At 62.8% G+C, this 115343-nt stretch carries 90 protein-coding genes, 4 pseudogenes and 3 riboswitches (1 of these 97 running past the window's edge); of the genes and pseudogenes, 44 read left to right on the top strand and 50 right to left on the bottom strand.

Annotated features, from left to right (window positions below; translation table 11 throughout):
• The 3 genes from LPA36_RS23205 to hpnR form a co-directional block, all read right to left on the bottom strand.
• Nucleotides 1-1214, bottom strand: the 5' portion of a protein-coding gene (locus tag LPA36_RS23205) for a TRAP transporter large permease (protein ID WP_228882037.1). 679 nt of this gene lie to the left of the window's left edge; the window shows 1214 of its 1893 coding nt (coding positions 1-1214); the start codon lies at nucleotides 1212-1214; its stop codon lies off the left edge, out of view.
• Nucleotides 1215-1217: 3 nt separating this feature from the next.
• Nucleotides 1218-2249 (bottom strand): TRAP transporter substrate-binding protein, encoded by a 1032-nt coding sequence (locus tag LPA36_RS23200; RefSeq protein WP_228882034.1) that lies wholly within the window; start codon nucleotides 2247-2249, stop codon nucleotides 1218-1220.
• Nucleotides 2250-2633: 384 nt separating this feature from the next.
• On the bottom strand, nucleotides 2634-4175 hold the full coding sequence (hpnR, locus tag LPA36_RS23195; RefSeq protein ID WP_228882032.1) for a hopanoid C-3 methylase HpnR: 1542 nt from the start codon (nucleotides 4173-4175) through the stop codon (nucleotides 2634-2636).
• Between the two features lie 410 nt (nucleotides 4176-4585).
• Here hpnR and LPA36_RS23190 point away from each other — a divergent pair.
• Nucleotides 4586-4693 (top strand): annotated as a pseudogene (locus tag LPA36_RS23190) (VOC family protein); the annotation flags it as partial.
• Between the two features lie 9 nt (nucleotides 4694-4702).
• Here the strand turns inward: LPA36_RS23190 and cynS are convergent.
• Both cynS and LPA36_RS23180 read right to left on the bottom strand, forming a co-directional pair.
• Nucleotides 4703-5152, bottom strand: a complete 450-nt coding sequence (gene cynS / locus LPA36_RS23185) for a cyanase (RefSeq protein ID WP_228882363.1) — start codon at nucleotides 5150-5152, stop codon at nucleotides 4703-4705.
• Nucleotides 5153-5248: 96 nt separating this feature from the next.
• On the bottom strand, nucleotides 5249-5803 hold the full coding sequence (locus LPA36_RS23180) for an OsmC family protein (protein ID WP_228882030.1): 555 nt from the start codon (nucleotides 5801-5803) through the stop codon (nucleotides 5249-5251).
• Nucleotides 5804-6156: 353 nt separating this feature from the next.
• Here LPA36_RS23180 and LPA36_RS23175 point away from each other — a divergent pair.
• Nucleotides 6157-6591 (top strand): annotated as a pseudogene (locus tag LPA36_RS23175) (porin); the annotation flags it as partial.
• Nucleotides 6592-6643: 52 nt separating this feature from the next.
• On the opposite strand, the gene kdgT reads toward LPA36_RS23175, so the two are convergent.
• Entirely contained in the window at nucleotides 6644-7660 is a 1017-nt protein-coding gene (gene kdgT / locus LPA36_RS23170) for a 2-keto-3-deoxygluconate transporter (RefSeq protein ID WP_228882028.1), read from the bottom strand.
• Between the two features lie 366 nt (nucleotides 7661-8026).
• Between kdgT and kduI the strand changes: the two genes are divergently transcribed.
• Genes kduI through kdgR form a run of 3 tightly spaced genes read left to right on the top strand, consistent with a single transcriptional unit; the run spans nucleotide 8027 to nucleotide 10617 of the window.
• Nucleotides 8027-8863, top strand: a complete 837-nt coding sequence (gene kduI / locus LPA36_RS23165; RefSeq protein WP_228882026.1) for a 5-dehydro-4-deoxy-D-glucuronate isomerase — start codon at nucleotides 8027-8029, stop codon at nucleotides 8861-8863.
• Nucleotides 8864-8903: 40 nt separating this feature from the next.
• The gene (gene kduD, locus LPA36_RS23160) at nucleotides 8904-9677 is read left to right on the top strand and encodes a 2-dehydro-3-deoxy-D-gluconate 5-dehydrogenase KduD (protein ID WP_228882025.1); all 774 of its coding nucleotides are present in this window, start codon (nucleotides 8904-8906) and stop codon (nucleotides 9675-9677) included.
• A 52-nt stretch (nucleotides 9678-9729) separates the two neighbouring features.
• Nucleotides 9730-10617 (top strand): DNA-binding transcriptional regulator KdgR, encoded by an 888-nt coding sequence (gene kdgR, locus LPA36_RS23155; protein ID WP_228882023.1) that lies wholly within the window; start codon nucleotides 9730-9732, stop codon nucleotides 10615-10617.
• Between the two features lie 32 nt (nucleotides 10618-10649).
• On the opposite strand, the gene LPA36_RS23150 is transcribed toward kdgR, so the two are convergent.
• The 3 genes from LPA36_RS23150 to LPA36_RS23140 all read right to left on the bottom strand — a co-directional run bounded on the left by LPA36_RS23150 (nucleotide 10650) and on the right by LPA36_RS23140 (nucleotide 12641).
• Nucleotides 10650-11000: a hypothetical protein gene (locus LPA36_RS23150; protein WP_228882021.1), complete on the bottom strand. Its 351-nt coding sequence runs from the start codon at nucleotides 10998-11000 to the stop codon at nucleotides 10650-10652.
• Between the two features lie 173 nt (nucleotides 11001-11173).
• Entirely contained in the window at nucleotides 11174-11629 is a 456-nt protein-coding gene (locus LPA36_RS23145; protein ID WP_228882019.1) for a cupin domain-containing protein, read from the bottom strand.
• A gap of 109 nt (nucleotides 11630-11738) precedes the next feature.
• Nucleotides 11739-12641: a DMT family transporter gene (locus LPA36_RS23140; RefSeq protein WP_228882017.1), complete on the bottom strand. Its 903-nt coding sequence runs from the start codon at nucleotides 12639-12641 to the stop codon at nucleotides 11739-11741.
• A 311-nt stretch (nucleotides 12642-12952) separates the two neighbouring features.
• On the opposite strand from LPA36_RS23140, the gene LPA36_RS23135 reads away from it, so the two are divergent.
• Nucleotides 12953-13903, top strand: a complete 951-nt coding sequence (locus LPA36_RS23135; protein ID WP_228882015.1) for an RNA polymerase sigma-70 factor — start codon at nucleotides 12953-12955, stop codon at nucleotides 13901-13903.
• Nucleotides 13904-13959: 56 nt separating this feature from the next.
• Here LPA36_RS23135 and LPA36_RS23130 read toward each other — a convergent pair whose 3' ends face one another.
• A complete protein-coding gene (locus LPA36_RS23130; protein ID WP_228882014.1) occupies nucleotides 13960-14586 on the bottom strand; it encodes a glutathione S-transferase family protein in 627 nt (208 codons plus the stop codon).
• Nucleotides 14587-14698: 112 nt separating this feature from the next.
• Complete coding sequence (locus LPA36_RS23125) at nucleotides 14699-15034, bottom strand: ArsR/SmtB family transcription factor (protein ID WP_228882012.1); 336 nt, start codon at nucleotides 15032-15034, stop codon at nucleotides 14699-14701.
• A gap of 255 nt (nucleotides 15035-15289) precedes the next feature.
• On the opposite strand from LPA36_RS23125, the gene LPA36_RS23120 reads away from it, so the two are divergent.
• The 12 genes from LPA36_RS23120 to LPA36_RS23065 all read left to right on the top strand — a co-directional run bounded on the left by LPA36_RS23120 (nucleotide 15290) and on the right by LPA36_RS23065 (nucleotide 43019).
• Complete coding sequence (locus tag LPA36_RS23120; protein WP_228882011.1) at nucleotides 15290-15700, top strand: helix-turn-helix transcriptional regulator; 411 nt, start codon at nucleotides 15290-15292, stop codon at nucleotides 15698-15700.
• 2 nt (nucleotides 15701-15702) lie between these two features.
• A complete protein-coding gene (locus LPA36_RS23115; protein WP_228882008.1) occupies nucleotides 15703-17034 on the top strand; it encodes a type II toxin-antitoxin system HipA family toxin in 1332 nt (443 codons plus the stop codon).
• Nucleotides 17035-17614: 580 nt separating this feature from the next.
• Entirely contained in the window at nucleotides 17615-28258 is a 10644-nt protein-coding gene (locus LPA36_RS23110) for a VCBS domain-containing protein (protein ID WP_228882005.1), read from the top strand.
• A gap of 20 nt (nucleotides 28259-28278) precedes the next feature.
• Nucleotides 28279-29928 carry a TolC family protein gene (locus LPA36_RS23105; protein ID WP_228882004.1) on the top strand — a complete coding sequence of 550 codons (1650 nt, stop codon included), beginning with the start codon at nucleotides 28279-28281 and terminating at the stop codon, nucleotides 29926-29928.
• Nucleotides 29929-29959: 31 nt separating this feature from the next.
• Nucleotides 29960-30685, top strand: a complete 726-nt coding sequence (locus LPA36_RS23100; protein ID WP_228882002.1) for an efflux RND transporter periplasmic adaptor subunit — start codon at nucleotides 29960-29962, stop codon at nucleotides 30683-30685.
• The gene (locus tag LPA36_RS23095; protein ID WP_228882000.1) at nucleotides 30682-32022 is read left to right on the top strand and encodes an efflux RND transporter periplasmic adaptor subunit; all 1341 of its coding nucleotides are present in this window, start codon (nucleotides 30682-30684) and stop codon (nucleotides 32020-32022) included. Before LPA36_RS23100 ends, LPA36_RS23095 begins: the two co-directional genes overlap by 4 nt.
• Nucleotides 32022-34118, top strand: a complete 2097-nt coding sequence (locus tag LPA36_RS23090; protein WP_228881997.1) for an HlyD family efflux transporter periplasmic adaptor subunit — start codon at nucleotides 32022-32024, stop codon at nucleotides 34116-34118. Before LPA36_RS23095 ends, LPA36_RS23090 begins: the two co-directional genes overlap by 1 nt.
• 102 nt (nucleotides 34119-34220) lie before the next feature.
• A complete protein-coding gene (locus LPA36_RS23085; protein WP_228881995.1) occupies nucleotides 34221-35780 on the top strand; it encodes a phospholipase D family protein in 1560 nt (519 codons plus the stop codon).
• 164 nt (nucleotides 35781-35944) lie between these two features.
• Entirely contained in the window at nucleotides 35945-36712 is a 768-nt protein-coding gene (locus tag LPA36_RS23080; RefSeq protein ID WP_228881992.1) for a bestrophin-like domain, read from the top strand.
• Between the two features lie 413 nt (nucleotides 36713-37125).
• On the top strand, nucleotides 37126-40317 hold the full coding sequence (locus LPA36_RS23075; RefSeq protein WP_228881990.1) for an efflux RND transporter permease subunit: 3192 nt from the start codon (nucleotides 37126-37128) through the stop codon (nucleotides 40315-40317).
• Nucleotides 40307-41524, top strand: a complete 1218-nt coding sequence (locus LPA36_RS23070) for an efflux RND transporter periplasmic adaptor subunit (protein WP_228881988.1) — start codon at nucleotides 40307-40309, stop codon at nucleotides 41522-41524. Before LPA36_RS23075 ends, LPA36_RS23070 begins: the two co-directional genes overlap by 11 nt.
• Complete coding sequence (locus LPA36_RS23065) at nucleotides 41517-43019, top strand: efflux transporter outer membrane subunit (protein WP_228881981.1); 1503 nt, start codon at nucleotides 41517-41519, stop codon at nucleotides 43017-43019. Before LPA36_RS23070 ends, LPA36_RS23065 begins: the two co-directional genes overlap by 8 nt.
• A 29-nt stretch (nucleotides 43020-43048) precedes the next feature.
• Here the strand turns inward: LPA36_RS23065 and LPA36_RS23060 are convergent, their stop codons facing one another.
• The 8 genes and pseudogenes from LPA36_RS23060 to LPA36_RS23025 all read right to left on the bottom strand — a co-directional run bounded on the left by LPA36_RS23060 (nucleotide 43049) and on the right by LPA36_RS23025 (nucleotide 51590).
• A complete protein-coding gene (locus LPA36_RS23060; protein ID WP_228881979.1) occupies nucleotides 43049-44299 on the bottom strand; it encodes an MFS transporter in 1251 nt (416 codons plus the stop codon).
• Nucleotides 44300-44435: 136 nt separating this feature from the next.
• Nucleotides 44436-44573: pseudogene (tssJ, locus tag LPA36_RS23055) on the bottom strand (type VI secretion system lipoprotein TssJ); the annotation flags it as partial.
• Between the two features lie 271 nt (nucleotides 44574-44844).
• The gene (locus tag LPA36_RS23050) at nucleotides 44845-45627 is read right to left on the bottom strand and encodes an SDR family oxidoreductase (RefSeq protein WP_228881978.1); all 783 of its coding nucleotides are present in this window, start codon (nucleotides 45625-45627) and stop codon (nucleotides 44845-44847) included.
• A 51-nt stretch (nucleotides 45628-45678) separates the two neighbouring features.
• Complete coding sequence (locus LPA36_RS23045) at nucleotides 45679-47508, bottom strand: acyl-CoA dehydrogenase (RefSeq protein ID WP_228881975.1); 1830 nt, start codon at nucleotides 47506-47508, stop codon at nucleotides 45679-45681.
• A 341-nt stretch (nucleotides 47509-47849) separates the two neighbouring features.
• Nucleotides 47850-48656: an ABC transporter permease gene (locus tag LPA36_RS23040; RefSeq protein WP_228881973.1), complete on the bottom strand. Its 807-nt coding sequence runs from the start codon at nucleotides 48654-48656 to the stop codon at nucleotides 47850-47852.
• Nucleotides 48657-48684: 28 nt separating this feature from the next.
• Nucleotides 48685-49485 carry an ABC transporter ATP-binding protein gene (locus tag LPA36_RS23035; RefSeq protein ID WP_228881971.1) on the bottom strand — a complete coding sequence of 267 codons (801 nt, stop codon included), beginning with the start codon at nucleotides 49483-49485 and terminating at the stop codon, nucleotides 48685-48687.
• Nucleotides 49486-49528: 43 nt separating this feature from the next.
• Complete coding sequence (locus tag LPA36_RS23030; RefSeq protein ID WP_228881969.1) at nucleotides 49529-50566, bottom strand: ABC transporter substrate-binding protein; 1038 nt, start codon at nucleotides 50564-50566, stop codon at nucleotides 49529-49531.
• 88 nt (nucleotides 50567-50654) lie between these two features.
• Nucleotides 50655-51590, bottom strand: a complete 936-nt coding sequence (locus LPA36_RS23025; RefSeq protein ID WP_228881967.1) for a TauD/TfdA dioxygenase family protein — start codon at nucleotides 51588-51590, stop codon at nucleotides 50655-50657.
• Between the two features lie 426 nt (nucleotides 51591-52016).
• On the opposite strand from LPA36_RS23025, the gene LPA36_RS23020 reads away from it, so the two are divergent.
• From LPA36_RS23020 to LPA36_RS23010, 3 genes are all read left to right on the top strand, one after another.
• The gene (locus tag LPA36_RS23020) at nucleotides 52017-52973 is read left to right on the top strand and encodes an aliphatic sulfonate ABC transporter substrate-binding protein (protein WP_228881965.1); all 957 of its coding nucleotides are present in this window, start codon (nucleotides 52017-52019) and stop codon (nucleotides 52971-52973) included.
• Nucleotides 52974-53043: 70 nt separating this feature from the next.
• The gene (locus tag LPA36_RS23015) at nucleotides 53044-53913 is read left to right on the top strand and encodes an ABC transporter permease (RefSeq protein ID WP_228881963.1); all 870 of its coding nucleotides are present in this window, start codon (nucleotides 53044-53046) and stop codon (nucleotides 53911-53913) included.
• Nucleotides 53910-54677, top strand: coding sequence for an ABC transporter ATP-binding protein (locus tag LPA36_RS23010; RefSeq protein ID WP_228881961.1), 768 nt, complete (start codon nucleotides 53910-53912; stop codon nucleotides 54675-54677). The genes LPA36_RS23015 and LPA36_RS23010 overlap by 4 nt, the downstream gene beginning before the upstream one ends.
• Before the next feature lie 56 nt (nucleotides 54678-54733).
• On the opposite strand, the gene LPA36_RS23005 is transcribed toward LPA36_RS23010, so the two are convergent.
• The 3 genes from LPA36_RS23005 to LPA36_RS22995 form a co-directional block, all read right to left on the bottom strand.
• Nucleotides 54734-56317 (bottom strand): EAL domain-containing protein, encoded by a 1584-nt coding sequence (locus tag LPA36_RS23005; RefSeq protein WP_228881959.1) that lies wholly within the window; start codon nucleotides 56315-56317, stop codon nucleotides 54734-54736.
• A gap of 86 nt (nucleotides 56318-56403) precedes the next feature.
• Nucleotides 56404-57147, bottom strand: coding sequence for a TerC family protein (locus LPA36_RS23000; protein WP_228881957.1), 744 nt, complete (start codon nucleotides 57145-57147; stop codon nucleotides 56404-56406).
• 168 nt (nucleotides 57148-57315) lie between these two features.
• Nucleotides 57316-57627 (bottom strand): TFIIB-type zinc ribbon-containing protein, encoded by a 312-nt coding sequence (locus tag LPA36_RS22995; RefSeq protein WP_228881955.1) that lies wholly within the window; start codon nucleotides 57625-57627, stop codon nucleotides 57316-57318.
• 139 nt (nucleotides 57628-57766) lie between these two features.
• Here LPA36_RS22995 and nhaR point away from each other — a divergent pair, with 139 nt between their 5' ends.
• Both nhaR and LPA36_RS22985 read left to right on the top strand, forming a co-directional pair.
• Nucleotides 57767-58660, top strand: a complete 894-nt coding sequence (gene nhaR, locus LPA36_RS22990; RefSeq protein ID WP_228881954.1) for a transcriptional activator NhaR — start codon at nucleotides 57767-57769, stop codon at nucleotides 58658-58660.
• Between the two features lie 56 nt (nucleotides 58661-58716).
• Entirely contained in the window at nucleotides 58717-59223 is a 507-nt protein-coding gene (locus tag LPA36_RS22985) for a M48 metallopeptidase family protein (protein ID WP_228881952.1), read from the top strand.
• A gap of 36 nt (nucleotides 59224-59259) precedes the next feature.
• Here LPA36_RS22985 and LPA36_RS22980 read toward each other — a convergent pair whose 3' ends face one another.
• Nucleotides 59260-64173, bottom strand: a complete 4914-nt coding sequence (locus tag LPA36_RS22980; RefSeq protein WP_228881950.1) for a response regulator — start codon at nucleotides 64171-64173, stop codon at nucleotides 59260-59262.
• Between the two features lie 317 nt (nucleotides 64174-64490).
• Between LPA36_RS22980 and LPA36_RS22975 the strand changes: the two genes are divergently transcribed.
• The 3 genes from LPA36_RS22975 to LPA36_RS22965 all read left to right on the top strand — a co-directional run bounded on the left by LPA36_RS22975 (nucleotide 64491) and on the right by LPA36_RS22965 (nucleotide 66794).
• The gene (locus tag LPA36_RS22975; protein WP_228881948.1) at nucleotides 64491-65252 is read left to right on the top strand and encodes a hypothetical protein; all 762 of its coding nucleotides are present in this window, start codon (nucleotides 64491-64493) and stop codon (nucleotides 65250-65252) included.
• A 2-nt stretch (nucleotides 65253-65254) separates the two neighbouring features.
• On the top strand, nucleotides 65255-65674 hold the full coding sequence (locus LPA36_RS22970) for a secondary thiamine-phosphate synthase enzyme YjbQ (protein WP_228881946.1): 420 nt from the start codon (nucleotides 65255-65257) through the stop codon (nucleotides 65672-65674).
• An 88-nt stretch (nucleotides 65675-65762) separates the two neighbouring features.
• Nucleotides 65763-66794, top strand: coding sequence for a class I fructose-bisphosphate aldolase (locus LPA36_RS22965; RefSeq protein WP_228881944.1), 1032 nt, complete (start codon nucleotides 65763-65765; stop codon nucleotides 66792-66794).
• Nucleotides 66795-66845: 51 nt separating this feature from the next.
• Here the strand turns inward: LPA36_RS22965 and LPA36_RS22960 are convergent, their stop codons facing one another.
• The 14 genes and pseudogenes from LPA36_RS22960 to LPA36_RS22895 all read right to left on the bottom strand — a co-directional run bounded on the left by LPA36_RS22960 (nucleotide 66846) and on the right by LPA36_RS22895 (nucleotide 79831).
• Nucleotides 66846-67898, bottom strand: coding sequence for a vWA domain-containing protein (locus LPA36_RS22960; protein ID WP_228882361.1), 1053 nt, complete (start codon nucleotides 67896-67898; stop codon nucleotides 66846-66848).
• A 126-nt stretch (nucleotides 67899-68024) separates the two neighbouring features.
• Nucleotides 68025-68180, bottom strand: a pseudogene (locus tag LPA36_RS29460) (pilus assembly protein TadG-related protein); the annotation flags it as partial.
• A 21-nt stretch (nucleotides 68181-68201) separates the two neighbouring features.
• Entirely contained in the window at nucleotides 68202-68813 is a 612-nt protein-coding gene (locus LPA36_RS22950) for a TadE/TadG family type IV pilus assembly protein (protein ID WP_267478906.1), read from the bottom strand.
• A gap of 22 nt (nucleotides 68814-68835) precedes the next feature.
• Entirely contained in the window at nucleotides 68836-69330 is a 495-nt protein-coding gene (locus tag LPA36_RS22945; RefSeq protein ID WP_228881940.1) for a TadE/TadG family type IV pilus assembly protein, read from the bottom strand.
• A 28-nt stretch (nucleotides 69331-69358) separates the two neighbouring features.
• On the bottom strand, nucleotides 69359-70318 hold the full coding sequence (locus LPA36_RS22940) for a type II secretion system F family protein (protein WP_228881939.1): 960 nt from the start codon (nucleotides 70316-70318) through the stop codon (nucleotides 69359-69361).
• 49 nt (nucleotides 70319-70367) lie between these two features.
• Entirely contained in the window at nucleotides 70368-71345 is a 978-nt protein-coding gene (locus tag LPA36_RS22935) for a type II secretion system F family protein (RefSeq protein WP_228881937.1), read from the bottom strand.
• A gap of 30 nt (nucleotides 71346-71375) precedes the next feature.
• Nucleotides 71376-72752, bottom strand: coding sequence for a CpaF family protein (locus LPA36_RS22930; protein WP_228881935.1), 1377 nt, complete (start codon nucleotides 72750-72752; stop codon nucleotides 71376-71378).
• Between the two features lie 19 nt (nucleotides 72753-72771).
• Nucleotides 72772-73974, bottom strand: coding sequence for an AAA family ATPase (locus tag LPA36_RS22925; RefSeq protein ID WP_228881934.1), 1203 nt, complete (start codon nucleotides 73972-73974; stop codon nucleotides 72772-72774).
• Between the two features lie 36 nt (nucleotides 73975-74010).
• Nucleotides 74011-74304 carry a hypothetical protein gene (locus tag LPA36_RS22920; RefSeq protein WP_228881932.1) on the bottom strand — a complete coding sequence of 98 codons (294 nt, stop codon included), beginning with the start codon at nucleotides 74302-74304 and terminating at the stop codon, nucleotides 74011-74013.
• Between the two features lie 35 nt (nucleotides 74305-74339).
• On the bottom strand, nucleotides 74340-76448 hold the full coding sequence (locus tag LPA36_RS22915; protein WP_407674327.1) for a type II and III secretion system protein family protein: 2109 nt from the start codon (nucleotides 76446-76448) through the stop codon (nucleotides 74340-74342).
• Between the two features lie 72 nt (nucleotides 76449-76520).
• Nucleotides 76521-77345, bottom strand: a complete 825-nt coding sequence (gene cpaB, locus LPA36_RS22910; protein WP_228881931.1) for a Flp pilus assembly protein CpaB — start codon at nucleotides 77343-77345, stop codon at nucleotides 76521-76523.
• 53 nt (nucleotides 77346-77398) lie between these two features.
• Nucleotides 77399-78817 (bottom strand): ATP-binding protein, encoded by a 1419-nt coding sequence (locus LPA36_RS22905; protein WP_228881928.1) that lies wholly within the window; start codon nucleotides 78815-78817, stop codon nucleotides 77399-77401.
• Between the two features lie 181 nt (nucleotides 78818-78998).
• Entirely contained in the window at nucleotides 78999-79532 is a 534-nt protein-coding gene (locus LPA36_RS22900; protein ID WP_228881926.1) for an A24 family peptidase, read from the bottom strand.
• Nucleotides 79533-79633: 101 nt separating this feature from the next.
• Nucleotides 79634-79831: a Flp family type IVb pilin gene (locus LPA36_RS22895; RefSeq protein WP_228881925.1), complete on the bottom strand. Its 198-nt coding sequence runs from the start codon at nucleotides 79829-79831 to the stop codon at nucleotides 79634-79636.
• 1386 nt (nucleotides 79832-81217) lie between these two features.
• On the opposite strand from LPA36_RS22895, the gene LPA36_RS22890 reads away from it, so the two are divergent.
• Nucleotides 81218-82675 (top strand): sigma-54-dependent transcriptional regulator, encoded by a 1458-nt coding sequence (locus tag LPA36_RS22890; protein ID WP_228881923.1) that lies wholly within the window; start codon nucleotides 81218-81220, stop codon nucleotides 82673-82675.
• A 34-nt stretch (nucleotides 82676-82709) separates the two neighbouring features.
• Here LPA36_RS22890 and pip read toward each other — a convergent pair whose 3' ends face one another.
• Entirely contained in the window at nucleotides 82710-83687 is a 978-nt protein-coding gene (pip, locus tag LPA36_RS22885; RefSeq protein WP_228881921.1) for a prolyl aminopeptidase, read from the bottom strand.
• A 157-nt stretch (nucleotides 83688-83844) separates the two neighbouring features.
• On the opposite strand from pip, the gene LPA36_RS22880 reads away from it, so the two are divergent.
• A complete protein-coding gene (locus LPA36_RS22880; protein ID WP_228881919.1) occupies nucleotides 83845-84216 on the top strand; it encodes a VOC family protein in 372 nt (123 codons plus the stop codon).
• A gap of 93 nt (nucleotides 84217-84309) precedes the next feature.
• Entirely contained in the window at nucleotides 84310-84933 is a 624-nt protein-coding gene (locus tag LPA36_RS22875; protein ID WP_228881917.1) for a LysE family translocator, read from the top strand.
• Between the two features lie 12 nt (nucleotides 84934-84945).
• Here LPA36_RS22875 and LPA36_RS22870 read toward each other — a convergent pair whose 3' ends face one another.
• Nucleotides 84946-85779, bottom strand: coding sequence for a class II glutamine amidotransferase (locus LPA36_RS22870; RefSeq protein WP_228881916.1), 834 nt, complete (start codon nucleotides 85777-85779; stop codon nucleotides 84946-84948).
• 52 nt (nucleotides 85780-85831) lie between these two features.
• The gene (locus LPA36_RS22865; RefSeq protein WP_228881914.1) at nucleotides 85832-86503 is read right to left on the bottom strand and encodes a MarC family protein; all 672 of its coding nucleotides are present in this window, start codon (nucleotides 86501-86503) and stop codon (nucleotides 85832-85834) included.
• Nucleotides 86504-86833: 330 nt separating this feature from the next.
• Between LPA36_RS22865 and LPA36_RS22860 the strand changes: the two genes are divergently transcribed.
• Both LPA36_RS22860 and LPA36_RS22855 read left to right on the top strand, forming a co-directional pair.
• Nucleotides 86834-87049, top strand: a complete 216-nt coding sequence (locus LPA36_RS22860; RefSeq protein WP_228881912.1) for a DUF3311 domain-containing protein — start codon at nucleotides 86834-86836, stop codon at nucleotides 87047-87049.
• Nucleotides 87046-88524 (top strand): sodium:solute symporter family protein, encoded by a 1479-nt coding sequence (locus tag LPA36_RS22855; RefSeq protein WP_228881910.1) that lies wholly within the window; start codon nucleotides 87046-87048, stop codon nucleotides 88522-88524. The genes LPA36_RS22860 and LPA36_RS22855 overlap by 4 nt, the downstream gene beginning before the upstream one ends.
• Before the next feature lie 57 nt (nucleotides 88525-88581).
• Here LPA36_RS22855 and cobM read toward each other — a convergent pair whose 3' ends face one another.
• The 4 genes from cobM to cbiE are packed head-to-tail and all read right to left on the bottom strand — an operon-like array spanning nucleotide 88582 to nucleotide 92389.
• On the bottom strand, nucleotides 88582-89322 hold the full coding sequence (gene cobM / locus LPA36_RS22850) for a precorrin-4 C(11)-methyltransferase (protein WP_228881908.1): 741 nt from the start codon (nucleotides 89320-89322) through the stop codon (nucleotides 88582-88584).
• A 48-nt stretch (nucleotides 89323-89370) separates the two neighbouring features.
• Nucleotides 89371-90093, bottom strand: a complete 723-nt coding sequence (locus tag LPA36_RS22845; protein ID WP_228881906.1) for a cobalt-precorrin-6A reductase — start codon at nucleotides 90091-90093, stop codon at nucleotides 89371-89373.
• The gene (locus tag LPA36_RS22840) at nucleotides 90090-91181 is read right to left on the bottom strand and encodes a cobalt-precorrin-5B (C(1))-methyltransferase (RefSeq protein WP_228881905.1); all 1092 of its coding nucleotides are present in this window, start codon (nucleotides 91179-91181) and stop codon (nucleotides 90090-90092) included. Before LPA36_RS22840 ends, LPA36_RS22845 begins: the two co-directional genes overlap by 4 nt.
• A complete protein-coding gene (cbiE, locus tag LPA36_RS22835) occupies nucleotides 91181-92389 on the bottom strand; it encodes a precorrin-6y C5,15-methyltransferase (decarboxylating) subunit CbiE (protein ID WP_228881903.1) in 1209 nt (402 codons plus the stop codon). The genes LPA36_RS22840 and cbiE overlap by 1 nt, the downstream gene beginning before the upstream one ends.
• Nucleotides 92390-92478: 89 nt before the next feature.
• A riboswitch (cobalamin riboswitch) is annotated at nucleotides 92479-92657 on the top strand.
• A 93-nt stretch (nucleotides 92658-92750) separates the two neighbouring features.
• Between cbiE and cobG the strand changes: the two genes are divergently transcribed.
• The 5 genes from cobG (at nucleotide 92751) to LPA36_RS22810 (ending at nucleotide 98276) form a co-directional block, all read left to right on the top strand.
• On the top strand, nucleotides 92751-94136 hold the full coding sequence (gene cobG, locus LPA36_RS22830; protein WP_228937567.1) for a precorrin-3B synthase: 1386 nt from the start codon (nucleotides 92751-92753) through the stop codon (nucleotides 94134-94136).
• Nucleotides 94129-94755 carry a precorrin-8X methylmutase gene (locus LPA36_RS22825; protein WP_228881901.1) on the top strand — a complete coding sequence of 209 codons (627 nt, stop codon included), beginning with the start codon at nucleotides 94129-94131 and terminating at the stop codon, nucleotides 94753-94755. The genes cobG and LPA36_RS22825 overlap by 8 nt, the downstream gene beginning before the upstream one ends.
• A complete protein-coding gene (locus tag LPA36_RS22820; protein WP_228881900.1) occupies nucleotides 94756-95487 on the top strand; it encodes a precorrin-2 C(20)-methyltransferase in 732 nt (243 codons plus the stop codon).
• Nucleotides 95475-97196: a precorrin-3B C(17)-methyltransferase gene (cobJ, locus tag LPA36_RS22815; RefSeq protein ID WP_228881898.1), complete on the top strand. Its 1722-nt coding sequence runs from the start codon at nucleotides 95475-95477 to the stop codon at nucleotides 97194-97196. Before LPA36_RS22820 ends, cobJ begins: the two co-directional genes overlap by 13 nt.
• Before the next feature lie 153 nt (nucleotides 97197-97349).
• Nucleotides 97350-98276 (top strand): flagellar brake protein, encoded by a 927-nt coding sequence (locus tag LPA36_RS22810; protein WP_228881896.1) that lies wholly within the window; start codon nucleotides 97350-97352, stop codon nucleotides 98274-98276.
• A 28-nt stretch (nucleotides 98277-98304) separates the two neighbouring features.
• Here LPA36_RS22810 and LPA36_RS22805 read toward each other — a convergent pair whose 3' ends face one another.
• The 4 genes from LPA36_RS22805 to cobW all read right to left on the bottom strand — a co-directional run bounded on the left by LPA36_RS22805 (nucleotide 98305) and on the right by cobW (nucleotide 104929).
• Nucleotides 98305-98874 (bottom strand): vWA domain-containing protein, encoded by a 570-nt coding sequence (locus LPA36_RS22805; RefSeq protein ID WP_228882356.1) that lies wholly within the window; start codon nucleotides 98872-98874, stop codon nucleotides 98305-98307.
• A gap of 95 nt (nucleotides 98875-98969) precedes the next feature.
• A complete protein-coding gene (locus LPA36_RS22800; RefSeq protein WP_228881894.1) occupies nucleotides 98970-100046 on the bottom strand; it encodes an ATP-binding protein in 1077 nt (358 codons plus the stop codon).
• Nucleotides 100043-103837, bottom strand: a complete 3795-nt coding sequence (gene cobN, locus LPA36_RS22795; protein WP_228881892.1) for a cobaltochelatase subunit CobN — start codon at nucleotides 103835-103837, stop codon at nucleotides 100043-100045. Before cobN ends, LPA36_RS22800 begins: the two co-directional genes overlap by 4 nt.
• Nucleotides 103838-103843: 6 nt before the next feature.
• Nucleotides 103844-104929 carry a cobalamin biosynthesis protein CobW gene (gene cobW, locus LPA36_RS22790; RefSeq protein ID WP_228881891.1) on the bottom strand — a complete coding sequence of 362 codons (1086 nt, stop codon included), beginning with the start codon at nucleotides 104927-104929 and terminating at the stop codon, nucleotides 103844-103846.
• A gap of 109 nt (nucleotides 104930-105038) precedes the next feature.
• A riboswitch (cobalamin riboswitch) is annotated at nucleotides 105039-105273 on the bottom strand.
• Nucleotides 105274-105365: 92 nt separating this feature from the next.
• Nucleotides 105366-105592: riboswitch (cobalamin riboswitch) on the top strand.
• A 155-nt stretch (nucleotides 105593-105747) separates the two neighbouring features.
• Here cobW and cobA point away from each other — a divergent pair.
• From cobA to bluB, 5 genes are read left to right on the top strand one after another with little or no spacing between them, the layout of a single operon-like run.
• A complete protein-coding gene (gene cobA / locus LPA36_RS22785) occupies nucleotides 105748-106488 on the top strand; it encodes a uroporphyrinogen-III C-methyltransferase (protein ID WP_228881889.1) in 741 nt (246 codons plus the stop codon).
• Nucleotides 106485-106862: a cobalamin biosynthesis protein gene (locus LPA36_RS22780; RefSeq protein ID WP_228881887.1), complete on the top strand. Its 378-nt coding sequence runs from the start codon at nucleotides 106485-106487 to the stop codon at nucleotides 106860-106862. The genes cobA and LPA36_RS22780 overlap by 4 nt, the downstream gene beginning before the upstream one ends.
• A 41-nt stretch (nucleotides 106863-106903) precedes the next feature.
• Nucleotides 106904-107506, top strand: coding sequence for a cob(I)yrinic acid a,c-diamide adenosyltransferase (gene cobO / locus LPA36_RS22775; protein ID WP_228881881.1), 603 nt, complete (start codon nucleotides 106904-106906; stop codon nucleotides 107504-107506).
• Between the two features lie 3 nt (nucleotides 107507-107509).
• Nucleotides 107510-108808, top strand: a complete 1299-nt coding sequence (locus tag LPA36_RS22770) for a cobyrinate a,c-diamide synthase (RefSeq protein WP_228881880.1) — start codon at nucleotides 107510-107512, stop codon at nucleotides 108806-108808.
• On the top strand, nucleotides 108792-109487 hold the full coding sequence (bluB, locus tag LPA36_RS22765; RefSeq protein ID WP_228881877.1) for a 5,6-dimethylbenzimidazole synthase: 696 nt from the start codon (nucleotides 108792-108794) through the stop codon (nucleotides 109485-109487). Before LPA36_RS22770 ends, bluB begins: the two co-directional genes overlap by 17 nt.
• Nucleotides 109488-109490: 3 nt before the next feature.
• Here bluB and LPA36_RS22760 read toward each other — a convergent pair whose 3' ends face one another.
• Nucleotides 109491-110285, bottom strand: a complete 795-nt coding sequence (locus LPA36_RS22760) for a DeoR/GlpR family DNA-binding transcription regulator (protein WP_228881875.1) — start codon at nucleotides 110283-110285, stop codon at nucleotides 109491-109493.
• A 218-nt stretch (nucleotides 110286-110503) separates the two neighbouring features.
• On the opposite strand from LPA36_RS22760, the gene LPA36_RS22755 reads away from it, so the two are divergent.
• Complete coding sequence (locus LPA36_RS22755) at nucleotides 110504-112987, top strand: GcvT family protein (RefSeq protein WP_228881873.1); 2484 nt, start codon at nucleotides 110504-110506, stop codon at nucleotides 112985-112987.
• Nucleotides 112988-113020: 33 nt separating this feature from the next.
• Here LPA36_RS22755 and LPA36_RS22750 read toward each other — a convergent pair whose 3' ends face one another.
• Nucleotides 113021-113893: an AraC family transcriptional regulator gene (locus LPA36_RS22750; protein WP_228881871.1), complete on the bottom strand. Its 873-nt coding sequence runs from the start codon at nucleotides 113891-113893 to the stop codon at nucleotides 113021-113023.
• 196 nt (nucleotides 113894-114089) lie between these two features.
• Here LPA36_RS22750 and LPA36_RS22745 point away from each other — a divergent pair, with 196 nt between their 5' ends.
• On the top strand, nucleotides 114090-114983 hold the full coding sequence (locus LPA36_RS22745) for an NmrA family NAD(P)-binding protein (protein WP_228881870.1): 894 nt from the start codon (nucleotides 114090-114092) through the stop codon (nucleotides 114981-114983).
• Between the two features lie 27 nt (nucleotides 114984-115010).
• Nucleotides 115011-115217 carry a hypothetical protein gene (locus tag LPA36_RS22740; protein ID WP_228881868.1) on the top strand — a complete coding sequence of 69 codons (207 nt, stop codon included), beginning with the start codon at nucleotides 115011-115013 and terminating at the stop codon, nucleotides 115215-115217.
• Nucleotides 115218-115343 lie beyond the last annotated feature (126 nt).

Here is a 115343-nt window from a genome sequence, read left to right as displayed (position 1 = left end):
AAGGCGCGGCTCGGATCGATACGGCGGCCGAACGCCACCGTTACGACGCCGAGCGACACGGCAAGCACCGCCGCCGGGACGATCCCGGCGAGGAACAGCCCGGCAATCGAGATGTTCGCGACGAAGCCCATGATGATCATGTTCACGCAGGGCGGGATGGTTTCCGCCATCACGGCGCTCGCCGCGAGCAGCGCCGCCGCCTCGTTCGGGTCCTCTCCGGTCTGGCGTACGGCAGGCATCACGACACCGCCCACGGCCGCGATGTCGGCGAGCTTCGAGCCGGATACGCCCGAAAAGAACGCGGTCGCGGTAATCGTAATCAGACCCAGTCCGCCGCGCACCCGTCCGAATATGCGCAGCAACAATTCGATCAGTCGCGACGACATGCCGTTCGATTCCATCAGCAGACCAGCCAGCACGAAGAACGGCACCGCGAGCAGCACAAAGTGATCTGTGCCTGCCATCACCTGCTGCGAATAGACGAGCATCGGCAGGCTCGGCTCAGCGAGAAAAAACAGCAGCGCAGAAAACGCGAGCACGAAGCCGATCGGGATGCCAAGCAGGAGTCCGCCGAAGAACCCGACGGCGAGCAGAAGGCCGGGGCTGACCGGGCTATCCGGCACAAGTGCATTCCACGCGACGACGGCAAGCGCAATGACCGCGCAACCCGCGAGGCTTCCCAGCACGATACGCAACGAACCGCTTACCGCGTTCACGAACGCGAACACCGTCATGAACAGACTGCCGATCACGAGCGGATATACATTGATCCAGCCCGGCAGACCGCTTGGCGTGGTCTGGCCATATGAGTCGACGAGCAGCAGACACGACGACACGCACAGGCTCAGCGACACCCCGGCGATGATCCAGTGACCGGCATGAACCATCGCGGCTTGCCAGCGCGCGGGCAACAGGCTGCGAAACAGATCGATGCCGACGTGCTGACTGCGCGCGAGCACCGTCGCTGCGCCGAAGAACACCAGCACGACCATCAGCGCACTCGCGACTTCCTCGGCCCAGTCGACCGGATCGTGCAGGAAATAGCGATAGATCACCGAAATGAACACGACGGCCACGTCGGCGGCCAGTACGGCGGCGGACAGATATTCGGTCCATTGCACGAGGCGCTCGAGTCCGCGCCCCCACGGCGTGTCACGGCCGATCGCCGGGGCCGCGCCCGTGTGCGGCGCAGGCGAAGCGGAGAACGCACTCATCGCTCAGGCCCTCGCGGCGGCGACGTCGGCGAACAGGGGCGCAGTCGCCGGATACTGTTTCGCGAAGCTCTGATAGAGGCTCGCCTGAAGCTCGCGGCGCACCGTGTCGCGCTCCGCGGGTGCCATCGGATAGAAGGTCATGCCGTGGTGCTTGAGCTGCTGTTCCGACTCGATCACTTTCGCATCAGCGATCGCGCGCTGCTGAACAGTTGCGTCGTTGATGGCCTTCAGAAACGCGGGCCGCAGATCGGCGGGGATCTTGTCCATCGCGCGCTTGCCCATCACGATCGCGAGCGGGCTGAAGACGTGCTGGGTCTGCCAGCACGACTTGACGACTTCATCGAGCTTGCTCGACAGCACCGTCGCCGGATCGTGCTCCAGCCCTTCGACTACACCGGTCTGCACTGCCATGTACAGTTCGCCGAACGGAATCGGCGTGGGGACGGCGCCCATTGCCTTGAAGGTTTCGATGAATGCGGGTGTCGGCAGCACCCTGAGCTTGACGCCCTTCAATTGCGCGAGCGACTCGACCGGCTTCTTCGTGAACACATTGCGCGCGCCGAACTGCGATGCCCACGTCATGATGCGGCAGCCGGAGCGGCTCTCCAGCATCGTGTTCAGGGTCGTGCCGACGCGGCCATCCAGCACCTTTGCAGCGTGCGCGAAGCTGTCGAACAGATAGCCGAGATCGAGCATGCCGATTTCGGGCGCGACCGTCGCCCAGATAGAAGCGCCCGCGACCATCATGTCGGTCGAACCGATCTTCACCTGCTGCACGACGTCGCTTTCCTTGCCGAGCTGGCTGTTGGGAAAGAAGTCGATGCGAATCCGGTCGCCCACGCTGGCTTTGAGGTTCGCTGCAAAGTGCTGGTACCACACGTAGTGCGACGCGTTCGGATCGGCCGGCATCGACGCGGAGAAGCGCAATGTGACGGGCGACTGTGACGCGCGAGACACCGCAGGAAGCGATGCGACCGCCGCAAGCGACGCTGCAGAGGTGACCTGTAAGAACTTCCGCCGGGAAATCGAAGCCATGCTGTGTCTCCAGTGGCGCCTGCGGGCGCGGGTGTGGTTGTTTTGTGTATCGATATACTAAATCGATACACAAAGTCGCCCATATCAGGGTTTTCCCTTGTTTTTAAGGGAAAGGGTGGCACCTGCGGAATCGACTGGAAGACCTTGGCGGTCAGGCCCGAGTGGGGTGCGTCGGCTCAATGTCGCGGATCGCATGCCGTCGATTCCCGGCCCGACGTGGACGCCACGATGGCAAAACACGCTGCGGACGTCCGCGTCGACAGCGAAACTGCCGCCATCACAAAAGCATGTATGCCCGAGCGGCGCGGAACCGTTTCAACGGTGTTCGTCGAAATACTTTTGCCCGGATCCAGGGCGGCCGGGTCGTTTCCGCAGCAGCAGCGACTACACGGCCCCACCCTCGCGCGTCTGATCCACGAACCGCTCCGTCGCGTCGTCGATCTTGCGGCCCTTGCGGCCGGCCGGGCGATGCACGTACAACACCTTCGCGTCGGCTTGCCCGGATTTCGCTTCGGGCGGCGTCATGAAGTAACGCACTTCGCGCGCGTGGTCGTTCAGTTGCAGGGCGGGATTGAACACCGAATTGAAACGCCACAACATCCGCACGAAATTCGTTTGACCGTGCATCAGCAGATGTGTCGCCTCGCTGACTGCGCCGCGCAGCGCGGTCCAGCCCAGATGCTTGCGGTTCAACACCTGCTGCGTGCGGACCAGTTCCGTATAGAACTCGGGCAACGGTAGTTTTGTTGGCAGCACCGCGTGCTGGATATCGTAGAGCCGGTAGTCGAGGCTCGTCAGTTGACGTTGTTCACGCAGCCAGATTTCCGTGCCCGGATACGGTGTGTTCACGCTGATGTTGACGATCTCGGGAATCTCCAGACACCACTGCCTGATGGCTTCGAAACGGTCGCGATCCCAGTCGGGATCGGCGATCAGATTGATGGCGACAGTGATGCCGAGCGAGCGCGCGAACGCCAGCGCTTCGAAGTTCTTGCCAAGATCGATACGCTTGCGAAATGCCTTGAGCCCTTCGGCATCGATCGCCTCCATGCCGATGAACATGTATTGCAGACCCAGCGTCCGCCAGTACTCGAAGACTTCCTTGTTGCGCAACAGCACGTCGCCGCGCGTTTCAAGGTAATACTTCTTGCGGATGCCCCTGCGTTCGATCTCGCGTCCAATCGCCATGCCGTGATCGGCATGCACGAACGCGACGTCGTCGACGATAAACACGCCCGGCTCGCGGATCGATGCCAGCTCGTCGGCAACCACTTCGGGGCTGCGCGAACGATAGCTGCGTCCGTAGAAGGTCCATGCGCTGCAGAACGTGCAGTCCCAGGGGCAGCCACGCGCAAATTCGATCGACGCGCACGGGTCCAGCACGCCGATGAAGTACTTCCGCCGGTGCCGCAACAGATCGCGTGCGGGGCGAACCTGATCGAGGCTATCAATGAAACCCGGCGGCGGACCTTCGCCGTTGCGCGTGACAACGCCCGGTATCTGCAACAGTTCGCCACGGCGCGCGACGGCCTCGAGCAGTTCGACAACCTTTGCTTCGCCCTCGCCCTTCAGCACACAATCGATCGCGCCGTCGGCGTGCTTCAGCATGTCGGCGGCCGTGAACGACGCGCTATGCCCGCCGACGAACACGAAGCATTCCGGCCATTGCGCCTTGATCGACTTCGACAGATCGATGATTTCGGGAATGTTGGCGAGGTAGTTGCCGGAGAAACAGACCACGTCGGGGCGCCAGGTGCGCATCAGCCTGTCCAGATCGCGATGCGATTCGACCTGCAGGTCGATCAGCCGTATGTCGTAGCCGGCCTCGCGGATCACGGCTGCGACCGTTTCCAGGCCGAGCGGTTCGAGACGCAGAAACACGCGGGTGTACATCAGGCCACTGGGATGAACAGCGAGCACCTTCATGAGATCTCCTTGCGGCCGAAAAGGCGCGTCCATGTCACGACGGAACGCGCCGGATTTTCATGCCGGTATCCCTGGTACGGGTCGACTGCCGGGCGATGCATTGTTCTGAGACCACCAGAGGGGTGGCTCAAGACGATTCTACTGTCCGTTGCCTCCGCGTGCTCACGAGCGCTCCGGTTAAATGCAGCCGGCCGGGAGACGCGTGCTACGGCGTGAATTCGTTAGTGAAAACCCTCCTCGGGTCACGGAACCTTTCTTTTTCCTTTCATTTGAGATTTAATACGGCGATCCTTTTCTTCAACGGAGCGTCGTATGTCACCTTTTATGCAAGGCGCAGTCACTTTGGGTGGTTGCATCAGTGTCTTTGCACTCGTCGTCAGCGTGATTGAAATGCTGGCGAACTGACACTGATCCTTGGAGGTCCCGTCGAACGCACCGGCGCAACGCAGAAAATCCGCTCCGTGTACGTGCGTGACCCCGATCTGAACCTCATCGAGATTTCGGAACTGACCGGGTAGTCGTGTCGATCAATAAGTCTTGTAAGGCAGGAATTTGCCCGACAGCAGGACCTTCACGCGGTCACCCTTCGGATCGGCTTCACGCTGGATATCCATCGAAAAATCGATCGCGCTCATGATGCCGTCGCCGAATTCTTCGTGTATCAGTTCCTTGATCGTGGTGCCGTACACATTGACGATTTCATACCAGCGGTAGATCAGCGGATCGGTCGGCACCGCAGTGGCGAGCGATCCCTTGTACGGCACGATCTGCAGCCACGCAACCGCTTCATCCGAAAGCCCGAAAATTTCGCCGGCCACTTCTGCCTGCTGCTTCGTGAACGTCATCTGGCCGAGACATGCGGCCGTCGTCCATTCCTTGCTCGCGCCAATTCGCGTGGCGATATCGCTCCACTTGAGACCCTTCGCGACTTTCGCGGAAACGATCATCTGCGTCACTTCGTTGCGGCTGGAAATCATCATCTGCTCCCGTTGTAATTTTCAGGTGACTGCCTTCACTGGAGACGCGTGCCCCACATCGCAGAACGTGCGTCCGTGCGGGCGAACGTCAAACGATCAGTCCGCGAGTTCGACGCTCATCGGAACCGGGTTGCGCATCGTGTTCGCCACCGGAGAATAGAAGTTCGCCTGACGGACGATCTCTGCAAGTTCTTCGCGGCTTGCGTCGCCTTCGATCGCAATCTTCACGCGAATGTTCTGGAAGCCCATCTGCGCGGGTTCCATCTCGGCGCCACCCGCGCCCCATGCGGCCGGGTTGCCGATATCGGCTTCGAGAAACACCTCGAGCTTCGACAGGCTCACCTTCTTCAACGTAGCCACCGCCGTAATCCCGACAGCGAGACAGCCGCCGAGGCCGGACAACGCGATTTCGCCGGGCGCAGGCGCAGTATCTTCGCCGAACAGATGCAGGGGTTCGTCGACCACGACAAGCGCGTGTTTGCCCACATAGCTGAGCGAGCGATACTGGCCCTGCATAACCGTATGCACGTTGTTCCTGCCGCGTGCGTTCGGGTTGTTGCGCCCCTTCTCGGCGAATGCCATCAGGCCATCGCGGTCGATCGGACGAAGATACGTAGATACGGTCGTTGGGTAACTGGAATCGGCGCTCATGTGATGCTCCTGCGTGAAGCCGTCCGGAGGCGGCTTCGGTGGCGGGTCGGCAGTGCGGGATGCACCGCGGGGTGAAGAACAGACGCCCTGAAGGCGTCCACTATCGTTAGCAGCCTATTCTACGGAACGGGTTTTCTGGACCCATGCCCGATCGGCTCATTTTCATGCTGGTTCGGCTCAAGGTCCCGGCGGGCCTGCCGGCGCGTCGACAGGCTGGTGCATTCACGTTGTGCCGAACACGTAAAATGGCGCCGGGTCACCGCACCGGGTCAGAGACAGCCATCGCCTCGCTGGGTGCGGCATCGCCCGCGTGGGCGCAGAACAGCGTGACGCTATACGGCGTGCTCGATGAAGGCATCGACTACACGAACTCGAACTACAAAAACCCGACGGGTAACGGCTACATCGGCATTCCGCTCGCCGCGCCGGGCGTCGCGCTCAATACGCTCAAGTACCAGAACTTCGAAGTGAACGGCAAATACCAGTTCACGCCGGCGTTCTATGTCGGCGCGCAGTACGTGTACACGATGGAGAATTACGATGCGTCGTCCGGCAGCGTCAACCCGAAGATCCATTCGTTCGGCCTGATGGCGGACTACAACTTCACGAAGCGCACGGACGTCTACGTGCAGGGCGAATATCAGAAGGTCGCCGGCGATTCGACGAACTCGATTCTGGACAAGGCGTTTATTCCTGGCATGCAGGCGCCGTCGTCGACGGGCAATCAGGTGGCTGTGCGCGTCGCGCTGCGCCACAAGTTCCAGAACGCAAACACGCCCGCTGTGTGATGCAATCACACACAGCGGGTGTGCTATCTGTCACGGGCGGAGACTTCTCACATCACACGTGTACGTCGCGTTCGTTCAACGGTTGTGCCGTAGCGTCCGCGATCTCCTCGCGCAGTGCATCACGTGCGTGATGCCTGCGCACCCACAGCGCCGTGAGAATCGGTACGAGAATCGCGGTCACGAGGCAGGCTGTTGCGACCATCGCCGTTGCGGCCGGCACCAGCGGCTTGAAGCGCGGAATCATCTCGCCGATGATCGCCGGATTCGCCACCGCCGCTCCCGCCGTCGATGACGCCGCGAGTCCCGCCGCCCCGTTGCCGCCCGCAATCCAGCGGTCAGCGAGGATAAGCGGAATACCCGTCACCACGATCACGCCAAGACCCAGCACGACACCCGGCAATCCGCTCGTCATGATCACGTTCAGGTCGATGCCGTTGCCAAGCGCAAAGCCGAAGAACGGAATCAGCGGATGCACGCAGCGGCCAAACAGATCGCGCAGATCGCTGTCGAGATTGCCGAGCACGAAGCCGACGAGGAACGGCAGCACCGCACCCGCGAAGAGGCGCGGCTCGAAGAACGCAACGCCAGTCGCGCCAAGGATCAGCATGCTGATGAGCGGCCCCGATTCGACCGACATCAGCACGAACGCGCCCGCTTCTTCGCGCGTGCCGTATTGCTGCATCACGGCGGCGTAGAGACCGCCGTTCGTCATGTCCATCGATGTTGTGATCGCGAGCACGGACAGGCCGGCGAAGAGCCCCGCCTTCACGCCACCCACCGGAATGAAGTGCGAAGCGACGATCGTCGCGATCCATGCCACCAGCATTTTCGTCGCGAGCAGCGTGCCGGACTTGCGCAGGACCGTGCCGGTTGCCCGCAGGTTGATCGTCGCGCCCATGCAGAAGAACCACACCGCGAGAATCGGCACGGTGCCGGTGATCAGTCCATTCGTGAAGGACCCGAAGTACTTCCCGGCGCCCGGCGCGAATGTGTGTACACAGGCGCCCAGCAGCAGCGGCACCAGCATCAGCCCGCCAGGTACGCAGTCGACGGCCTTCTTGATATTCATGCCTCCTCCATGGACTTTGCGTCCCGTTGTCGGGTCGGTGACCCGGGGTGATGTCCCGTTCATGTGACGGGCTGCTCCCTTTCGGCGCAATATAGCATCGCGAAAGGAACGTCGTTCCGTTTCCATGAGTAATTCAGGTAATCGTTTACCCTCGGACCGGCTGAGCGCCTTGCCAGTCTTGATCCGGCGACGCATTATTTTTGGACCGATGTTCCGAAAACGGAAATCTGCGCTACAGTTCCGACCATTCCGGCGCAGTGGGTTTGCGCCGTGCCCGGCAGCGCCATCTTGCATGGGACCGGAGCAACACGCCAAAGCGCGAACGCTGGTCGACAGCGAAAGCGCCGACTCGACAGGAGACGAACAATGGAAGTCAGACAGAGCATCAACAGCGCGTACGCGAAGACACTGGATACGGCAGGTTTGCGCAAAGAATTTCTCATCGACCCGGTGTTCGAACGCGACGCGCTGAAGCTCACCTACAGCCATATCGATCGCATCATCGTGGGCGGTGTGCTGCCCGCGACGCGCGCGGTCGAAGTCCCCGGCTCGCTGGGCAAGGCGATTGGCGTCAGTTATCTGCTGGAGCGTCGCGAGCTCGGCGCGATCAACATTGGCGGTGATGGCTGGGTCGACGTGGACGGCACGCGTTACCCCGTTCGCAACGAAGAGGCGATCTACATCGGCAAAGGCACGCAGGCGGTCGCGTTCGGCAGCGAAGATGCGACACGCCCCGCGAAGTTTTACCTGAACTGCGCACCGGCGCACGTCTCGTATCCGACCCGCACGATTTCACTTGCACAGGCATCGCCACAGACGCTCGGCGATCCGGCCACGAGCAATCGCCGCACGATCTACAAGTTCATCGTCCCCGAAGTGCTGCCCACCTGCCAGCTTTCGATGGGCATGACGAAGCTCGAACCCGGCAACCTCTGGAATACGATGCCGTGCCACACGCACGAGCGCCGCATGGAGGTGTATTTCTATTTCAACGTCGCCGACGATGCGGCCGTCTTCCACATGATGGGCGAGCCAGACGAGACGCGCCACATTCTCGTGCACAACGAACAGGCCGTAATTTCGCCGAGCTGGTCCATTCATTCGGGCGTCGGCACGAAGGCCTACACGTTTATCTGGGGCATGGTCGGCGAAAACCAGGTGTTCGGCGATATGGATCACATCGCCGTCGGCGATCTGCGTTGAACGACGGCACCGTTCAAGGGCTGTTTGAAATATCTCAGAGATGACAGGGGCTTACGCAGTGAATACCTTTGATCTGGGCGGCAAGGTCGCTATCGTCACCGGCAGCAACACGGGCCTTGGCGCGGGCATGGCCGTCGCGCTGGCAGCGGCCGGCTGCGACATCGTCGGCGTGAGCCGCGCGGATGCCGGCGACACACCCGGTCGCGTCGAAGCAACCGGACGGCGTTTCGCCGATGTGCGTGCGGATCTTGCCTCCACCGCGCCGATCGACGACATCGTGCGTGCCGCAGTCGAAACGTTCGGGCGCATCGATGTGCTCGTGAACAATGCGGGTATCATCCGCCGCGAAGACGCGCTCGCCTTCACCGAAGACGACTGGGACGCGGTGATGGACGTGAATCTGAAAAGCGTATTCTTTCTCTCGCAGGCTGTGGCCCGGCAGTTCGTGAAGCAGCAGCGCGGCGGCAAGATCATCAACGTTGCGTCGATGCTGTCGTTTCAGGGCGGCATTCGCGTCGCGTCCTACACGGCGTCGAAAAGTGGCGTGCTGGGTCTCACGCGGCTACTCGCAAACGAGTGGGCGCCGCACGGCATCAACGTGAACGCGATCGCGCCCGGCTACATGGCAACGGCGAACACGGCCGCGCTGCGTGGCGACGTCCAGCGCAACGACGAGATTCTCGCGCGCATTCCGGCCGCCCGCTGGGGAACGCCGGACGATCTCGCGGGGCCGGTGGTGTTCCTCGCCTCGACGGCGTCGGACTACGTACACGGCCATACGCTCGCGGTGGACGGAGGCTGGCTCGCGCGCTAGTCGCCCGCGGACGGCCCGCGTGGCATCGACAGGACACGATGGACAGACGGATATGACAGCTATGAACAAACAGCGAAGAGAACCCGCCGCCGCACAGAAGCAGGACGCTGACCTCGCTGATTGTGGCGACGCCGCGGGCCTCGAGCGGGGCGAATCGGCCTCGTCGATCGGCAGGGTATTCGCGATTCTGGCCGCCGTCGGCGACAGCGGACAGACCGGCATCAGCGAACTGTCGCAGCGGCTCGGCATGTCCAAGACGACAGTGCATCGCGTGATGCAGACATTGAAGGCGCTCGGTTACGTGACGCAGGAAGTCGAGACCGAGCGTTACCGGCTGACGATCCGTCTTTTCGAACTCGGCGCAAAGGCGCTCGAGAGCGTCGATCTCGTGCGCGAGGCCGACGTCGAGATGCGCCGCATCGCACAGGCCACGCGCGAAGCCGTCCACCTCGGTGCGTTCGACGAAGACAGCATCATCTACATCCACAAGATCGATGCCGACTATGGTCTGCGGATGCAGTCGCGTATCGGTCGTCGCAATCCGCTGCACAGCACCGCGATCGGCAAGGTACTACTCGCGTGGATGGACCCCGCCGACGCCCGCGAAGTGCTCTCGCACGTGGAATTCCGCAAGTCGACGCCGAAAACGCTCTCCTCCGCCGAAGCGGTTCTGGGCATCCTGCCGCACGTCCGCGAGCAGGGCTACGGCGAAGATAACGAAGAGCAGGAAGAAGGTCTTCGATGTCTCGCGGTGCCGGTGTTCGACCGGTTCGGGCGCGTGATCGCCGGCCTGTCGATCTCATTTCCGACGATGCGCTGCGGCGCCGACACGAAGTCACACTACGTCGCTCTCCTGCAACGCTCGGGGCTTGCGATCTCGTTACGGCTCGGCTATCGCGACACAACCGCGCCCGCACAGGTAGCCGCCGAAGAGGGCTGATAACGGACCGATGGTTTCGAACGCGCGTGGATTCAGCGCGAACCGGTTCTGGCCTGGGTTTCAGCTTCTGAGCGTTCCGGGCCGCCAGGCCAGAGCGGCCCGTTGCGCGAAATGGGCGCCGCGCATTGTTCCAGCGCGGCTTCCGTCAGCTTCGCGAGTTCGACGGTTTCCTCGCATGCCGGCACGTCGCGGAATATGCGGCACCCGCCGCCCGCCTCGATTTTCGCGCGCGCCGAACGCACCCTGGCGAGCCCCGCTTCCGGCGAACCGTTGTCCGCGACCAGCGCGGCCACGTTGAATACGCTGCCTGAAGGCGTTGTCACGTACGCCGGACAGGGCGGCCTTCCGTGGGCGACGCCCGCCACCAGCAGCGTCGCTGCCATCCCGGCGGCTGCGCCGCGATGTCGATATGTGGAGTCTGGAAACGTGCCCATGAACGCGCCCCCAATTAAAAAAGGGATCGCCGCTGCGGCCAAAGCGACGGCTTTAGCGGCCTGAAACCTGACTTTACCCCGCCGGATTTCCGGTGACAGTTGTTTGTCGCACAGGACGCGCCCTAACCTTCGCGCGGCGCCGCCGGAATCAGCCCATACCCCGACATGACTTCGGCAAGTTTCTGACGATCGGGCGGCCCGCCGGCCGTGACGACCGACCTGACATCGCGGAAATACTGGGCGCCGATGTCAGGTGACAAGGCGATCAGTGCGCGCGCCGTGACGTCGTGCGGATTGCTGAAGTGATGGACCGATCCGCGTGGCGTGAACATGCATTCGCCAGCCGTCAGATCGCGAACGACGCCATCGACCGAATAGCGCAGCGTGCCTTCGAGGATATAGGCACATTCTTCATTGCGGGTATGACTGTGAGGCGGCGGAACCTGCGAGCCCGGTGGCACGGTCAATTCGAACAGGCCCATGCCGCCTGTCGCGGTTCCATCGATCAGGTACTGAATGCGAAGTTGACCGATGTCGATTGCCTCACCTGCCGCCTTGCCGCCCAGAGTCATCGTCATACTCCTTCGGGTTGGAATTGTTGTCGTCGGTACGCCGGGGTGCCCGGCGCACGCGATCAAGCAGGATTATGCGCCCGATCCTGGCGCCTTCCGACGCGGCCCGGCGACGTCACGCGAGCGGACCCTCCAGGTCTTTTCTGCGGACCGCGACAGCAATCGCGCTACCCACGATCAACGCGATTCCCACGAGCGACAGCAGTTGCATCGTCTCATCCCATATGACGTATCCGAACACGGCGGCCCACACGATGCTGGTGTAGTTATAGGGCGCGAGTTTGCCGGCATCCGCCTGGCGGAACGCCATGGTCATCAGGAGTTGCCCGGCTGTCGCGAAGGTGCCGAGAACGGCCATGGTCAGGAGCGCTTCCAGCGATACGCTTCGCCAGCTGAAGAAGAGCGTGCATCCGGTTACGAGCGTGCCCAGCAGTGTGAAAAAGAGCACCATGGTCTCAGGATCGTCGGTGGAGCGGATGCGCTTGATCTGAATGATCGACAGTGCGCCAAAAAATGCGCTCATCAGAAGCAGCGTCGGTCCGAGCCAGCTCGACTGGCCGCCAGTTGGCCGCGCCACCAGCAGCACCCCGCAAAAGCCTGCGATCGCAGCCGCGACGCCGCGGCGCGTCATGCGCTCGTGAAGGATCAGCGGCGCGAGCAGGATGACGATCAGCGTCTCCGAATACGCGAGTGCCACGGCCTCGCCGAGCGGAACGTAGGGCAATCCGGCAAAGAAAAAGCCCGACGCACCCAGTAGCGTCAGCGCTCGCACCGTCTGTCCCTTGACGTCGAGATTCGCGAGTCGTTCGGACCACGAGAGGCGTCCGATGCAGCAGATCGCGACTGCGGGAACCAGCCCGAAGAGCATGCGGAAAAACGTCACTTCGTTAGCGGGATACTGCAACGCAACCGTCTTTGCGAGCGCATCGACCACGGCGAAGCAGAACATCGAAGCAAGTATGCTGCCGATGGCGCCTAGCGGAAGCGAACGGGTGGAAACGGTCGTGGGAGATGACATGTCGTGGCGCGGCGTGGGTTGACCTGGCATGATCTCACAGGCTTCGCAGGCCGCAGAAGCATCGGCAACGGAGCGACGTGGCGAAGTTGAGCCCGCGTGCCGCAGGCCAGTCTAGAACGTCCGCCGGAAACAGATCGCAGTTCCCGCGCTGCGAAGCACGTCATTACAATGGTCTTTCCCGAACACAAAGGTTTGCCGTTGCCCGCGGCGACGCGGCTTTCCGCCCGCTCCGCTCAGGGGCGCGAATCCGGCAGGCCGCCGGCCGTGTAGTCATTGTCACCACACGGCGCTATCAAACGCGTGGAATCACCATGAATGACGCAACCGACACCTTCAACCGTCTCCGCCGCCGTCTTCACGGCATCGCTTACCGCATGCTGGGCTCTTCGGCCGAAGCCGAGGAAGTTGTCCAGGATGCCTGGATCCGCTGGCACGAAACCGGGCAGGACCGCGTGGACAACGCCGAGGCCTGGCTCGTCTCCGTGACGACGCGGCTTGCAATCGACCGGCTGCGTACGGCGAAGGTTCAGCGCGAACACTATGTCGGCACGTGGCTGCCCGAGCCGCTTCTCGAAGAATCGCCCGGCTCGCCAGAAGAGATACTTGAGCATGCCGACAATGTTTCGGTGGCCTTCCTCACGTTGCTGGAGCGCCTCGCTCCGGAGGCGCGCGCGGCCTACCTGCTGCGCGAAGTGTTCGATGCGGGATACGACGAAGTCGCCGAAGTGCTGGGCAAGTCCGAAGCCGCGTGCCGGCAGATTGTGCATCGCGCGAAGGCGCAGGTGCGCGACGAGCGGCCGCGTCACACCGTTACGCGCGAAACACAGTTGCGGCTGCTGCGCGGATTTGCCGATGCGGCGGTACGTGGCGAATTCGCCGCACTCAAGGCGATGCTCGCCGACGATGCGCAACTGGTCGGCGACGGCGGCGGCAAGGTGCCGAGTTTCGGCGTGCCGATGGTCGGCGGGCAGCGTATCGCGCAACTGTATTTCGCGACACGCCTTCGCTACCCCAACGCAGTGCGATATGAAGTGGCCATGCTCAACGGTCAATGGGGGCTGCTGCGGTTTATCGATGGCACCCTCGAGTCGGCTCAGACACTCGAAACCGACGGCGAGCGCATTGTGCAGATTCACGCCCAGCGCAATCCCGACAAGCTCGCCCGGATTGCCGCGGCGCTGGGCTACGATCTCAAGGCCGCGCAGGCCGCAAACGCGCCCCCGGTCGCCGATATCAAGGGCGTTCGTCCGCGAACGCCTTGAGACGTGCAGATCGACACGGCCATCGTGCGCGTCCTCGGCGTCTGCAGCGCATTCGCTCAGGCGTTTGCCATGGCGCGTGCCGGAAACGGATTGCGCCAGGCGTCGAGCGTACCGAGTTGATCGTGCCAGCGCTGGACCTGCGGAAACTCTTCGAGTGGTATGGCCGCTGCCTTCGCATACGGCAGTGAGACCGCGACCGAAAAATCAGCGATCGTGAGATCGTCGCCCACGAGCCACTGCCGCCCCTCCAGATGCCGGTCGAGCACGCCCGCAAAACGGCGAAACGCGTCCTGCTCCTGCGCGACCGTGGCCGGATCCGGCTCGCCCATGCCGAAGTTCGGCTTGATGAGAAACTCAAAATAGAGCGTGCCGGCGTGGCGGTAGAGATGATGGCTGTTCCAGCTTAGCCAGCGCAAGACCTCGGTTTGCCGGGTGTCACCTGGCCACAGGCTCGAGCCCGCGCGCTGCGCGAGATGGCACATGATGGCGTCCGCCTCCCAGATGGTCCTGTCACCGTCGACAAGACACGGCACCTTGCAGTTCGGATTGATCGCGCGATAGTCGGGCGTGGTGTGCTCGCCTTTCTTCAGGTCGAGGTGGACGTAGTCCATCGGCAGGTCCAGATATCTGGCAACTGCACATGCCTTGCGCGGCGTCAGCGTTTCAGCGTAGTAGAGCTTCATTGGCGACCTCAGCATTGATTGCATCTGTCTTGAAGATCACAACGTGCATGGCGGCAACGCCGCATGCACAGCCTTGATGTACCGGTGAGCGTGAGAGCCCGGCGCGCCCTCGTCAGTCGTCCGGGTTCTCGACGAAACCGGCGAGCCGGTCGAGACTCGCCGACCAGAACCGCTCGTAACGCCTGAGCCAGGCCATCGCCTCTTCCATTGGCGCCGCGACCAGTTCCACCGAGACGGTTCTGCCCCGCTTGGTGCGTGCCACCAGACCCGCGTCACTCAGCACGTCGAGATGCTTCATCACAGCCGGCAGCTTGAGCGGTAGCGGACGGGCAATCTCCGAAATCGACAACCCGGGTTCCAGCTCGAGGCGTGCCAGTATGGCCCGCCGTGTGGGGTCCACGAGGGCTGCAAAAGTACGATCGAGCTGACTGACTGGACACTTCACCATATGGAAAACTATAGACGTCTGAGTTCGTCTGTCAAGGCGTTCGTGAATTCCGCCTTCCGCCGGTTCATGGTGATGTTTGCCGTACCTCCGCCCCGCACGCCTCTGCTCCGGTTCATCTCTGGCGAAAATCGCGTTTAACAGCCCATAGACTGTAAAGTATTTTTACAGCTCACAGACTGTATAAAACGATTACAGCCTGTAGCTTGTTTATTGTTTTTACAGCCTGCATACTGTACGAATACCGTGGAGGTTCGTATGGACTATCCCATCAAGACACTCACCCAGCTTCGCCCCATTCTTCGGGGTTTTCGCAAGGCTGCCGGCCTCACGCAGGCGGCAATGGCCGGCCGCCTGGGCATCACCCAGCAAAGCTATGCACAGCTGGAAGCGAATCCGGCCCTCGCCAGCGTCGAAAGGCTTTTTAAGGTCATGCGCATGCTCGATGTCGAAATGTGCCTGATCCAGACAGCGGCGCCGCGTCCGTCACGGGCATCGTCACGTGCGCAGACTGACAGCGCCGACAGTGGACGCCTGACGCCCACTGCCATCCAGAAGGCGGGGCGTAAAACCGTCGCGCGCAAAACCTCCGCGCAAACCGCGAAGGTTCAGCGCGCCAGGGCTCCCCTGCCCGCGATCACTGCAGCCAGGAAAAAGGAGAACTGGTAGCCATGGGCCGCCGCTCGCACACGCAGAGGCTCAACATCTGGATGAACGGCATTCCCGCGGGCTACTGGGAAAGAGCCGGCGGACAGGAGCGTCTCGCCTATTTCGACGAATGGATTGCCCACGAACAGGGCCGTCCGCTTTCGCTGTCATTGCCGTTTACGCCGGGCAACCAGCCCTGGCGCGGCGAGGTGGTCAGCGCGTACTTCGACAACCTGCTGCCGGACAGTGACGCCATCCGGCGGCGCCTCGCGCAACGCCATCGAACGGGCAGCACCGGCGCGTTCGACCTGCTGGCCGCGCTGGGTCGGGACTGCGTGGGCGCCATCCAGTTGCTCGCGCCCGATGAAGCCCCCGCCGACCTCTACGACATCGCGGGCGAGCCGCTCGCCGCGTCGGACATCGCCCGGTTGCTGCGCAACGCCACCGCTGCGGCGCCGCTCGGCCAGTTCGATCACGGCGGCGATCTGCGCCTTTCGATCGCGGGTGCGCAGGAGAAAACCGCGCTGCTGCGGCACGCCGGGCAATGGCTGCTGCCGGCCGGCAGTACGCCCACCACGCACATATTCAAGCTGGCGCTCGGGCGGGTCGGCAATATGCAGGCCGACATGCGGACGTCCATCGAAAACGAATGGCTCTGCTCGAAAATCGTGGCGGCGTACGGGTTACCGGTCGCCGCCTGCGAGATCGCCCGTTTTGACGATCAGAAAGCGCTCGTCGTGGAACGCTTCGACCGGCGGCTTGCCGGCGACGCATCCTGGATCGTCCGTCTCCCCCAGGAGGACATGTGCCAGGCCACGGGCACGCCGTCCATTCTCAAGTATCAGGCGGACGGCGGCCCGGGCATTCCCGCGATCATGGAAACGCTCCTCGGCTCGCAGGAAGCCGCGCGCGATCGCCGGAATTTCTTCAAGGCGCAACTGGTTTTCTGGCTGCTCGCCGCGACCGACGGCCACGCGAAGAATTTCAGCATCTTCCATTTGCCGGGCGGACACTACCGCGCGACGCCGCTCTACGACGTGCTTTCCGCGCATCCCATCGTGGGGCGCAGGAAGAACCAGATCGCGCCGCAACGCGCGAAGCTCGCGATGGCGGTTCGCGGCAACGGCAACCACTATCTGGTGGACAGGATCCAGCGTCGTCACTGGATCGCACAGGCGCGACAGGTCGATCTGGGCGAAGACATCGCACAAGACGTCGTTGCTGAATTGATCGCACTGACACCAGACGTCATCCACGCGGTCGCCGACGTGTTGCCGGCGGACTTTCCGTCCGGTCTCGCGGATTCGATCCTGAACGGCATCGAGAAACAGAAGGCGCGGCTGGCGGCAAGCTGAACTCGCCCTCTCGCGGCGCAAGACAATCCGGCGCGAGACACATCGACCGCGCCGCCAGCGCCGGCCGCTATCGGAAACGGTCCAGTTAATAGCGGGCGAGCCTGAAGCGCACCGAAAGCATATAAGTCTGAATGTCATGCAGAAAGTAAAGCCGGGCATGGGTCAGCACAATGCGCCCGATTATTTCAATTATTGTTTCTAATCCCGCTGGCTTTTTTAATGAAAGCCGGCTTTACACAACCTCGATGCTTCATAAAATCAGGAGGTTAATTGCGCCCCGAATCAAGGCGGACGAAATTTTTACCGCCTCCGTCGAATCGGTAAATTCTGACGATGAAACGCTCAGTCATGCGAATCGCGTGAAAACAGTTAACAAATATGCACGTCAAGGCTCGTAAAGTCGTGATTCTCGCCGCTATACTCCGATTTAACTGATGTTCTGGCAGCAAATTGAAAGAGACGCCGGCCGCGCAATCATGTCGTTTAATTGATATGAAGTAATTGCGGAAATCATGCGTGAGAGACTGGCGAAACGAATGGGTCTTTTATCGGGTCTGGAATTTCCCAGGGTTGGTAGAAAATGTCCAAAATGCCTGCGTCACCGGATTTTTTTGCATGCTTTCGGCCGCGAAGCCACGCGCTTGCCCTCGAACCCCGCATTCTCTTCGATGGGGCGGCGGCCGCAGCGGCCGACCAGCAACATCACAGCGATCCAGCCCACGCGGTCAGCACGGCCGATCATCCAACCAACGACGCGCGCACGACCACGGCCACTCCCGTGCCTGTCATCGAGGCAAAGTCGGCGGCGCCTGCGTCGGCGGCGCGGCCTGCAGCCTCGTCTCCCGCCGATACACCTCCGCCAGCAGCTACCACGGCCCCAGCCGGTCACGCGCCGGCCGGCCAGAATCTCGTTGTGCTGGACAGCCGTATCGACAACGGCAGCGAACTGCTGACGCAATTACCCTCGAATACGCGCGTGCTGGTGATCGATCCGGGCCAGGACGCGGTCTCCGCGATCAGCGCTGCGCTCGCCTCGATGGGCAAGGTCGATTCGATCCAGATCTTTTCGCACGGTGCGTCCGGCCAGTTCACGCTCGGTAACCAGACCTTCACCCAGACGAGTCTCGCGCAGATGGCCGACGCGCTCGGCGCCTGGCGCAGCGGCCTGAACGCGGGCGCCGACATCGAACTATATGGATGCGACGTCGGCGCCGGCGATGCGGGCAAGGCGCTCGTGCAGGAACTGGCCACGCTGACAGGCGCGACCGTCGGCGCATCGAGCAACGCGACGGGGAGCGCCGCCGCAGGCGGCGACTGGACGCTCGAAGTCACGAGTGGCGCGCTCGACAAGCCGATCGCCCTGAGCGAAGCCGCGCTCACCCACTACGACCGGCTGCTCGCCGACGCGAGCCCGACCACCACGATCTCGGCGACGGGCGACAACGTACTGCTCGGCGATCAGGTCACGTTTGACGTGTCGTTCTCGAATACGTCGAGCCAGGTGGGCTACGGGCCGTACATCGACCTCCTGATGCCCGCTACCGGCAAGGACGGCAACGACGGCGTGTCGTTTGTCTCCGCCAGCTATCTCGGGCACGCCGTCACGTCGTTCGTCGTGACGTTCGATGCAAACGGCAATGCGGTCCATCCGCTCGCGAAGGACGCGAACGGCAATCCGCTCGTCATCAACGCCGCGACCTACGGGCTGCGTCCCGGCGATCAGCTGGTGGTGCTGGAGTTGCCGTTTGGCAGCGTCACGCAGAACCAGCCCGCGATCACAGTACAGGTCACCGCCACGCTCAGCGATCTGGCCGACACGGCGTTTTCCAACGGCAGCCCGGATCTCACGATCCAGGCACGCGGCGGCTTCCAGTTCGGCAACGACGGTTTAGACAACCCGACGACCGACCCGGTGCTGATCGAGGCGTCGCTGCACGATTTCGTCGTGCATCCGACGGTCCTCACGCTCGACCAGTCGGTCAACATGACAGAAGGCGAAACGGTCAGCGGCCCGAACTATGTTCATACGGAGACCGTGACCGCCTCGCCGGCGCCGGGACAGACGCTGACGAATGTCGTCATCACCCAGGCCATCCCGGAGAACGTTCAGGTCACAGCGATCACGCCGGGCGCCGGCGGCACGATCACGTCGCTGACATTGCAGGACGGCAGCGTCATCACCGCACCGGCCCTGATCGCCGGGGCCATCGCGAGCGACACGATATTCATCCGCTCGTATACCGTCGAATTCGCCACGCTCAGCGCACCGGAAACCACTGTGGTCAGCTTCTATGTGCCGGAAGTCGACGCAGAGGGCCAGCCCGTGCTCGATCCGGTGTCCGGCGCGCCCGTCACGATTACCTTCGGCACCGCTGGCGGGAGTGGCGAATGGGTGCCGCTCGATCCGCGCGATCTCACGCCGCCGCAAACCACGATCGAGTTTTCCGGCACGGGCGACGGAACCGGTACGACCTTCGTCGCGAAATCGGTCACGCTGCAAAAGCAGGTTTCGGACGTCAACGACACCGGCACAGCGGGTGTCACGCCGGGCGACACGCTGGGCTACACGCTGAACATCGCGATCTCCGATTACTTCGCCATGGGCCAGACGGCGCTGGGTGCGGGCCAGCTCGTCGTCACCGACCAGCTGGGCGATGGCCAGACCCTGACCGGCACACCGACCTTCACGTACACCGAAGCGGGCGTCACGCACACCATCGCGCTCATCAGCACGGCCACGGTCAATGCGGACGGCACCACGACGCTCACGTTCGACATCGGCGCATCGATCCGGGCGGCCGCGCTGAAGAATACGGGCGGGCTCAACGGCGACCTTTCGGTCGACACCGTGCTGCAGGGCGCCACCACCGCGAGCATCCAGTACAGCGCACTCGTCGACCAGAGCTACGCGACGTCTTACACGCAGAGCGAAATCAACGAGGGCGACTCGTTCGGCAACAATGCGACGATTACGGGCACGCTGCTGGTCGACGCGTTCAACCTGACAGGCGATTCAGTCACCGACCAGTCGTCGACAACGAGCACTGTGCCAACCAGTAACGTCGACATCGAAATCGTCTCCGTCAACGGCGCTGCGCCGCCTGCAAGTGGCGAGCTGAATCCGGGCGACGTGGTCACGTTCAGCCTGACCTACAACCTCGTCACCGGCGACTACGAGCAGCTCGCGCTGTCGGCGTATCTGCCGTTGCCGCTCCTGAACGTTTCCGGCGTCACGTGGACGCAGGGGACGGGCGTCGACCAGTGGGCGCTCGGCCCGGGCAATACGAACGCGGGCCAGGTCGTCAGCGTCACGGACGGCACGGGCAATTCGCTCATTTTCAACTTCGGCAGTTTCGCGACCAGTGCGACGAGCGGCAGCACGATCCAGGTGACGTTCACACTGCGTGTGGGCGACCAGCCCTATGCCGACCAGCGCTCGCTCGACGTGCTCGCGCAGTCGAGCCAGGTCACGACGATTGCCCATACCCCGCTCGTCTCGTCGGACGTCGCGGTGATCGTCTCCGTCGCCGAGCCGACGCTGGCGATCAAACAGGGCGTGGTATCCGCGAGCGAGGGCACGATTACCGGCACCACAGGCACATGGAGCGCGCCGGGTAGCGCGGGTGCGCCGTTCACGGGCAGCGTGACCGACCTCAATTCGGTCAATGGCGACATCACAGGCGTCGACGCAGGCGACACGCTGCGGCTTGCCACCGCGATCGAAAACACCGGGGGCGGCGGCGCATTCGACGTATCGACCAGTGTCACGTTGCCGGCCGGCCTGCAGTTCGTCGGCGGCAGTCTCGATGCGGCCAACCTGAAGATCTATCGCGGCGACGGCACGCAACTCGTGGAAGGCGTCGATTACAGCGTGAGCGGCAGCACGGTCACGTTCCTCGACGCAGGCAACGTCGCGAGCCTGCTGCCGGGCCGCAGCGGAACGACGGCCGATACGAATGGCTCGAACATTGTCGTGATCACGTATGACGTGACCGTCAATGCGGGCATCTCCGCTGCCAGCACGCTGCAGGCCACCGCTACGCTCAGCAACTATGCGAGCGTCGACAACGGCACCGATTTCACTCCGACCGACCTGACCGACACCGCAGACGAACAGGTTTCCTCGCCATCGATCGCCGTCGATTACGCGGGCGGCACGCTCGATAACGGCGACTCCAGCGCGAGCCATACGACAGGCAGCGATCTGGTGATCGGCGAAAGCATGCAGTACGACATCGTCGTCACACTGCCGGAAGGCAGCACGCAGAACCTGCGCATCGACGACCTGATTCCGCCCGGGATGCGTCTGGACACGAGCTTCAACGGCGGCCTTGGCTATCAGGTCATCACGACGGCGGCCGGCAGCGCCGCGCTCGGCGCGGATTTCAACGGCACGGTGACGGTCGGCAGCCTGAGCGCACTCTCCGGCACGCTGGGCACCGACGGCGCCGGCGCACGCTGGACCTTCACGGTCGCAAACGTCACGGCGGACAACATTACCGGCAACAACACCTTCGTGATCCGCGTGCAACTGGTGGCGGACAACGTCGCCAGCAATCAGGCGGGCGTGACGCTGTCGAACCCCGGGCAGCTCGTATTCAGCGATCCGGACGGCGATACGCCGAACGGCACGACCGCCGTCGACCGGACCGTCGCGGAAGGCAATTCCGCGCCGACTGTCGTGATCCGCGAACCCACGCTGACGGTCACCCAGACCACCGCGGCCGACCCCGGCATCGGCGTCGATGAAGGCGATACGGTCGAATACGACATCACGATCAGCAATGGCAACGCGGCCACCGATTTCAATGCATTCGACATCAGTTTTCTCGATTCGCTGCCGGCGGAACTCAGCAACCTGACGCTTCTCGGCGTGACCTATCAGGGGGGCGCCACCAACAACGGCGGCGTGGACTTCGAACTGGTGAACGGTCAGCTGCGAACGGCGTCGGGGGCGAACATCGACATCGCCAAAGGCGGCAGCATTACCTTGCGCGTGTCGGGCGTCGTGCTCGCGCAGGCGGCGAGCGAGCAGTCGTTCGACAACACGGCAAGCGTCCAGTGGACGAGCCTGAATGGCACGACAGGCGGCACGGCCGACCCGGCGGGCGAGCGGACCGGCGTGGATGGCGCGCTCAACAGCGGCGTGCTCAACGATTACGAGACCAGCTCGACGCTGACGGTGCCGACCGGGCAGGAACTCGGGATCTCGCGCGTGGGTGGCCTGCCGGAAACGGCTGCGCCGTCGCCGACGAATGCGACCGATGAGGGCGTCGCCGTCGGCGAAGTGGTCCGTTATCGTGTCGTCGCGCGCCTGATTGAAGGCACGACCGCCGACTACACGGTGCAGGTCACGCTGCAGAACGGGCTCGACTTCACCAACGACGGAACCACCCGCATCGTCTTCGTTTCAAACGGCGGCATCACGACGGATATCACCAACCTCATTCTTGGCGGCACACTCAACGTAACGGGCAATCAGGACAGCCCGCAGGCGCAGTTCATCACGCCGGACCTCTCCGGCGCCGCACCGACAGGTGTCCTCAATCCGGCGGATATCACGGTGACGACCGATGCGAATGGCAACGAGGTCATCACGTTCCACTTCGGAAACATCGTCAACCCGGACAACGATCCAGATCTCGAAGGCGTCTCGATCGAGTTCAACGCGCGCGTGCTCAACACGGCGTCGAATGTCGCCGGCGCAGCGCCCAGCGCGATGGCCGCCGACTTTTCAGGCACCACACAGCTTGCCACGTCAACGACGATCCACGAGGACGTGCTCGAGCCCTCCATCACCGGCATGGTGAAACAGGTCTACAACTTCAATCCGACCAGTGCAACCGCGGGCCTCGGCACGGCCGACGTCGATATCAGCTTTGTGCAGAGCGGCGGATCCGCCGCCTACGATGTGTCGCTGACGGACAGCTTCCCGACTGCGTCGAACTACACCTTCGATCACCTCGTGCTGAACGGCACCTCCTATACGAGCGCGCAGCTTGCCGGCATCGGCGTCACGCTCGACATGACGAACGGCCTGCATCTGACGTTCGCGCAGCTCAATCCGAACGACCAGGTCTCCGTCTTCTATTCCGCCGAGGCGCCCAACCAGACGGCGATCGCCGCCACCGCCGCGACCGTGACGTGGACGAGCCTGCCCGACAGCTTCACGACGTGGGGCGGATCAAGCGTCGGCACGCCCGGCTCGACCGACGGCGAGCGCACGGGCAGCGGCGTCGGCCCGAACACCTATGTGCGGCAGGCGGCTGCGGGTCTCGGCGTAATCAGCGGCACGCTCTGGGACGACACCGATTCCGCGACAGGCTCCACGACGCCCGATGGCCCGGGGCTCGCGGGCCAGACCGTCACGCTGGCGTGGGCCGGCCTCGACGGCAACCTCGGCACGACGGCTGACAACGTGGTCTACACCACGACGACCGACGCGAACGGTCAATATCACTTTGGCGTGCTGCCGGTCGGCATCTACCAGATCCAGACGCCCACCGGCACGATCAGCTATCCGCAGCCGGTCGGCACGCTCGCGGTGCGTATCGATACCGACGCAGCGACGCCACTGGGCACGATCGACCTCACGCTCGCGGACGGCGGCACGGCCAACGCCGATGCCGGCTATGTCCAGCAGAACGATCCGCCGGCGAACCAGTTGCCGGCCACGCCGCCCTCGGGCGATGAAGATACGACGTTCAGCCTTGCCGGCATCACCGTCAGCGACCCCGACGCCGGCACCCGCGATCTTCAGGTCACGCTTGCCGTAGGTCACGGCACGCTGTCGCTCTCCAGCCTGCCGGCCGGCGTGACCGAAACCGGCGCGAACACGGCCACGCTCGTGCTGACGGGCGACATCACGCAACTGAACGCCGCACTCGCGAACCTGCAGTATCTCGGCAACGCGAACTTCAACGGCCCCGATGCGCTCACTATCAGCACGAACGACCTCGGCAATTTCGGCGATCACGACGGCGACGGCATTCCGGGCGAAGCAACCGACGCGCTTATCGCCGTCAACACGCTGGCGATCAACGTCATTCCGGTGAACGATGCGCCCGTCGCGGTGAACGACACGGCCGACGCCACTGAAGCCGGCGGCAACGCCAACAACCAGCCGGGCGTCGATCCGACCGGCAACGTGCTGAACAACGACACCGACGTCGACATCGCGACGAACGGCGATTCGCTGCGGATCGTTTCAGCGTCGAACCAGGCGGGTCAGGCGGTCGTGCTCGCGGGCCTGGGTGATTCCACGCTCGCGGGACTGTACGGCACGCTCACCATCGGCGCCGACGGCGGCTACCAGTACACGGTCGATAACAGCAACGCCGCTGTGCAGGCACTGCGCCTGAATGGCCAGACGTTGACCGAGCAGTTCACCTACGTGATTTTCGACCAGTCCAACGCGCGTTCGTCGGCCACGCTGACGGTCACGATTCACGGCGCGAACGACACACCGGTCGGCGTCGACGACACGGGCGCCGCGACGGAAGCGGGCGGCGTCCTGAACGGCACGCCTGGCAGCGATGCAATCGGCAACGTGCTGACGAACGACACCGACGTCGACAGCGTCGCGAATGGCGAAACGAAACAGGTCACCGGCATCATCAACGAAGCCGAGGCGGATGTGAACAGTCCGCTGTCGCCGGTCACCGCAGGCACGACCAGCGCTTCTGGAACAACCATCGCCGGCACGTACGGCACGCTGACGATCGGTGCGGACGGCACGTATCGTTACGTGGTCGACAACAGCAATCCGGCGGTCCAGCAACGCGTGCCTTCCGACGCCCCGCTCGTCGACACCTTCACGTATCAGGTCACCGACGCGGGCGGCCTGACGGACCTCGCACAGCTGACGATCAATATCAGCGGCGCGAACGACAACCCGGTCGCGAGCGACGATGCGGCGACCGCGACGGCGGGCGACGCAGCGCTCGGTGTGAATCCGGTGAATCCGACGGGCAACGTGATCACCACGGCGAGCCGCCCCGGCACCGTCGACCAGCCGGGCGGCAACGGCATCGACACGGATGTCGACCACACCGACCAGCCCGACACGCTCTTGAAAGTCGACGGCGTGCGCAGCGGGCTCGAGACTGCAGGAGGCGCGCTGAGCACCGTCGCCGCGGGCTCGACCTCGGCGAGCGGCACGGCGGTGACGGGGAGCTACGGCACGCTGCACATCGGCGCCGACGGCTCCTATGTCTACGATGTCGACAGCAATAACGCGGCGGTCCGCGCGCTCGCGCCCGGCGCCACTTTGACCGAAACGTTCACCTACGAGATCGTCGATACGAGCGGCCTGACCGATCAGGCGCAACTGGTCATCACAGTCGTGGGCGTGAACGATCCGCCCACGCCGCAAAACGACACCGCGCAGGCGCAGGAAGCCGGCGGCTCTGGCAATGGAACCGCTGGCGTGAACCCGACGGGCAATGTCCTCACGAACGATTCCGATCCGGACGGCGACGCGCTCACGGTCTCGGGCATCCGCACGGGCGAGACGACCGGTACGGGCACAGCCGGCTCGATGGGCCAGGCGCTCGCCGGGCTGTATGGCAGCCTGACGCTCAATGCCGACGGCACGTATTCGTACATCGTCGACAACAGCAATCCGACTGTCGAGGCGTTGCGGCTCTCCTCCGACCAGCTGGTCGAACACTTCACGTACACCGTGACGGACACGCATGGTGCAACGGCGCAGGCCGAACTGGACATCGTGATCTCCGGCCAGAACGACACGCCGGTTGCGCAGAACGACCTGGCAAATGGCATGGAAGCCGGCGGCACGGATAACGGCACGCCTGGCATCAATCCCACCGGCAACGTCCTGACCAACGATACCGACGTGGACGCTGGCGACACGAAAACCGTCGACGGCGTGCGCACCGGCGCCGAAGCGGCTGGCGGCACGCTGACGGCCGTGACCGGTGCGACGACGGTCGCGGGCATCTACGGCACGCTCACGATCAACCCCGACGGCAGTTACACCTACGTGGTCGACAACAGCCTCGCGGCAGTCCAGGCACTGATTCCGGGCCAAAGCCTCAGCGAGGCCTTCACGTATCAGATGCACGACGCAGCCGGCGCCACCGATACCGCCCAGCTGACCGTCGTCATCCAGGGCGCGTGGGATGCACCGGTCGCCCGGAACGATTTTGCGATCGCTGCGGCGAGAAACGGCAACGGCGGCCCGGCCGACGCCACAGGCAACGTACTGAACAACGATACCGATGTCGATGGCGTCGACCAGTTCACCGGAACGGGCGCGACTGTTGGCACGGTCACCGCTGGCACCTCCCTCAGCGCGATCCCGCTCGACAGTACCAGCGAACGCGATGCGCTCGTGCTGCACGGGCAATACGGCGACCTGCTGATCGGTGCGAACGGCACTTACCTGTACGTCGTCGATGCGTCGAACCCGACACTGATCGGACTGGGGCCGCTACAGTTCGTCACCGACGTCTTCACATACCGGGTCACCGACGAGGGCAACCTGTCGGCAGAAGCTACGCTGACGGTCGTCGTGCGCGGCGTGAACGACGCGCCTGTCGTCGTCGATACCACGGGCACCGCTGTCGAGGCAGGCGGCATCAATAACGGCACGCCGGGCGTCAACCCGTCCGGCAACGTGCTGACCAACGACTCGGACCCGGAAGGCGATGCGATACACGTCAGCGGAATCCGCACCGGCGACACGGCGAGCACGGGTGGCACGGCCGGTACCGTCGGCAGCGCGTTGCAAGGTGAGTACGGCACGCTCACGCTGAACGCGGACGGCACGTGGACGTATGTCGTCGACAACAGTCTTGCCGCCGTGCAGGCGCTGCGCACGAGCGGTCAGACGTTGCAGGATGTGTTCACGTACACCGTCGCTGACGACCTTAACGCATCCACACCGGCCGAACTGCGCATCACGATCGAAGGCCAGAACGACACGCCGGTCGCGAACAACGACGCGAGTGTCGCGATCGAAGCCGGCGGCGTCAACAACGCGACGCCCGGTCAGGACGCAACCGGCAACGTGCTGACCAACGACACCGACGTCGACAGCGTGGCGAATGGCGAGACCAAACAGGTGGTGGACGTAGCGAACGAGACCGGCCAGTCGGCCGCCGCAGGCAGCGACCTCGCGGGGCGTTATGGTCACCTGACGCTGAACGCAGACGGCAACTACGACTACGTCGTCGACAACACGAACGCCGCCGTGCAGGCATTGCGCACCAGCGGCGAAACGTTGACCGAGGTGTTCACGTACCGCATCCGCGATACGGCAGGCGCCGAGGCGCAGGCCACGCTGACGGTGACGATCCATGGCACGAACGATGCCCCCGTCGCGACCGACGACAGCAACGTCGCAAGCGACCAGGTTCCCACGCCGCAGGCCAGCGGCAACGTACTGAAGAACGACAGCGACGTGGACGCCAACGATCATCTGACCGTGACTGGCGTGCGCACCGGCGACGAAGCCGGCACCGGTACGGCGGGCACGCCCGGTCACGCGCTGGCAGGCCGCTACGGCACGCTCACCCTGAACGCCGACGGCACGTACACGTACGCGATCGACCTCAGCAATCCCGAGGTGCTCGCGGCCGCGGGCCTCGGCCAGGTGCTGAAGGATCCGTTCACATACACGATCAGCGACCTCGCCGGCGCCACCGATCAGGCGGAACTCCTGATCAGCCTCGACATCTCGACGCCCTACATTCCGCCGACCGGCATCGGCCCGAACTACGGCTTCGGACTGCCGTTGTCCGTGCCGCCAGAGCCACCCTCGACGCTCAGACCGGTCACCTACGTTACGGAGGAAGTCGAGGGCGATGCCATCCGGCAGCAGGTCGCGCTTCGCGAAGCCGATGGCAGCGAGATCGACTGGCCGCTCGAGCGGCTCGCGATCGAGCGGTACGTCGGCCGCGGCCTCGGCCTCGTGCCCGGCCAGTTCATTGGACAGGCCGTGCGCCAGAGCCAGCAGCAAAGCGCGTTCGACCAGGCGTGGATCTTCGGACGCCAGGGCCGGGTCGATCTGAGCGCGGACGGGCTGCTCTCCGATCCGTCCGTGTTCGCCCCGCTGCCGGAAAACCTGACGGGCGGATTGCGGCCGCTCGTCGAGAAGCCAGCCGCCCCGATATCGCAAAGTTTCGGCAACCAGTTACGTGAGGCCGCACAGAAGCTACCACCAGCACGCCAGAAATCAGAAGCTTCCGTCGAACGCTAGTTTTCGGACGAGGACAGGTTATGCAAAAAGACCAGGCGCGGGTCCTGAATACAACAATCGCCTGCACGATGTTGATGTTGACGGGCTGTGCTTCGCTTCAGCCCCAGCCGGCCACCAAAGAGGAAGTTCGCCAGCGGGTCGTCAACGATCAGGGCGCCATGTACAGCGACCAGGAACCGGTAACCGGGCCGATTACCTTTTATGAAGCCGCGGCACGCGCGCTGAAGTACAACCTCGACTACCGGTTGAAGCTGATGGAGAGCGCGCTCGCCGCCAATCTGCGCGACGTGTCGACCAATGACCTGCTGCCGCAGCTCGTTGCGTCGGCGGGCTATTCCGATCGCAGCAACGATTCGGGCGGCACGTCGGTCGGCATCGAAGACCGTCAGGTCAGCTTGCGTCCGTCGACCTCCGAGCAGCGCTATCACGAAGTGGCGGCGCTCAACATGAGCTGGAACCTGCTCGACTTTGGCGTCGCGTACTACCGCACGCAGCAGAAAGCCGACCAGATCCTGATGGCCGAAGAACGCCGTCGCAAGGTCGCGCAGAACGTCCTGCAGGACGTGCGCAATTCCTACTGGCGCGCGCTCGCCGCGCAGCGGCTCAAACCGGAGGTCGACCAGCTGCTCTCGCGCACGTGGATCGCGTTGCGCGCCGCGCAGGCAGCGGAAAACCGCGGCCTGCTGCCCAAACAGGAAATCCTCGCTTACCAGCGCGCCCTGCTCGATGCGATCTCGCTTCTGACGATCCGGCGGCAGGACCTCGAATTCGCCCAGGCCGAGTTGTCCGCGCTGATGTCGCTGCCCCCCGGCACGCCGCTCGTGCTCGCGGACACCGAGCAGGGCGCCCTGCCGAAAGTCGTGACGCCCGAGCCGCAACTCGAACAGCTGGCGTTGGAGCACCGGCCTGAAATCATGGAAGAGTGGTATCGCAAGCGCGTCAACCTGAACGACATCAAGATCGCGAAAATGCAACTGTGGCCGAACATCGGCATCGACCTGAACACGAACTACGATTCGAACGACTTTCTGTACAACAACATGTGGTCGGCCGTTGGCGTGCGCGTGTCGATGAACCTGTTCAGGCTGCTGCAGCTGCCGTCCCTGAACGCGCAGCAGGATTCGCAGACGAAAACCGACGACCTGCGCCGCCTGGCGCTTTCGATGGCGATCCTGACGCAGGTCCGCGTGGGTTCGCTGCGTTACCAGCTCGCACTTCAGGAAGTCGATTTCGCCGACGAAAGCCTGCGCGTGGACCGCAACCTGCTCGACTACGCGAACGCCGCGCACACCACGAACTTCGGCTCCGAGCTGGAAGTGATCCGTGCGGAGGGGCGTTACCTGCTCTCGCGCTACGAGCGCGAAGCCGCGTACTCCGACGCGCAGGCCGCATGGGGGCGACTCTATAACTCGATCGGCTTCGATGTGATGCCGGAAGCCATCGCGAAAGACGACGTCAAGACGCTCGCGCAGGAAATCGAGAAGACCGTGACGAGGCAGCAGCAACTGGAACCGGATACGAGCCCCCCGCCAATGCCCGATACGACGGAGCCCGTCGGTCAGCAGGCGCCCGCCCAGACCGGTCAATCCGCGCAATCCGCGCAATCCGCTCAACCGGCACCTGCCGCGCCTGCCGCTACCGGAGGTGGCAATGCGCCCGTCGTGCAATAAGTCTGTCCATCTATTGCTGGCGGCCGCATTGATGACTTCTGCCGTCGCTGGTCACGCCGCAAAGCCAGCCGCCACGGGCGACGCGTTCGACGACCCCAACGCAATCCGCGTGCTGCTTGCGCCCAACCTCGAAACCACGCTGTCGAGCCAGATGAACGGCACCATCACCGATCTGCGCGCGACGCTCGGCAAGCAGGTCGCGAAAAATGCAGTACTCGCGCAAATGAACTGTGCAGAAGTGCAGGCGCGCGCCAACGTCGCGCGCGCGGAACTGAACATGGCGAAGCAGAACCTGACGGCCAAGCAGAGCCTGCGCGACCTGAAGGCGGCGGGCGACATCGAAGTCGCGCTTTCGGCGACCGAGGTCGACAAGGCCCAGGGCGCCCTTGCGCTCGCCAACGCGCAGCTTGGCTACTGCCGCGTGATCGCGCCATTCAGCGGCCGTATCGCCAAGGTCTACGTCAAACCGTATCAGACGCTCAGCGCAGGCACGCCGATGGTGGATCTCGTCGGCGATGGCGCGCTGAAAGTCAGGCTCAACGTGCCCTCGGCGCTGCTGGTCAAGCTCAAACAGGGTGCGCGTCTCGACATCACGATTCACGAAACGGGAAAAACCTATCCTGCCCATGTCAGTGCGGTGAACGCGCGCGTGGACGCCGTCGCGCAGACCGTCGAACTGGAAGCGGAGCTCGATGGCGAACATCCCGAACTGGTTGCTGGCATGAGTGGGGTCGCGCGTTTTCCGGCGGCTCAATGAACGAATCCCTTCCTCATCCGCAGTTACTGCTGTATCTGGATGCGCTGCGCGATCGCGCGCTCGCGGCCGATTCGGTAAACGCGCTCGCGTTCACGATGGCCAATGACCTTCACTCGATGCTGAATTTCCGGCAGGCGCTTGTGTTCGCGGAACACGGCAAACGCCTTGAACTGCTCACCGTCTCGGGTCTCGCCAAACCCACCGAAGATTCGCCGTATCTCGTGTGGTTGCAGCGTGCGAGCCGCTGGACCGCGTCGCAGATCACCGGTGTCGAGCCGCAATGGCTCGCGCGCGATGCCGTCGAGCCACCGCCGGATATCGCCGACGGATGGAGCGAATGGTGGCCGGCGGGCGTGTGGTGCGTGCCCGTTCACGATCCCGGCGGCAAGCGGCTCGGCATCCTGCTGGTCCTGCTCGACGAGCGGCCGGCAGAAGCCATTGCGCCCACCTTGCGTGGCGTCGTGCAGACGTGGGGCTACTGCTGGGGCGCGCTCCTGCGCCGACGCCACCCGTTGCGCTGGAAGCCGGGCCGCCGGCAGACAGTGGGTGCGCTCGCCGCCGCAGTGTTGCTTCTGCTCGTGCCCGTGCGCCAGACGGTGCTCGCGCCGGCCGAAATCGTATCGAGCGACGCCCGCATCATCAGCTCGCCCATCGACGGCGTGATCGACACCATCGCGGTGCGCCCGAACCAGCCCGTCAGCGAAGGCACGCTGCTTTTCACACTGAACGAGACGTCCCTGAAAAGCCGCGTCGAAGTGCTGAGCAAGCAGGTCGCAGTCGCGGACGCGGAACTGATGGCGGCCAGCCAGCGCGCCTTCGACAACCCGCAGAGCAAAAACGAGCTTGCGGTGCTGGGCAGCGTGGCCGAACAGCGGCGGGCGGAACTTGCGGCTGTCACCGCACAGTTGAAGCGCACCCAGGTGTTCGCGCCCGAAGCGGGCGTCGCCGTATTTAGCGACCCGAACGACTGGATCGGCAAGCCCGTTGTAACGGGCGAACGGATCCTGCAACTCGCCGACCCGGCGAAGCCGGCGATGCTGATCCAGCTCGCCGTAGCCGATGCGATCGCGCTCGAGCCCGGCGCCGAGGTGACGCTGTATCTGACGGCCTATCCGCTGGCGCCGCTCCACGGCCGCATTCTCGAAACCAGCTACCAGGCGAAAGCGAGCGAGGACGGCATCGTCGCGTACCGCCTGCTGGCGAGCATCGACGGCGCGCACGACCAGGCGCGACTCGGTCTGCACGGTACCGCGAAGCTGTATGGCAAGCAGGTAAGCCTCGCCTACTACCTCCTGCGCCGCCCGGTTGCGACCGTCAGGGCATGGACGGGGCTGTGATGACACTCGACCCCGACCTGCCCTCGCCTGCGCTGCGCGAGGATCTGCGCCTCGGCGAATCGGCCAGCGGCAAGGACGGCGAGCCTTCATGGATGATTCAGGACACGGTGATCAACCGCTTCTATCGCATCGGATGGCTCGAGTTCGAATGCCTGATCCGCTGGGACAAATCGCCCGCGCAGATTTGCCAGGAGATCACGGAACAGACCGCGTTGCGTCCCGATATCAGCCAGGTTCTGGACCTCCGGCGCTTCCTGGAACGGCATGACCTGCTCAAGCCCACGCCCGAATCGCTTGCCCGCCTGCAGCAGCGCGATCGCAGCGACGGCTGGCTGACGTGGCGCTGGTGGCTGCATCACTACCTGTTCTTTCGCATTCCGTTGCTGCGTCCGCAGCGGTTTCTCACGCGTCTCACCCGGCGGCTGAAATGGCTGTTCACGCCGGCGACACCCATCGTCGTCGTGCTGTTGAGCGTGCTGGGCATCGTGCTCGTGTTGCAGCAATGGGATACGTTTTCGTCGGCGGTCGTGGAATCGTTTTCGACCGAAGGCCTGATCAGTTTCGCCATTGCGCTTGTCGTCGCCAAGACACTGCACGAACTCGCGCATGCGCTCGTCGCCACGCGGCTCGGCCTGCGCGTCGCGCATATGGGCATCGCGTTTGTCGTGCTGTGGCCCATGCTCTACACCGATACCGGCGAAAGCTGGAAATTGCGCAGTTCGCGTCAGCGCCTCGCCATCGCTTCGGCCGGCATTCTTTGCGAACTGTCGCTCGCCGGCCTCGCGACGCTGGGATGGTCGCTCGCCGATCCTGGCGCGTTGCGCAATGCGCTGCTCTATCTCGCGACGACCAGCTGGGTGCTGTCGCTCGGGCTGAATGCGAGCCCGTTCATGCGTTTCGATGGCTATTTCATCCTGTCGGATCTGCTCGATTTCCCGAACCTGCATCAGCGCGCTTCCGCCCTCGCGCGCGTTGGCATCCGCCGCACGCTGCTCGGTTTCGACGAACCGTGGCCGGAACCCTTTCGCGCGTCGCACCGGCGCATGCTCATCGCGTTCGAATTCGTGACGTGGCTCTACCGGCTCGTGCTGTTCCTCGGCATCGCCGTCACGGTGTATCTCTTCTTCTTCAAGCTGCTCGGCGCGTTCCTCTTCGTCGTCGAGGTCACCTGGTTCATCCTGATGCCCGTCACGCGCGAGCTGAACTACTGGTGGACAAACCGTCACCGCATCCGGCCGAACCGGAGGCTGATGCTGATGGCGTTCGCGGCCGCGTTTCTGCTGCTCGTGGCGATACCGTGGCGCACCCAGATTCACGCCGAAGGCGTCGCGCGTACCGAGCGTCAGTTGCGCGTGTTCGTGCCGTTTCCCGCGCGCATCCAGAACATTCACCCAGTCGGTCAGGTGCAGGCCGACGACACGCTGATGGTCATGGAAGAGCCGGACATCACCTCGCACATGCAGGGCAGCGAGGCCGGCATCCGCGGTTACGAGGCAAGACTGGCGGGTCTGATTGCGGATGCCGGCGGCCTCGAACAGCAGGCGGCGACGCGGGAGCGCCTGCGCGTGCAGTACGAGGAAGCCGCCGCGGCACGCTCGGAAATCGCCCGCCTGATCCTGCATGCCCCGTTTGCCGGCAGGTGGATGGACGTCAATCCGGAATGGCGCGCCGGCCAGTGGATCAGTCCGAAGGAGCCGGTTGGCGTGCTGGTCGACCCCAGCCGCTGGCAGGTGGACGCCTACGTCCGGCAGGACGACGTGCCGCGCCTTGCCGCCGGCGACGAGGCCCATTTCTATCCCGCCGGACAGGCCGCGCCGATCACGGGTCACGTCGTCGCAATCGATACGACGCGCGCGCGGCAGCTCACCCATCCGATGCTCGCCTCGCGCTACAAGGGCCCCGTGACCGTCGCCGCCGATCGCGATACGCTCACGCCGAATCCACCTGTGTTTCATGTACTCGTGCAGCTCGACGCCGCACCGCCGAACCTGTGGGAAACCCGCGGCCAGTTGCAGATCGACGGCAACCGGCGCAGTCTTCTCGTCGAAGGCGGCACGCACCTGGTCGCAGCCCTCGTCCGGGAAAGCGGGTTTTGAGCATTCGCTGTCACCACGGATTGTCTCTTGCCCCGGCACGCTGTAAAACACTGGTAAATACAACGATGCCCGAACGCTGCCGGCCCGAGTGAGGATGCAACGATGACGACGTTTCGCGCCACTCTCGTGGTTTTGCTTGTCGCGCTGCTTACGGCCTGTGCGGGCTTGCCGCCGCAGTCGAGCCGCATCGAGACGCACGCGCTGGAGGACACGAACACCACGCGTCTCGGCAGCGTGCTGGTGCCGCAGGCGCAGGCGCATCCGGACGAAAGCGCGTTTCACCTGCTGTCGACCGGCGTCGATGCGCTGCTTGCCCGCGTCGTGCTCACCGAAAAGGCCGATCGCACGCTCGACCTGCAGTACTACATCTGGCACAACGACCAGACGGGCGAGGCACTCGCCGACGCCGTCCTCAAGGCGGCCGACCGTGGCGTGCGGGTACGCGTGCTGCTGGACGACCTCGGCACCGGCGCGGACGACGAAGTCCTCCTCGCCATCGCCTCGCACCCGAACGTGCAGGTCAGGCTCTTCAATCCCGTCGCCAGCCGAACGTTCAAGAAAATCGGCTCGCTGCTTGAGTTCAGCCGCATAAACCGGCGCATGCACAACAAGTCGATCATCGCGGACAACCAGGCGGCGATTCTTGGCGGACGCAATATCGGCGACGAATACTTCGGCGCATCGAACGACGTGTCGTTTGGCGACCTCGATGTACTGACGTTCGGCCCGCTCGTCCACAAGGTTTCCACGGCGTTCGACCAGTTCTGGAATTCAGAAGCGGCCTATCCAATCGAATCGCTGACGGGCCATCCCGCTGCGCCTGACGCGCTCGCGAATTTCCGGGCGAAACTGGCCGCCTCCGTCGCCGCACGGGAAGATTCGCCGTACGCGATCCGGGCGAGGCAGCGTCTGGCCGATCTCGCCGCGGCAAACGGCGTGACGTATTCATGGGGCAAGGCGACGCTGCTCTACGACGACCCCGCCAAGATCAGCCACTCGCCAGACGATGCCGAAGGCCATCTGCTGACGCAGTTCCACGCCCTCAGCATCACGCCGGACAAGGAGATGCTGATCGTCTCGCCGTACTTCGTGCCCGGCAAGAAAGGCGTCCAGTACGTTCGATCGCTGACCTCGCGCGGCGTGCGCGTGACGATCCTGACCAACTCGCTCGCGGCCACCGACGTGGCCGCCGTCCACGCCGGATACCAGCGCTACCGCAAGGAACTGCTGGACGTGGGCGCGCACCTGTACGAGCTGAAACCCGTCGCCAGCGAGGATCCGAAAGAAAAAGAGAAAAAGAAACTGATCATGGGATCGTCGAAGGCGTCGCTGCACGCCAAGACCTACGTATTCGACAGGAAGAGCCTCTTCATCGGCTCGATGAATCTCGATCCGCGGTCGATCACGCTCAACACGGAAATCGGTGTCTACTGCGAGTGCGACGCGATCGCCGCCGAAGTGGTGGACGGACTCGAACCCAAACTCAACGAAATCGCGTGGCGGCTCGAAGAGCGCGACGACGCGAACGGCAAGAAGCGGATCGTATGGATCGATACGGCGGCCGACGGCACGGTGAAGGAACTCGATGAACCCGACGTCTCCGCGATGAAGCGCGTCGGCATCTGGTTCCTCGGGCTATTGCCGATCGAATCGCAGCTGTAGGCCGCACCCCGGGTCACCCGCATCGCCGTCAATCCAGGGGGCGATCCACGTTTCCGGCGGAACAGGCCTCCGGTACACTGCGCAGGCGCGGTTGCCGTGCAGTGAGCAGAACAGACACGAACGGCGGCCGGCGAAAACTGGTCAGCGCTCAGGGGAAACCGTACATGGAATTGCTTGTCACTCACCCAATCATCTTCTTCCTGGTCACGTTGGTGATCATGTCGCTCGCAGCATGGTTGGGCGCCACTGTGCTACGCGGCAAAAAGCCGCTCGATGACCTGTTTCGCGAGGACTTCAGCATCGTGCAGTCGGCGACGCTCACGCTGCTTGCGCTCGTGATCGGCTTCAGCCTTTCGATGGCGGTCGGTCGTTACGACCAGCGCAAGAACTACGAGGAAGAAGAAGCGAACGCGATTGGCACCGAGTTCCTGCGTGCCGACCTGCTGCCCGCCTCCGAAGCCGCGGCAACCCGCACCCTCCTGCTGAAGTATCTCGACCAGCGGGTTCAGTACTATCGGACCCGCGATTCAGAAGAGCTCGCGCAGATCGGCGCGACCACGAGCCAGCTTCAGACGGATATGTGGACGGTCGTACGCAGCGGCGCCGCGACCCAGCCGAACCCGCTTTCTGCGCTCGCGGTTGCCGGCATGAATGACGTGATCAACACCCAGGGGTACACGCAGGCTGCCTGGTGGAACCGCGTGCCGTTTGCCGCGTGGGCGCTACTGATCTCAATCGGAGTGTTCTGCAATCTGCTGGTCGGTTACGGATCGCGCACCGGGACGGCCAAAGCCCGGTTTCTGCTCGTCATGCCACTCGTCGTCTCGCTGTCGTTCATGCTGATCGCCGACATCGACAGCCCGCGCAACGGCATCATCCGCGTCGCGCCGCAGAACCTCATCAGCCTCGCGCAATCGCTCCCGAAGCCCTGAGCGTCATCTCACGTCGATCGCGCGTCCGGGCGTCGTGCGGCCTGGCGGCATCGCCCAACTCCCGGCGATGCCGCAAAAATAATCGGTAATAAAAAAGTCTTAAGCGACGCATGCCTTGCGTTCGCCGTTTGCCTGCGCGCTGGTTTCCTCTTCGGGCCATTGATTCATATGGCCCGGCATGATTTTTCGCTATCCGGCAGCCATCAATACGGTGCGTGAGACACCCTGTTTGCACAGGTTCACGCGCTGCAGATTTTTTTTCCTTTGTGTACATTTCGCCATTGATTGCGAAGGGTTTACCTACATGGATGGCTTCTGATGAATAACGCCTTCCGGTGATGCACCGGCCGTAAGGCGATAGAAAGCAACAGACGGAACGCCTCCCCGCTCCACTCCCACTCTCTGGAATACTCATGCTCGGCCTGGTACGTATTGCCCTGCGGCGGCCATACACCTTTGTGGTCCTGGCGATCTTTATCCTGATCGTCGGGCCACTGTCCGCAATGAAGACGCCAACCGACATCTTTCCGGACATCCGCATTCCGGTGATCAGCGTCGTGTGGCAGTACACAGGGCTGCCGCCGGACCAGATGGCCGGACGGATTACGTCGCAGTTCGAACGTTCGGTGACGACCACCGTCAATGATGTCGAACATATCGAAGCGGTGTCGCTGAACGGCTTTGGGATCATCAAGATTTTCTTCCAGCCGAACGTCAATATCAGTACCGCGAACGCGCAGGTCACCGCCGTGGCGCAGACGCAGCTGAAGCAGTTGCCGCCCGGTGCAACGCCGCCGCTGATCCTCAACTACAACGCGTCGACGGTGCCGATCATCCAGCTCGCACTTTCGGGCAAAGGTCTGACGGAACAGAACCTCGCCGACCTCGGGCTCAACCAGTTGCGCCCGGCGCTCGTCACCGTGGCGGGCGCGGCGATTCCGTATCCGTTCGGCGGCAAGACGCGCCAGGTGCAGATCGACATCGACCCCGCCGCACTGCAGGCGCGCGGACTGTCCGCGCAGGACGTCGCGAACGCGCTCGCCGGACAGAACCTGATCACGCCGGTCGGCACCGAGAAGATCGGCGATCACGAATACACGCTGCAGCTGAACAACGCGCCAACCGCGATCCAGGCACTGGGCGATCTGCCCGTGAAAGCCGTGAACGGCACCACGATCTATATCCGCGACATCGCGCATGTGCGTGACGGCAGCCCGCCGCAGACGAACATCGTGCACGTGAACGGCCACCGGTCGGTGCTGATGTCGGTGCTGAAAAACGGCTCGGCGTCGACGCTCGGCATCATTTCCGGCATCAAGCAGAACCTGGCCAACGCGAAGGCAGCGCTACCCGACAACCTGCAGGTCGACGCGATCGGCGACCAGTCGCTGTTCGTACGCGCGGCGATCAGCGGCGTGGCGCGCGAAGGCGTGATCGCCGCCGCGCTGACAAGCCTGATGATCCTGCTCTTTCTCGGCAGCTGGCGCTCGACGATCATCATCGCCACGTCGATTCCGCTCGCGATTCTCGGCTCGATCATCACGCTCTCGGCGCTCGGCGAGACGATGAACATCATGACACTGGGCGGTCTGGCGCTCGCGGTCGGGATTCTCGTCGACGACGCCACCGTCACGATCGAAAACATCAACTGGCACCTCGAACACGGCAAACAGGTCGAGGACGCGATTCTCGACGGCGCCGCTCAGATCGTCACGCCCGCGTTCGTGTCGCTCCTCTGTATCTGCATCGTGTTCGTGCCGATGTTCTTCCTGAACGGTGTCGCGCGCTTCCTGTTCGTGCCGATGGCCGAAGCGGTGATCTTCGCGATGATCTCGTCGTTCATCCTGTCACGCACACTCGTGCCGACGATGGCGAAATACCTGCTGAAGCCGCACAACCTCGAAGAAGGTCATCACGAGCAGAAGCGCCCCGGCCCGCTCGGACGCTTCCAGAAGGACTTCGAAGCGCGTTTCGAAAAGTTTCGCAGCGGCTATCGTGGTCTGCTCGAACTCGCGCTCAATCACCGCCGGCCGTTCATCGTCTGCTTCCTCGGCTTTGTGGTGCTGTCGTTTGCACTGGTGCCGTTCCTTGGCCGCAACTTCTTTCCCTCGGTGGACGCCGGACAGATCCTGATGCATGTGCGCGCACCCGTCGGCGTGCGTGTCGAAAAAACCGCGCAGATCTTCGCGGATGTCGAAGGCGCTGTGCGCCGCATCATTCCGCCCTCGGAACTCGGCACGGTAGTCGACAACATCGGCCTGCCCGTCAGCGGTATCAACACGGCGTACAACAACACCGGCACGGTGGGCTCGCAGGACGGCGACATCCAGATCGCACTCACCGAAGACCATCGTCCGACGGCCGACTACGTACGCATGATGCGCGAACGGTTGCCACGCGAGTTTCCAGGCGTGACGTTCTCGTTTCCGCCCGCCGACATCATCAGCCAGATCCTGAACTTCGGCTCGCCCGCGCCGGTCGACCTGCAGGTTCGCGGCAACAACCTTGCGGGCAACTTTGCGTATGCGGACCGCGTGCTGCGCGAGATTCGCCGCGTGCCGGGCGTCGTCGATGCGCGCATCCAGCAGTCGCAGGGCAATCCGACGTTCAATGTCAACGTCGACCGGACGCGCGCGCAACTGCTCGGCATCACCGAGCGCGACGTGACCAACAGCATGGTGGTGAACCTCGCGGGTTCGAGCCAGGTTGCGCCGACCTACTGGCTGAACAACGCGAACGGCGTGTCGTATCCCATCGTGATGCAGACGCCGCAGTACAGCCTCGATTCGCTCGCCGCGCTGCAGAATCTGCCGATCACGGCGGGTCTGCAAGGCAACGCGCAGATCCTCGGCGGCCTCGCGACGTTCCAGCGCACCAGCAGTAACGCCGTGGTGAGCCAGTACAACATCCAGTCGATGGTGGAAATTTTCGCGACGACGCAGGACCGCGACCTCGGCGCCGTCGCCGCCGACATCCAGAAGATCGTGCAGGACAACGCGAAGGCGCTCCCCAAGGGCTCGACGGTCGCGCTGCTGGGTCAGGTGCAGACGATGAACAGCGCGTTCGCCGGCATGCTGTTCGGGCTGCTCGGCGCGGTCGTGCTGATCTATCTGCTGATCGTGGTGAATTTCCAGTCGTGGGCCGATCCGTTCGTGATCGTCACCGCCCTGCCGGCTGCGCTTGCCGGCATCGTCTGGATGCTGTTCGCGACGCACACCACGCTATCCGTGCCCGCGCTGACCGGTGCGATCATGTGCATGGGCGTGGCGACCGCGAACTCGATTCTGGTCGTGAGCTTCTGCCGCGAGCGGCTCGCCGAGCATGGCGACCCGTTCAAGGCCGCGATGGAGGCGGGTTTTACACGCTTTCGCCCGGTGCTGATGACCGCGCTTTCGATGATCATCGGCATGGCGCCCATGGCGCTCGCGCTGGGCGAAGGCGGCGAACAGAACGCGCCGCTCGGCCGCGCCGTGATCGGCGGGCTCGTTTTTGCCACGGCGGCGTCGCTCTTTCTCGTCCCCGTGATTTTCTACATCATTCACGCGCGCCCCGGGCGCGCGGCTACCCCGGCGCACGTTTCGGGAGGTCCTGTCCATGTCGTCTGAACCTGTCATCCCTCAAACGCCGCCCCGACGCCGGCTCGTGCTGGCCGGCATCGTGGGCATCGCGCTCGCGGTCGTGGTGGTCGCGGCCGGCATCACGCTACGCGCCGTCGACGCCCGCAACCTGCGCACCTGGACCAACGATCAGGCCGTGCCGACCGTCAACCTGATCCAGCCGATGCAGGCCGCGAGCGGCGGCTCGCTCGATCTGCCGTCGCGGCTCGAAGCGTATTCGCGCGCGCCGATCTTCGCGCGGGTGAGCGGCTATCTGAAGTCGTGGAATGCCGATATCGGCACGCCGGTCAAGGCGGGCCAACTGCTCGCGGAGATCGAAACGCCCGAACTCGACCAGCAACTGATCCAGGCGAAGGCGGACCTTGCCACCGCGCAGGCGAACGCCGCGCTGGCCGGCACGACCGCGAAGCGCTGGCAGGCGATGCTCGGCACGGACTCGGTCGCGCAGCAGGAAGTCGACGAACGCACGGGCGATTACGCCGCGAAAAAGGCACTCGTCGCCGCGGCGCAGGCCAACGTCGACCGGCTGACGGCGACCAAAGGCTTCGAGCGGATCGTCGCGCCTTTCGATGGCGTCGTGACCGCGCGCGATACCGATGTCGGCGCGCTGATCAACGCGGGCAGCGGCGGCGTCGGGCAGGAGCTGTTCGTCATCTCCGACGTGAAACAGTTGCGCGTCTACGTCCAGGTGCCGCAGAGCTACGCGCCTGTCGTGCGCGACGGCACGACCGCGACGCTCACCGTGCCGGAATATCCTGGACAGCATTTCACGGCGCGCGTCGTGGCGGCCGCGAACTCGGTGAATTCGAATTCGGGCACGACGCTGGTGCAGCTTCTGGTCGATAACCAGCAGGGCCGGTTGCTGCCGGGCGGCTTCGCCAGCCTGAAATTCGACCTGCCTGTTGCGGCGAACGCGCTGCGCGTGCCGTCGAGTGCGCTGGTCTTCGACAATCGCGGACTGCAGGTCGCGACGCTCGGCGCGAATGACCGGGTCACGTTCAGAAAGGTGACGATCAATCGCGACTTCGGCGATTCGGTTGAGATCGGTTCGGGCCTCGCCGCGACGGATCGCGTGATCGACACGCCGCCCGACGGCCTCGTGGACGGCGACACCGTGCGCGTCGCATCGAACGGCGGAACGGAAACCGCCCCGGGCAACGCGGCACCGGACACGAAGGTGGCGTCGCATGGCTAGGGCCGAACGTTCGCCGCTGCTCTCGCGCGCGGGCGCGATTGCAGCGCTGGCCGCATCCGCCGCCCTCGCCACACTCGCCGGCTGCTCGCTCGCGCCGGACTATCAGGTGCCGCAAACGCCCGTCGCCGCGCAGTACAGGACGCTCGGGCCGTGGGTAAGCGCGCAGCCCGCCGACCGGTTGCCACGCGACGGCTGGTGGAAGATCTATGGCGATCCGCAGCTTGACGATCTCGAAACGCGTCTCCTCGCGAACAACACGGATCTGAAGGCCGCGTACGCGCACTACGCGCAGGCGCAGGCGTTCGTCGAGCAGGTGTCGTCCGGGCTGTTTCCGAAGGCCAGCGCGAGCTTCGTGCCGCAACGGGATCGTCAGTCGGCAACGCGGCCGCTGCGCGCCGGCGGCCCGGACTACTACAACTCCGTCACGCTCGGCGGCGAGATCGATTACGACCTTGATCTGTGGGGACGTGTGCGCGATTCGGTGGTCGCAGGCAAGGACGAAGCGCTCGCGACGCAGGCCGACCTCGCCTCGGTGCAGTTGAGCCTGCAGGTGCAGCTTGCAGACAACTACATTCGCCTGCGCGGGCTCGACCAGCAGACGCAGTTGCTGAGCGAAACGGTCGTCGCATTTGCAAAGGCGCTGCAACTCACGCAGACGCTGCATGGCGGCGGCATCGTCTCCGGTCTCGACGTGGCGCGGGCGCGCACGCAGCTCTCGTCGGCGAAATCGCAGCTGTCGCAGAATCTCGCGCAACGTGCGCTCGTCGAGCATGCGATCGCCGTGCTGGTGGGCACATCGGCTTCGGAGTTCACGTTGCCGCAAGCGACCGCGGCGATTCCGTTGCCGGTGATTCCGGCGGGCGTGCCGTCCACGCTGCTGCAGCGAAGGCCGGATATTGCCGCCGCCGAGCGGCGCGTTGCCGAAGCGAACGCGAAGATCGGCGTCGCGCGGGCCGCGTATTTTCCTTCGATTGTGCTGAGCCTGCAGGGCGGGTTGCAGAGTTCGGCGTATGCCGGTTTGATCGCCGCGCCCAACCTCTTCTGGGCGCTTGGGCCGCAGATCGTGCAATACGTGTTCGACGGCGGCTTCAGGCGCGGCCAGCTCGACGCCGCGAAGGCCGCCACCGACGAAGCCGGCGCGCGCTATCGCGGCGTGGTCCTGTCCGCGTTCCAGCAGATCGAGGACAACCTGTCGCTGCTGTCCGACCTCGGCACGGCGCTCGACCAGCAACGCGACGCGGCCGATGCCGCAGAGCGCTCGGTCGATCTCGCGCTGGAACGCTATCGTCATGGCGCGGTCGGCTATCTCGACGTCGTGCAGGCGCAGACCGCCGCGCTCGATTCGCAGCGCGGCGTGCTCGATATCCAGACGCGGCAGTTGAGTGCGAACGTGCAGCTCGTGCATGCGCTTGGCGGCGGCTGGTCGAGCGAAGAACTGGCGCAGACTGCGACAGCACCCGTACTGGTGGCATCGAAAGATACGAAGAGCAACTAGCCTGACGATGAACGCGGGTGAACGCCGCGCTATGCGTCGTCCCGCTGTCTGGGCGCGGCCGGGCTGAAGCGATAGATCACCGTGCCGAGCGCCAGCGGGATAGCGGTGAACAGAAAGAGCCGGCCGTACAGCGCCGGATTCGACAGCCCTGCTGCGCGCGCATCGGCGGTGATCCAGCCGAAGCAGTTGCTCGTCAGCGCGATGCCGAGAAACACCATGCTGTTGAGCAAGCCGAGGCTCAATCCGAGCCGGTGCGGCGGAATGATTGCGCGCGCCTGCGACATCACGAGCGGATGAATCGAGCCGACCGAGAACAGCACGCAGATCAGCGCGACACTCAGCACGGCACTCCCGCCGGGGTTGAGCGCGAGCAGCAGCGCCGCGGCGAGCCCCGCCACCAGCCACGCCGAAGAGATCGTTTTCGGCGCCCAGTAACGCACCGCCACCGGCACGCAGAACGAAGCCGCGATGGCGACGATGCTCGTTATCGTCATCGCGTTGCCGCGCGCGATCACGTCGAAGCCGAACACGTCCGCGAGATACGGCCCGCCCCATGACGTGCGGAACGTGCTGCCGACCGAAAGTGCGAGACACGCCGGCATGAGCGTCCAGAAGCGAGTCGAACCTTTCGCGTGCGCCGCCGTCTCTTTCGTCCTGCCGGTTTTGCGTGCTGCCGCAACGCGTTCGCCGCTGCGTACGAAGTACAGCACGGCGAGCGTCGCGCACAGCATCGCGAACGCCGCCGCGGCCATCACGGGACGCCAGCCGAAGCTGGCCGTTGCGCGGCTCAATGGGTACGCCGCGAGCAGCGCGCCCGCCATACCGATGGCGCTCGCGGTCGTGATCGCGCGGACGTTGCGATGGCCGTGACCCGTGCGCAACACATGGTTCAGCAGACCCATGAAGATTGGCGCGCAGCCAATCCCCAGGCCGGCCTGCGCGATGATCGCGAGCGTCGCATTCGATGTGATCGACAGCACAACGGCGGAGACCGTGCCGACCGCCATGAGTGTGGCCGTCGGCAGACGAACGCCAAAGCGGTCGAACAGAAGACCGATCGGCAACTGCGCGAGCGAAAACACGAGAAAGAACGCGCCGGCGAACCAGCCGAACATCTGCGGGGAAAAATGGAAACTGTCGATCAGTTGCGTCGAAATGACCGCGATATAGCTGCGGAAGAACTGGCTCAGGACGTAGCTGAAGGTCAAGGCCCACAGCCCGTAGTCGACGGCCGATGCAGACGATGGCGATGTGCTTGCGCGGTTGCGGATCGGTTGCAAAGGCTCATGTCCCGAGAGTTAGAAGCCGCGCTATTTTGCCACGGCATCCGACGCGACCAGTTCCCGGTTGACCAGTTCGAGCTTCAATGGCTTGTTCGCCGGCAGTGTTTTCTTCTGCACGACACGTCTTGTCGTTTTTCAGCAGATCGTCGTAGGACGCCTCGTCGAAGCGTTTGCGGTCATTCAGCTGGTACACGCGCACGGCGACTGAGGTCGATCGCATCGCTTCGTCGGGGTTTAGCGAGGCGCGTGCGGTGAAGTCAACGTTCAGCACCTTCACCTTTGTGTAGAAGCCGGCACGCCCGAACCGCTCGCCCCGAAACGAACCTGTCCATCGCTACGCTTGAGCAGATAAACCGCCCCGCCGAGCCTCAATTGATCTCTGGCATTTCGCGGCCCATCCGGATCACGCGCCCGGTCCAGTTCAGCAATGAGCCAGGGGTCGCATTGCCGACTCGCAACGTTCACCCGCTCGAAACCGTACGGTCCGCCTGTAATAACAGGCACGGCGGGCGGGCTAGCGGTTCTGTCTGCCCGCAGGGCGTTCACACCGCGCTCACGCCGCCATCGACCGCCAGAATCTGCCCGGTGATATGCCTGCCTGCGTCGGATGCAAAGAGCAGCGCCGTACCATGCAGATCCGTGTCGGTGCCGAGACGCCGCAGCGGCGCCTGCGCGGCCATGGTGTCGGCGCCCATCGTGTCCAGCAGGCCTTGCGACATCTTCGACGGAAAGAAGCCTGGCGCGATCGCGTTGACGGTGATGCCGTACGGTCCCCACTCGCCCGCCAGCGCGCGCGTGAAGTTGACCACGGCGCCCTTGCTGCTGTTGTAGGCGATCGTGGTCATCGCGCCGGGCGGATTGCCGCGCAGACCGGCAATCGATGCCACATTGATCACCCGTCCGCCGCCGTTCGGAATCATCGAGCGCTTGCCGATGCGCTGCGTCAGCAGGAAAAGCCCGCGAATGTTCAGGTTGAAAACCTTGTCCCACGCTTCGACGGGATAATCTTCCGCTTTCGCGCCCCACGTCGCGCCCGCGTTGTTCACCAGAATGTCGACGCGGCCAAGACGCCCGAGCGCTTCGTCTGCGAGATTTGCGATCTGGTCGTCGCGGGCCGTGTCGGCCACGGCATATTCGACCTCGATGCCGTGTTCCTTCAGTTGCGCCTGCGCGTCGCGCAGTTCGTCGATCTTGCGCGCGGAAATCATCACGCGCGCGCCGGCGCCGCCCAGGGCGTGAGCGATCTGCAATCCGAGCCCGCGCGAGCCGCCCGTCACGAGCGCGGTCTTGCCACTCAGGTCGAACAGCCGTTCGATGAAACTCATGTCTCTCTCCGTTTGATATTTTCAGGTGTTGGTGCGTGACGGACCTGCGCTTCAGAACCACGCGTCCTTCATATCGAGCGTCGTGGTGTCGAGGCTTTCCAGCAGATCGAGTTGCACGTCTATCTTCGGCAACTCCCAACGCAGGAAATAGCGGGCTGCAGCGCGCTTGCCGTCGTAGAAATCGCCTTCCTTTCCGTGCGCGACGAGCGCCTGATCGAGCCAGATCCACGCGAGGACGGCATGACCGAACGCCTCCAGATAGACACTCGCATTGGCCAGCGTCAGCCGCGGATCGCCCGCCGACCACAGGCGTTGCGTCGCCGAAACGATACGCGACCACTTCTGGTTGAGCGTTTCGCCCGCACGTTTCCACTCAGGATCGGGGCAATCGTTCGCGCGGGTTATCGTGCGCCCGATCGTGGCGACGAGCGCGTGCAGCGCCGCGCCTTCGTCGAGCGTTACCTTGCGGCCCAGCAGATCGAGCGCCTGAATACCGTGCGTGCCTTCGTGAATCGGGTTGAGCCGGTTATCGCGATACAGCTGTTCGACCTTGTAGTCGCGCGTGTAGCCGTAGCCGCCGTGCACCTGGATCGCGAGATCGTTGGCCGCAAGACACCATTGCGACGGCCAGCTTTTCGCGATCGGCGTCAGGATGCCGAGCAGCAGCGCGGCCGCTTCCCGTTCATCTGGTGTGGCGCCCGTACGCTCTTCGTCGACGAGTCTCGCGCAATACAGGTTCAACGCAAGGCCGCCTTCCACATACGACTTTTGCGCAAGCAGCATGCGTTTGACGTCGGCATGTTCCGCGATGCGCACCTGCGGCGAAGCGGTGTCCTTGCCATGCAGACCAATGGGGCGTCCCTGCGGGCGGTTGCGCGCGTAATCGAGCGCCTGCAGATAGCCGGTGTAACCCAGCGCGACCGCGCCGAGGCCGACGCCGATACGCGCTTCGTTCATCATGTGGAACATGTACGCAAGCCCGTGGCCCGCCTCGCCTACCCGATAGCCGACGGCGCCTGGACGCCCCAGCGGGCGGAAGCGCGTGCCCTCGCCAAAATTCATCAGGCAGTTCGTGGTGCCGCGATATCCCATCTTGTGATTCAGGCCGGCAAGCACAACGTCGTTGCGCTCGCCCGGCGTGCCGTCAACGTCTACCAGATACTTCGGCACGATGAAAAGCGAAATGCCGCGCGTGCCCGGCACGAGCCGGCCTTCCGCATCGGGAATTTTCGCGAGCACCAGATGCACGATGTTCTCGGTCAGTTCGTGATCGCCGCCTGAGATCCACATCTTGTTGCCGGTGAGCCGGTACTGTGCGCCGAGCGGCGACTCGCCTTCGTAATCGGCGCGCGTGGCGATATCGGATAGCGACGACCCCGCCTGCGGCTCCGACAGGCACATCGTGCCGAACGCACGGCCTTCCATCTCAGGGCGCACGAATGCATCGATCTGCGCTTCGCTGCCATGCGCAAGCAGCAGGTTCGCATTGCCGATAGTCAGGAACGGATACGCAGCCGTAGCGATATTGGCCGCCTGGAAATACGCGAACCCGGCAAGTTCGATGAGCTTCGGCAGCTGCATGCCGCCAAGCGCTTCGTCCTGGCCTGCGGCGATCAGGCCCGCGTCCGCGAAGGCTTTCAATGCCGTGGCAACGTCCGGAATCAGCATGACCTTCTCGCCATCGAAATGCGGCTCCTGTCGATCGCCTTTGGCGTAGTGGCTCGCGAACAGATCGGTTGCCATCCGTTCGCAGGTATCGAGCACGGCATCGAACGTATCGCGACCGTGGGCGGCATAACGCGGCGCGCGCGCCAGTGCCGTCGCGTCGAGCCATTCGTACAGGATGAATTCGATGTCGCGGCGGGATAGAAGCAGGCTCAAGGTGGATGTCTCCGGGCGGGGAATCATCGGCACGCTGACGGTGTATCGTCAACTCCGCAGCCCATGCGTGGATGGGCCGCGGCACGCAGATGAACGCGATCAGGGGCTGCGGCAGTTTACGAACGATCGTTCGTTTCACGCCAAGTGTAGCGCGTGCCGCCGAAAACAGGAACCCGCCGGGACTACTCGTTTACGCTAGCTGCAGAGGCGTTCGCGTATTCGCGACCCATGCATAAAGCCGGCGCAGGCGGCCGGCTATGCATGGCGCGGAGCCCGCGCTTCCCGGGTCCGCCATGCGAGAGGGGCTTAGCGTGACACGGACCGGGACCGGGACCGGATCCTCACCCTTTCCATGAGGTCAGACGCCGCTCCGCGATCAGGATGGCCTGGTTGAACGCGAGCCCAAGGAGGGATAGCGTGATGATCCCGGCGTACATCTTCGGAATCTCAAACGTGAACTGCGAGTAATTGACGAGATAGCCGAGCCCTGCCTTCGCGCCGACCATTTCTGCGGCGATCAGCACCAGAATCGAATACGCACCGGCCACGCGTATGCCGGTGAATACCGTCGGTATCGAAGCGGGCAACACCACCTTGTAAAAGAGCGCGAATGGCGACAGTCCCATCGATCGTGCGGAACGAATCAGCAGCGGATCGACGTTACGTACCCCGCTGACCGTATTGAGCAGCACCGGCCAGACGCATGAATAGACCACCATCGAGATTTTCGACGTTTCACCCATGCCGAGCACCAGAACGAATACGGGCAGGATCGCGAGCGGGGCCGTGTTGCGGAAGACTTCCAGCAGCGGATTGAGAACGTCCGCAAGCGAACGATACCAGCCCGTCACGAGGCCGAGCGGCACGCCGATCGCAATCGCGATGACGAAGCCCGCCAGCGCCCTTCCCCCGCTCGCCAGCAGGTGCGAAGTCAGTTCGCCGGACGCCAGCATGTCGATCAACGCGCGCACGACGACCGAAAACGGCGGCAGGAAAGTCGCGTCCACCCAGCCAAGACGCGGCAGCGCTTCCCACAGCGCAACGAATACGACAATCGCAATGCTGTTGCGAACAATGCGCGGCAGCGTCGCGGCAAGAAACGTTGCGATGGAGTGCGATGGGACGTTTAGCGTCGTAAGTGTGCTCATGGCGAAAGGAAATGTCGTCTGTTGATCATCACGCCGCACGTGCCACGTGAAGCGGGGGCGTGTCGGCGCGATGGTGGATGAGTTGCCATATCTGATGCCTGAGTGCGACGAATTCCGGCGTCGCGCGAATATCTTCAGCGGGGTCGTCGTGATCCAGATGCACGTCGAGCGAATGCGTGACACGGCCGGGTGCCGCGGCCATCACAAGCACGCGCTGACCGAGATACACCGCTTCCTCGATCGCATGCGTGATGAACACGATCGTTTTGCCGGTCCGCTGCCAGATCCGCAGCAGTTCGTCCTGCAGCGTCTCGCGTGTCTGCGCGTCGAGTGCGGCAAACGGCTCGTCCATCAACAGTATGTCGGGGTCGTACGAGAGCGACCGGGCGATGGCCACGCGCTGCTTCATACCGCCTGACAGCTCGTGAGGATAGCGGTCCTCGAAGCCCGAAAGTCCGACGAGGTCGAGCCAGTAACGTGCACGTTCCGCGCGCCCGGCTTTCGGCACGCCGCTCGCCGCAAGTCCGAATTCGACATTGCCCTGCGCGGTTTTCCACGGAAACAACGCGTATTGCTGAAAGACAATGCCGCGATCGAGACCCGGACCCGCAATCGGATTGCCGTCCACCAGGATGGCGCCGGAATCCGGCCTCGTCAGTCCGCCGATGAGATCGAGCAGCGTGGTCTTGCCGCAGCCGCTTGGGCCGACCAGCGCGAGAAATTCACCGGCGGCGACATCGAACGACACATCCTGCAATACGACGAAGTGCCCGCGCCGGTTCAGATGGAACCCTTTGGCGATGTTACGTACGCTGATGGTGGCGCCCATATGCGCTTCTCCCCAGGAAATATCGTTGCGTTGAAGCCTGGGCTTACGAGCCCGACTGACGGCTGCCTAACGCCTGGCTAAACGGATTGAACTGGTTGGTGTAGATATCATCCGCCTTGACCTGCCCGGGTTTGAGCACGCCATTGCTCACGTACCAGTCGACATAGGTCGAGAAATCACTGGAACTTAGCACCCCGCCCTTGCCGCCGACACCGGCCGATTTCCAGTAACGCACAATCGTCTTGTCCTCGTTGCGGTTGCGCGCCTGGACTATCTTCTCCAGTCGGGCCACCACTTCGGCGCGTGGCGTCTTCTGCGCCCATTCGATCGCGCGTGCCGTACCCTCGACAAACCTGCGCACGGTATTCGGGTTCTGCTGGATGAAGCGATCCGTGAAGATATAACTCGCGTAACCAAAGCTGCCGAGTAACTGGTAGTCGGTTGTCAGCAGCGTCGCGCCTCCCTCGGCCAGCAGTTTGTCCTTGATGATGTCCTCAAGGAAAATCGCGTCCAGCTGCTTCTGCTTGAGAAGCTGCGCGAGATTGACGGGCGGCGCCGCGACAAAGGTGATCTTCTGGATATCGTCTTTCGAAACGCCCGACTTCTCAAGCCAGGCGGTGACGAGATACTGCTCGTATGCGCCTGGCGTATTGACGCCTACCTTGTGTCCCACCAGATCACGCGCAGTCTTGATCGGGCTGCCTTGAAGCACAAAAAGGCCACCGTTGGTGTCTTTGTCGGCGCCCACGTAGGACAGGACCGCCTTGATGGGCGCATGGGCCGCCGCGAGCTTCACGATCGAGCCATTGAACGCGCCGCCATAATCGACGTCGCCGGTCACGGCAGCCTGAATGTCCTGCGGACCGCTCGTCGTATTGCCCACCCACTTGAGCCTGATTGGCGCGAGATAACCAAGATCTTCCGCGAGTTCGGGGTACAGGACCTTGCTTGCCCAGCCCTGATAGCGCAGTTCGGTTTTCTCCGGTGTCTGCGAAAAAGCCAGTTGCCCGGCCATCAAAAGAAAGCCTGCCGCCAGCAGTCGGGTTGAATTGCGCCATCTTTGACGCAGGTTTGCTTTCATGATTGCCTGTAGGTCTGATTCCCTGCCATGGACTAGCCGGCGCGGCTGCAGGGCGCACGCCACGACCGGCTTTGCCTGATACGTGCGACTAGAACGCGCCGTCGTGCTCGAGCGTCACGCGATGAATGCGACGCCGTGCCGAGCCATAATCGCGGGCCGCATAGTGCTGCACCTGGCGGTTGTCCCAGATCGCCACATCGCCCTGCTTCCATTCGAAGCGCGCCTGGACTTCGGGTGTCTTGATCAGGTCATACAGATAGTTGAGCAGGCTCTGGCTGGCCGTCTTCGAAACGCCGAGCAGATGACTCGTGTGGCCTTCGTTGACGAATACCAGCTTGCGTCCGTTTTCAGGGTGCGTCTTGATGACGGGCACCTCGATCGGCGGGTACTTTTGCTGTGCATCGCGTACGCGCGCGGTTTTCTCTTCGAGGGTCTCCTCGGCGGTACCCGGGGGCAATTCGTAGCCGCTTAGCAGATCGGAAAGCGCCTGTTTTTTGGGCGATGCGAGAAATGTGTTCACCGCGCGCAGCTTCTCGAAGTAGCGCGCGAGATCCGGGTCCAGCAAATCGTAGACGCCAGCGGACGACGTCCAGATCGTGTCGCCACCGCCGCCTTCCGGAATCTCCTGCGCGTGCAGCACGGTTGCCTTTGGCGGTTGAAGTTGCCACGACACATCCACGTGCCAGTTGTCGGTCCCGCCTGACTGCGTCTTGTCGCTGTGCGCGATGACCTCGATTTCGGGGAATCCCGCGACGGCAGGCAGATAGATGTTCTTGCGGATCGGATTGCCGAAGATGCGGGCGAGTCCGACGTGCTGCTCGGGCGTCAATGTCTGTTCGCGAATGAAGATGACACCGTGATCCACAAGCGCCCGATTGAGCGTGCTGCGATTATCGTCGCTCAGCGGCCGCGACAGATCGACGTTCTCGATCACCGCACCAATCAGCGGCTTGTAACGTCGCACGCGGATGTCCTGATGGGCGTTGCCTGACTGCGAAACCGGATTTTCAAGCACGGTGCTCATTGCGTTCCTCCTGGAGTAACGGGTGTGGGTTCGAATCGGTGTCCAGACATGAAAGCAGGCGCGTTCCCGTGTATCAACAAAGCATTTCGCCGATGGATATCGCACGGCGCGCGATTCACAAAGTCCACGAACCATCACACACAGCTCACGTCCTGCACGGAATGCTTCTGGTAAAAAATCATTTCGCAGCGACGCATTACACGACTACTTTCAAAGGTTGCAACGAGGTGACTGTCTGGCAAGCGCCCTAAATAGCCCGAACTGCTTTGGTTGTGAGTTTTTGTTGGTTCGCGGCGACGCTACGCAGCGCTACATTGGTCGACCACATAAGATCAGCGAAAGGATTGACCAATGACATTTGCCCGGGGAACGCTGCATCGCTTTTTTCAACGTTCGAACAGACGCGCAACGGGATTCATTGCGCTAATGGCCACCGTCGCGCCCGCGTTCATGCCGGTTTCAGTTCACGCGGCGCCACTCGCGGAACTAAAGCTCGATTACGCGTATTACTCGCCGGAAAGCCTTGTGATCAAACGCAACGGCTGGCTCGAGGAAGCACTCGCGCCCGATCACACGCAGGTCAAATGGGTTTTGAGTCTTGGCAGCAATCGCGCGCTTGAATACCTGAACAGCGGTGCGATCGACGTCGGTTCGACGGCCGGCCTCGCGGCTGTGCTTGCAAAGGCCAATGGCAATCCGATTCGTGCTGTCTATATCTTTTCGCGTCCGGAATGGACGGCGCTCGTCGTTCGCAAGGACTCGCCGATCACGACGCTGGCGCAGCTCAAGGGCAAGAAAATCGCCGCGACGAACGGCACCGACCCGTTTCTTTTCACGCTGCGCGCGCTGCACACGGCAGGGCTCTCGCGTGACGACGTCCAGATTGTGAACCTGCAGCATCCCGATGGCCGCACTGCACTTGCCAATGGTCAGGTCGATGCGTGGGCCGGACTCGACCCGCACATGGCAGCAGCCGAAGTGAATGACGGGGCACGTCTGCTGTATCGCAACGTCGACTTCAATACTTGGGGTTTCCTGAACGCCCGCGAGGACTTCATCGCCGCGCACCCCGACACGCTCGCGCACGTGCTGAAGGTGTACGAGAAGGCGCGTCTGTGGATTGCGGCCCATCCGGATGAAACCGCCCAGATCATCGCCGAGGAATCGAAAGTCTCGCTGCCGGTCGCGAAACTGCAACTGAGCCGCAATGACTTCAGCCATCCGCAACCGGGGTCGCAGCAACTGGTCGCGCTCAAGGCCGCCGCGCCGATCCTCACACAGGAGCAGCTCGTGAAGCCGGGTACGGACCTGAATCAGGTAATCGAGGCGCTGATTGACGTGAAGCCGGCCCAGCCGGTCATCGCTGCCAACAGCAGCAAATGAACGACGCTGATGTCTGTCTCTGAACCCGTCTTGATGCGTGAATGGCGCGCACATGTCGCACGGAATCAACATGCCTGCTGATCACACGCTCACGATTCGAGAACCCCGTCGCGGCGCCCCGAATCGTGGCGCGTGGCCGCGCTTGTCGAATCGGCCTGGAGGCTGGCACGTTGCCGGCCTCCTGCTTCCGGTCGCGTTTCTCGCACTGATTGAAACGCTTGTACGCATACACGTCGTTCCAGAGCACCTCGTTCCGGCGCCCAGTTCGATTGTCGAGTCGCTATGGAATCTGGGCGGGGCACGCCTCGGGCGACATATCGGCGCGAGCAGCCTGCGCGTATTAGCGGGCTTCAGTCTGGGAGCGGCGCTCGCGTTGCTGCTCGGCGCGGCGATGGGCTTGAGTCGAAGGCTTGATGCGTTGCTCGACCCCTCTTTCCAGGCATTGCGCGCCATTCCTTCACTTGCGTGGGTGCCGGTCCTGTTGCTGTGGATGGGCATCGACGAATCGCCGAAGATCACGCTCGTCGCAATCGGCGCGTTCTTTCCAGTGCATCTGAGCGTCGTGGCAGGCATTCGCGGCGTCGACAGAAAACTCGTCGAGCTTGGCGAGGTCAACCGCCTGAGCCGGCGTGCGCTCTTCACGCGCGTCCTGTTACCCGCGTCGCTCCCGCAGATATTCACGGGATTGCGCACCGGCCTGAGCCTCGCATGGATGTTCATGGTCGCCGCTGAACTGATCGCAGCCACGCGTGGCCTCGGCTATCTGCTAAGCGATGGGCGCGAAACCGGCCGCCCCGATATCGTGTTCGGTTCGATCCTCCTGCTCGCATTGCTGGGAAAGCTCAGCGACAGCATGCTCAAGACAATCGAAGCCCATGTGCTGTCATGGCGCGATACCCGGTCGGATTCAACGCCGCGCGTTTCGAGGGCAGCGCCATGAGCGCCTCTTTAGCGCCTCTACTCGACGTCCGCGCGATCGGCAAGCATTACGGTGAACGCCGGATTCTGGAACGCGTGTCGCTGACGATTGCGCGCGGTGAGATCGTCACCCTCGTGGGCCCAAGCGGATGCGGCAAGAGCACGCTGTTGCGCGTGCTGGCCGGGCTCGATCGCGATTTTGACGGCGAAGTGCTGCTTGACGGTGCGACACAACGTGGACCGTCGTCGGACATCGGCGTGATCTTTCAGGAACCGCGTCTGTTGCCGTGGCTGACCGTCGCTGACAACGTTGCGTTTTCCGCGGGTCCGAGGCGTGGAAGCGATCCACGCGCAGGCGAACTCCTTGCAGAAGTCGGTCTTGCCGCCAATGGTTCGACGTTGCCGAAGCAGCTTTCGGGTGGCATGGCGCAGCGCGTCGCGATCGCCCGCGGGCTTTTTACGCGTCCCGATCTGCTGCTACTGGATGAGCCTTTTAGCGCCGTGGACGCAATAACACGCAACCGCCTTCAGGATCTGCTGCTGTCGATTACCCTGGCGCATGGCACCGCGGCGCTCCTCGTGACGCACGATCTCGACGAGGCGCTTTATCTGTCCGATCGCGTGCTGCTGATGACGGCCTCGGGCCAGGCAGGCGCGGGGCGTATCGCACGCGAAATCGTCGTGGCAGGGACCCGACCACGTGACCGGCGGGACGTCGCGCTCGCGCAGATACGCGCTGAGTTGCTGGTCGAACTCGATCGCGCTGCGGCGTCCCTTCACGTATAGGCAAACGTTGCGCTTCACGCGCCATCACAATGAAATAATGCCGTGTAGCAACGGCTTCACTGAATTTCGACTCCATGTTCGGGCACGCTCTCCCGGTCCAGGTAGCGCAGGAATTCCGCCGCCGGCATCGGCCTCGCAAACAGCCAGCCCTGTCCGAACTGTGTACCGTGCTCGCGCAGAAACTGCGCCTGATCCGCATGCTCGATGCCTTCAGCGACGATCTGGACGCCGAGCGCGTGCGCCATCGCGATGATGTGCGGTGCGACGCTACTCGACGCCGCGTCCTGTCCGACCGTATCGACAAACGACTTGTCGATCTTGAGCACGTCGAACCTGAAACTTTGCAGGTAAGAGAGGCTTGAATAACCGGTGCCGAAATCGTCGATACAGACAGGATGACCCGCATCGCGGAACGCCTGGATGACGCGACGGGTTGCATCGACATCGAGAAAGCCGCGCTCGGTTGCCTCGATCCGGATCTGCGCATTCGCAATGCCGGTTCCGGCTAGTCTTGCGGTCAGCACATTCAGAAAACGCAGCGTTTTCAGGTCTTCGGCGCTGACGTTGATCGATACATAGCGCCGTGGGTCTTGCCGTAGCCGGTCGCTCATCTCGGCAATCACGCGCTCGAGCACCTGATCGGTGATCGCCTGGATGAGGCCTTGCTCTTCGGCGAGCGGAATGAACACGTCGGGCGGCACCGGACGGCCATCCTGAACCCAGCGCACGAGCGCTTCCGCGCCCACGCAGCGCCCGTCGGCAAGTGACACGATCGGCTGGTACTGAACGGAGAATTCCCGGCGACGGAGCGCCCGCCGCAGTTGCCAACCCATCGAATTTCGCCTCGACATGACGCGCAAAACAAGCGAGCCGAGCACAAGGCCGAGTGCAAGCCCCACCAGCAGCCACACAGTGAGCAACGCCTTCCAGTTTGCAAACGAGCTGGACCGCCGCGCCTCGACGATGATTGCGAACGGCAGGTCGTCTGATTTCTTGATGACGAACGCATGGACCGGATCGTCCATACGGCCCCCGCGCTGCCAGGCCGTCATCATGAGCTGACGATCCACACCTTGCGTCGCGGAAAACACATTACCGGTTCGCGTGTCTACCGCCGCGAGCAACCGTGCGTCCCGATCGACCACATCGACGTATGACCCCGGATCCACCGAAACATAGTTACCGTTGCGGCCAATCAGCATCGACTTGCGTGCCGCGCCAAATGGATTGTCGAGATCGAACCATACGAGAAACCCGTTTCTCGTGAGCCATGCAGGTGCAGGCAGACGTAGCCGTCTGTCTTCTGCTGCGCCAAGCAAAGCCGAGCACAGATTCATTCCATCGCGATAGACGCCGGCGTCCTGCACGTAGCGCCACGTGAATGCGATTCGCCGGAGTTGCTCCAGATGCAGCGGTGAACATCGCTCCTGCGGCAAGCGCTCCATTTCGGCGACGGCCTGTTCTGCCTGCTTCGTGACGATTTCGGCACGGATGATGGCATTGTCAGCAAACGTCTTCAGCGCAGCTTCCTCGCGGCGATGCGCGTCCTGCTGTGCGATATAGACGCACAGCCCAACCGGCACCAGGGTTGCCGCGCTGGAAAGGAAGATTGAAACCGCGAGAAACGTGAACCGGTTCATCGGGTTGCGCGCCACGGTGCGTCGTTTGTCAGCCCATCGTCGCTGTTGCAGCCGGCAGCCTGCCGGCTTCCCTGTAGAACAGAATGCTAGCTGACGTGCCGCTTCGACTTTGCGCGGCGCGACAGCATGTTCAAGCCTTCAACCAGTGCCGAGAATGCCATCGCTGCATAGATGTATCCCTTGGGCACGTGTGAACCAAAACCCTCCGCGATCAGCGTCATGCCGATCACCAGCAGGAATCCAAGCGCGAGCATCACGATGGTTGGATTGCGGTCAATAAAGCGTGACAGCGGACCGGCGGCGAACAGCATCACGGCAACGGCGGCGATCACGGCGACGAACATGATCGGGATATGTTCGGTCATCCCGACGGCGGTCACGATACTGTCGATCGAAAACACGAGATCGAGGACGAGTATCTGGCCGATCGCCGAAAGCGGCGTCAGCGTCGTGCTGCGGCTGTCGGCCGCGTCCGTTTCCGTGGCGTGCGTGATGTGATGATGGATTTCGGTGGTGGCCTTCCACACGAGAAACAGGCCGCCGCCGATCAGGATCAGATCGCGCCAGGAGAAGCCGTGGCCGAACGCCTCGAACAGCGGATTGGTCAGCCGGACGATCAGCGCGACAGTGCCAAGCAGGCCAAGGCGCATCACGAGCGCAAGGCCGATGCCGAGCCGCTGCGTCCGGGCGCGTTGGGCCTCCGGCAGCTTGTTGCTCAGGATCGAGATGAAGATGAGGTTGTCGATGCCAAGAACGACTTCCATCACGACGAGTGTCGCGAGCGCCGCCCATACGGCGGGGTCGCCTGCCAGAGCAATCAGGTAGTCCATGCGTGAGCCGAGTAAGAGAATCGGTTATGGATAGCCGGCGCCGCCGCTAGTATGTCCCAGATTTGCGTTTGTTTGCACCTGCTTCATTCCGACCCTCATGCGGCGCGCCTGCGGGCATGCAATGACGATCGTCCGTCCTGGACGGTCGCCTGCACCGTTCGGGCACGCTCAGTCAAAGTCGAAAATCTCGCCAAAAAGCGATTTTTTCTTTTTATGCGGGTAGCGGCGGTCGCGATAGCCGTCGTCGGCTTGCGTGCCGCGGCCCCACTGCATGCCCGGACCATCGCGGCGATCGTCGTCGCGCCGCTCGTTGCGCGCGGTGACTTGCGCTACGACGGGCGCTTCCGAGGCCCGTTCAATCAGCTTGTCGAGTTCGCCGCGATCCAGCCATACGCCGCGACAGGTGCCGCAATAGTCGATTTCAATGCCCTGGCGGTCGGTCATCAACAGATCGGGTGTCTGGCATACGGGACATTTCATTTCACTTTCCTCGCTTGGTAAGTCATTGGCGTTTCGTCAGCCTCTAATCTAGCGAATTTCGACGATCAGGAAAAATCGTATTTTCTACACCAATCCTTCGATAAAATCTTACGATCCGGTCGAGCTTGCATGGTGAAGTATGAACTTCAAGCATCTGCATTATTTCTGGGTAGCGGCGCACGCTGGCGGTCCTGGCCGCGCGGGTGCGCAATTGCACATCACGCCGCAGACGTTGAGCGGGCAGATCAAGCTGCTTGAAACATCGCTCGGCAAGCGCCTTTTCAGAAAAAGCGGACGCAATCTCGAACTGACCGACGCCGGCCGCCTCGTGCTCGACTACGCGGATGAAATATTCTCGCTTGGCGCCGAACTCGAAAGCGCCGTCAAGCTCGACCGGGGCGCGGCGCAGACACACCTGCGCGTGGGCGTCGCCGATTCGGTGCCCAAGGCAGTCGCTTACCGGCTGCTCGAGCCCGCGCTCAAACAGTCGGACGCGTTCAGGCTGATCTGTCACGAAGGCAAGCTGCATGCTCTCCTCGCGCAACTTGCCGTGCATCGGCTCGACCTCGTGATTGCCGATGCTCCCATCCCGCCGGACGTCAACGTGAAGGCGTTCAATCATCCGCTCGGCCGCTCGACGATCAGCTGCTTCGCGTCGAAGTCGCTCGTTGCAGGGGCCGTGAAGGCATTTCCAGCGGTACTCGACACGCTGCCAATGCTGCTGCCCGGCATCGATTCCGCTGTAAGGCGCAAACTGGACCACTGGCTCAAGGCGCGTTCCGTGACGCAACGCATCGCAGGCGAGTTCGACGACGGCGCGCTCACCGTGGCGTTCGCGCGCGAAGGGCAAGGCGTCATGTTCGCGCCGACCGTACTTTCCGCGCAGTTGAACCAGGAGCACAAGTTGATGGCAATTGGTCAGATCGACACGATCGTCGAGGAATTCTTCGCGATTTCGATTGAACGCCGGATCAGCCATCCGGCAATTGCGTCGATCATGCGTGCGGCGCGCAACGATCTCTTCAACGTGTGAGCACGGGCGCGACCGGTACAATACGGGGAACACTCCGCCGAAACGTCCACCCCATCATGCAGAATCTGAAATACCTGAACGCCTATCCGACGGCGCTCCAGGACAAGGTGCGACGGCTGATCGCCGAACAGCAGCTCGGCGCCTACCTCGAAGAGCGCTACCCGAACCGGCATGCCGTACAGACCGACCGCGCGCTCTACGATTATTGCGCCGACCTGAAGCGCGAATTCATCCGCAGCGGCCCGCAGATCGACAAGGTCATCTACGACAGCAAACTTGACGTCCTGCGGCACGCGCTCGGCCTGCATTCGACGATCTCACGCGTGCAGGGCAGCAAGCTGAAGTCGAAGAAGGAAATTCGCATTGCGTCCCTCTTCAGGGACACCGCGCCCGAATTCCTGCGCATGATCGTTGTGCACGAACTTGCACATCTGAAGGAAAGCGACCACAACAAGGCGTTTTACCGTCTCTGCGAATTCATGCAGCCAGGCTACCATCAAATCGAGTTCGACCTGCGTCTTCACCTGACGCATCGTGACCTCGTGCGTGCTCAACCCGGCTGACGGCGTCGCTTTTCCACGCCCGTCGGGCTGCGACGTCTATTCTGGCTCGGCCCTTAGCGCATCGACAAGGTCGCTCATCTCATACGGCTTTCGCAGATGAATGGCGCGCGGCAGCGCATCGCGCTGTTCCGGCGTCAGCGCAACGTCATAGCCGCTCAGAAAGATCACGCGCAGATGCGGCCATGCACGGCGTGCCTCGATCGCGAGCTCGATACCCGAAGCGGCGCCAAGACCGACGTCGGTTAGCAATACGTCCACCTTCTGCTTTGCGAGAACGTGCTGCGCTACGGCTTCGCTTCCAGCTTCGACCACATCCACATCCAGCGTCCTGAGCAACTCGGCCGTGCTCTCGCGAACCAGTTCGTCGTCTTCCACGAACAGCACGCGCAAACGGGTCAACGTGTCGAACGTTTCGTCGCGGGCCAGCTCGCCGGCGCCTTTCGCCAGATCCGCCCCGGACGGTTGCAACGCGAAATCCGCCACGACGTGCTCTCCAAGGCGCAACACGTGGCGTACCTTGCGGGCAAGCGCTTCATGCGTGTAGGGCTTGCTCAAAAGCTCGATGCCTTCGTCAAGGCGTCCGGCGTGAACGATCGCGTTGTCGGTGTAGCCGGACGTGAAGAGCACGGCAATCGACGGCAGCCGCTCACGCGCCTTGCGTGCGAGTTCGGGGCTGCGCAGCGGACCCGGCATGACGACGTCTGTAAACAGCAGGTCGATCGGCACGCCGCTCTCGATGATCGCGAGCGCGCTCTGCGCGTCGCGCGCCTTGAGCACGCGATAGCCGAGATCGGAAAGCATCTCCACGACTGTCGTGCGCACGTCCTCGTCATCTTCCACGACAAGAATCGTTTCCCTGCCACCCTTCGCAGGTGCTGGATCGATCGTGGTTTCGAGATCCTCCTCCTGCCGCACGCGCGGCAGATAAAGACGGATCGTCGTGCCGTGCCCCTCTTCGCTATAGATCTTCACGTGGCCGCCGGACTGCTTGACGAAACCGTACACCATGCTCAGACCCAGGCCCGTACCCTGTCCTTCCGGTTTGGTCGTAAAAAAAGGTTCGAACACATGTTCGCGCACTTCCGCCGACATCCCCGAGCCGGTATCTGTCACCGCCACCATGACATATTGTCCAGGCGTGACGTCCGCGTTGCGCCTCGCATACGCATCGTCCAGCGCTGCGTTGCCGGCCTCGATTGTCAGACGGCCGTGGCCGTTCATCGCGTCGCGTGCATTGATCGCCAGATTGAGCAGCGCATTCTCGACCTGGAACGGATCGACGAGCGTATTCCACAAGCCACCCGTGACGATCGTTTCGATTTCTACGCCATCGCCCAGTGCGCGCCGCAACATATCATCGAGGCCACGAATAAAGCGCCCCAGGTTGACGACCTTGGGCGCCAGCGGCTGACGTCTGCCGAATGCGAGCAGCTGCGACGCCAGATTCGCGCCACGCGCTACGCCCGCGAGCGCATTGCGCACACGCTGTTCCGGCTTGTCATTGCCAGCGACATCTTTCGCAAGCAGTTGCAGGTTGCCGCCGATCACCTGCAGCAGATTGTTGAAGTCGTGCGCGACGCCGCCTGTCAGCTTGCCGATCGCCTCCATCTTCTGCGCCATGCGCAGCGCTTCTTCGGCATGTCGCAACGCCTCGGCGGTCTCCCGGTCGGTCGTCACGTCGCGGCCAACGCCGTGCAGCCGCTGCGTATCGGGGTCGAGCGCGAACGTCCAGGCGACCCAGCGCCATGTATTGTCGATGCGTCGCAGACGGTTTTCGAAACGCACCGGCGCCGACGTTTTGCGCAGTTCCGCGAGATGGGCGTTGACCCTGTCCACATCGTCCGGATGGATCAGCCCGAAATACGAGCGCGACGTCAGCCAGTACGGATCATGGCCGAGCATGCGCGTCCATGACGGACTCACGCGTTGCAGCGAGCCGTCGAAACCCGCGACCACCAGCAGATCCTCGCTCAGTGCCCATAGACGGTCGCGGTCGGCGACGGTCTCGATCACGCGGCGCTCCAGCGTTTCGTTGAGATCGTGCAGCGCGCTCTGCGCTTTTGCCCGTTCGGCGATTTCCGTCTGTGCAGCCTGATAGAGGCGTGCGTTGTCGATCGCGGCTGCAGCCTGCGTTGCGATGCCTGCCACGATGCGTTCGGCCCGCGCGGTGAACACGCCGGGCTCGGGATGCCCGAAGAACAGGCCGCCGACCACCTCGCCCGTGCGCGACACCACGGGCGCGGCAAGATAGCTGCGCACGGCAAGGTGGCCCTTCGGCATGCCGTAATGCGGCCCACTCTTGCCATAACGCGGATCTTTCGTGATGTCGTCGACACGCACGATGCCTTCGCCGTTAAACGTCGGCGCGAAGACCGCCGTGTTGCGCGGCATCGGAAACTTCGCGAACGCGTCTCTCGGTACGCCAGAAAGCGTGTACAGCGTATAACGGCCGCCCGCCTCATCGACCACGTTATAGAAGAACGAACCGAAGGCTGCGCCAGTGAGCTCAGTGGCGGCGTCGGTGACGACCTGCACCGCGCGGTTCAGGTCGAGTTCCGCAGCGACCACGGTGCCCACCCGATTGAGCGTTTCGAGCAGGCGCGAATCTTCGCGCAGCTGGTGTTCTGTTTCGCGGCGCAGCCGCGCGAGTTGCAGATTGCTCGCAACGCGCGCCAGCAGTTCGCGCGCGGAAAAAGGCTTGATCAGGTAATCGTCGGCGCCCAGTTCGAGACCGTCGACACGTGCTTCTTCACCCGCCCGCGCCGAAAGCAGCAAGACCGGCGTTTCGCGTAACCCGGGGTCGGCGCGCAGTTCACGCAGCAGGCCGTAGCCATCGAGGCCCGGCATCATGACGTCCGTAAGCACCAGATCGAAGCGCGTCGCGCGCACCGCTTCGAGCGCATGCAGACCGTCGACAGCCACGCTGACATCGTGTCCTGCTACGCCCAGGATGCGGCGCATGTAATCGCGCAGATCGGCGTTATCGTCGACAACCAGCAGACGTGCGGCGTTCTCGCCCTCGCGCGGTAGATTCGTTGTGCCAGTCATCGCCCGCGCGGGCACGGTCATGTCATCGGCGGAAAAGCCTTCTGTTTCCGGCTCCCAGCGCATCGCCGTATCGACGTAAGCGTGCGCGCGCGGGCTCGCTTCCGCGCGGCCCGTACCCGCGCCTGTCTGTTCCGGCGGCATGGGACGCACCAGATCCGCGGGCAATGCAACCACAAAGCGCGATCCCGCATTGGGCTCGCTCTCGACGCGGACCGTGCCGCCATGCAGCTTCACGAGTTCCTGGACCATCGCGAGGCCGATGCCGCTTCCCTCGACCGAGCGCCCCGGCGCGCCGGCCACGCGATGAAAGCGCTCGAAAAGACGCGGAATTTCGCCCTGCGGCACGCCAACGCCCGAATCGGCGACGCTGACTTCCACGCCACCGTCGTCGGTTCGACGCACTGCAACAACGATCTCGCCTTCGAACGTAAACTTGAACGCGTTCGAGAGCAGATTCATCACGACTTTTTCCCACATCTCCCGGTCGATCTGCACCAGCACCGGCAGCGACGGGCAATCGATGACGAGGCGTAGACCCGCCGTTTCGATTGCCGACCGGAAAAGCGACGCAAGTTCGGCCGTGAACGCGGAGAGGTCGGTAGGCACCGCATCGAGTTGAATGCGGCCGGCCTCGATGCGCGAGAAATCGAGCAGCGCGTTGACAAGCTTCAGGAGCCGCAAGCCATTGCGATGCGTCATTTCGACGAGTTGACGGTCTTCGTCGCCGCCAGGCTGCGGCCTGGCGAGCAGTTCTTCGAGCGGGCCGAGCATCAGCGTCAGCGGTGTGCGGAACTCGTGACTGATGTTCGAAAAGAACGTGGTCTTGGCCCGGTCGATTTCCGACAGCGCTTCGGCACGACGCCGCTCCGCGTCATACGCCTGCGCGTAGCCGATGGCCGCGCCGATCTGACCGGCAACGAGATTCAGGAACGCGCGATAGCTGTCATCGAACAGGCGACAGGGGTTGAGCGCCACGATCAGCATGCTCGCGCGCCCCGCTTCGCCGCCGGCCTGGATCGGCAGGATCACGGCCTGCGTGGGCGGCATGCTCCACGCGCCCGTCGGCAGCGCAGTATCGAAGCGCTGCGCCAGATCCGTGACGAGCTTCGGCTTCTGCGTACGCAGCACGTCGGCGAACGGCCAGACCGCGCTGCTGTCCCGATCGTCGTGATACATGACCGAAGGCGCGGCCGGATGATCTGCCGCGATGCCGCTCGTGCCCACGAGCGCCACATGATCGCTGCCCGGCTCTGAGGAATACAGCATCGCGAAAGGGATGTCCCGCGCGTTGAGCTGCAACGCGGCAGCGCTCAACGCACAGGTTTCCTGCCACGTGCGCGCATCGGCCGTCGAGGCCGCGAGTTCGCGCAGCAACGCCAGTTGGCGTTCGCCGAGCACGCGCGCGGTGTCGTCGCTGTTCGCACAGATGATGCCGCCCGTACCGCCATCGCCATCCGGCAGCGGACTGTACGAGAACGTGTAATAGGTCTCTTCGGGAAAGCCGTTGCGCTCCATGATCAGGAGCTTCTGTTCGACGAACGTGCCTTCTTCGCCTTTAAGCGCCGTATCCAGAAGCGGGCTGATCTCGCTCCAGATCTCGTGCCAGACAATCTCCGTCGGCTGGCCGAGCGCCACCGGATGCTTGCCGCCGATGATCGACTTGTACGGGTCGTTGTAGAAGTAAATCAGCTCGGAACCCCAGCCGATCCAGATCGGCTGCCGCGACGTCAGCATGACGCGGATGCCGATTTTCAGACCCTGCGGCCAGGTTTCGGGCGGCCCCATCGGCGTACTCGCCCAGTCGTATCCGCGGATAAGGGCACCCATTTCCCCGCCGCCCACGAGAAAGCCTGGCGTGACATCGAGGGGTCCCACGCCCTTCATTGAGTTGTCCGGCTTCATCAACGCACGCTCCTCGACATGGCTACCCGGTTTCTCGTCTGATCAGTGACTGCGCAACGTTTCCCGCACACGATCGTTAGCGATGCTCCGCATCGTTGCCATGGACGTTGCCGGATTTTCGCATGGAGTCGGACGTTCGCGGGAAGGATGCACGCCATGTGGACCCTGGCGTTTTGCCTGAGAAGGCAGTTCTACCGAGCGCCTGAAAATGACTGTATTTTTTGCCGGTTTTGCCGGGATAAACAGGCGGTCCAATTCAATTACCATGTCGCCTGATGCAGCCATGACCGCACCTTCCTTACGGGAAACCATCACGGATGAAAGCGATTCTCTCTGGCGTCACACTGTGTACGCTGCTCGCTGCCTGCGCGGGTAGCGGCCCGATTCCCCCTGCGAGCCAGGCCACCAGCATCCTGTCTTCCTCCGCCGGCGTGTACAAGGGCGCGCTGGCATCGCACCAGAACGTGACGTTGCTCGCGCTGTACGACGGCACCGCATGGCTCTTCTATGGCACGCCCACACCTGGCCAGAAGGCGCCTGGCGGCGTGATCGTTGCGTTTGCCGGCCACCAGACAGCCAACGGCCAGTACACAAGCAGCGATGCGCGAAACTACAGCCTTGAATCCGGCAATGCGTCACCGGTCGCGGTAGCCATCGACTTCTCGCACGCGCCTTCGATTCAGGGTGTAATCGACGGAAGCAACGGCAACGGGCGCGCGCAAGCTGCCTTTACCGCAACCGCCGATACGATGCCGGCGCAGACTGCGTCGCTCAATGCGATTGCCGGTCTTTACGTCGGACACGCGGGCTCGCTCGCAGGCGGCACGACCTCGCGCGTGTCCGTGACGAAGGACGGTTTTCTTGCTGGCACCACGCCCGGAGGTTGCGTGTTCCGCGGCACAGTCAAGCCGAATTCAGGCGTGAACGCGTACGACGTATCGATCTCGTTTGGGCCCACGCCCTGCCCGGCCGCCGATGCAACCATTACGGGCCACGCCATACTCGACCAGGGACATCTGACGGCTGCGTTTCCGAGGCCGGATCATTCCGATCTGTTCGTTTTCGATGGCAGGAGATAACGATGCGACAGACAATCCAGCACATTACCGTTGAGGCGCCCGCACGCGGGCTCGTGGAATTCACGTCGCAGGTGCGGGGCTTTGTCAACGACGGGCGGATTCAGACGGGCCTCTTGACGATCTTTTGCCGGCATACCTCAGCTTCGCTTCTGATTCAGGAGAACGCGGACGCTTCGGTGCGGCGCGACATCGAACGATATTTCGCCACGCTTGCGCCCGAGGACGCGAGCCGCTACGAACACGATGCCGAAGGTCCTGACGACATGCCTGCGCATCTGCGGACCACCCTTACGCAGGTGCAACTCTGCGTGCCGGTCGAGCGCGGACGGATGGTACTTGGGACATGGCAGGGTCTGTATCTGTTCGAACACCGTCGCGAGGCGCCGCCGCGCGATATCGTGTTGCATCTGATCGGCGAGTAACGGATGGCGCTTCAGGTGCCGCACGATACGCGCCGGGAGTATGCTGGCGCGTGAGTCTGTCCATACCGACGTCACGGAGGGATACGCGATGAACACTGCAAGCGAGCTTCAGAGCACCGTCGATGCAATGGTTCAACCTGGCAAGGGATTGCTGGCCGCCGACGAAAGCGGACCGACAATCGCGAAGCGCTTCAAGAGCATCGGCATCGAGTCCAACGAGGAATACCGGCGTGCGTGGCGTGACCTGCTGCTGTCGACGTCCGGTCTTGGCGAATACATCAGCGGCGTGATCCTGTATGAAGAAACGCTGGGGCAACGCTCAAGCAAGGGCACGCTACTGCCCGATCTGGCAGCCTCGCAGGGCATTGTGCCTGGCATCAAGGTCGATCTTGGCAAGATTCCACTCGCGCATGCGCCAGGCGATGAAATCACGCAAGGATTAGACGGGCTGGCGCAACGTCTGGCCGGATACAGGAAGCAAGGTGCGCACTTTGCCAAATGGCGCGCGGTGTACAACATCTCACCAACGCTGCCTGGCCGGCTCGCTATTGAAGCGAATGCCGATGCCCTCGCCTCTTACGCGGCGATCTGTCAGGAAGCGGGTATCGTGCCGATCGTGGAACCCGAAGTGCTGATGGACGGCGACCATTCGATTGCGCGCTCTTTTGAAGTGAGCGAGGCTGTACTGCATGAGGTCTTTCACGCGCTGCACCGGCATGCGGTTGTGCTTGAGCATATGCTGCTCAAGCCGAGTATGGTGATTGCGGGTTCTAAAGCGGCTAAAGATGCGCAGGCTTCTGTTGACGAGGTTGCGTTTCAGACTGTGCGCGTGCTTAAGCGGACTGTGCCGGCGGCTGTGCCCGGCGTTGTGTTCCTGTCGGGTGGGCAGACGCCTGAGCAGGCGACCGCGAATCTCGATGCGATGAACCGGCTCGGGCCTTTGCCATGGAATCTGAGCTTTTCCTATGGGCGCGCGTTGCAGGAACCGCCGCTTCAGGCGTGGAAGGGGCTCGCTGCTAATGTTGCGGGTGCGCAGAAGGCGTTGCTCAAGCGCGCGCGGTTGAATAGTGAGGCGTGTTTTGGGCGGTATGAGGGGGCGATGGAGCGTGCGGAGGGGTAACTGCAGCGCGCGTCAACGCCCCGCCTTTTCCTCCGCGCTCAACCGCCCGCCTCATTGCGCAATACGCAGAATCGCCGAAGCCAGCTGTGCGTAGCAGGGCTTCAAATCAGCCGCCGTCGCAGCGTGGCAATAGACGCCCACCGGCTGTTGAGCGTTGTAGCAACGAGCCGGAGCGTCGGACGTGTTCGCCATGCACTTCAGCACGTCCTGACCCAGTTCGTTGTCCGGACCTGCCGGTTGCGTCAATTGCAACCCGAGACCCAGTGTGAATACAAATATCTTGTTCGCGCGGGCATTCTCCGCCATCGCCTCAAGCAGATTGCGCGACGCGCGGTTGATATTCTTGTACGTAGGTGTTTTCGTGACGACCCGGGGGCTGTTGGTGATGATCGCGTAGGTCTGGTCGTTTGGGTCATGTGCGTTGTAAAACGCCGGAAGCTGTTTGATAAAGTTTTTTGAAACATCGCTCACGTAGCAACTCGTCGTCTTCTGACTGATCTGGTCTGCGCGATAAAGGCCTGTCGGCGTGCCGCTCGACCCATCCCCGCTGGCAACCGTTCCTACCGCGCCATCGCATCCGGCAACGTTGTTCTGAAATTGTGAAGAGAAGCTGTTCGGCGCGCCGTCGGAGAAGAAAACGATCACCCGCAAACTGGACGGATTGAGCAGGTTGTTCATCTGGTTGCGCGCCTGCCAGAAGGCCTCGGGCGAATTCGTGCTACCCGAAAAAGCGAAATTGTTGATCGCGTTCGTCATGCCGGCACGATCGAATCCACGTGAACTGTCAGCCTTGTATGGCACATCCACGACGGTTCCGTACGCGAAATGCATGAGCGCGACGCGGTCATTCGAGATATCGAAATTATTCAGAAATGAAATCGCGTTTGCCCGGACAGCCGCGGGTTGACCCGCTGTTGTGGTCATCGACTGTGTCACGTCGACAATAAATGCCATGTCGAGATCCCGTCGTACAGTCTCCGAATGCGTCGAGACTTTCAATACGTCGAATCCAAACAACCGCATAAAGCTGACGGGTACCTGAGCCTGCGCCTGAACGTTGATCGTCACGGTTCCGGATGCAAAGGTGATCGACGGTGTGTCCATCGACGCAGTGGAACCCAGAAAATTACCGGGATAGTTAGCCGTAAAAAATGCCGCTGCAGCCTGCTGCGCATTCGTGGTCTGCTCTGCCTGATTGTTACCCCGCGTGACTGCGTGGCCGGCCGCGAGTGCGGCGCCGTCGGCAGCGGCATCGAGCCTTGTACGCATCAGATAGCCGAACCCGGAATCAATAGCGAGACCGAGTACGCCAAGGAGGGCGACCAGTGCGAACACCATGATCAGGCTGACTGCGCCTTGCTGGCGCTTTTTGGATGTTTTGATCACGTGAGTCCCCGTTGCGTACCGTCAAAAAGCTGTCATGGCATACAGATCAGGTGAAAGCGCGGGTGTGTTGATGCCGAACCCAAGATTCAGCGCTCCGATGAGGGGCGGCTGCCTGTAAAACGCTTCGACGACATACACAACCTGCCCGTCCCACAGTTGCCCCTGCAGCGTGCTCACTACCGGAGAACTTGTCGACACGGACGGGACATTGGTACAACTCCCCGTCCCGTCGGTGGCCCAGCTCGTCCCGCCTGATCCGCAGTTCCAGAGCTTGCTCGCCGGATAATAGTTACCGCCGGTCCAGCGGTACTGTGCGGCGACCACGCCGGTGCAGTTGTTCCCGTTTGCGTCACAGTCGTTATTGCCGACAATCATGGTGATGTAGATCATGCCGTTCGCGTTCATGTTAAGCGGCGGCGTCGTCTGCGTAAGCGACGACATGATGGTCTGCACCGGAAACGTGGTCAGTGCACGCGAGGCGAGGTTCGCTCCCTCCCGGCTGACGTTGGTCAGGATCATCTGCGCCTGAATGTTTCGCGCGAAGTCGTACACCGGAAGGGCAATCGCAATGAGCATTGGCAGCAGCATGGCCATCTCGATTGCCGCAACGCCGCGCTGTTTCTGGCGGCTCATTTTGAATGCTCTGCGATTCATATCAGAAGCCCTCGTTGCGCATCGTCGCGGCGACCGTAAACGCGTAGCTACCACCCGCAAAGAACGGACGAACCAGCGGTGTCAGCAGCGGCCACGAGCAGTTCAGCTGCAACACAATGATGTCGCCCGCGTTTCCGAACATGCCGGAGTTATAACCGGTCGGCGTGTTATAGCTTTGGGGTGTACCGTTGATCGTGACCGTATAGCTCGGGTCGACCATGTTGTACAAGCCCATCGAACTGTTCTTTATCTCCTGGATAATTGCCAGATAGCGCTGTTGACCACTGGCTGCCGGGTCGAGGCCGGACTGCCCCGTGACCGCATATCGCGCGCCCTCGCGCACCGCATATTGCATCGTCAGATTGACCCAGAGCAGCAGCCCAAGATCAATGGCGACGAACATAAGGAAGAACAGGACTGGCGCGATCAGTGCAAACTCGACCGCGGTCGCTCCTCGCTGCTGCCGTCGTGATCTGCCAAAAACGCGTGCTCTCATGTCGCCGCTCCATGCGCACCGCGCGCCGTCAGCCAATATGCTTCATCGCCGGCATAAGCACGCGCGCGGCTTGAAGAATCGCCGGGCCGATCAGCACGATGATGAGCGTCGGAAAAATAAAGAAGATCAGCGGAAACAACAGCTTCAATGCGATTTTGGCCGCCTTCTCTTCCGCGCGAAGACGTCGCTTGGTCCGCAGATTGTCGGTATAAACGCGCAGCGAATCACCCACGCTCGTCCCGAACCTGTCGGCCTGGATCAGCATCGCCGCAAGAGTCTCGATGTCCTCCACACCGGTTCTAAGCGACAGATTGCGAAGCGCCTTATCCCGTCCCGCGCCGGCGCGCAATTCCAGCAGCACGAGTTCGAGTTCATCACTGAGCGCCTGGCTCTTCATGCCGATTTCGTCGGTGACCCGCCCCAGTGCCGCGTCGAATCCGAGCCCTGCTTCCACGCACACAGTCATGAGGTCAACAGCATCGGGAAGGTCCTCGAAAAGCGCACGCTGACGACGATCGATAAGCCGGGCAAGCACGCCGTTCGGAAGGTAAAAGCCGAACGCGGAGGTGCAGAGCAGGATCAACAGCAAATAGATACGAGGCGAGTCATGCATGCTTGCGCCAAGCGCCAGCATGGCGACCAAAGGAAACGCAAGCGCGAGGACAGTTTTCGACGCAAAATAGATCGCCGGCGCGGATTCACTTCGAAGCCCGGCGTTCAGAAAGCGTACGCGCAGTAAGGAACGATTCCAGTCCTCACCCGGCAACGAGTACTTCGCAACGCGGGAAGATGCCTTGGCGATCTTCTCGACCCACTTCGTCGCCTCGTCCGGCTCGGTACCGGCATTGCCACCGACCCCGGCGACTGTGCCAATTTGACCGATACGTTGCTTGAGAGGGTCGGGCCTTAACAGGTTCATCCCGATGAGCGCCGCGCCGAATACGATCAGAAACATCAGCGCGAGCATCGCAATCTGCTGGATTGTCATGGCTTCCGGGTTTCCCCGCCCCCGTTAAATCGTTTCTGGATGGTCGTTTTCATACGTGAATTCGCACGATCTTGCGACTCCACAAGATCCCGAACAGCATGAAAACCATCGCCACGCCTGCCATCTTCATACCGGTCGGATCGGTCCAGAAAACACGCATCAACCCGGGGGTAATCAACATGATCACGCCGGCCAGAACGAACGGCAGCAGGCACAGAATCCAGGCGGAAAGGCGGCCTTCCGCCGACAGCACCTTGACCTTCCCCATCAGTTTCAGTCGCTCGCGAATGATCGAACTGATGTTGCCAAGAATTTCCGCAAGATTGCCACCCGCTTCGCGCTGGATCAGCACCGCAATCACGAAGTAGCGCAGATCTGGAACAGGCACGCGATGCACCATGTTTTGCAGCGCGACGCTCATCGCGACGCCGTAATTAATCTCATCAAAAGCAAGCTTGAATTCGCCGCCCAGTGGACGCGGCATTTCATCCCCAACCATACCGAGTGCGCTAGGAAACGAGTGACCGGCGCGCAACGCACGACTGATCAGATCGGCAGCCTCGGGAAGCTGACGCTCCAGAATCTCGATACGCTTGCTTCGCTTGCTGCGCACGATGAAAAGCGGCAGGAAGGCGGCGGCTCCGCCAAACACCAGAGCAATCAAGAGAGGCTGATGCAACACGAAGCCGATCACCAGGCCCGCCACCGCACAGCCACCCATATACCCAAAGAGTCGCCCGACGGACCAGGTCAGCCCGGACTGCAGCAACAACCTGTCGAACATCTGGACCCGCGGCATCAGCGTAAGCAGTTGCAGCAGCAAAGGCGAGTCGCTCAGCGTACGGGTCTTGAGAATCGACAGTTGATCGTCGCCCGACTTTCCGCCTGGCGCCGCCGCGCGCACCCGTTGCTTCATCCGCTTGACCGAAGCGCCGTGCCGGTTGTGCCAGAAGATGTACAGCCCTTCGATCATCAGCACCGTCGCGATGAACAGCAGCACGACGAAACCCATAAACGACGTATCCATGCCTCACTCCTCAATACGTTTCGCGCGAACTCACACTTCGAAGCGGCGAGCTGGGTCGAACATGTTGTCCGGCAACGTGATCCCGAAAGCGGTCAACCGGTCGCAAAACTTCGGCCGTACGCCCGTTGCGCAGAAATAGCCCTTGATACGGCCGTCGTCGTCGACACCCGTTCGCTTGAACGTGAAGATCTCCTGCATGTTGATGACGTCCCCTTCCATGCCGGTGATTTCCTGAATGCTCATCAGCTTGCGTCGGCCATCAGTCAGGCGCGAGGCTTGCACCACAACGGAAATCGCCGAAGCAATCTGCTGACGCATCGCCTTCACAGGCATCGTGAGTCCGGCCATCGACACCATGTTTTCGAGGCGTGTGATCGCATCGCGCGGTGTGTTCGCGTGGAGCGTCGCCATTGATCCTTCGTGGCCTGTGTTCATTGCGTGCAGCATGTCGAGCGCTTCACCGCCGCGCACTTCGCCGAGCACGACCCGATCCGGGCGCATCCGCAATGCGTTACGCACCAGCGCACGCTGCGAGATTTCGCCCTTGCCTTCGATATTCGGCGGCCGCGTTTCAAGTCGTAGGACGTGCTGCTGGCGCAACTGAAGTTCGGCGGCGTCTTCGATCGTGACAATACGTTCGTCGGCCGGAATGAAGCCCGACAGCAGGTTCAGCAATGTCGTCTTCCCGCTGCCCGTACCGCCCGAAATCAGGACGTTCAGCTTCGATTTGATCAATGCTTCGAGCAGTTGCGCCATCGCAGGCGTAAAGCTCTGGTTGTTCAGCATGTCATTGACGGTAAGCGGATGCACCGAGAAACGCCGGATCGAAACGAGTGGCCCATCAATAGCCGATGGCGGAATAATCGCGTTGACCCGCGAGCCATCAGGCAGACGTGCGTCGACCATTGGCGTCGATTCATCGATGCGCCGGCCAACACGGGACACAATGCGCTCGATGACTTTCATTAAATGCGCGTCGTCGTAGAACGTAATGTCCGTGTGTTCGAGCTTTCCGCGTCGCTCCACATACACGTGTTGCGACGTATTCACCAGAATGTCCGACACGGTCGGATCGTTTAGCAGCGGTTCGAGCGGGCCGAGGCCCAGCATTTCATCCTGCACGTCCTGCACGAGACGCTTGCGCTCGAACTCGTTCATCGGCACCTTGTCTTCGTCGACGATGCGCTCGACGAGTTGTGCCAGTTCGCGTTTCACCTGATCGGGCGTGAGCCGTTGCAGCTTGTCGAGTTCCACCCGTTCGATGATCGTCTGGTGGATGTTCATTTTGAGCTGCTGATACGCCTGGCGCGCCGCTTTCGCATCGCCCGGGGAAGAAGCCGCGCTTGAGGCCGGCGCTTCTGCCACTGCCAGATCGCTCTGCATCAAAAGTTGTTCGCGCAATGACATGCTGCTCTCCGGTTATCGCTCAATGACTGGGTTTGAGTTGCTGCACCGCGCGCTGCTTCGGTGCCAGCAGGCGGCCGAACATGCTCTTCGAAGGGGCCGCCGCTTCCGGCCAAAGAAAAGCAGCAAGAACGCCAAGACTTTTGGTCAGCGAAGACCCTTTCGCGATGGTAAGAAGCGGCACGCCCTGATTAACCGCCTGCAGAGCGCTCTTTTCGTCCCGTGGCAACAGATGGGCAGGTTTGACGCCAAGTGCTTCCTCGATGGCTGCAAGGTCCACCTGCGCACCCTTCTCGTACTGGTTCACGAGCAGATGCATCTTGCTGGCCGAATAACCGAGCGCACCCAGTATGTCGAGCAACCGCCGTCCCGCGTGCAGCTGCGGAATGGTTTGCTGGGCGACCACGCAAATTGACTCGCTCTGGTCCAGCGCATGAAGTGCGAGCGGATTAATCGTCTGTCCGAGGTCGAAGATCACCACGTCGTACTGGTCCCGAACGAGTGCCAGCAGACGTTCGAGATGAGACGCACGCATCTCGGTTGCCTTCACCGGGTCGCCCGCTCCTGCCAGGACGTCGAGGTTGGCGTGCACGTGCGAAACGCACGCATCAAAAAACGCTGCGTCGAGCCGTTCGATCTGGGCAAACAGGTCCGCGATCGTCGAGGCTGGCGTCTTTTCCGTCATGAGCAGACTCGCGTCGCCGAACTGCTGGTCCAGATCGACGAGCAACACGCGCTTGTCGCGTGCGGCAGCGAATGCGTAAGCGAGGTTCGTTGCGATCAGCGTCGTTCCAGCGCCGCCTCTGCCGGAAGCGAATGAGATCACACGGCCTTCCCGCCGCGCGCTGGAAGTCTTTTTTCCTGCGACGTGCTGGAGTTCCTGTGCAAACTCGTTTGCGTCTATCGGCCACGACAGCACATGTCGCACGCCGGCGCGCATCGCGGCCATCAACATGTCGGTCTTGAGGGCCGACGCCACCAGCATGCAGGTCAGATTCGAAGCATGGCCGATTGCTTCCTCGATCGCTGCCAGATCGCCCACTACGAGCGACGTGTCGGCGACGATCAACAGATCGGTCTTTTTGATTCGCTCGGCGTAGCGCGGTAACTGCTTCGCCGCGCCGCGCTCGGAATGCAGCCGGTGCCGGACGTCGCTTGCGGCAAGCAGCGCTTTCACTTCGCGCTCGTGCTCGTCGCTGGACGAAATCAAAAGGATGTCGATCATGTGTATCTCCACTGCTAAGCGAACCTGCTTCGAAAACTAGTTGCTGCTACCTGTGCCGACGCCAATCGTGAATACGTTGGTGGGCGGCGTCGGCGCGGTGAAGGATTTGACGTAGTTCGTCTGCGCCGCTATCGCCGCGCGTCCGTCAATTCCGGCGACCGGATCGTCGTTGGCCGACGCCATCGGGTTAAGTATCTGCATCGTCCGGATCTGCGAGACGGATTCGCCAAAATGCTCGTCCCACGCCGGCGTCGAACTAAGACAACCGCCGAGTGTCGCGCAGGCACCGACGCAAAGCGCAAGGCGAATGGAGGCCTGGATCGTGTTCATGTTCTTCTCCAATAAGTCTGCAAGGCGGACTCTCGTCACTGCGTCGTGCTGATCTGTGTTGCTACCGGAGCTGTTCTGGCAATTGACGTGTCCGGCGGATCAAGTGCACTGGAAGCCAGGGCGGGAGCCGTTGGAGAAGCCGTGTAAGTGGCAGGCCCCGGTTCAAGCGGTCCCGCGCTGGATATCGCTGCAGGCGGTGGTCCGTCCGGCACCTTCGCAGCCGGAGACGGGAGCGGCGTCACGCTGATCTGGGCTGTCTGAACTACATTCACGCGCGGATCTTCGAGCGCGATGGGCTTGCCGCCTGGCGATACGAGATTCGCCGGCGATGCCGCGTCGGGGGCCGGCATCTGACTGGAGGTCGGCGCCACGGGCGGCACCGCCGCAGCACCCGTCACTGGCGGCACTACAACGACAGCACCCGTTGTAGCGGCCGGGTTGGCGCCATTCGAGCCATTCGCACCGTTTGCACCGTTCACAGCAGGCGTCCCCGAAGCAGGCGCGGCCGGGGCAGCAGGCTTTCGTCCTTCCATGTTGCCGGTCGCATAAAGATGCGCTTCGTTGACGTTCGCGAAGCCGTCAGTCGGCAGCGGATACTCACGCGGCAGCGGTTTGGCAAGACGCGGCGTTACGACGAACACCAGTTCCGTTTTGTCCTGCTGGTAATTCGTGCTGCGGAACAGCGCGCCGAGTACGGGCAACTCGCCTACGCCCGGCAAGCCTTTGATCGTGCCGGTCACGTTGTTCTTCAGCAGTCCGCCGATCGCAAAGCTCTGTCCGTCATATACCTGCAACGTGGTCGACGCGCGGCGCGTCGTGATGAGCGGCAGGATCGCCGTGCTGCTCGTCCCGCCCGCCGTCACAGCGACGCCGGTCGGCGACAGCTCGGACACTTCCGGTGCAACCTTAAGGTTGATGCGACCACCTTCGAGCACGGTCGGCGTGAAGGTCAGGCCGACGCCGAACTGCTCTTCCTGCAGCGTGATCGTCGTACCGCCCGTTCCGTTGCTTTGCGGAACCGGAATGAACACCTTTCCGCCGGCGAGGAAACTCGCTTCCTGACCGCTGATCGCCATCAGGTTCGGCTCAGCGAGAACCTTGACGAGTTGATCCGTCTTTTGAGCGTCGATCGCGAGGCTAAGCGGCAGGTTATTCGACTTCATGCCCGCTATCGCGCCCATGCCGCCCGACAGAAAATTCGCGAGCAGGCCAAACGACCAGCTGCCGATGCTGCCCTGAAGATTCGCCTGTGCGCCGAGCTGGTCGATCAGTGTCTTCGACACTTCGGCGACCTTCACTTCGAGCATCACCTGTTGCGGAGCAGCGATCTGAAGCATGTTGATGATGCGTTCGGACTTGTCGCCGCCGGCGGGTGCCGCACCGGCGCCACCCTTTGCGCCCGGAAGTGGCAGCGCTGCGCTCGGGCGCTGCGTATAGGCGCGGGCAAGCTCAACGATGCGCTGAGCTTTGGCGCCGTCCGTTACGACGCCGGTCAGCACAAGCGCGTCACCCGCAGCCTTGATCTGGACGCCGGTCTCCTCAGGCATCAACGATGCGAGCGTCTGCTGCAGCCCGGCCGGATCCGTACCGACAACCACATCGATCACGCTGCACGAGCCACTCTTGCCCTGCACGATCATATTGGTCGTGCCGATGTCGGAGCCGAGCAGATAGAGTGTCTGCGGCGAAACAAGCATCGCCTGCACCACCTGCGGGTTGCCTACCGTACGCTCCCTGACCGGCTCGCGAAGATTGACCATTGTCGATTTACCGAGTGGCACGACAACGGTGCTGTGTTCGCCAACCGGCCCGCTACAGTTCGGTCCCTTCGTGTTTTTCGCGGCAGCAGCATTCGCCTGCGAGTCGTCGGCGCCACCGATGGTGAGACGGATCGGCCCGTTGGCCGCGACCGTGAACGGAGCGGCCAGTGCCGCCGCCTGGCCGGGTGCCTGCATCGCAGGCTGGACGGTGCCGACGGCACTCGCCGCTTCGCGTGTGCTTTCTGCCTCAGCGGACGGCAGCACCCAAAGGAACAGGCCGATGGCGCTCAGCATCGTGGTCAGCACGAAGCGTGACCCGCTCGCCTTCCGTTTCTCCGCGCGTCGATGCGGCGCTTGCGCCGGACACCTTGTTTTCGCGTTCATGGTCCTTCCCCCGTCAGGTGCTGCTATATGTGAACAACTTATGATGTGGCTACTGCCTGCCGGCGATGCCGGTCAGAAACATTCCTGGCCCTTCTCGCTGCCGGTTATCACCCGCACGCAATTGCTGGGCGCATGGGCGGCAACCCGTCGGATGACACGCGGAGCTTCAGGTTCCGATGCCGCCGCAATGACGACCGGTGTGTTGAGTAGCGTGTTTCGCGTCGCGCCGGCGGTGGTCGTCGCCTGCGGATCGACCTGGTTGCGAAGCACCAGCGAAAGCGTGCCGATACTGCGTGCAAGGTCGATTGTCTCGGCCTGATCCGGTGTTACTTCAAGCGTGACGGCGTCGACTACCTTCGGCCTGGTTTCGTCACGCCCGACCTCTTGCGCAACCGCCAGCACGAGGATCTTTTCGAGTACGATCTTTGAAATGTGCTGGTCTCGCGTTGCGTTGGGATCTTTCTGCGTGTTGACGATAATGTCGACGTAGTTGCCCGGCAATGCGAAGCCCGCAACACCGATCACGTCATTTACACGCACTGTGATCGCACGCTTGCCTTCGTTGATCACAGCAGACAGGCCACCGAGCGTGCCGACTGGCGAGAGCTTGGATGCAAGCACAGGCTCGCCGCGCAGCGCGCTTTCTTTCAGTACGCGTCCATCCAGCTTTTGCGGATCGGAGAACGAACCCGGCGGCACACTGGTCGAAGGCCAGTCCACAACCTTCAGGAGATCCGGTGTTACGCGCTGCCCAAGATTGATATCCGACGAAGCGACAACGACGTGTGCGTTGGTGCTGGTCGTCTGCGACACCATCCATCGTGAGCCGAACACCACTGCCGCCAGCCCCGCCGCCGTGGCGATCAACAGCATGAATACAGCGCGCGAGTTCTTCATTTCATTCTCCTGCTACTGGCCGCCGGTGGCAGCCCCTGGGTGAGCTACGTTCTTCAGGCGGTGACCAGTCTGCGCACGACTTCATTTGTGTGAACAGACTTTGATGCGATGCTTTCGTGACCACCTGAACTTGCGAAATAGTTGTTCCATGCGCGATGCAACGTTTCAGGCGTTGCGACCGGCGCTTCTTCCCGATAACTGGCATGGGCCACCACGAGGCCAAGCAGATCGCGCGGATAGCAGGCAAGCAGCGGACGGCGTCCCGGCAGATGGAGGTTGTGCAACAGGTAATCGAATGCGTCTTCGTCTGACTGCACACCGAGTTGCGCGCACTGACTGTCGTAGAGTTCGCGATATTCGTGCTGGTCGAGCGGGCCGACGTACAACTTGCAGCCCAGACGGCGCAGGAACGCTTCGTCGCCAAGTTGCTCGGGCGTGAGGTTGCTGGAAAATGCGAGCCGTACATCGAACGGCAACGAGAAGCGCGCGCCATTCTGCAGTGTGAGTGTTTCGCTGCCACGGCCGAGCGGGATGATCCAGCGGTTGAGCAGATCCTGCGGCGCGACGCGCTGACGTCCGAGGTCGTCGACGATATAGAGACCGTTGTTCGCTTTCATATGGCCCGGCGCCTGATAAAAACCTGTGCCGGCGTCGTAGCGCAACTCCAGCATGTCGAGCGTGAGCTCGCCCCCTGCCATCACGACCGGTCGGCGGCAACGCTGCCAGCGACGATCCGGTAGTGCACTGATGAGACTGTTCTCTTCCATTTCAACCGGCTGATGAATCAACGGATCGAAAATCTGGACAATCGAGCGATCGATCAGTAACGCGTACGGCACATCGATGTGTCCGGGCAGTAGTTTTGCGAGGCATTCCGCGATGTATGTTTTGCCGCCGCCAGCCGGGCCATAGAGCAGAATCGGACGGCCTGAATTCATCGCGCCGCCGACGTCGTCGATCATCGCGTCGCTGAGCTTGATGTCTGCCAGCGCGGCAAGGGCAAACGAACGCGAGATGCGTACGAGGTTGACCGACTGGCTCGCAATTACCCGGGTATAAGCTTCGAGCGATACCGGTGCCGGGCCGACGTAGGCGCATTTGGCGAGATAGCCGATTGCGCGGACGCGGCCTTCTTCAGTCAACTGATACTGGACGTCGAAGTCTGCGGCGCCGCGATGCGTGACTTCGAGCACGCGTTCGCGAATCATGAAGCCGGTGACTTCGTTGAGCACGGGGATGGGCAGCTTGAGGCGCTCCACCAGATGTGCAAGATTGATCTTGCCTTCGACGGCGGCGGCTTTGGCCGTCAGTTCCGCCAGGAAATGCAGGTCAAGCCCGGTCTGCTCGACTGAATGTGGCGCGCGACGGGTTTCGGCTACGCTGCTCGACGCGGATACCGCGGCGTCGGCGTGTTCACGACGCACAGAGATCTCACGGGACGCAATATCGCCCCAGTCCAGCGCTTTATTCATCGTGCTTCCCCGTTTATGGCCTGCATTCATGAAGGCTCATTTCTTTCTGTCGGGCTTAACCCACCCATTTTGTGGATGTGGCCCCTCAGCTAACCTGCGCCTCTCTGCGGAGACGCGGTGTTTCAATCCGGTCCGGCTGCTTTACTGCATGTTCTCTCTACTGCGCTTTGACTTCCGCAGGTCAGGCGGTGGTCAGCAGTACGCCTATCGTGCTGATTGCGATCACTACGCCATACGGCAATCTGCCCACTGAATGCTCGCGAAGGTTTTTTCCGTGTTGCGTTGCTGCTTTGATGCCGCCAGGTAATACGACGATCATCGAGAGCGTGTTCGACAGGCCTTCCTTCATGCGCCGCCGTTTCAGAAGGGTTGCCAGTGCCCAGATTGCACCTAATACGCATGCGATTAATCCTGCATATACGGCTACCACCGCGCCACAGAACGCTCCAACCGCCGCCATCAGTTTCACGTCACCAGCGCCGACTGCGCGTATGGCGTAACCTGGCAGGAAGAACAGACCACCGACGAGGCAACCGAAGAGCCATGTATGCGTACCCTCCGCCAGTCCGTGGACAGTCCACTGCATCGGCAGAGATACGATCAAAGCGATCGCCACCAACCAGTTTGGAATCCGCCTCGTATTCCAGTCCCAAACGGCAGCCGTGATCACGAGTGCGAGAACACACGGCCCAATCGGAAAGGCAACTTCGTTCATCGAATACTCCGTGTTTGGAACGGTGCGCGTTAGATCGTCGGACGGTTTGCCGCCCTGCCCCTCAAATACGCTGAGAAGCAGAGCAGGCAAATCGTCACGCGTTACTGCGCCGCCTTGCCGGAGTTGGTGTCGACCGTGTTCAAGGCCGTTTTAAGGGTATTGAAGATATTGCTGAGACTCGTGCCCATAGCAGTCGCCCCGGCAATAATCATCACCGAGATCAACCCTGCCAGCAGGCCATATTCAATAGCCGCTGCACCTTCTTCATCACGCAGAAATTGTTGGATCGTGCTCTTCATGCTAACCCCCGTAAGAGAAAAGTCGACTACTCGACGGTCCACATCCTTCAAGGGAAGGTGCGGAATCAAAACGCCCGGTATGGGCGAAACGCTGGCCTAACCTCGCCGCTTCGACATCGCTTGCAACTGACGTATGAAGTGAACTCCATTCGTTCGCATTGCTCATCGTGTCATTGCGATCTGGCTTTGCCGCTCTTCTGCATCAACTCGAGGCGTCCTGCCGCTTGCGATGCTAAAGTTCCCTGTCGCGTTCGCAAGATCGGGTCTCCTCCTTGCGGTCGCGGCGAATCCGTTTGCAGGTCTATACGCAACGGGTGTGCCATGCACTCGCAAAGCCTTATGTATCCTGGAGATGGCCAAAATCCGGCGCGTTTTGAAGGGCAGGCAAACACGGCATCGTTGCGAGTCCGTTACATGGTTTCGGGTTCACGCGAGCGTCGAAGGCGACACATCACCGTCTAAACAGGATCGAGCGGGGCAGACTCATAGCAAGGACTGGCGCGGCTCTCCAGCCAGTTTGAACAGTGTCGAACGCGCGCCGCAGGCAAATGCTTCCTCGCCCGCCAGGCTTGAAAAAGCTGTCGCAAAGTTGAGATCGACACGGAGGTTCGAATGAACCACGCATTCAATTTCGAAACATGGACGTGCCCGATCCGGCTTATATGATTCGACGATCAAGCGCTCGCCGAATCATTCCGACCTACCTTCGGCGCCACGCTACGAGCCGCATGCAGACTCGCTCTGCGCCACGTCAGCCCATCCGGAAGGCAACGGCGCAACCCACCATGAGCACCACGCCCCCGCACGGGATTCCATCTCACCCGCGCCACATGTAGCAGTGTTGCAACGCGACCATGGGCGACACTGAAGTTTCCGGACGCACGTGCTGATTCATACGGTCAGGGTTAGCCATGATTTTTCAAATTAGGCCTTTCCTGAAGGCACAAATCGAATCAGTTAGTGACGCTTAAAAACCACATCGCCACCACCCAATTGCCCCGAAAAATACTTGAGGGGCATTTATTTCTATGGCAATTCAAGATTGTTTGATCTATGTTCACTGTCATGCGCCAAACATAGAGCGCATAAAAAAGCCAGTAGAAGAGCAGGCCAGCGTATTACGGGGGTATCAAGATGACGTTTAACCGTCCGCACAGGCGCACGTTTCGCTGCGCCATCCAGTTTCAGCGTGCTCACATCGCACGCCTATTTGTCTGAACAAATAAACTGCGCGCCGCGTCACCACGCTGCGCGAACACGTCGATCAAACTGTGAAATCGGAATCTGCCGACTGTAGACCAGCAGTCTTAAAGCAATTTCGATGTGATTCAAGCGCCAAACCGGAAGCCGTTACCCGGGGCGCTCGAATCCAGGACCGGGGGCATCATGGATACGATCTGCACGTCAGACGTCGCATCGCGCGTTGCGCTGTGCGTTTTACCTTCAGGCGACGAACGCATTGTCCGCTTCCTTGAAGAGGCAGGATGGCACGTTGCCTATACAACTTCCGTTGCCGAAGCCGAGCATATTCTCGATTGCTCCGAGATCTCGGTTGGCCTCGTGGAAGTGCCGAGAGACTGCACCTCCCAGCATCTGCGTGCGCTCGAATCCTGTCTGGAGCGTACGCATACAACCTGGATTGCGGCGGTCTGGCCGGGCCAGACGGACGACGAATCGCTGCGCCGGTTCATCCTCGACTACTGTTTCGACTTTGTCACGATGCCCTGCGTCGACGAGCGCCTGACGTTCGCGCTGGGTCACGCTCACGGGTTGTCGTCGCTGCGCTCGCGCGCGGCCATGCCGCAGCAGCTGACGCTCGGGCGCCATGAAATGATCGGCCAGTGCGATGCGATGCTGCAGCTTTATAGAGGCATCGACAAATGCGCGCAGAACGATGCGCCGGTCTTCATCGCGGGCGCCTCGGGAACCGGCAAGGAACTGACCGCACGTGCCATTCACGAACGGTCGACCCGCGCGGAGAGCGAATACGTCGCGATCAATTGCGCGGCCGTGCCGCCAACCCTCCTCCAGTCCGAACTGTTCGGCCATGAGCGCGGCGCGTTTACCGGCGCGGCGCAACGCAAGATCGGCCGCATCGAAGCAGCCCACGGGGGCACGCTCTTTCTGGACGAAATCGGCGACATGCCGATCGAATGCCAGGCCGTTCTGCTGCGCTTCCTGCAGGAAGGCACGATTGAACGTCTCGGCGGCACGGGCTCGATCAAGGTCGACGTGCGCGTGATTTCCGCCACCCACGTGAATCTGGAAGCCGCTGTGGAAGCGGGCCGGTTCCGCGCCGACCTGTACCATCGTTTGTGTGTGCTGAAACTCAGCGAGCCGCCGCTTTGCGAGCGCGGCGAAGACGTCAAGCTGCTCGCCAGCTACGCCCTCGACATGTTCCGCCGCGACAATTCGCGCAAGCTGCGCGGCTTCACATCGGACGCGATCACGGCAATGTGCAGCTATACATGGCCGGGCAACGTACGCGAACTGTTCAACTGCGTCCGACGCGCCGTGGTGATGGCGGAAGGCCGTTTCATCACGGCGGCGGATCTGGGCCTGCCCGTCGATCCGGAAAATGCGCGGCGCACCCTGTCGGAGATTCGCGCGGAAGCGGAACGCGCCGCTGTCCAGCAGGCACTGCGCAGACACGGCTACAACCTGTCCGGGGCGGCCGAAGAACTGGGTGTCTCGCGCGCCACGCTCTACCGGTTGATGAACGCGGTCGGCCTGCGACCGGAACCCGGACAGATGCGCATGCTTCGCGCGTCGAACGCGTCTAACTTGACGGACAAGGCAGCCGAAATCACGGACCGCAAGGTCGCGGCCACCCAGGCGGCTTGAGCGGCCAACTGCGCAATCCTCACTGCTTAACTGCTTAAGCGGCTGGCTTTGCGCCGTCCATTTCGATGCGCAGCCGCTTACCCGCCTCCCGCAAGACCGTTGCAACGCCGGGATCGAACGTCCAGTGGCCGGCTGCATCGACGATCTGAAACGTCGCGCCCGGCCACGCGTCGGCCAGGGCCTGGGCCTGATCGGCGGGACACACCATGTCGAAGCGGCCATGCACGATCTGGCACGGCAGGTGCGCAAAGCGCGGCACGGCGGGAAGCAGCGCAGGCGGCGGCAGTTCGTCGGCCATATAGTGGCGCTCGAGCAGCGCCATCGCGATCGCCGCGCGCGACGATTCTTCTTCCGTGCGTGCGTCGCTCTCGTCCTCCTGTTTTTCGTGATTCACGCGCGATAACGTCGACTCATAGTCACGCCACGCGCGCGCAAGCGCGGTACTGGTCGCATCGAAACGCGAAAGCGGCGCGCCACTGAATTCGAGCACCTCGCGTGCACTTGCAGGCCTGCGGCCAGCGGCCTGTTCGATTGCGTCGAGAAAACGCGCGTGCACGTCGGGATAGACGCGCCGGACGCCCCACAGGAACCAGTCGGTATCTTCGCTGCGCGCGAGGTAGATGCCGCGCAGCAGAAAGCCCAGGCAGCGCGATGGATGCGCCGCACCGTACGCGAGCCCGAGCGTCGTGCCCCACGATCCGCCAAATACCGCCCATTGCGCGATGCCCAGATGCTCGCGCAACGCTTCGATGTCGCCGACGAGATCTGCAAGGCCGTTGTTTCGCAACTCGCCAAACGGCGTCGACCTGCCGCAGCCGCGTTGATCGAAGAGAACGATGCGCCACTTCTGCGCGTCGAGCAGATCGGCCCACTGCGGATTCATCGCGCCGCCGGGTCCGCCGTGCAGGATCACGATGGCGGGTGCCTGTGCGTTCCCCTGGGTGCGCCAATAGATCGTATGTCCATCACCGACGTCGAGCATGCCGTCTTCAAAGCGTTCTTGCGTTTCCATTATTTGACGCGATTCCCGTTTTAAATAGCGTTTAACAGTTGCAGATTAATCCATTTCATACGCAACCGCTTTGCACCTTCAGGCTACTGTATTAATGTTGCCTTGATCCGGCGACGCCTGTCGCTAGCGCTGGTCTCTCGTGAATGGAGAAAACATCGTGATCGATCATCTTTCGGTTGGAATCGCCAATCTGGATAGAACCCGCACGTTCTACGATGCGGTAATGGGCGCGCTCGGCTACGCACGTCTGCGCGATGTCGAGGACGCCGTCGCTTACGGACGCGACGAGCCCGTCCTGTGGCTGGTCCTCGCGCCACACCCCGTGCAGCCGGATCCGGAATCGGGTCTGCATCTCTGCTTCAAGGCTGACGATCGCGCATCGATCGACGCTTTCCATCGCGCTGCGCTCGCCGCGGGCGGGACGGATAACGGGCCGCCAGGGCTGCGTCCGCAGTACAGCGCGAATTACTATGCAGCGTTCGCCATCGATCCGGACGGCTATCGCGTCGAGGCGGTGTGCTATATATAACGGTCGACAGGCTGCGGGTCTGAACGGGTTCAGGCGCATGTAGCGCAGCCGCCTCATCACAAGACAAACAAAAATTCTGGTTCTGGAGCATTCATGGCGGGTGCAGGTCTCTTTCTCACTGCGGCGGGCGTCGGGCTCGCGGTCGCAGCGCCCGTTGGTCCGATGGGCATGTTGTGCATCCGTCGCACGTTGACTGAAGGGCCGCGCGCCGGCCTTGCGATCGGCTTCGGGATCGCGAGCGGCGATGCACTGTATGGTCTCGTCGCCGCATTGGGCATGGTCAGCATTTCGCAGTTCATGCTCGCGTATGACCGGCCGCTGCATTTCGTCGCCGGGCTCTTCCTGCTCTACATCGGCGTACGCACGTTGATGCAGAAACCCGCTGCGGAAAACGCCAGTTCAACCGAAGCGCCCTCTGCCGGCGCCGCGCGCGCCTACGCAAGTTCGCTGCTCCTCACCCTGACCAACCCGCAGACGATCATCATGTTCGCCGCGCTCTTCGCGACACTTGCGCCACGTGGACCGTTTTCGACAAGCGTTGCGCTGACAACTGTTTCCGGCGTGTTCTGTGGATCGATTGCATGGTGGTGTTTTCTCGTCACAGCAGTTTCGGGCGCGCGCCACGCGCTCGGCACGCGGATGCGCCAGCTGATCGACCGCATGGCAGGTCTCGCGCTTGCCGCGTTCGGCGTGGCCGAAATCCGTCGCGCGGTGTAAGCCGCGCCGCCGTCAGGGCAGCGCCGGCGTGAACGCAAACTTCTCGACGCTGGGGCCTTTCGTCACGACGGCCACACTCTCGGGGATTTCCTGCCACACGCCGGGCAGATCGACGAGCGGCTCCGACAGAACAAGATACGCATCGTCGCCGGCCATCTTGATGCGGTCGTCTTCGGGATACAACTCCCGCAGATGGCGAAATGACGTACTGTGAAAGAGCGAGCGCGACTGTCTCTCGCTCGAGTAACGAACGGCCACGATCTGCTCGCCATCGGTCGCGCACACGGTCATGTTCAACGGATGCTCGACGCCATGCCGTCGCCCTGCCTCCTCCACGACCGCCACCATCCGCTCAAGTGCCGTAACGGGCGCCAGTTCCAGCCCGAACGTGAGCGCCAGATAGAACATCACCTCCGAATCGGTCGACCCTTCCACTGAAGCAAAGAGATCGGGATCGATCGCCATCATCAGGTCGCGCCTGACACTCGGATAATTGCGGATCAGTCCGTTGTGCATGAAGAGCCAGCGCCCATAGCGAAACGGATGACAGTTGGTTTCCTGCGCGGGCGTATCGGTGGCCGCGCGGATGTGCGCAACGAAGAGCGGCGCTCTGACCGCGCGCGCCGCCTCTCGCAGGTTGCGGTCGCTCCACGCGGGCTGCACGCATCGATAGCGAAACGGAATGTCGGTCGGCGTGCCGTACCAGCCGACGCCAAAACCGTCGCCGTTGGTGGTCGTATGCCCCATGCGTGAATGCAGGCTCTGGTCGATCAGCGAATGCTCGGCGCGAAACAGCACCGTCTCGAGCTGGATGGGGTTACCCGTATAGGCAAGCCAGCGGCACATGATCCACCTCCTGTGATACTGCGCATCGACACGCTCAGGGCATCTGCAATGCCTACGGCGCTACGCGCAGCTGGGCTATCGGAGTCAGGAATTCGCCGAGACCCGTCAATATGATCTGCACGCCGATGCACAGCAGCAGAAACGAAGAAACGCGCATCGCAACCTTGGTTCCGTCAATGCCCAGGTAGCGGGCAAAGAGCGTGGCGCGGCTATACGTCAGGTAGATCGCGATGCCGATCAGGGCCGTGATCGCAATCGAAGCAACCGCGGACAAAACAAAATCAGTGAGCTTGTGGGTGCGGTTCGCCGTCAGCGCAATCGCCGTGGCAAGCGAGCCGGGACCCGTGGTGAGCGGCATCGTCAGCGGAAAGAACGCCTTCGACATGGCATTGTCGCCATCCACATTGCGCACCGCTGCAGCACCGGGCCGCACGTCCGGCGCGTTAAGCATCTGCCAGCCGCTGACGGCCACCGCGAGGCCGCCGCCTATGCGCAAAGCCTGGATAGAGATGCCGAAAAAATGAAGCACCGGCGTGCCGAGAAAAAACGCGACGAGAAGAACGATGCTGGCATTGATGGCGACCTTCTTGGCGAGCACCGCGCGCTCTTCGTTAGTGAGCGATTCAGTGCGGTCCAGAAACACAAATGCGACGCCGATCGGATTGATGATGCTGATCAATCCGGTAAAGCCAAACAGGATGTCCGAGATCAGGCTCTCTACCATGGGTGCGCTTCGCATCGAAGGGCTAACCCAACGTCCGCATCGCCAACGTTGGGCAGCGTATTGTTATGTGAATGGCCGCAACCAGAATCAGGTCATACCTGCAGGCGGGCATGACAGTGTAACGGCGTCTCTTCAAACGATGATACCGGAGCACAGGCAGGAATGGCCGCATGCGGTGTGCTGCCTGAAGAGTACTCCGCGACGCCCGGTTCTTACAACTGCCCTTCAGTTTTTTTGAAGGCCTTTACGGCGAGGACAGACCAGGCATACAGTCCCTGCGACAACATACAGAATCCACCAGACGTATCTACCGCGTTGAGGAGCTGTCCTATGCTGTTTCGCCTGCTGGCCGCCCTGCCGTTCATCGGTATCCTGCTTGGAATTCCCTTCGTCAACCGCGTCGAGCCGCTCGTGCTAGGCATGCCGTTCGTGCTTGCGTGGATTGTATTCTGGGTCGTCGCCGGTGCCGTGATCATGGGAATCATTTATCGCTTCGATCCGGTCAACCGCGAGGTCACTGACGATACCGCGGAGGTGCATTCATGAGCAGCGCACTGATCCTGATTGCGGCCGTCACGCTTGTCGCGCTGTATCTGGGCGTGCGCGCGCGCCGCGGGCACGACATGAACCTCGAGCAATGGACCGTAGGCGGCCGCAGCTTCGGCACCGCATTCGTGTTCCTGCTCATGGCGGGCGAAATCTATACGACGTTCACGTTCCTTGGCGGCAGCGGTTTTGCGTACGGCAAAGGTGCGCCCGTCTATTACATCCTTGCCTACGGCACGCTCGCGTACATCCTGTCGTACTGGCTTTTGCCGCCCATCTGGCGCTATGCCAAAGCGCAACGCCTCGTTTCGCAGTCGCACTTCTTTGCCCGCAAATACGACAGCCCGGCGCTTGGCGTGCTCGTGGCGCTGGTCGGCGTTGCAGCGTTGATTCCGTATCTGGTGCTTCAGCTGAAGGGACTGGGCATCATTGTCGCGACCGCATCGTATGGCGCAATTTCGTCGACGGCGGCGATCTGGATTGGCGCCGTGGTCGTGACGGCTTATGTGATGGTGTCGGGCGTTCGCGGCTCGGCATGGAACTCGGTCGTGAAAGACGTGCTGATTCTCGCGATCGTGCTGTTTCTCGGCATCTATCTGCCGATTCATCATTACGGCGGACTGAGTGAGATGTTCCACACGATCGATGCCGCGCGGCCCGGGTTCCTGACCTTCCCGGCCAAAGGGTCGAGCGTGACGTGGTTCCAGTCCACTGTTCTCCTGACGGCGCTCGGCTTTTTCATGTGGCCGCACACGTTCGGCTCGATCTATACCGCGCGCGACGAGCGGATCTTCCGGCGTAACGCCATGGTTCTGCCGCTCTACCAGCTGATCCTGCTGTTCGTGTTCTTTGTTGGCTTTGCCGCCGTGCTGAAAGTGCCGGGCCTCAAGGGCGGCGATATCGACCTGTCGCTGTTCCGCCTGTCGATCCAGACCTTCGACCCGTGGTTTGTCGGCGTGATTGGCGCGGCCGGTGTCCTGACGGCGCTCGTGCCGGGCTCGATGATCCTCACAAGCGCATCGACGCTGCTCGCCAACGACGTCTATCGTGGTGCACTGCAGCGAAACGCTTCCGATGCAAAGGTCGGCAAGCTGGCGCGCCTGCTCGTGCCGGCGGTTGCGCTCGTCGCAGTCGGCTTTACGCTGCATGGCGGCGATACAATCGTTGCGCTGCTGCTGATGGGTTACAGCTTCGTCACGCAGCTGTTCCCCGCGCTGCTGTGCAGTCTTGCAAAGCGCAACCGCGCGACGAAACAGGGCGCGTTTTGCGGGATTCTGGCGGGCGTCTTCGTGGTTGCACTCACAACGACCCTGCATCTGAGCGTTGCGCAGTTATTCCCGTACCTGCCCGACAGCCTGAAGGACGTCAATATCGGCTTCCTCGCGCTGGCCGTGAACGTGATCGTCTTTGCGATCGTGAGCGCGATGACACAACCGCATGCTTCGACTGAACCGTCGCACGCGCGTCAGCATTAACGGCGCGTCACCGGCTGACTGCGGCTTCCTGTTCTGACAAGGAAGCCGCAGGCGCGATCATTCGACCGGCCGCGCTGCCTTCGCGTAAAGCGACGAATCGCTGAACCCCTCTGCATCCAGCACGCGCCCGACAAGAATCAGCGCGGTCCGCTCGATCTGCGTGCCCTGCACTTTCCCGCAGATATCACCCAGCGTGCCGACAACGCGTTCCTCATCGGGCCAGCTCGCCCGATAAACAACCGCTACCGGACAATCCGCGCCGTAGTGCGGCACCAGTTCATCGACGATGCTCGCGAGATGCCGCACGCCAAGGTGTATCGCCATCGTCGCCCGATGTCGCGCGAGATCGCCGAGCGCCTCGCCTTCCGGCATGCTGGTCTTGCGCGCATAGCGCGTCAGGATCAGCGTCTGCGATACATCGGGCAACGTAAGCTCGACGCCAAGCGTCGCCGCGCACGCAGCCGTCGCCGTCACGCCAGGCACGATCTCAAAGGGAATATCCAGCGCGCGTAACCGGCGGATCTGTTCACCGATCGCGCCAAAGAGCGAAGGATCGCCGGAGTGCACGCGGGCGACGTCCTGTCCTTTTGCGTGTGCTTCTGCGAGCAGCGCGATGATTTCGTCGAGATTCAGGTCCGCCGTATTCACGACGCGTTCAGCAACGTTGCCGGCGAGCACCGCCGGGGGAACCAGCGAACCCGCATACAGGATCACCGGGCAGCGATGCACGAGCTTTTGTCCCTTCACGGTGATGAGTTCAGGATCGCCCGGCCCGGCGCCAATAAAGAATACGGTCATCTACGACTCCCCATTTCATTTGCACGAAAGACGCTGATGCGTCTTTCGCTAAAGCAGTTCTTTTAGCGCGGCCAGCAGTTGCACAGGCGAGTCGAATTCGCGATCGACACGGCCGGGCACCGGACGACGCACCATGACAACCGGCAAGCCAAGCTCGCGCGCTACATCGAGTTTCGCCTCTGTCGCCTTGCCGCCGCTGTTCTTGCTGATCACCACGTCGATCCGGTGTTCGCCAAAGAGCGCGCGTTCACCCTCGACGCTAAACGGCCCGCGTGCGTCCATCACCCGTGAGCGGTCAGTACCGGGTTGCGCGTCGAGGCATCGCACGATCCAGAACTGGTGCATCGGAATCTCGTGCAAATGCGCAAGTGGTTCGCGCCCAAGCGTAAAGAGCGGCCGCGAAAACGGCGTCAACGCTTCCACGATGCCGGCCCAGCCATCGACCATGCGCCAGTCGTCGCCAGCCTGGGGCTGCCACGGTGCGCGGCGCATGGCCCAGCACGGCACGCCAGCTGCGCGGCTCGCCGTCGCCGCGTTCGCGCTGATCTGCACCGCGTAAGGGTGCGTGGCATCGACCAGCAGCCCGATTTTCTCGTCACGCACATAGCGCGCGAGCCCTTCAGCGCCCCCAAAGCCGCCGACGCGCACCGCGCACGCAAGGTCTGCCGGCACCTTGCCGAGCCCGGCGAGACTATAGACATCGTGCGGGCCCAATTGCCGCGCAATCTGCATCGCGTCGCCCGTTCCGCCCAGAAGCAGGACGCGCGTCATTGCGCGACGCCCACGATATGCCCCTGCCGGTCGATCGCAAACATCTCGACCGTCACTTCCACCGGCACGATATCGCGGGCGACGCGCAACGCGTGGGCGCAGACGATATCGCCAAGCGGCACGCCGCGATCGCGCGCAATTGCGAGTGCCTGCTGGCTGGTATTCGACGCACGTATCGCCTGAAGCAGACTGACATCGGCGCCATGCTCCGCGGCCCAACTGGCAAGTTGCTCGAGGTCGATGCTCGAATTGCGGCTGTGCAGATCGAGATGGCCCGCGGCGAGTTTGCTCAGCTTGCCGAATCCGCCGCACACGCTTAGACGGTCAACCGGCGCGCGGCGTAAATGCTTGAACACCGCACCCACGAAATCGCCCATCTCGATCAGCGCGATGTCCGGCAGGCCGTAGTGCGCGCGCATTGCGTCTTCGCTCGCGTTGCCTGTGCACGCGGCGATATGTCGATAGCCGTTCGCGCGGGCCACGTCGATGCCCTGATGAATCGACGCGATATACGCGGAACACGAAAACGGCCGGACGATACCGGTCGTCCCCAGAATCGACAAACCGCCGACGATACCCAGCCGCGGGTTCATCGTCTTGAGTGCCAACGCTTCACCGCCTTCGACGCCAACCGTCACGTCAAAACCGCCCGCATAGCCCTGTTCCGCAGCGAGATCGGTGAGATGCTGCGTCATCATCTGGCGCGGGACGGGATTGATCGCCGGTTCGCCGACTGCAAGCGTCAGCCCGGCACGCGTGACGGTGCCCACGCCCGGGCCCGCAAAGAAGCGCACGCCGGGTTGCGCACTCAACCGGACGCGCGCGAACACCACTGCGCCATGCGTCACATCGGGATCGTCGCCGGCGTCCTTGATCGTGCCGGCTTCCGCGCCGCCATCGTCCGTCAGACGGCAAAACACGAGCGGCATCGGCACATGCTGCCCCTTCGGCAATACGATTTCCGCGACGTCGCCCGCTATACCCGCGAGCAGCAGACGCGCCGCGGCAAGCGAAGTCGCCGTCGCGCAACTGCCGGTCGTGTAGCCGCTACGCAGCGGCGCGGGTTGTTCAGGTGTTTCGTCGCGCATTACGGTTTGCGGCTTTCGAGTAGCGTGATCGGCAGCGCCTGGCGCCAGGTGTCGAAGCCGCCGAGCGGCTGTGCCTGCGCGACGCTCACGCGCGTCAGCGTGCCGCCATGCTGCTCGCGCCACGCAATGAGCGCCGCTTCGCTCTGCACAGTGACGGCGTTTGCGACGAGCCTGCCGCCGCTGCGTAATTGCGCCCAGCAGGTGTCGAGCACGCCTGGCGCGGTCACCCCGCCACCGATAAAAATCGCATCGGGCGTGGCCAGTCCTTCAAGCGCGTCAGGCGCGTTGCCCGCCACGATCTGCAATCCCGGCGCGCCGAGCGCATCACGGTTGTGCTCGATGAAACGCTGACGCCCAGCATGTGCCTCGATGGCGATCGCGCGACAGGATGGATGCGCGCGCATCCATTCGATGCCGATCGACCCGCAACCCGCACCCACGTCCCAGAGCAATTCGCCGGGTTCAGGTGCAAGCCGCGCGAGCGTGATGGCGCGCACGTCGCGCTTCGTCAACTGGCCGTCGTGCTGCCAGACTTCGTCGGCGAGCCCGGGCGTGAGCGGCAACGCCAGGGCTCTCTCGCCTGCACGGCATTCGATTGCGACCAGATTGAGCGCGGCGACTTCATCCTGATTCCACGCATCGGCGCGCACATCGATCCGGCGCTCAGACGCGCCGCCAAGATGTTCAAGCACGATCATCCGGCTCGGACCGAAGCCACGTTCGTTTAGCAGCGCGGCAATTGCGCCTGGCGTGCAGCCATCGCTGCACAGTACAAAAATCCGCGAACCGCGATGCAGACAACCGTTGAGCGCGGCCAGCGGCCTTCCGACAAGCGATAGCGTCGCGACATCCTGCAACGGCCAGCCAAGCCGCGCTGCGGCAAGCGAAAGCGATGAAGGCGCGGGCAGCACGCGCATTTCGTCGGCGGTTAGCTGACGGGCGAGCGTTGCGCCGACGCCGAACAGCATCGGATCGCCGCTCGCCAGCACGCAGACCGAAGCGTGATTGCCGCGATGCGCAAGCACCGGTGCCACGTCGAATGGACGCGGCCACGGTTCCCGGCGCGCACGCAGGCGCGGCGGCAGCATCGCGAGATGGCGCTCCCCGCCAAAGACCACCGATGCGTCCAGCAGCGCGCGGCGTGCCGGTCTTCCGAGACCGGCAAAACCGTCGTCGCCCATTCCCACCACGGTCAGCCATGCCGGCATGCGCCCATCCCCATTCGTGTTTCCTCTTTCCTGGCAAGTTTGCGGCGCGCCAGGTAAGGCCGCAGCGTACTTGCGCTGTTCGAAAAAAGGCATAATACAGCCTCGCCGGTGCCCCTCGGGGCCTAAGAGGGAACACAGACCCACTGTGGCTGCCCCCGCAACTGTACGCAGCGAGTTCACGCTTCACCTGTGCCACTGGTTCGACCGGGAAGGCCGGCGCGGACCACGACCTGCGAGCCAGGAGACCTGCCAGCGAGACCAGTTCGTGCCAGCCAACATCGGGCGGGGTGTACCGATGCCGCAGCATTTCCTCCATGACGAGGTGCTCGGGCCGTCGCGCGGCGCACAACCCGGTGACCCCTTGAACCACGTTACGTCTGCCTTCGCTCCCGTTGCTTCGCTTCGCCCTTCGGCCTGCCCGGGGCTGTGGCGCATCGTGCAGGCGCGCGACGGCGGCCTCTGCAGGATCAAGCTGCCCTGCGGCGAACTGCGTGCGGATCAGGCGTTTGCTATCGCGGATGTAGCAACGCGTTACGCGTCCGGCGTCATCGAAGTGACGAACCGCGCGAACCTGCAACTGCGCGGCGTGCGCATCGGCGAGGAAGAGGTGCTGATCACCCGGCTGCTGGATGCCGGGATAGGGCCGCAATCCCTACCCGACGGTCGCGAAACAGATCCGGTCGCACGCGACGATATTCGCAACCTGATGGTGAGCCCGCTTGCAGGTCGCGATCCGCATGCGATTTTCGACGTCACCTCGCTTGCCTCGCAAATTCTTTCGCTGTTGCAGAGCGAACCGCGATTCACGGCGCTTTCCCCCAAATTCGCATTGATGCTCGACGGCGGCGAGCGCGTTGCCATGCTCGATCACCCACACGATATCTGGCTTGCTGCAGTGCGGGATCGCGACGATGTGCGGTTTGCCTTTGGTCTCGCGGGATGTCCACCGCTTTCACCTGCATCGCAACCTGGAATCATCGGGAGTGTTCTGCCGGAGCAGCTGCCCGCGCTCGTCGCCGCGCTGCTGCACGCGTTCCTCGATCTCGCAGCACCAGACGATTCGCGCATGCGCGATGTGCTTGCCCTTCACGGCCTCAAAGCCTTCATGGAACGGGCGCAGGCGCGAGTCAATTTCACTCTGGCGAGCAACCTCCGTTTTGACAGTTGGCGCCGTTCGCCGGCGCAGGCGTCACTTCGACTCGGGTTGCATCCACAAAACAGCGAAGATCGCTCATACATTGGCGGGCACCCGGCGTTTGGCCGTCTCGACGCCACCACACTGGAAGCGCTTGCCCAGCTTGCCATCGACACAGGTAGCTCGATACTTCGCATGACGCCATGGCAAGGCGTCATCGTTCCAGACATCCCCACTGGCAACGCACCGCAGGCACTAAAACGACTTGAGTCGATTGGACTCGTCACTGACAGCGCAAATCCCCTTGCACACGTCATCGCCTGCACCGGTTCCCAAGGCTGCGCAAAAGGTATGGCCGACACGAAAGCCGACGCCCTCCTTCTCGCGCGCCGTTTGCCTACCGGTGTGGATGTTCATTTCAGCGGTTGCCAGCGCTCGTGCGCGGCGGCGCATTGCGTGCCCTGGACGCTGCTTGCCGTAGCGCCCGCCCGCTATGACCTTTATCGACGCGACGGCACGCCAGGTTTTGGCGCACCTGTCGCGCGCAATCTGACGATCGATCAGGCCGCCGATATGCTCGAACGCCTGACCCGGAGTTCACCTGATGCTTGACTACATTCGCGACGGTCGCGAGATCTACCGCAGGTCTTTCGCCACGATCCGCGCCGAGGCCGATCTGCGACACATTCCCGCCGACCTCGAAAAGCTGGCCGTGCGCGTGATTCACGCGTGCGGCATGGTCGACGTCGTCGACGATCTGCAGTTTTCCGCGGGCGCCGGCGCCGCCGGACGCGCGGCGCTGCTGCGCGGCGCACCGATACTCTGCGACGCGCGCATGGTCGCCGAAGGCATCACGCGTGCGCGTCTGCCCGCCGACAACCCCGTCATCTGCACGCTGGGCGATCCAGGCGTCGCGCCGATGGCGCTCACGTTGCACAACACGCGCTCGGCCGCCGCGCTCGAATTGTGGCGACCGCACATCGAAGGCAGCGTTGTCGTGATCGGCAACGCGCCGACGGCCCTCTTCTATCTGCTCGAAATGCTCGATGCCGGGGCGCCAAAGCCCGCATTGATCCTCGGTTTTCCAGTGGGTTTCGTCGGCGCGATGGAGTCGAAGGCGATGCTCGCGGAGAACAGCCGCGGCGTACCGTTCGTGATCGTCGCCGGTCGGCGCGGCGGTAGCGCCATGGCCGCCGCAGCCGTCAACGCGCTCGCTTCGGAGGAAGAGTAAATGACGGTGCGTGGACGTCTTTTTGGGCTCGGCGTCGGACCCGGCGACCCTGAGCTGATCACGCTAAAGGCGGTACGTCTGCTCAAGGCCGCGCCCGTCGTCGCGTACTTCGTGGCGAAAGGCAAAAAGGGCAACGCGTTCGGCATCATCGAAACGCATCTGGACGAAGCGCAGGAGCGCCTGCCGCTCGTCTACCCGGTGACGACCGAAACGCTGGCGCCCCCGCTTTCGTATGAAACCGTGATCGCCGACTTCTACGACACCGCGGCCGAAATCATCGCCGGGCATCTCGATGCGGGCCGCGACGTCGCCGTGATCTGCGAGGGCGATCCGTTTTTCTATGGCTCGTACATGTATCTGCACGACCGGCTGGCGTCCCGCTTCGAAGCCGAAGTCGTGCCTGGCGTCTGCTCGATGCTGGGCGGCACGGCGACACTCGGCGTGCCGCTCGTCTATCGCAACCAGACGCTCTCCGTGCTGTCGGGCGTGCTCTCCGAGCACGAACTGAAACGACGCCTCGCGGACGCGGACGCCGCCGTCGTGATGAAACTCGGCCGCAATTTCGACAAGGTGCGGCGCGTGCTGTGCGAACTGGGCCTTGAACAGCGCGCGCTTTACGTCGAGCGTGCCACGATGACGAACCAGCGGATCGTGCCGCTTGCCGAAGTCGATCCAATGGCGTCGCCCTATTTCTCGCTGCTCGTCGTACCGGGTGAAAAATGGCGCGGATGAATGCAATCGCGCCTGCCATCGTGATTCTCGGTGCGGGCGCACTCGACACCGCGCGGCGCATCCAGGCGCGCTATCCGGGCGCACAGGTCCACGGGCTTTCGGGACGTGTCGATGCGGATGTCGCGTATACCGAACTCAACGCCCATCTGCGCGACCTGTACAGGCGCGGCACGCCACTCGTTGCGCTGTGCGCCGCGGGCATCGTGATTCGCTGCCTCGCGCCGCTGCTGGCTGACAAGGGCACGGAGCCGCCCGTGCTGGCCGTGGCCGAAGATGGCAGCGCGGTCGTTCCGCTGCTCGGCGGACTCGCGGGCGTGAACCGCATGGCCCGCGAAATCGCCGATGCACTCGATGTCACGCCCGCCATTACGACGAGCGGCGAGTTGCGTTTTGGCACGTGCGTGCTGAATCCGCCAGACGGTTATGCACTCTCGAGTCTTGCCCAGGGCAAGCGCTTCGTGTCCGATCTGCTCGCAGGCGAAAGCACGCGCATCGAAGGCGAAGCACCCTGGCTCGACAATGCGCAGTTGCCGCGTTCAGCCGACGCACGACTCGCGATACGCGTCACGCCACAGGCATGGAACGGCAGCACGGATGAGCTGCTGATTCATCCGCGCAGCGTCGTCGCGGCGATTGGCGACCTTGACGAGGACATCGCGGGGCACGTGCAGGGCGCGTTGAGCGCAAATGGAATTGCCACGCTCGCGCTGGCTGCGCTGCTCGCGCCTGTCGAACGTGCCGGTGAGGCTGCGCTGACCGAAGCGGCCGCAACGCTGGGTGTCGCGCTCCGTTTTGTCGCGACGCCCGCGACCGCCAGCGAAGCACGGAAACCGCATGCGCTCATTTCCACGGCGATGCGCGTGCCGCATGAGATCCTTGCTGGAGACACACCGGTTGCTCTGGCGCTTGCACGTGCGCCGGTCGATCCGTCTTCTGTCGGACAGGCGCGCGGGCGGCTCTGCGTCATTGGCCTCGGCCCAGGCGATGCGCGCCTGCTGGTGCCCGCCGCGCGCGAGGCGCTCGATGCCGCCACCGATGTGCTCGGCTACGAAACCTACGTGACAATGGCGGGCCCGTTCCGCGCGGACCAGCGCGTGCATGGCACCGACAACCGCGAAGAGATGCAGCGCGCGCGTCACGCGTTCGAACTGGCTGCGGGGGGCGCTTCGGTTGTCATGGTGTCGTCCGGTGACCCCGGTGTATTTGCGATGGCTGCCGCCGTGCTGGAAGCGCTGCACGAATCAGGCAACGCACGGTGGGCGAGCGTCGAACTCGAAATCCTGCCTGGCGTATCGGCAGCCATGGCGACCGCCGCGCAGGCCGGTGCGCCGCTGGGTCACGATTTTTGCATGCTGTCGCTCTCCGATAATCTGAAACCGTGGGACGTCATTGAAAATCGCCTGAGGCACGCCGCAAGCGCCGATCTCGTGATGGCTTTCTATAATCCGGTTTCACGCGCGCGCCCGTGGCAACTCGACAGGGCACTCGATATCGTCCGCGAATTCCGCGCGCCGGAGACGACCGTGGTACTGGGCAGAGATGTCGGCAGACCGGGCGGTGCGGTGCGTCATACGTCGCTGGGCGAGCTTCGCAGCGATATGGTCGATATGCGGACCATGGTGATTATCGGTTCATCGCTTACGCGTGCGTTTTCGGTGGATGGCAAAGTGGAATGGGTTTATACGCCGCGCTGGTATCGCCCGCTTTAAGGGTTTTGCCGAACGGCATCATTAACTGATTCACAACAGATAAATCGATCTGTTCTCTGCCCGCAATAATGGGGTTTTTTAAGTCTTCAATTAAAGTTTTATTTTGCCGGGCCGTATACGACCGTTAAGAACCTGAAATGAGGTGGTCGCTCTATGTCGTCAAATGAACTCGCCGAAGAACCCGTCGTTGCATCGGACCTGGCACTCAAACCCGATGATGTCATTTTAGGCACGCCGCTGCCGTGGCATGTCGTCGACAAGGATGGCGCCGTGCTGCGCGAGCGCGGCGCATCGATTCTCAACGATGACGAACGCCGTTTTCTCTTCGAGCATTTCAAGCCCCACCGCAGAGATTCGAAGGCCGCAGGCGCGGCGATCCCGCACCCGGAGACCGAAGCGCCGCCGCCCGCGTCGCTCGCGGAAATGCATCTGCCTATCGGCGCCCTGCTTGGCGTGCGTTCGCAGATCGGCATGGGCCGGCCGATGCATCCCGCCCGTGTGATCGGCTTCGCTCCGAACCAGGTGCTGTTCATCACACCGCCTGTCGCAAACGGCAAGGCGGCACCGATTGAAGTCAACGAGAATCTCGACCTCGTCGCGATCGCGAGCCAGGCGGTCTATCGTTTTACGTGCACGGTCGAGGCGCTGTGCAGCAATCCGTTCAACTACGTCGTGCTGTCGAAACCGGGCGCGATTCGCCGGCTGCGCGAACGGCGCTCGATACGCGTGCGTGCACGCGTTGCCGTTCGCTACGGCACCGAGGCAAACGAAGCCTGGATCGGCGTGGGCGTCGCGGACGGCATCAGTGCGCTGGGTCTTTCGCTTGCAACAACGACTGCATTGGGACGCATCGGTGAGCGGCTGCGTCTGTCGTTCTGGGTTACATCGGGCGAGATCGAAACGTTGATCGAAACGCGCGCCGTGATCCGCAACGTGCAAGCCGACGAAGCGCACAAGGAACTGATCGCGCACGGCCTCGAGTTTGACGTGCTGGAACCGTCGATGCAGACCGCGTTGAAAGCGTTCGTGTTCGACCGTCAGGACGACGTGTACATCTGGAACAGCATGACGCGAGCGTAAGCGCGAAGCTGATCGCGCCGTGCCACAGTCACGACGCGATCAGATCTTCCGGCGTGCAACACAGCGCATCCCAGGCTTGCGCAATCTGTTCGCAACGGCCGAGCCGGACATCGCCTCGTTCGAAATCGACACACACGATCCGGTCAGCGAACACCGGGCGCACGGGCAGATCGCTGCTGCGTCCATCCGAAAGCAGCCACAGCCAGCGCTGCTGGAGCGGCTTGCTGCGCGCGGCGCGCTCCAGGACGTGCGCTGCCCGCGATACACCGAGCGCGAGCGGCGTCCCCCCTCCGCCACCAACAGGCTGCAGCCAGCGCTCATTCCACCAGCGCGGCACGGCGGGCCCGAACCGTACATCGGCACGCGCTCCGCCAAAACACACCAGCGCGGTTTCCGCGCGCGCGGTGGACGCCCGATCGAACATCGCGACCAGCAAGCCCTTTGCCAGCGCCAGTTGCTGACCCGCCATCATCGAACCAGAACAGTCGAGCACGAAGCAGTGCAGCACGCCGCCCTGCGACGCTTCGCGCCTGAAGCGGATGTGCGCGCGGGTGAACGGTTCATGGCGTTTGGCCGCAAGCGTCGAGCTCCAGTCGATACGTCTGCCGGGTTTCGAGCCCCGCGTGCCAGCGCCTGCCGTATGTGGCCATCGAACGCCGCTGACCGGTCCAGCGACGGCGCCTGATCGATGGCTCAGCGTTTTTTTGCGGGTAACGGAATGACGCCCTTGACGTGTATTGTACCCGCTACCTCTGGCGGCAACTGTCCCCAATCGCCTTCGCTGCCGGGTTTTGTCTTCGCGTCAGGCGCCTCGGTTGAATCGCGCGTTTCCTGCTGCGCAGGCGGTGGTGAAGCGTGCCGCGCGTGCGTATCCGTCTCGCGATTCAGGCGACGGTGCCGCAGCACTGCTTCCGCCACGTGATCGACATGCCCGACCGTGATCGCTGCAGCGCCTTCGAGCGCTGCCAGCGCGCGCGCCGCGCGCAGCATGACGAGATCGGCCCTCAATCCGTCGACGGCGGCATCGATACACACACGGCTGACATGCTCGTGAAGCGCATCGTCGAATGCGAGTTGAGGCAGCCGTTCACGTGCAGCGTGAATACGCTGCACATACGCCGCCTGTTGCGTCGCGTAGCTTGCCCGGAACGCGCGCGGATCAGCGTCGAACGCGAGACGCGCCTTGACGATCGCTTGCCGCACATTCGGATCGAAGCAGTTTTCCAGCTCAACCATCAAACCGAAGCGGTCGACAAGTTGCGGACGCAACTCGCCTTCCTGCGGGTTCATTGTGCCGATCAGCACGAAGCTCGCTGCGTGACTATGCGAGACGCCATCGCGTTCGACCGTGTTCATGCCGCTCGCCGCTGCATCGAGCAATGCATCCACGAGCGAATCCGGCAACAGGTTGACCTCGTCGACGTACAGTACCCCGCGATGTGCCTTTGCGAGCAGGCCCGGCGAGAATTTCACGGCACCGTCGCGAAGCGCCGTTTCGATATCCAGCGTACCGATCAGCCGTTCTTCGCTTGCACCCAGCGGCAACGTGACAAGCTCTCCCTCAGGCAGCAACTCGGCGAGGGCCCGTGCGGCGGTCGACTTCGCGGTGCCGCGCGGGCCGCTCACCAGCACGCCGCCAAGCCCCGGATCGATTGCCGCAAGCAGCAGCGCCTGCTGCAACGACGCCTGTCCGACCAGCGCCGCAAACGGAAACGAAGTGCGTGCGGTGGACGACGCGTCGCCGCGAGGCGTATCCGTCGATACGTTCATGTTCGTGTTCCTTCGAGATGCTGTTCGCTTGCCAGCAGATGCTGCTCGATCTGCGCGCGATAGTCGCCAGGGTTTTGCCACAGGCCACGTCGCACCGCTTCGAGCAGACGCTCGCAGATGCCATGCAATGCATGCGGATTGTGCTTCGCGAGAAAATCGTGCGTCGCGCTGTCGTTCAGATAGGCGTCCGCGACAAGCGCGTACTGATGATCCGAAATCACACGCGCCGTCGCATCGAAACCATAAAGATAATCGACGGTGGCGGCGATTTCCGCGGCACCCTTGTAACCGTGGCGCTTCACGCCATCCAGCCATTTCGGATTCACCACACGTGAGCGGATTACCCGCGCGATTTCCTCATGCAGCGTGCGGATACGCGGTGCAGCCGGATTGCTGTGGTCGGCGTGATAGATGGACGGCTGCGTGCCGGCGAGATACCGCACGGCCGCCACCATGCCACCCTGAAACTGGTAATAGTCGTTCGAGTCGAGTACGTCGTGTTCGCGGTTGTCCTGATTCTGAAGCACGACATCCAGCGCCGCGAGACGCGTACCGAACATTTCGCGCGCGTCCTCGCCCGCCTCTTTCTGCGCGTACGCATAGCCGCCCCATGCCTGATACGCGGCGGACAGGTCCGCATCGGTCTGCCATTGACGTGTGTCGATCATCTCCTGCAGGCCTGCGCCATACGAACCCGGCTTCGCGCTGAACACGCGCCACCCTGCCCGTCGGCGCGCTTCGGTCGCGTCCATGCCGCGCGCCATCAACGCCGCTTTTTCGCGCAGCACGCGGGCGCGAACGGGATTCATGTCTTCGGGTTCGTCGAGTTCGGCGACTGCCTGCACGGCCGCGTCGAACAGATGCATCACGTTCGCAAACGCATCGCGAAAGAAGCCCGATACGCGCAAGGTCACATCGATACGCGGGCGATCGAACGCCTCGATCGGCATGATCTCGAAGTCGGTCACGCGATGGCTGCCTGGCGCCCACCTGGGTCGAACACCGAGCAACGCCATGGCCTGCGCGATGTCGTCGCCACCGGTGCGCATCGTCGCCGTGCCCCACACCGACAGCCCGATCGCGCGCGGAAAATCGCCATGTTCCTGCACGTGGCGCTCGATGAGCTGCTGCGCCGATTTGAGACCCAGCGACCATGCCGACTGCGTTGGCACCGCCCGTGTGTCGACCGAATAAAAATTGCGCCCGGTCGGCAGCACGTCGGGACGACCACGCGAAGGCGAACCGCTCGGCCCCGGGGGCACGAACCGGCCTTCGAGTCCACGTCCCAGCTGCAGCATTTCCTGCGGTCCACAGGCGTCGAGCCGCGGCAGGATGTCGTGGCGCAGACGCGCGATGACCTGCTCCGCCTGCGGTAGCGTGCCGGATTGATACATCGACGCAGTTTCACCCGCTATATCGTTGAGCAATGCCAACGCCAGCAGTTCGAGCCGCTCCCGCGTATCGCCGTTATGCCGCCACGGCGCGTCGCTGACCTTCTGAAGAATCTCGGGACGCGCGCCCTCCCATGTCGCCGACCAGTCCGCTGTCAGCGGATCGAACAGATGACCCATCTGCAGATCGCGCGCAAGTGCATCGATCAATCCGGCTTTCGCGCCCTGCCCGTCACCTATGGGAAAGCGTCCGAGGGCAAGCAGCGTATCGCGTCGCTGCACGCCTTGCGGCGAGTGCCCGAACGTATGAAGCCCGTCGCGAATCTGCGCTTCCTTCAACTCGCAGAGGTACGCATCGGCGCGCGTGAGCAGCGCGTCCTCCGCCTCCTGGCCGTCGGGCAGGCCGAGGCTCAGTTCCTCGTGCAGGCGATGCGTGATGATCGTTTCGAGAATGGTCCGGCGCAGCAGCTTCGAGCGACGCGGATCGACCATCAACGCTTCATAGTATTCGTCGACCTGACGTTCGAGGTCCTGCAACGGGCCGTAGTTTTCGGCGCGCGTGAGCGGCGGCATCAGGTGATCGATGATGACAGCCTGCGTGCGCCGCTTCGCCTGACTGCCTTCGCCCGGATCGTTGACGATAAACGGATACAGGTGTGGCATTGGTCCGAGAATAAGATCAGGCCAGCAGGTGTCGCTTAGCGCGACGCTCTTGCCCGGCAGCCATTCGAGGTTGCCATGCTTGCCGACATGCACGACCGCGTCGATACCGAAGCGGTGACGCAGCCAGAAATAGAACGCGAGATACGCGTGCGGCGGCACGAGATCGGCGTCGTGATAGCTCGCGTAATCGCCGCCTTCGCGCGAACGCGCCGGCTGGATGCCGATGAACACATGCGCGCAACGCCAGCCCGCAATCATGAAGCGGCCGCGACGCAGCGTCGGGTCTTGCTCAGGCGTGCCCCAACGCGCGTTCAATGCATCGCGCACTTCGGCTGGCAACTGCTCGAAATACGTCAGATAGTCGTCGAGTGCCAGGCTTTGAAGCGCCGGACGCAGGTCACGCACCACCGGGTCGTTCGTCACGCCTTCGGTCAGTCTTTGCATGAGCGCGTCGCCATCGGCGGGGACATCGTCGACGTGATAGTCCTCTTCACGCAGCATCGAAAGAATGCCGACGACGGACGCAGGCGTATCGAGTCCCACGCCATTGCCGATTCGCCCTTCGCTCACCGGATAGTTCGCGAGAATCAACGCGAGCTTCTTGTCGGCGTTGTCGATGCGCCGCAGCCTGCACCAGCGACGGCTCAGCTCGGCGAGAAACGTGACGCGCTCCTGATCGGGCTGATAACGCACGACGTCCACTTCGGTGTGCGGACATCGGTACGCAAGCCCCTTGAAGCTGATTGCGCGCGTAATGATGCGACCGTCCACTTCGGGCAGCGCGATATGCATGGCGATATCGCGCGAATTGAGCCCCTGGTTGTCCTTCACCCAGGCGTCGCGATTGCCGCCGCTCAGGATCACCTGCATGACGGGCGCGTCGCCCGCAAGCGCGAGCGGCTCAGGGTCGTCAATCGCCGAGGCGGCAAACGCCGTGGTGTTGAGTACCAGCGCCACGTCGTGTCGCGCGCACAGTTGCTGCACCATGTCGCGGCTGACGTCGTCTTTCAGCGACGTGATCGCGAGCGGCAACGGATTGAGACCCTGTGCATGGAGCGCGTCGATCAATGCATCGAATACGGCGGTGTTGGCGGCCTGCAAATGCGCACGATAAAAAAGAATCGCGACGACAGGCGCGTCGGCATGCCAGCGCGCCTGCCAGTCTTCGACTGTCGGAACATCGCGCGACGGATGGTAAAGCGATGCAGCAGGAAGCGGTTGCGGCAGCGCAGGCTCATCGCCCCAGCCCAGCGCACGATGCGCGATGCAGCGCAGAAAGCGCTCCGCGTTCTGCGGACCGCCCTCGCGAAGATAGCGCCATAGCTGATGACATAGCGCGGCATCGGCCGTGCTGCGTGCGAGCAGATTCGGGTCTTCCTGCAGGTCGCCGGAAAACATCGCCAGCACCTGCTGCCTGCGTTCGGCGAGCGCGACCACCTGCTCGATGCCGTAAGGCCAGTATGCCTCGCCACCCAGATGATCGACGACGACCACCTTCGCGTGCTGCAGCACATCCTCGATGTAGAAATCGACCGACGCCGGTTGTCTGAGAAACGTCACGTTCGCGAGGCGCAGGCTGGGAAAACCCGCGCCCAGCCGCGGAAACACGCTCGCGAGCAGCGACAGCGTGGTGTCGGCCGAGCTGAGCACCACGATGTCCGCCGGACGTTGATCGATCCGGATGACGCCCGCCGTATCGTCGACGAAGCCACCGGGCGTGGTGCGCAGCAAATGCATGTCGTGTTACGCCTGTTGCGCGGCGCCGTGCGGCACGGCGTTGAGCGCGACGTCGAACGCCTGTTGTAACGCTTTCTGGTCGAGGTCTTCGCCAATCAGCACGAAGCGGCTTCTGCGCGATTCTTCCGCCTGCCACCGCCGGTCGAAATAGCTGTCAAAGCGCCGGCCCACGCCCTGAATCACGAGACGCATCGCTGCGTCCGGCAACGCAGCGAAACCTTTCACACGATAGATCGTGTGGTTTTCGACAAGGCTCTGCAGTGCGGCGATGGTCGCTTCACGCGACGTTACCTGGGCCTCAATCACAACCGAATCGAACTCGTCATGGTGATGATCGGCATCGTCAGCGGAACCGTGGTGATCATGACGCAAATGAATAGCGTCTTCTGACGCCGATTGAAGACCCAGCAGCGCATGAAGATCGAGCTGCCCCATGTGCGCGCGCACCACCTTCACCTGCGACGGGATTTCTTCGCGGATCAATGCTTCGACTTCATTCTGCTTCGAATCGTCGAGCAGGTCGGTCTTGTTGAGGATCACCAGATCCGCTGCCGACAACTGGTCTTCGAACAGTTCATGCAGCGGCGATTCGTGATCGAGATTCGGATCGGCCTTGCGCTGCGCCTCGACGGCAAGCGGATTTTCCGCGAACTGGCCGCTTGCCGCGGCAGGACCGTCGACCACGGTGACGACCGCATCGACCGTAAAGCTGTTCTTGATCTGCGGCCAGTTGAACGCCTGAACCAGCGGCTTCGGCAACGCAAGGCCGGACGTCTCGATCAGCACGTGATCGATCTGCTCGCGTCGCTCGACGAGCTTCTCCATCACCGGAAAAAACTCTTCCTGCACGGTGCAGCACAGGCAACCGTTAGCGAGTTCATACAATTGACCTTCGGCTTCGTTGTCGTCTTCGTCGCAGCCGATGCCGCAGCCCTTGAGGATTTCGCCGTCGATACCGAGTTCGCCGAATTCGTTGACGATCACCGCGACGCGAAGCCCGCCCGCGTGTTGAAGAATGTGCCGCAGCAGCGTGGTTTTGCCGCTGCCGAGGAAGCCCGTAACGATCGTGACGGGAATCTTGCGCGTCTGCATCCTGACTCCAGGTGGTGGAATGTTGAAGTAGATGGGGACGAAAAACGGCTTGCCCGGATTAGTCGGACAATCGATGAAAGCGTGGACGACACGCCGCATCCCCGCGGCGCTTTCCTGTTTTTCTCGGGCCGGTATCCGGGCTGACGACTGCATGCCGTTCGCCTTCCCACCTGCACAACACAGGCAGTGGCGTTGAATGGCATGTGCGGATGATTGATCCGCAAGTCGCGTACCGTTGCGGGGGCAGCACAGGTTGGCCCGATCCGTGCAGGAAGGGCTCCCTGTTTCCCGTTTAACTGCGCGCACGGAGCGTGCGCGCGAGCACCAGAGTGCGTGCGAGTGTAGGCTTCGGCGGTGGTAACGTCAAGGAAAGGACCCTTGCGCACGGGCGTGCGCTCGGGTGGCTTTTGCAAGGGTTTTCAGCGCGCGCCTGTGATATCGTATGCGCGCGTTTGGTGCCCGCACGTGCATTCGCATGTGCAGTTAAACGGGAAACAGGAAGCAAGGTAACGCGCTCAGCCTGTGCTGTCCCCGCAACGGTACGCGACCCGCGGATCAATCATCCGCACATGCCATTCAATGCCACTGCCTGTGTTGTGCAGGTGGGAAGGCGAACGGCATGCGGTCGTCAGCCCGGATACCGGCCAGACGCAAGGGGCGACCGTTGCGATCGCCGAACGCCCGAGCCGCGGGGGACGGAATGAGGCGCCTGACGTGTGGCAACGCATGATTCATCTATTCCCTGAAGCCGTCATGACGACGACTTCTCCGCTTTCCCTCCCCGACTGCATCGCGCGGCCTGCGCCGTGCTGCACGCGATGAGCCGCGCCTGGTTGATCGGCGCCGGCCCCGGCGACGTCGAACTCATGACGCTCAAGGCGACACGTGCGCTCGGCGAAGCCGACGTCGTGCTCGTCGACGACCTCGTGAATCCCGATGTGCTGCAGTTCGCGCGCAAGGACGCGCAGATCGTCTACGTCGGCAAACGCGGCGGGCAACCGTCCACCTCGCAGGCAGGCATCGTCAATGCGATGCTCGCCCATTTGCGCGCCGGGCGCAGCGTCGCGCGACTCAAAGGCGGCGATCCGTTCGTGTTCGGCCGTGGCGGCGAGGAACAGCAGGCGCTCGCGGCCGCTGGCATTCGCGTCGAAATCATCAACGGCATCACGGCAGGCATCGCCGCGCCGGCCACGATTGGCATTCCCGTTACGCACCGCGATCACGCGCAGGGCGTGGTGTTCGTCACGGGACACGGCGCAGGCAGCAGTGAGCCGGATTGGCACGCGCTCGTGGCGACGCGCATGACGCTCATTATTTATATGGGCATGCGCCGGTTAAGCGAAATCGCCACGGCGCTTCTGGCCGCCGGTATGCCTGGCGATACGCCATGCGCCGCGATCGAATCCGCGACGCGTCCTGAGCAGCGGCACGTCCGCGCGACGCTCGATACGCTCGCATCAGGTGTCGCGGCGGCTGGACTCGGCTCCCCGGCGATCGTTGTGATCGGCGGCGTCGCGACGCTCGGCGAAACGCCCATTGCTGGCGGCGATACAGTATGAAAACCCTGACTGTCGGCATCGGTTGCAGACGCAACGCATCTGGGCCGCAGATCGAATCCGCGGTACGCGCGGCACTCGCGCTGGCGGGCCGTTCGCTCGACGATGTCGTCGCCGTCGCAACCCTCGAATCGAAAGCACGCGAGCCCGGCATCGCCGGATTCTGCGACCAATACGCGCTGCCGTTGCGCACCTTCACGGCCGGACAGATCGACGCGCTCGGCGAGATGCCGACGCCATCAGGCACCGTGCGCGCGCTACTTGGCGTCGACGGCATATGCGAGCCCTGTGCGTTGCTCGCGCTGCCGGGTGCCATGCTGATCGTTCCCAAAACCGTGCTCGATGGCGTGACCGTCGCCATTGCGAGCGCTCCCTGACTCCTCCGCAAACCGACCGCCTCCAGCCAACAGGACACGCCATGAAGACAGATCCCGAATCGCATCAGCGCATGACGCAACGCCGTCGCGAGGGCCACGAAAAGAAACAGGCTTCGGCCACGGTCGAGAAAGGCCTGTTGATCGTCAACACGGGCACCGGCAAGGGCAAGACCACCGCCGCGTTCGGCATGGCCGTACGCGTGCTCGGACACGGCATGAAACTCGGCGTGGTGCAGTTCATCAAGGGTGCGCTTCATACGTCCGAGCGCGACTTTCTGGGCGCGCAGGCACATTGCGAGTTCATCACAATGGGCGACGGCTACACGTGGAACACGCAGGACCGCGACAAGGACATCGCGACTGCGCGCAAAGGCTGGGACGAGGCGCGCCGCATGATAGAAAGCGGTGACTATCAGATGGTGATTCTCGACGAGCTGAATACCGTTCTGAAGTATGAATATCTTCCGCTCGACGAAGTGCTCGATGTGCTGACCGCGCGTCCAGAGATGGTGCACGTGGTCGTGACCGGCCGTCATGCACCGGATGCGCTGATCGAAGTGGCGGACCTCGTCACTGAAATGCGGATCGTCAAGCATCCGTATCGCGAGCAGGGCGTGAAGGCGCAACGCGGCGTGGAATTCTGATCGATGTCTGCGTGCCCCGCTCTCTTCATTAGCGCGCCGGCCTCGGGTCAGGGCAAGACCACGATTACAGCCGGTCTCGCGCGCCATCACGCACGAATGGGGCGACGCGTACGCGTCTTCAAGACGGGGCCCGATTTTCTCGACCCGATGATTCTCGCGCGCGCGAGCGGCGCGCCCGTGCAGTCGCTCGATCTGTGGATGGTCGGCGAACGCGCGTGCCGCGCGTTGCTGGCCGAAGCGGCGGAAAACGCCGACCTGATCCTGATCGAAGGCGTGATGGGTCTGTTCGATGGCACACCCTCCAGCGCCGATCTCGCGACAACCTTCAACGTGCCCGTGGTTGGCGTGATCTCGGCCAAAGCGATGGCGCAGACGTTCGGCGCAATCGCGTTCGGCCTTGCGCATTTCCGGCAAGGGGTGCCGTTTCAGGGCGTGTTCGCAAACCGCGTCGGTTCGGCGCGGCACGCGCAAATGCTGGAAGACGCATTGCCCGAGGGCTTGCGCTGGATGGGACACATCGCGAGCGCGAACGACATCGAATTGCCCGACCGCCATCTGGGGCTTCACCAGGCCGACGAAATTGCCGACCTCGACGCGCGCATCGATCGCGCAGCCGATGCGCTGGCAGGCACGCCGCTCGCCGAGCTGCCAGCGCCGGTCGATTTTGGCGCAGTGTCGCGCGAAACGCAGCCGCGTCTGCTCGACGGCATGCGGATCGCCATTGCGCGCGACGCGGCGTTTTCCTTTATTTATCCAGCGAACGTCGCGCTTCTTGAAGCGCTCGGCGCGAGCGTCGCGTATTTTTCACCGCTGGCCGACGCGCCCGCACCGCACGACGCCAACGCGCTCTGGCTGCCCGGCGGCTATCCGGAACTGCACGCGCAGACGCTTTCGGGCAATACCGTGAGCGCAGCAACGATCCGCGCGCATGCCCGTGCCGGCAAAACACTGATTGCCGAATGCGGCGGCATGCTGTATCTGCTGGATACGCTCACCGACGTGAGCGGCACGCGCACACCGATGCTCGGCCTGCTGCCCGGCAATGCGACGATGCAGTCCCGCCTCGCCTCGCTTGGCATGCAGCAGATCAACGGTACGCGCGGCGCGATGCACGGTCACACGTTTCACTACTCGCGCATGGAGACGACGATGACGCCGCTGACAACCTCTGTGGGCGCACAATCGGCGGCACCAGGCGAAGCAGTGTTCCGTGAGGGCAACATCGTCGCGACTTACATGCACAGTTACTGGCCCTCCAACCCCGCTTTTACGGCAGCACTCTTTCATGGCGAAGCGTTTTAGCGATCCGGACCGCGCGGCCGTCTACCGCGCCATTCACGAGCGGCGCGACATGCGGCACTTCGTCAGCGATCCGGTCGATCCCGTCGTTTTGAAGCGTTTGCTGGATGCAGCCCATCACGCGCCGAGCGTCGGCTTCATGCAGCCGTGGCGCATTGCCCGCATTACCGATGCGTCACTTCGCACGGCCCTGCACGCTGCCGTCGAACGCGAGAGGATCAACACCGCCGATGCGCTCGGCAAGCGTCGCGACGAGTTCATGAAGCTGAAAGTGGAAGGCATGCTCGAGTGCGGCGAACTGCTGGTGATGGCGCTCATGGACGATCGCGAAAAGCACATCTTCGGCCGCCGCACGCTGCCGGAAATGGACCTCGCTTCGGTTGCGTGCGCGATCCAGAACATGTGGCTCGCGGCACGCGCGGAAGGCCTCGGCATGGGATGGGTTTCGATCTTCGACGTCGAGGAAGTGCGTTCGCTGCTCCATATGCCAGCCGGCGCGCGGCCAGTCGGCATTCTGTGTCTGGGCCACGTCGAGGCGTTTTACGATCAGCCGATGCTCGAAACCGAACGCTGGGCATCGCGGATGCCGCTCGAAGCGTGCGTGTTCGAAAATTTCTGGCCTGAGGACAATGCGTCTGGCGACGGTGTGAACGCCGACGTTAGCGCCGTTAAAGGCGCTTGAGACTCACGCGGGTGTCGCTGACTCCTGGCTTCTGCGCGACGCGCCCACCATCACCTTCAACCCGGCCGACGTCAATGCTTTGGCGGGTTCGGGTGGCACCGCCTGATCGGTCACCAGCAGATCGACTTCTTCCGGGCTGAACGCCCGCACTAGCGCACTGTGGCCGAATTTCGCGTGGTCGGCCGCCACAACGCGCTGCTCCGCCTGAGCGAACGCAGCCTGTGCGAACGCCGCGTCCCACGGCAGCGAATCCATGAAATGCCCGTGATCGTCGATCGCCGTCACAGAGACGATCGCGTAACGCACATGGAACTGACGCATGAACGTCAGGACGTTCTCACCGAACGCGGACGAATCATCCGGACGCAATTCCCCACCCGTCATGAAAACGCGATTCTCGTTGCGAGGCGCGAGCGTGCGCGCGATTTCCGCGGAATTCGTGACGACCGTGAGCCGTGAGCGCGCGCACAAGGCCTGCGCAATGTGAACGCAGGTGGTGCCGCTGTCGAGAATCAGCGAATCGCCGTCCTCGATCATTTCAACGATGCGCGCGGCGATGACCTGCTTGCCCTCGCGGCTCTCCAGCATGCGGCGCTGGAACGGCGGCTCGTCGATGTGGTCGGGCAGCATGATGCCGCCGTGAACCTTGACCAGCAGCCCGTCGCTGATCATCGGTTTGATGGTGCGGCGGATGGTTTCGTCGGAGACGTCGAAAAGCTGCGCCAGCGCGGTAATCGTGCAGGTCTGCTGCGCGCGCACGACGCGCATGATTTCAGCCTGGCGCTGGGTCGGGAACATGGGCATGCCGTCGGGTCTCGGAGACCGCAGTCTAGCAAAAGCACTGGCCGGCTGGAAGACAAACTCCTCCAATATCCACATAAATCAACGTAACCACAGGCCTGATTCCGCACGATACCGCGTCGTAAACCGAGAAGATTCCGTGTTCATAGTCACTTTTCTGCCCTATACTTCAACTAATATCCACACATTCCCACACACATTCACGGAATTCAACCATGACAGTCCCTCTTCCCCAGCATGCGCGGGTGGTGATCGTCGGCGGCGGCATCGTGGGCTGCTCGGTCGCATATCATCTGACCAAACTCGGCTGGACTGACGTCGTGCTGATCGAGCAAGGGCAGCTGTCGTGCGGCACGACGTGGCATGCGGCGGGCCTTGTCGGCCAGTTGCGCGCGCAGGAAAGCATGACGAAGCTGATCCGCTATTCGACCGCGCTTTACGCGCAACTCGAAGCGGAAACGGGGCTGGGAACCGGCTGGAAGCAGTGTGGATCGTTGTCGGTCGCTCGCACGGCCGAGCGCATGACGCAGCTGAAGCGCACAGCCGCGGTTGCCCGCGCGTATGGCGTGGCCTGCGACGTGATTGGCCCGAAGGAAGCCGGCGAACTGTGGCCGGTGATGCGCACCGACGACCTGCTCGGCGCGGTCTGGCTACCCGGCGACGGCAAGGCGAATCCGACCGATCTCACCCAGGCGCTCGCACGCGGCGCGCGAACCGGCGGCGCGCGCATTGTCGAAAACACGCGCGTGACCGCGATCCACACGCGGCCCGCCGCTTCGGGCGGCCGCGAAGCGTGCGGCCTCGCGTGGCAAAACAAGGACGGCGAGGCCGGCACGATCGAAGCCGAAGTCATCGTCAATTGCGCGGGCCAGTGGGCCAAGGCACTCGGGCGTCTGTGCGGCGTGACGGTTCCGCTGCATTCGGCCGAGCATTACTACATCGTCACCGAACGCATCGCGGGTGTGCATCCGGATCTGCCGGTCATGCGCGACCCGGACGGCTTCATCTATTTCAAGGAAGAAGTCGGCGGTCTCGTCATGGGCGGCTTCGAACCGGACGCCAAACCGTGGGGCATGAACGGCATTCCTGAAAACTTCGAGTTCCAGTTGCTGCCCGACGACTGGGACCAGTTCCAGATCCTGATGGAAAACGCGCTGCAACGCGTGCCCGCGCTCGAAACCGCACAAGTGAAGCAGTTCTACAACGGCCCGGAATCGTTCACGCCCGACAACAACTTCATCCTGGGCGAGGCGCCTGAACTGAAACGCTTTTTCGTTGGCGCCGGGTTCAATTCGATGGGAATCGCTTCGGCCGGTGGCGCGGGGATGGCGCTCGCGGAATGGATCGTCGCCGGTGAACCGACGATGGACCTGTGGCCCGTCGATATTCGCCGCTTCGCGCGCTTTAACGGCAACGATACGTGGCTGCACGATCGCGTCAAGGAAACGCTCGGGCTGCACTATGCGATGCCCTGGCCGAATCGTGAACTCGACAGCGCGCGACCGTTTCGCCGCTCGCCGCTGTACGCGCTGCTCAAGGAAAACGGCGCGTGTTTCGGCAGCAAGATGGGCTGGGAGCGCGCGAATTTCTTTGCGCCCTCGCCCGCGGAAGCGCATATCGACTATGCGTTCGGCCAGCAGAACTGGCACGCGTGGAGCGGCGCGGAACATCGCGCGTGTCGCGAGGCCGTGGCGCTCTTCGACATGACGTCGTTCTCCAAATTCCTGGTGAAGGGGCGCGACGCCGAAGCGGTGCTGCAAGGCATCGTCGCCAACGATGTCGCGGTGCCGCCCGGCACCACGGTCTATACCGGCATGCTCAACGAGCGCGGTACGTACGAATCGGATTTCACGCTCACGCGGCTTGCCGATGACCAGTATCTGATCGTCACCGGTTCCGCACAGACCACGCGCGATTTCGACGCGATCGAGAAGCTCATTCCGCGCGACAGCCATTGCACGCTCGTCGACGTCACCGGCCAGTACACCGTGCTTGCGGTGATGGGGCCGCATTCTCGTGCGCTTTTGCAGCGCGTCTCCAGAGCGGACTTCAGTAACGAAGCGTTCGCGTTCGGGCAAAGTCGTGAAGTCGATATCGGCTATGCGACGGTGCGCGCCACGCGGCTGACGTATGTCGGCGAGCTGGGATGGGAACTGTATGTGCCCGTCGAGTTTGCCGTCGGCGTATACGAGACGCTGCATGCCGCGGGCAAGGAATTCGGGCTCGTGAACGCGGGCTACTACGCGATCGATTCGCTGCGGATCGAAAAAGGTTATCGCGCGTGGGGACGTGAACTGACGCCCGACTCGAATCCGTTCGAAGCGGGGCTCGGATTTGCCTGCAAGCTGGCGAGCGGCATCCCGTTTCGCGGGCGCGACGCGTTGCTGAAGCTGAAGGCCGAGCCGTTGCACCGACGCATGATCGTGCTCACCGTCGACGGCGCCAGTGACCGCATGCTCTGGGGCGGCGAAGCGATCCTGCGCGACGGCGTAGTGGTGGGATTCGTCTCGTCGGCCGCCTTTGGGCACACGTTCGGATGCCCGGTGGCGATGGGCTATGTGTCGAACGCTGCGGGTAGTGTCGATGAGGCGTTCCTGACAGGCGGCCAGTTCGCAGTCGACGTTGCCGGCGACGTGCTGCCGGCAACGCCGCATCTCAAGGCGCCCTACGATCCGAAGTCGCTAAGGATCAAGGCCTGACCGGGCATTGTGCAGGGCGCGGCGGCCGCGATCTTACCCGCGCCGCCCCGATCTCGCGATGTCGCGCGGTGCTGCGCCCAGGAGCCGGTTGACCCAGTGCGCCATGTGGCTCTGATGCGAAAAGCCTGTCTCCAGCGCGATCTGCGTGACGCTCAGGCGCCCTTCCAGCAGCAACGCCCTTGCCCGCTCGACCCTGCGCAGGATCACATACTGATGCACGGGCACGCCAAGCGTCTCCCTGAACAGCGCCTTGAAGTGGGGCACGCTCAGGCCCGCGACGGCAGCGAGGTCTGTTAGCGTAAGCCGCTGGTCCAGGTTCGCCTCGACATAGTCGATGATCCGTGTCGCCATATGCGGCGCCAGCGTGCGTCGACGGTCGTCCCGCTCCGGCACGCCCGCCATCAGCCTGACGATCAGTGCCGTGCACAGGCTCTCCGCGTACAGCGCATCCGATGTTTCTTCCGCTTCGAGTTCCGCTCGCAACGCCCACGAGAGATGCTGCAGTCGCGGGTCGCGCAACTGGAACTGCGGCCGTAACGTAGTGCGTGAAGGGTTCGCGCCGAGTTGTTCCATCGTCGTGCGCGCGAAGGCTTCGTCGATCCAGATGCGCAGAATCGTGCAATCGCCTTCGTCCGTCCATTCGCCATCGAGCCCTGCCGGGATGACGTCCATATCGCCATGCGCCTGGATGCGCGACACGCGCCGGCCCTCGCACCGGCAGCGCGCTCTCACTGGCGCGCCGACATGCACGCCGATGCGGTGATACGGCGTGCCCGGAATGCGGTGCGGCCCCGCCGCGATACCCACCATTTCCGCGCCAAACCCTTGCCAGCCGAGCAGTTCACTCGAACGCAGGCTGACGGTTCTTCTGGCCGGTGGCGTATGCAAAGGGCGCACAGCGTTCATGACGATTCCTTCTGCTAGAGGCTTCCGAGCGCCCATTGTGATGCCATCCGGAAGATTCTGCTGGCGCTCATTGCCGTACAATTCGTCGAAAATAATCATCCATATCTGCTCAAACTCATCCATGTTTGTGCATCCTGATCGGACCGCTCGCCGATGATGAGTCCCACGCCATCACATCACCGACGAGGAGCGCCACGTGTTTGTCATTTTCGGAGCAACAGGACATGCAGGCCGTCTCACTGCGATACGGCTTCGCGAAGCGGGTCTTCCCGTGCGCGCTGTTGTCAGGCGCGCGGACCAGGCAAAAGAATTTACGGCCCTTGGCTGCGAGATCGCGTTCGCCGACCTCGCGGACCTGACGTCGGTCGCGAAAGCCATTGAAGGCGCCCAGGCCGTCCAGATGATCTGCCCGGTGCCATCCGGTCACGCAGACCCTGAATACGCGATGCGCACCATGATCGATGTCGCCGTGCAGGCGCTGCGCGCCAACCCGCCACCCCATGTACTGGCAATATCCGATTACGGCGCCGAGCTCGACATGAATACCGGCATCACCGGCCTCTTCCATTATCTGGAACAGCAGTTCTGCGTGAGCCTGCCGCGTCTGACGCTCCTTCGCTCTGCAGAACACATGCACAACTGGCGCCGCGTGATACCTGTCGCGCTCGCCACCGGCGTGCTGCCGAGCCTGCATCATCCGGTGACAAGGCGCTTCCCGGCCGTCGCCGCGCAGGATGTCGGCGCGCTGTCCGCGGCGTTGTTGCAGGAAGGTCCGCCCGTTGGCGCGACGCGTATCGTGAGCATCGAATCAACGACACGCATTTCTCCAGCAGACGTCGCCCGCGTACTGCAACAGGAAACCGGGCGTGAAATCGTGGCGCGGGAAGTGCCACGCGATCAATGGTCCGCGGTGCTCACCCGGGCCGGTCTAAGCGGGAAGCATGCGCAGCTCATCATGGATCTTTACGATGCGCAAAACGCCGGGCACATCGATTTCGAAGCGGGTGTCACCGCGCACCGCTTCGGCACGACTGCGCTCGCGGACGTGCTCGCGCCGCTCGTCAGACACGCCGCGCCGCACGCCCAGTGAACCGTCACGCAATCGAGGAGGCACGCGATGCACGCCTGCAACCGGATAAACGCCCTGCTTGCAACCCGAGCCTCTCCGGCAAAGAGAGACGGAATCAAAAACGCGAAACAGCGCGTCACGAAACAAGGGCTGATTGCGTTCGCGCTCGCCATCACGGGCGTGAGCGCATGGCGCGCGTGGCGCCATCTGCTCGCGCTGCTTCCCGACAGCAACGACGATTTTTCCCTCCACTAGCGTAGCGCGACCCGGGTACGTGCAGCAACGGACGTAAACGACTGCGGCGCGGGGGGGGGGGGAACCCCCCCCCCCCCCCCCCCCCCCCCGCCACAAACAACAACACCGCGGAGGTGTTTTAGAAAA

Origin of the sequence: Paraburkholderia saeva, assembly GCF_907164555.1 — a bacterium.
In the GTDB taxonomy this organism is placed as follows: domain Bacteria; phylum Pseudomonadota; class Gammaproteobacteria; order Burkholderiales; family Burkholderiaceae; genus Paraburkholderia; species Paraburkholderia saeva.
Note: the sequence above shows the minus strand (reverse complement) of the source record. Positions and strands in the feature narration are given on the sequence as shown.

Excerpts from the sequence above, each read along its gene's own strand:
- LPA36_RS23095 (WP_228882000.1), top strand. The coding sequence starts at position 30,682 with ATGAACGAATCCCTTCCTCATCCGCAGTTACTGCTGTATCTGGATGCG.
- LPA36_RS23080 (WP_228881992.1), top strand. The coding sequence starts at position 35,945 with ATGGAATTGCTTGTCACTCACCCAATCATCTTCTTCCTGGTCACGTTG.
- LPA36_RS22870 (WP_228881916.1), bottom strand. The coding sequence starts at position 85,779 with ATGTGCCGCTGGCTTGCCTATACGGGTAACCCCATCCAGCTCGAGACG.
- LPA36_RS23090 (WP_228881997.1), top strand. The coding sequence starts at position 32,022 with ATGACACTCGACCCCGACCTGCCCTCGCCTGCGCTGCGCGAGGATCTG.
- LPA36_RS23025 (WP_228881967.1), bottom strand. The coding sequence starts at position 51,590 with ATGAGCACCGTGCTTGAAAATCCGGTTTCGCAGTCAGGCAACGCCCAT.
- kdgR (WP_228882023.1), top strand. The coding sequence starts at position 9,730 with ATGACAGCTATGAACAAACAGCGAAGAGAACCCGCCGCCGCACAGAAG.
- LPA36_RS22905 (WP_228881928.1), bottom strand. The coding sequence starts at position 78,817 with ATGAATAAAGCGCTGGACTGGGGCGATATTGCGTCCCGTGAGATCTCT.
- LPA36_RS22950 (WP_267478906.1), bottom strand. The coding sequence starts at position 68,813 with ATGAGCCGCCAGAAACAGCGCGGCGTTGCGGCAATCGAGATGGCCATG.
- LPA36_RS22755 (WP_228881873.1), top strand. The coding sequence starts at position 110,504 with ATGACAGTCCCTCTTCCCCAGCATGCGCGGGTGGTGATCGTCGGCGGC.
- LPA36_RS23085 (WP_228881995.1), top strand. The coding sequence starts at position 34,221 with ATGACGACGTTTCGCGCCACTCTCGTGGTTTTGCTTGTCGCGCTGCTT.
- LPA36_RS22915 (WP_407674327.1), bottom strand. The coding sequence starts at position 76,448 with ATGAACGCGAAAACAAGGTGTCCGGCGCAAGCGCCGCATCGACGCGCG.
- LPA36_RS23040 (WP_228881973.1), bottom strand. The coding sequence starts at position 48,656 with ATGAGCACACTTACGACGCTAAACGTCCCATCGCACTCCATCGCAACG.
- LPA36_RS22845 (WP_228881906.1), bottom strand. The coding sequence starts at position 90,093 with ATGACGCGCGTCCTGCTTCTGGGCGGAACGGGCGACGCGATGCAGATT.
- LPA36_RS23030 (WP_228881969.1), bottom strand. The coding sequence starts at position 50,566 with ATGAAAGCAAACCTGCGTCAAAGATGGCGCAATTCAACCCGACTGCTG.
- LPA36_RS22945 (WP_228881940.1), bottom strand. The coding sequence starts at position 69,330 with ATGAGAGCACGCGTTTTTGGCAGATCACGACGGCAGCAGCGAGGAGCG.
- LPA36_RS22810 (WP_228881896.1), top strand. The coding sequence starts at position 97,350 with ATGTCGTCAAATGAACTCGCCGAAGAACCCGTCGTTGCATCGGACCTG.
- cobJ (WP_228881898.1), top strand. The coding sequence starts at position 95,475 with ATGGCGCGGATGAATGCAATCGCGCCTGCCATCGTGATTCTCGGTGCG.
- LPA36_RS23035 (WP_228881971.1), bottom strand. The coding sequence starts at position 49,485 with ATGGGCGCCACCATCAGCGTACGTAACATCGCCAAAGGGTTCCATCTG.
- cbiE (WP_228881903.1), bottom strand. The coding sequence starts at position 92,389 with ATGCCGGCATGGCTGACCGTGGTGGGAATGGGCGACGACGGTTTTGCC.
- LPA36_RS22780 (WP_228881887.1), top strand. The coding sequence starts at position 106,485 with ATGAAAACCCTGACTGTCGGCATCGGTTGCAGACGCAACGCATCTGGG.
- LPA36_RS22940 (WP_228881939.1), bottom strand. The coding sequence starts at position 70,318 with ATGACAATCCAGCAGATTGCGATGCTCGCGCTGATGTTTCTGATCGTA.
- LPA36_RS22825 (WP_228881901.1), top strand. The coding sequence starts at position 94,129 with ATGCTTGACTACATTCGCGACGGTCGCGAGATCTACCGCAGGTCTTTC.
- LPA36_RS23020 (WP_228881965.1), top strand. The coding sequence starts at position 52,017 with ATGGCCACCGTCGCGCCCGCGTTCATGCCGGTTTCAGTTCACGCGGCG.
- kduD (WP_228882025.1), top strand. The coding sequence starts at position 8,904 with ATGACAGGGGCTTACGCAGTGAATACCTTTGATCTGGGCGGCAAGGTC.
- LPA36_RS23200 (WP_228882034.1), bottom strand. The coding sequence starts at position 2,249 with ATGGCTTCGATTTCCCGGCGGAAGTTCTTACAGGTCACCTCTGCAGCG.
- LPA36_RS23120 (WP_228882011.1), top strand. The coding sequence starts at position 15,290 with ATGGACTATCCCATCAAGACACTCACCCAGCTTCGCCCCATTCTTCGG.
- LPA36_RS22820 (WP_228881900.1), top strand. The coding sequence starts at position 94,756 with ATGACGGTGCGTGGACGTCTTTTTGGGCTCGGCGTCGGACCCGGCGAC.
- LPA36_RS22860 (WP_228881912.1), top strand. The coding sequence starts at position 86,834 with ATGCTGTTTCGCCTGCTGGCCGCCCTGCCGTTCATCGGTATCCTGCTT.
- LPA36_RS22770 (WP_228881880.1), top strand. The coding sequence starts at position 107,510 with ATGTCTGCGTGCCCCGCTCTCTTCATTAGCGCGCCGGCCTCGGGTCAG.
- cobA (WP_228881889.1), top strand. The coding sequence starts at position 105,748 with ATGAGCCGCGCCTGGTTGATCGGCGCCGGCCCCGGCGACGTCGAACTC.
- LPA36_RS22985 (WP_228881952.1), top strand. The coding sequence starts at position 58,717 with ATGCAGAATCTGAAATACCTGAACGCCTATCCGACGGCGCTCCAGGAC.
- nhaR (WP_228881954.1), top strand. The coding sequence starts at position 57,767 with ATGAACTTCAAGCATCTGCATTATTTCTGGGTAGCGGCGCACGCTGGC.
- LPA36_RS22980 (WP_228881950.1), bottom strand. The coding sequence starts at position 64,173 with ATGAAGCCGGACAACTCAATGAAGGGCGTGGGACCCCTCGATGTCACG.
- LPA36_RS22960 (WP_228882361.1), bottom strand. The coding sequence starts at position 67,898 with ATGGACACACCGTCGATCACCTTTGCATCCGGAACCGTGACGATCAAC.
- LPA36_RS23140 (WP_228882017.1), bottom strand. The coding sequence starts at position 12,641 with ATGTCATCTCCCACGACCGTTTCCACCCGTTCGCTTCCGCTAGGCGCC.
- LPA36_RS23125 (WP_228882012.1), bottom strand. The coding sequence starts at position 15,034 with ATGGTGAAGTGTCCAGTCAGTCAGCTCGATCGTACTTTTGCAGCCCTC.
- cobN (WP_228881892.1), bottom strand. The coding sequence starts at position 103,837 with ATGCATTTGCTGCGCACCACGCCCGGTGGCTTCGTCGACGATACGGCG.
- LPA36_RS22800 (WP_228881894.1), bottom strand. The coding sequence starts at position 100,046 with ATGAACGTATCGACGGATACGCCTCGCGGCGACGCGTCGTCCACCGCA.
- LPA36_RS22925 (WP_228881934.1), bottom strand. The coding sequence starts at position 73,974 with ATGATCGACATCCTTTTGATTTCGTCCAGCGACGAGCACGAGCGCGAA.
- kduI (WP_228882026.1), top strand. The coding sequence starts at position 8,027 with ATGGAAGTCAGACAGAGCATCAACAGCGCGTACGCGAAGACACTGGAT.
- cynS (WP_228882363.1), bottom strand. The coding sequence starts at position 5,152 with ATGATTTCCAGCCGCAACGAAGTGACGCAGATGATCGTTTCCGCGAAA.
- LPA36_RS23110 (WP_228882005.1), top strand. The coding sequence starts at position 17,615 with ATGTCCAAAATGCCTGCGTCACCGGATTTTTTTGCATGCTTTCGGCCG.
- LPA36_RS23150 (WP_228882021.1), bottom strand. The coding sequence starts at position 11,000 with ATGGCAGCGACGCTGCTGGTGGCGGGCGTCGCCCACGGAAGGCCGCCC.
- LPA36_RS23100 (WP_228882002.1), top strand. The coding sequence starts at position 29,960 with ATGACTTCTGCCGTCGCTGGTCACGCCGCAAAGCCAGCCGCCACGGGC.
- LPA36_RS22760 (WP_228881875.1), bottom strand. The coding sequence starts at position 110,285 with ATGTTCCCGACCCAGCGCCAGGCTGAAATCATGCGCGTCGTGCGCGCG.
- pip (WP_228881921.1), bottom strand. The coding sequence starts at position 83,687 with ATGGAAACGCAAGAACGCTTTGAAGACGGCATGCTCGACGTCGGTGAT.
- LPA36_RS22865 (WP_228881914.1), bottom strand. The coding sequence starts at position 86,503 with ATGGTAGAGAGCCTGATCTCGGACATCCTGTTTGGCTTTACCGGATTG.
- LPA36_RS23180 (WP_228882030.1), bottom strand. The coding sequence starts at position 5,803 with ATGAGCGCCGATTCCAGTTACCCAACGACCGTATCTACGTATCTTCGT.
- kdgT (WP_228882028.1), bottom strand. The coding sequence starts at position 7,660 with ATGAATATCAAGAAGGCCGTCGACTGCGTACCTGGCGGGCTGATGCTG.
- LPA36_RS22900 (WP_228881926.1), bottom strand. The coding sequence starts at position 79,532 with ATGAACGAAGTTGCCTTTCCGATTGGGCCGTGTGTTCTCGCACTCGTG.
- LPA36_RS23145 (WP_228882019.1), bottom strand. The coding sequence starts at position 11,629 with ATGACGATGACTCTGGGCGGCAAGGCGGCAGGTGAGGCAATCGACATC.
- LPA36_RS22855 (WP_228881910.1), top strand. The coding sequence starts at position 87,046 with ATGAGCAGCGCACTGATCCTGATTGCGGCCGTCACGCTTGTCGCGCTG.
- LPA36_RS22995 (WP_228881955.1), bottom strand. The coding sequence starts at position 57,627 with ATGAAATGTCCCGTATGCCAGACACCCGATCTGTTGATGACCGACCGC.
- LPA36_RS22875 (WP_228881917.1), top strand. The coding sequence starts at position 84,310 with ATGGCGGGTGCAGGTCTCTTTCTCACTGCGGCGGGCGTCGGGCTCGCG.
- LPA36_RS23135 (WP_228882015.1), top strand. The coding sequence starts at position 12,953 with ATGAATGACGCAACCGACACCTTCAACCGTCTCCGCCGCCGTCTTCAC.
- LPA36_RS23000 (WP_228881957.1), bottom strand. The coding sequence starts at position 57,147 with ATGGACTACCTGATTGCTCTGGCAGGCGACCCCGCCGTATGGGCGGCG.
- LPA36_RS23075 (WP_228881990.1), top strand. The coding sequence starts at position 37,126 with ATGCTCGGCCTGGTACGTATTGCCCTGCGGCGGCCATACACCTTTGTG.
- cobW (WP_228881891.1), bottom strand. The coding sequence starts at position 104,929 with ATGCAGACGCGCAAGATTCCCGTCACGATCGTTACGGGCTTCCTCGGC.
- LPA36_RS23050 (WP_228881978.1), bottom strand. The coding sequence starts at position 45,627 with ATGAGTTTCATCGAACGGCTGTTCGACCTGAGTGGCAAGACCGCGCTC.
- LPA36_RS23005 (WP_228881959.1), bottom strand. The coding sequence starts at position 56,317 with ATGAACCGGTTCACGTTTCTCGCGGTTTCAATCTTCCTTTCCAGCGCG.
- LPA36_RS22740 (WP_228881868.1), top strand. The coding sequence starts at position 115,011 with ATGCACGCCTGCAACCGGATAAACGCCCTGCTTGCAACCCGAGCCTCT.
- LPA36_RS22895 (WP_228881925.1), bottom strand. The coding sequence starts at position 79,831 with ATGAAGAGCACGATCCAACAATTTCTGCGTGATGAAGAAGGTGCAGCG.
- cobM (WP_228881908.1), bottom strand. The coding sequence starts at position 89,322 with ATGACCGTATTCTTTATTGGCGCCGGGCCGGGCGATCCTGAACTCATC.
- LPA36_RS22965 (WP_228881944.1), top strand. The coding sequence starts at position 65,763 with ATGAACACTGCAAGCGAGCTTCAGAGCACCGTCGATGCAATGGTTCAA.
- LPA36_RS22970 (WP_228881946.1), top strand. The coding sequence starts at position 65,255 with ATGCGACAGACAATCCAGCACATTACCGTTGAGGCGCCCGCACGCGGG.
- bluB (WP_228881877.1), top strand. The coding sequence starts at position 108,792 with ATGGCGAAGCGTTTTAGCGATCCGGACCGCGCGGCCGTCTACCGCGCC.
- LPA36_RS23065 (WP_228881981.1), top strand. The coding sequence starts at position 41,517 with ATGGCTAGGGCCGAACGTTCGCCGCTGCTCTCGCGCGCGGGCGCGATT.
- LPA36_RS22935 (WP_228881937.1), bottom strand. The coding sequence starts at position 71,345 with ATGGATACGTCGTTTATGGGTTTCGTCGTGCTGCTGTTCATCGCGACG.
- LPA36_RS22890 (WP_228881923.1), top strand. The coding sequence starts at position 81,218 with ATGGATACGATCTGCACGTCAGACGTCGCATCGCGCGTTGCGCTGTGC.
- LPA36_RS23130 (WP_228882014.1), bottom strand. The coding sequence starts at position 14,586 with ATGAAGCTCTACTACGCTGAAACGCTGACGCCGCGCAAGGCATGTGCA.
- LPA36_RS23010 (WP_228881961.1), top strand. The coding sequence starts at position 53,910 with ATGAGCGCCTCTTTAGCGCCTCTACTCGACGTCCGCGCGATCGGCAAG.
- LPA36_RS22920 (WP_228881932.1), bottom strand. The coding sequence starts at position 74,304 with ATGAACACGATCCAGGCCTCCATTCGCCTTGCGCTTTGCGTCGGTGCC.
- cpaB (WP_228881931.1), bottom strand. The coding sequence starts at position 77,345 with ATGAAGAACTCGCGCGCTGTATTCATGCTGTTGATCGCCACGGCGGCG.
- hpnR (WP_228882032.1), bottom strand. The coding sequence starts at position 4,175 with ATGAAGGTGCTCGCTGTTCATCCCAGTGGCCTGATGTACACCCGCGTG.
- LPA36_RS22840 (WP_228881905.1), bottom strand. The coding sequence starts at position 91,181 with ATGCGCGACGAAACACCTGAACAACCCGCGCCGCTGCGTAGCGGCTAC.
- LPA36_RS22975 (WP_228881948.1), top strand. The coding sequence starts at position 64,491 with ATGAAAGCGATTCTCTCTGGCGTCACACTGTGTACGCTGCTCGCTGCC.
- LPA36_RS23105 (WP_228882004.1), top strand. The coding sequence starts at position 28,279 with ATGCAAAAAGACCAGGCGCGGGTCCTGAATACAACAATCGCCTGCACG.
- LPA36_RS22750 (WP_228881871.1), bottom strand. The coding sequence starts at position 113,893 with ATGAACGCTGTGCGCCCTTTGCATACGCCACCGGCCAGAAGAACCGTC.
- cobO (WP_228881881.1), top strand. The coding sequence starts at position 106,904 with ATGAAGACAGATCCCGAATCGCATCAGCGCATGACGCAACGCCGTCGC.
- LPA36_RS23070 (WP_228881988.1), top strand. The coding sequence starts at position 40,307 with ATGTCGTCTGAACCTGTCATCCCTCAAACGCCGCCCCGACGCCGGCTC.
- LPA36_RS23015 (WP_228881963.1), top strand. The coding sequence starts at position 53,044 with ATGCCTGCTGATCACACGCTCACGATTCGAGAACCCCGTCGCGGCGCC.
- LPA36_RS22930 (WP_228881935.1), bottom strand. The coding sequence starts at position 72,752 with ATGTCATTGCGCGAACAACTTTTGATGCAGAGCGATCTGGCAGTGGCA.
- LPA36_RS23115 (WP_228882008.1), top strand. The coding sequence starts at position 15,703 with ATGGGCCGCCGCTCGCACACGCAGAGGCTCAACATCTGGATGAACGGC.